This is a genomic window from Labrys neptuniae (assembly GCF_040797145.1).
GTDB classification, from domain to species: Bacteria; Pseudomonadota; Alphaproteobacteria; order Rhizobiales; family Labraceae; genus Labrys; species Labrys neptuniae.
On record NZ_JBFNQD010000001.1, the window covers coordinates 825,196 to 936,360 of the forward strand.

At 62.9% G+C, this 111,165-nt stretch carries 115 protein-coding genes, 1 tRNA gene and 1 pseudogene (1 of these 117 only partly in view); 28 read left to right on the forward strand and 89 right to left on the reverse strand.

All coding sequences use genetic code 11. The features are described 5' to 3' along the window. From ABXS05_RS03990 to proS, 12 genes are all read right to left on the reverse strand, one after another. On the reverse strand, window positions 1-414 hold the 5' end (the start) of the coding sequence (locus ABXS05_RS03990) for a M50 family metallopeptidase (protein WP_367622999.1). The gene continues 711 nt to the left of window position 1, outside the view; only the first 414 of its 1,125 coding nucleotides appear in the window; the start codon lies at window positions 412-414; its stop codon lies off the left edge, out of view. A gap of 52 nt (window positions 415-466) precedes the next feature. Continuing rightward, complete coding sequence (locus ABXS05_RS03995) at window positions 467-1,291, reverse strand: phosphatidate cytidylyltransferase (RefSeq protein WP_311935037.1); 825 nt, start codon at window positions 1,289-1,291, stop codon at window positions 467-469. A 109-nt stretch (window positions 1,292-1,400) separates the two neighbouring features. After that, window positions 1,401-2,171 carry an isoprenyl transferase gene (locus tag ABXS05_RS04000; RefSeq protein ID WP_367623000.1) on the reverse strand — a complete coding sequence of 257 codons (771 nt, stop codon included), beginning with the start codon at window positions 2,169-2,171 and terminating at the stop codon, window positions 1,401-1,403. 133 nt (window positions 2,172-2,304) lie between these two features. After that, window positions 2,305-2,865 (reverse strand): ribosome recycling factor, encoded by a 561-nt coding sequence (gene frr / locus ABXS05_RS04005; RefSeq protein WP_367623001.1) that lies wholly within the window; start codon window positions 2,863-2,865, stop codon window positions 2,305-2,307. Between the two features lie 33 nt (window positions 2,866-2,898). Continuing rightward, window positions 2,899-3,615: a UMP kinase gene (pyrH, locus tag ABXS05_RS04010; protein WP_068296050.1), complete on the reverse strand. Its 717-nt coding sequence runs from the start codon at window positions 3,613-3,615 to the stop codon at window positions 2,899-2,901. 117 nt (window positions 3,616-3,732) lie between these two features. Then, entirely contained in the window at window positions 3,733-4,662 is a 930-nt protein-coding gene (gene tsf, locus ABXS05_RS04015) for a translation elongation factor Ts (protein WP_311935043.1), read from the reverse strand. 167 nt (window positions 4,663-4,829) lie between these two features. Next, the gene (locus ABXS05_RS04020; RefSeq protein WP_068296046.1) at window positions 4,830-5,843 is read right to left on the reverse strand and encodes a 30S ribosomal protein S2; all 1,014 of its coding nucleotides are present in this window, start codon (window positions 5,841-5,843) and stop codon (window positions 4,830-4,832) included. A 270-nt stretch (window positions 5,844-6,113) separates the two neighbouring features. Further along, on the reverse strand, window positions 6,114-7,913 hold the full coding sequence (locus ABXS05_RS04025) for a WD40 repeat domain-containing protein (protein WP_367623002.1): 1,800 nt from the start codon (window positions 7,911-7,913) through the stop codon (window positions 6,114-6,116). Between the two features lie 181 nt (window positions 7,914-8,094). After that, window positions 8,095-11,562, reverse strand: coding sequence for a DNA polymerase III subunit alpha (gene dnaE, locus ABXS05_RS04030; protein WP_367623003.1), 3,468 nt, complete (start codon window positions 11,560-11,562; stop codon window positions 8,095-8,097). 543 nt (window positions 11,563-12,105) lie between these two features. Beyond that, a complete protein-coding gene (locus ABXS05_RS04035) occupies window positions 12,106-12,801 on the reverse strand; it encodes an ABC transporter ATP-binding protein (protein WP_311935049.1) in 696 nt (231 codons plus the stop codon). 3 nt (window positions 12,802-12,804) lie between these two features. Further along, the gene (locus ABXS05_RS04040; protein WP_367623004.1) at window positions 12,805-14,100 is read right to left on the reverse strand and encodes a lipoprotein-releasing ABC transporter permease subunit; all 1,296 of its coding nucleotides are present in this window, start codon (window positions 14,098-14,100) and stop codon (window positions 12,805-12,807) included. Between the two features lie 265 nt (window positions 14,101-14,365). Further along, window positions 14,366-15,685, reverse strand: coding sequence for a proline--tRNA ligase (gene proS / locus ABXS05_RS04045; protein ID WP_311935053.1), 1,320 nt, complete (start codon window positions 15,683-15,685; stop codon window positions 14,366-14,368). 924 nt (window positions 15,686-16,609) lie between these two features. Here proS and cysG point away from each other — a divergent pair. Beyond that, window positions 16,610-18,037 carry a siroheme synthase CysG gene (gene cysG, locus ABXS05_RS04050; protein ID WP_367623005.1) on the forward strand — a complete coding sequence of 476 codons (1,428 nt, stop codon included), beginning with the start codon at window positions 16,610-16,612 and terminating at the stop codon, window positions 18,035-18,037. 113 nt (window positions 18,038-18,150) lie between these two features. Beyond that, window positions 18,151-18,498, forward strand: a complete 348-nt coding sequence (locus ABXS05_RS04055) for a GCG_CRPN prefix-to-repeats domain-containing protein (RefSeq protein WP_367623006.1) — start codon at window positions 18,151-18,153, stop codon at window positions 18,496-18,498. A 182-nt stretch (window positions 18,499-18,680) separates the two neighbouring features. Here ABXS05_RS04055 and ABXS05_RS04060 read toward each other — a convergent pair whose 3' ends face one another. Beyond that, window positions 18,681-19,064, reverse strand: a complete 384-nt coding sequence (locus ABXS05_RS04060) for a hypothetical protein (RefSeq protein WP_311935060.1) — start codon at window positions 19,062-19,064, stop codon at window positions 18,681-18,683. A 261-nt stretch (window positions 19,065-19,325) separates the two neighbouring features. Between ABXS05_RS04060 and ABXS05_RS04065 the strand changes: the two genes are divergently transcribed. The 3 genes from ABXS05_RS04065 to ABXS05_RS04075 all read left to right on the forward strand — a co-directional run bounded on the left by ABXS05_RS04065 (window position 19,326) and on the right by ABXS05_RS04075 (window position 21,487). Beyond that, window positions 19,326-19,403, forward strand: a tRNA-Pro gene (locus ABXS05_RS04065). Window positions 19,404-19,511: 108 nt separating this feature from the next. After that, complete coding sequence (locus tag ABXS05_RS04070; protein WP_367623007.1) at window positions 19,512-19,802, forward strand: putative quinol monooxygenase; 291 nt, start codon at window positions 19,512-19,514, stop codon at window positions 19,800-19,802. Window positions 19,803-20,056: 254 nt separating this feature from the next. Further along, window positions 20,057-21,487, forward strand: coding sequence for an RNA/DNA-binding domain-containing protein (locus ABXS05_RS04075; RefSeq protein ID WP_367623008.1), 1,431 nt, complete (start codon window positions 20,057-20,059; stop codon window positions 21,485-21,487). Here ABXS05_RS04075 and ABXS05_RS04080 read toward each other — a convergent pair. From ABXS05_RS04080 to ABXS05_RS04325, 50 genes are all read right to left on the reverse strand, one after another. Then, window positions 21,476-22,267, reverse strand: coding sequence for a DNA adenine methylase (locus tag ABXS05_RS04080; RefSeq protein WP_437178629.1), 792 nt, complete (start codon window positions 22,265-22,267; stop codon window positions 21,476-21,478). The genes ABXS05_RS04075 and ABXS05_RS04080 overlap by 12 nt on opposite strands. A gap of 164 nt (window positions 22,268-22,431) precedes the next feature. Beyond that, window positions 22,432-22,731 carry a hypothetical protein gene (locus tag ABXS05_RS04085; RefSeq protein ID WP_367623010.1) on the reverse strand — a complete coding sequence of 100 codons (300 nt, stop codon included), beginning with the start codon at window positions 22,729-22,731 and terminating at the stop codon, window positions 22,432-22,434. 10 nt (window positions 22,732-22,741) lie between these two features. Continuing rightward, window positions 22,742-22,990: a DUF2312 domain-containing protein gene (locus tag ABXS05_RS04090; protein ID WP_367623011.1), complete on the reverse strand. Its 249-nt coding sequence runs from the start codon at window positions 22,988-22,990 to the stop codon at window positions 22,742-22,744. A 14-nt stretch (window positions 22,991-23,004) separates the two neighbouring features. After that, window positions 23,005-23,577, reverse strand: coding sequence for a hypothetical protein (locus ABXS05_RS04095; protein ID WP_367623012.1), 573 nt, complete (start codon window positions 23,575-23,577; stop codon window positions 23,005-23,007). After that, window positions 23,577-24,092, reverse strand: coding sequence for a DUF4376 domain-containing protein (locus tag ABXS05_RS04100; protein ID WP_367623013.1), 516 nt, complete (start codon window positions 24,090-24,092; stop codon window positions 23,577-23,579). Before ABXS05_RS04100 ends, ABXS05_RS04095 begins: the two co-directional genes overlap by 1 nt. A gap of 2 nt (window positions 24,093-24,094) precedes the next feature. Beyond that, complete coding sequence (locus ABXS05_RS04105; RefSeq protein ID WP_367623014.1) at window positions 24,095-25,963, reverse strand: glycine-rich domain-containing protein; 1,869 nt, start codon at window positions 25,961-25,963, stop codon at window positions 24,095-24,097. After that, window positions 25,960-29,550 (reverse strand): host specificity factor TipJ family phage tail protein, encoded by a 3,591-nt coding sequence (locus ABXS05_RS04110; RefSeq protein WP_367623015.1) that lies wholly within the window; start codon window positions 29,548-29,550, stop codon window positions 25,960-25,962. Before ABXS05_RS04110 ends, ABXS05_RS04105 begins: the two co-directional genes overlap by 4 nt. Continuing rightward, window positions 29,547-29,948 carry a C40 family peptidase gene (locus ABXS05_RS04115; RefSeq protein WP_367623016.1) on the reverse strand — a complete coding sequence of 134 codons (402 nt, stop codon included), beginning with the start codon at window positions 29,946-29,948 and terminating at the stop codon, window positions 29,547-29,549. The genes ABXS05_RS04110 and ABXS05_RS04115 overlap by 4 nt, the downstream gene beginning before the upstream one ends. Further along, window positions 29,948-30,448 (reverse strand): DUF1833 family protein, encoded by a 501-nt coding sequence (locus tag ABXS05_RS04120; RefSeq protein WP_367623017.1) that lies wholly within the window; start codon window positions 30,446-30,448, stop codon window positions 29,948-29,950. Before ABXS05_RS04120 ends, ABXS05_RS04115 begins: the two co-directional genes overlap by 1 nt. Further along, on the reverse strand, window positions 30,445-30,807 hold the full coding sequence (locus ABXS05_RS04125) for a hypothetical protein (protein WP_367623018.1): 363 nt from the start codon (window positions 30,805-30,807) through the stop codon (window positions 30,445-30,447). Before ABXS05_RS04125 ends, ABXS05_RS04120 begins: the two co-directional genes overlap by 4 nt. After that, entirely contained in the window at window positions 30,804-34,580 is a 3,777-nt protein-coding gene (locus ABXS05_RS04130; protein WP_367623019.1) for a phage tail length tape measure family protein, read from the reverse strand. The genes ABXS05_RS04125 and ABXS05_RS04130 overlap by 4 nt, the downstream gene beginning before the upstream one ends. Continuing rightward, window positions 34,577-35,029, reverse strand: a complete 453-nt coding sequence (locus ABXS05_RS04135; RefSeq protein ID WP_367623020.1) for a DUF1799 domain-containing protein — start codon at window positions 35,027-35,029, stop codon at window positions 34,577-34,579. The genes ABXS05_RS04130 and ABXS05_RS04135 overlap by 4 nt, the downstream gene beginning before the upstream one ends. Then, a complete protein-coding gene (locus ABXS05_RS04140; protein WP_367623021.1) occupies window positions 34,957-35,316 on the reverse strand; it encodes a hypothetical protein in 360 nt (119 codons plus the stop codon). Before ABXS05_RS04140 ends, ABXS05_RS04135 begins: the two co-directional genes overlap by 73 nt. A 92-nt stretch (window positions 35,317-35,408) precedes the next feature. Continuing rightward, window positions 35,409-36,356 (reverse strand): phage tail tube protein, encoded by a 948-nt coding sequence (locus ABXS05_RS04145; protein WP_367623022.1) that lies wholly within the window; start codon window positions 36,354-36,356, stop codon window positions 35,409-35,411. Window positions 36,357-36,359: 3 nt separating this feature from the next. After that, the gene (locus ABXS05_RS04150; RefSeq protein WP_156771730.1) at window positions 36,360-36,524 is read right to left on the reverse strand and encodes a hypothetical protein; all 165 of its coding nucleotides are present in this window, start codon (window positions 36,522-36,524) and stop codon (window positions 36,360-36,362) included. After that, on the reverse strand, window positions 36,521-36,946 hold the full coding sequence (locus tag ABXS05_RS04155) for a phage tail terminator protein (protein WP_367623023.1): 426 nt from the start codon (window positions 36,944-36,946) through the stop codon (window positions 36,521-36,523). The genes ABXS05_RS04150 and ABXS05_RS04155 overlap by 4 nt, the downstream gene beginning before the upstream one ends. Next, a complete protein-coding gene (locus tag ABXS05_RS04160) occupies window positions 36,943-37,569 on the reverse strand; it encodes a phage virion morphogenesis protein (RefSeq protein ID WP_367623024.1) in 627 nt (208 codons plus the stop codon). Before ABXS05_RS04160 ends, ABXS05_RS04155 begins: the two co-directional genes overlap by 4 nt. Continuing rightward, window positions 37,569-37,997 carry a gp436 family protein gene (locus ABXS05_RS04165; RefSeq protein WP_367623025.1) on the reverse strand — a complete coding sequence of 143 codons (429 nt, stop codon included), beginning with the start codon at window positions 37,995-37,997 and terminating at the stop codon, window positions 37,569-37,571. The genes ABXS05_RS04160 and ABXS05_RS04165 overlap by 1 nt, the downstream gene beginning before the upstream one ends. A gap of 137 nt (window positions 37,998-38,134) precedes the next feature. After that, a complete protein-coding gene (locus ABXS05_RS04170) occupies window positions 38,135-39,034 on the reverse strand; it encodes a Mu-like prophage major head subunit gpT family protein (RefSeq protein ID WP_367623026.1) in 900 nt (299 codons plus the stop codon). A gap of 56 nt (window positions 39,035-39,090) precedes the next feature. After that, a complete protein-coding gene (locus ABXS05_RS04175) occupies window positions 39,091-39,504 on the reverse strand; it encodes a hypothetical protein (protein ID WP_367623027.1) in 414 nt (137 codons plus the stop codon). Next, entirely contained in the window at window positions 39,504-40,583 is a 1,080-nt protein-coding gene (locus ABXS05_RS04180; protein ID WP_367623028.1) for a phage protease, read from the reverse strand. Before ABXS05_RS04180 ends, ABXS05_RS04175 begins: the two co-directional genes overlap by 1 nt. Window positions 40,584-40,799: 216 nt before the next feature. Beyond that, the gene (locus tag ABXS05_RS04185) at window positions 40,800-41,978 is read right to left on the reverse strand and encodes an HNH endonuclease (protein WP_367623029.1); all 1,179 of its coding nucleotides are present in this window, start codon (window positions 41,976-41,978) and stop codon (window positions 40,800-40,802) included. 191 nt (window positions 41,979-42,169) lie between these two features. After that, window positions 42,170-43,468 carry a phage head morphogenesis protein gene (locus ABXS05_RS04190; protein WP_367623030.1) on the reverse strand — a complete coding sequence of 433 codons (1,299 nt, stop codon included), beginning with the start codon at window positions 43,466-43,468 and terminating at the stop codon, window positions 42,170-42,172. Between the two features lies 1 nt (window position 43,469). Then, window positions 43,470-45,044, reverse strand: a complete 1,575-nt coding sequence (locus ABXS05_RS04195; protein WP_367623031.1) for a DUF935 domain-containing protein — start codon at window positions 45,042-45,044, stop codon at window positions 43,470-43,472. Window positions 45,045-45,052: 8 nt separating this feature from the next. After that, window positions 45,053-46,429, reverse strand: coding sequence for a terminase large subunit domain-containing protein (locus ABXS05_RS04200; protein ID WP_367623032.1), 1,377 nt, complete (start codon window positions 46,427-46,429; stop codon window positions 45,053-45,055). Continuing rightward, window positions 46,426-47,004: a phage protein Gp27 family protein gene (locus ABXS05_RS04205; RefSeq protein ID WP_367623033.1), complete on the reverse strand. Its 579-nt coding sequence runs from the start codon at window positions 47,002-47,004 to the stop codon at window positions 46,426-46,428. The genes ABXS05_RS04200 and ABXS05_RS04205 overlap by 4 nt, the downstream gene beginning before the upstream one ends. Before the next feature lies 1 nt (window position 47,005). Then, complete coding sequence (locus tag ABXS05_RS04210) at window positions 47,006-47,308, reverse strand: VpaChn25_0724 family phage protein (RefSeq protein WP_068295624.1); 303 nt, start codon at window positions 47,306-47,308, stop codon at window positions 47,006-47,008. Beyond that, window positions 47,305-47,637 carry a DUF2730 family protein gene (locus tag ABXS05_RS04215; RefSeq protein ID WP_068295627.1) on the reverse strand — a complete coding sequence of 111 codons (333 nt, stop codon included), beginning with the start codon at window positions 47,635-47,637 and terminating at the stop codon, window positions 47,305-47,307. Before ABXS05_RS04215 ends, ABXS05_RS04210 begins: the two co-directional genes overlap by 4 nt. Next, complete coding sequence (locus tag ABXS05_RS04220; RefSeq protein WP_367623034.1) at window positions 47,637-47,852, reverse strand: hypothetical protein; 216 nt, start codon at window positions 47,850-47,852, stop codon at window positions 47,637-47,639. Before ABXS05_RS04220 ends, ABXS05_RS04215 begins: the two co-directional genes overlap by 1 nt. Continuing rightward, window positions 47,821-48,096: a hypothetical protein gene (locus ABXS05_RS04225; RefSeq protein WP_367623035.1), complete on the reverse strand. Its 276-nt coding sequence runs from the start codon at window positions 48,094-48,096 to the stop codon at window positions 47,821-47,823. The genes ABXS05_RS04220 and ABXS05_RS04225 overlap by 32 nt, the downstream gene beginning before the upstream one ends. 7 nt (window positions 48,097-48,103) lie before the next feature. Then, complete coding sequence (locus tag ABXS05_RS04230; RefSeq protein ID WP_367623036.1) at window positions 48,104-48,823, reverse strand: hypothetical protein; 720 nt, start codon at window positions 48,821-48,823, stop codon at window positions 48,104-48,106. Between the two features lie 14 nt (window positions 48,824-48,837). Next, window positions 48,838-49,665 carry a glycoside hydrolase family protein gene (locus ABXS05_RS04235; protein WP_367623037.1) on the reverse strand — a complete coding sequence of 276 codons (828 nt, stop codon included), beginning with the start codon at window positions 49,663-49,665 and terminating at the stop codon, window positions 48,838-48,840. A 53-nt stretch (window positions 49,666-49,718) separates the two neighbouring features. Further along, window positions 49,719-50,099, reverse strand: coding sequence for a MalT transcriptional regulator family protein (locus ABXS05_RS04240; protein ID WP_367623038.1), 381 nt, complete (start codon window positions 50,097-50,099; stop codon window positions 49,719-49,721). Then, entirely contained in the window at window positions 50,096-50,308 is a 213-nt protein-coding gene (locus ABXS05_RS04245) for a hypothetical protein (RefSeq protein WP_367623039.1), read from the reverse strand. Before ABXS05_RS04245 ends, ABXS05_RS04240 begins: the two co-directional genes overlap by 4 nt. Then, a complete protein-coding gene (locus tag ABXS05_RS04250) occupies window positions 50,305-51,195 on the reverse strand; it encodes a phage Gp37/Gp68 family protein (protein WP_367623040.1) in 891 nt (296 codons plus the stop codon). Before ABXS05_RS04250 ends, ABXS05_RS04245 begins: the two co-directional genes overlap by 4 nt. 3 nt (window positions 51,196-51,198) lie before the next feature. After that, the gene (locus tag ABXS05_RS04255) at window positions 51,199-51,519 is read right to left on the reverse strand and encodes a hypothetical protein (RefSeq protein ID WP_367623041.1); all 321 of its coding nucleotides are present in this window, start codon (window positions 51,517-51,519) and stop codon (window positions 51,199-51,201) included. Next, window positions 51,519-52,130: an MT-A70 family methyltransferase gene (locus tag ABXS05_RS04260; protein ID WP_367623042.1), complete on the reverse strand. Its 612-nt coding sequence runs from the start codon at window positions 52,128-52,130 to the stop codon at window positions 51,519-51,521. The genes ABXS05_RS04255 and ABXS05_RS04260 overlap by 1 nt, the downstream gene beginning before the upstream one ends. Next, window positions 52,127-52,378: a hypothetical protein gene (locus ABXS05_RS04265; RefSeq protein WP_367623043.1), complete on the reverse strand. Its 252-nt coding sequence runs from the start codon at window positions 52,376-52,378 to the stop codon at window positions 52,127-52,129. The genes ABXS05_RS04260 and ABXS05_RS04265 overlap by 4 nt, the downstream gene beginning before the upstream one ends. Then, window positions 52,375-53,004, reverse strand: coding sequence for a regulatory protein GemA (locus ABXS05_RS04270; RefSeq protein ID WP_367623044.1), 630 nt, complete (start codon window positions 53,002-53,004; stop codon window positions 52,375-52,377). Before ABXS05_RS04270 ends, ABXS05_RS04265 begins: the two co-directional genes overlap by 4 nt. Window positions 53,005-53,188: 184 nt before the next feature. Next, a complete protein-coding gene (locus tag ABXS05_RS04275) occupies window positions 53,189-53,452 on the reverse strand; it encodes a hypothetical protein (RefSeq protein WP_367623045.1) in 264 nt (87 codons plus the stop codon). Next, window positions 53,449-53,844, reverse strand: a complete 396-nt coding sequence (locus ABXS05_RS04280) for an ASCH domain-containing protein (protein WP_367623046.1) — start codon at window positions 53,842-53,844, stop codon at window positions 53,449-53,451. Before ABXS05_RS04280 ends, ABXS05_RS04275 begins: the two co-directional genes overlap by 4 nt. After that, the gene (locus ABXS05_RS04285) at window positions 53,845-54,240 is read right to left on the reverse strand and encodes a hypothetical protein (RefSeq protein ID WP_367623047.1); all 396 of its coding nucleotides are present in this window, start codon (window positions 54,238-54,240) and stop codon (window positions 53,845-53,847) included. It abuts the gene before it with no gap. 9 nt (window positions 54,241-54,249) lie between these two features. Further along, the gene (locus ABXS05_RS04290; protein ID WP_367623048.1) at window positions 54,250-54,915 is read right to left on the reverse strand and encodes a DUF3164 family protein; all 666 of its coding nucleotides are present in this window, start codon (window positions 54,913-54,915) and stop codon (window positions 54,250-54,252) included. Further along, window positions 54,905-55,393 (reverse strand): chromosomal replication initiator protein DnaA, encoded by a 489-nt coding sequence (locus ABXS05_RS04295; protein ID WP_367623049.1) that lies wholly within the window; start codon window positions 55,391-55,393, stop codon window positions 54,905-54,907. Before ABXS05_RS04295 ends, ABXS05_RS04290 begins: the two co-directional genes overlap by 11 nt. Continuing rightward, window positions 55,390-55,716, reverse strand: a complete 327-nt coding sequence (locus tag ABXS05_RS04300; protein ID WP_367623050.1) for a hypothetical protein — start codon at window positions 55,714-55,716, stop codon at window positions 55,390-55,392. Before ABXS05_RS04300 ends, ABXS05_RS04295 begins: the two co-directional genes overlap by 4 nt. Continuing rightward, entirely contained in the window at window positions 55,713-56,678 is a 966-nt protein-coding gene (locus ABXS05_RS04305; protein WP_367623051.1) for an AAA family ATPase, read from the reverse strand. Before ABXS05_RS04305 ends, ABXS05_RS04300 begins: the two co-directional genes overlap by 4 nt. Before the next feature lie 73 nt (window positions 56,679-56,751). After that, window positions 56,752-58,695: a transposase domain-containing protein gene (locus tag ABXS05_RS04310; RefSeq protein ID WP_367623052.1), complete on the reverse strand. Its 1,944-nt coding sequence runs from the start codon at window positions 58,693-58,695 to the stop codon at window positions 56,752-56,754. After that, window positions 58,692-59,183 carry a hypothetical protein gene (locus tag ABXS05_RS04315; RefSeq protein WP_367623053.1) on the reverse strand — a complete coding sequence of 164 codons (492 nt, stop codon included), beginning with the start codon at window positions 59,181-59,183 and terminating at the stop codon, window positions 58,692-58,694. The genes ABXS05_RS04310 and ABXS05_RS04315 overlap by 4 nt, the downstream gene beginning before the upstream one ends. Window positions 59,184-59,185: 2 nt before the next feature. Then, the gene (locus tag ABXS05_RS04320) at window positions 59,186-60,022 is read right to left on the reverse strand and encodes a ParB/RepB/Spo0J family partition protein (protein WP_367623054.1); all 837 of its coding nucleotides are present in this window, start codon (window positions 60,020-60,022) and stop codon (window positions 59,186-59,188) included. 43 nt (window positions 60,023-60,065) lie between these two features. Then, window positions 60,066-60,350 (reverse strand): helix-turn-helix domain-containing protein, encoded by a 285-nt coding sequence (locus ABXS05_RS04325; protein WP_367623055.1) that lies wholly within the window; start codon window positions 60,348-60,350, stop codon window positions 60,066-60,068. Window positions 60,351-60,386: 36 nt separating this feature from the next. Between ABXS05_RS04325 and ABXS05_RS04330 the strand changes: the two genes are divergently transcribed. Next, a complete protein-coding gene (locus tag ABXS05_RS04330) occupies window positions 60,387-60,836 on the forward strand; it encodes a helix-turn-helix domain-containing protein (protein ID WP_367623056.1) in 450 nt (149 codons plus the stop codon). Window positions 60,837-61,204: 368 nt separating this feature from the next. Here the strand turns inward: ABXS05_RS04330 and ABXS05_RS04335 are convergent, their stop codons facing one another. Next, on the reverse strand, window positions 61,205-61,567 hold the full coding sequence (locus ABXS05_RS04335) for a hypothetical protein (RefSeq protein ID WP_367623057.1): 363 nt from the start codon (window positions 61,565-61,567) through the stop codon (window positions 61,205-61,207). 582 nt (window positions 61,568-62,149) lie between these two features. Between ABXS05_RS04335 and ABXS05_RS04340 the strand changes: the two genes are divergently transcribed. Further along, window positions 62,150-62,494, forward strand: a complete 345-nt coding sequence (locus ABXS05_RS04340; protein ID WP_367623058.1) for a hypothetical protein — start codon at window positions 62,150-62,152, stop codon at window positions 62,492-62,494. Beyond that, the gene (locus ABXS05_RS04345; protein ID WP_367623059.1) at window positions 62,491-62,769 is read left to right on the forward strand and encodes a hypothetical protein; all 279 of its coding nucleotides are present in this window, start codon (window positions 62,491-62,493) and stop codon (window positions 62,767-62,769) included. Before ABXS05_RS04340 ends, ABXS05_RS04345 begins: the two co-directional genes overlap by 4 nt. A gap of 238 nt (window positions 62,770-63,007) precedes the next feature. Here the strand turns inward: ABXS05_RS04345 and ABXS05_RS04350 are convergent, their stop codons facing one another. After that, window positions 63,008-63,187, reverse strand: coding sequence for a hypothetical protein (locus ABXS05_RS04350; RefSeq protein ID WP_311935068.1), 180 nt, complete (start codon window positions 63,185-63,187; stop codon window positions 63,008-63,010). 241 nt (window positions 63,188-63,428) lie between these two features. Beyond that, window positions 63,429-63,641 (reverse strand): cold-shock protein, encoded by a 213-nt coding sequence (locus tag ABXS05_RS04355; protein ID WP_068296022.1) that lies wholly within the window; start codon window positions 63,639-63,641, stop codon window positions 63,429-63,431. Between the two features lie 550 nt (window positions 63,642-64,191). Here ABXS05_RS04355 and ABXS05_RS04360 point away from each other — a divergent pair. Both ABXS05_RS04360 and ABXS05_RS04365 read left to right on the forward strand, forming a co-directional pair. Next, on the forward strand, window positions 64,192-65,121 hold the full coding sequence (locus ABXS05_RS04360; RefSeq protein ID WP_437178630.1) for a glycosyltransferase family 2 protein: 930 nt from the start codon (window positions 64,192-64,194) through the stop codon (window positions 65,119-65,121). Further along, complete coding sequence (locus tag ABXS05_RS04365; RefSeq protein WP_367623061.1) at window positions 65,105-65,551, forward strand: GtrA family protein; 447 nt, start codon at window positions 65,105-65,107, stop codon at window positions 65,549-65,551. The genes ABXS05_RS04360 and ABXS05_RS04365 overlap by 17 nt, the downstream gene beginning before the upstream one ends. A gap of 127 nt (window positions 65,552-65,678) precedes the next feature. Here ABXS05_RS04365 and ABXS05_RS04370 read toward each other — a convergent pair whose 3' ends face one another. Then, window positions 65,679-66,155: an outer membrane protein assembly factor BamE gene (locus tag ABXS05_RS04370; RefSeq protein WP_311935076.1), complete on the reverse strand. Its 477-nt coding sequence runs from the start codon at window positions 66,153-66,155 to the stop codon at window positions 65,679-65,681. A gap of 218 nt (window positions 66,156-66,373) precedes the next feature. On the opposite strand from ABXS05_RS04370, the gene ABXS05_RS04375 reads away from it, so the two are divergent. The 7 genes from ABXS05_RS04375 (at window position 66,374) to aat (ending at window position 71,615) form a co-directional block, all read left to right on the forward strand. Further along, complete coding sequence (locus ABXS05_RS04375; protein WP_311935077.1) at window positions 66,374-66,919, forward strand: ubiquinol-cytochrome C chaperone family protein; 546 nt, start codon at window positions 66,374-66,376, stop codon at window positions 66,917-66,919. Then, window positions 66,916-67,446 (forward strand): YceD family protein, encoded by a 531-nt coding sequence (locus ABXS05_RS04380; protein WP_367623062.1) that lies wholly within the window; start codon window positions 66,916-66,918, stop codon window positions 67,444-67,446. The genes ABXS05_RS04375 and ABXS05_RS04380 overlap by 4 nt, the downstream gene beginning before the upstream one ends. Before the next feature lie 259 nt (window positions 67,447-67,705). After that, window positions 67,706-68,470, forward strand: coding sequence for a DsbA family protein (locus ABXS05_RS04385; RefSeq protein ID WP_367623063.1), 765 nt, complete (start codon window positions 67,706-67,708; stop codon window positions 68,468-68,470). 146 nt (window positions 68,471-68,616) lie between these two features. Further along, window positions 68,617-69,060, forward strand: coding sequence for a type II 3-dehydroquinate dehydratase (gene aroQ / locus ABXS05_RS04390; RefSeq protein ID WP_068296342.1), 444 nt, complete (start codon window positions 68,617-68,619; stop codon window positions 69,058-69,060). Between the two features lie 40 nt (window positions 69,061-69,100). Next, window positions 69,101-69,571 (forward strand): acetyl-CoA carboxylase biotin carboxyl carrier protein, encoded by a 471-nt coding sequence (gene accB / locus ABXS05_RS04395; protein ID WP_311935533.1) that lies wholly within the window; start codon window positions 69,101-69,103, stop codon window positions 69,569-69,571. A 5-nt stretch (window positions 69,572-69,576) separates the two neighbouring features. After that, window positions 69,577-70,935 (forward strand): acetyl-CoA carboxylase biotin carboxylase subunit, encoded by a 1,359-nt coding sequence (accC, locus tag ABXS05_RS04400; protein ID WP_311935085.1) that lies wholly within the window; start codon window positions 69,577-69,579, stop codon window positions 70,933-70,935. An 11-nt stretch (window positions 70,936-70,946) separates the two neighbouring features. Then, window positions 70,947-71,615 carry a leucyl/phenylalanyl-tRNA--protein transferase gene (gene aat, locus ABXS05_RS04405; RefSeq protein ID WP_367623064.1) on the forward strand — a complete coding sequence of 223 codons (669 nt, stop codon included), beginning with the start codon at window positions 70,947-70,949 and terminating at the stop codon, window positions 71,613-71,615. A 266-nt stretch (window positions 71,616-71,881) separates the two neighbouring features. Here the strand turns inward: aat and ABXS05_RS04410 are convergent. From ABXS05_RS04410 to ABXS05_RS04425, 4 genes and pseudogenes are all read right to left on the reverse strand, one after another. Continuing rightward, window positions 71,882-72,391 (reverse strand): annotated as a pseudogene (locus ABXS05_RS04410) (DUF2155 domain-containing protein); the annotation flags it as partial. A 25-nt stretch (window positions 72,392-72,416) separates the two neighbouring features. Beyond that, on the reverse strand, window positions 72,417-72,824 hold the full coding sequence (locus ABXS05_RS04415; RefSeq protein WP_311935091.1) for an NADH:ubiquinone oxidoreductase subunit NDUFA12: 408 nt from the start codon (window positions 72,822-72,824) through the stop codon (window positions 72,417-72,419). A gap of 115 nt (window positions 72,825-72,939) precedes the next feature. Beyond that, window positions 72,940-73,875 carry a nucleoside hydrolase gene (locus ABXS05_RS04420; protein ID WP_367623065.1) on the reverse strand — a complete coding sequence of 312 codons (936 nt, stop codon included), beginning with the start codon at window positions 73,873-73,875 and terminating at the stop codon, window positions 72,940-72,942. 89 nt (window positions 73,876-73,964) lie between these two features. Continuing rightward, window positions 73,965-74,471 (reverse strand): DUF1003 domain-containing protein, encoded by a 507-nt coding sequence (locus ABXS05_RS04425; protein ID WP_311935094.1) that lies wholly within the window; start codon window positions 74,469-74,471, stop codon window positions 73,965-73,967. A 140-nt stretch (window positions 74,472-74,611) separates the two neighbouring features. Between ABXS05_RS04425 and ABXS05_RS04430 the strand changes: the two genes are divergently transcribed. Together ABXS05_RS04430 and ABXS05_RS04435 are read left to right on the forward strand one after the other, a co-directional pair. Continuing rightward, complete coding sequence (locus ABXS05_RS04430) at window positions 74,612-75,895, forward strand: NAD(P)/FAD-dependent oxidoreductase (RefSeq protein ID WP_367623066.1); 1,284 nt, start codon at window positions 74,612-74,614, stop codon at window positions 75,893-75,895. Between the two features lie 497 nt (window positions 75,896-76,392). Beyond that, a complete protein-coding gene (locus tag ABXS05_RS04435; RefSeq protein WP_367623067.1) occupies window positions 76,393-80,148 on the forward strand; it encodes a vitamin B12-dependent ribonucleotide reductase in 3,756 nt (1,251 codons plus the stop codon). Window positions 80,149-80,329: 181 nt separating this feature from the next. On the opposite strand, the gene ABXS05_RS04440 is transcribed toward ABXS05_RS04435, so the two are convergent. Further along, complete coding sequence (locus ABXS05_RS04440; protein WP_367623068.1) at window positions 80,330-81,352, reverse strand: LLM class flavin-dependent oxidoreductase; 1,023 nt, start codon at window positions 81,350-81,352, stop codon at window positions 80,330-80,332. A 298-nt stretch (window positions 81,353-81,650) separates the two neighbouring features. Next, window positions 81,651-82,304 (reverse strand): glutathione S-transferase family protein, encoded by a 654-nt coding sequence (locus tag ABXS05_RS04445; RefSeq protein ID WP_367623069.1) that lies wholly within the window; start codon window positions 82,302-82,304, stop codon window positions 81,651-81,653. A 740-nt stretch (window positions 82,305-83,044) separates the two neighbouring features. On the opposite strand from ABXS05_RS04445, the gene ABXS05_RS04450 reads away from it, so the two are divergent. After that, entirely contained in the window at window positions 83,045-83,389 is a 345-nt protein-coding gene (locus ABXS05_RS04450; RefSeq protein ID WP_367623070.1) for a DMT family transporter, read from the forward strand. A gap of 78 nt (window positions 83,390-83,467) precedes the next feature. On the opposite strand, the gene ABXS05_RS04455 is transcribed toward ABXS05_RS04450, so the two are convergent. From ABXS05_RS04455 to ABXS05_RS04465, 3 genes are all read right to left on the reverse strand, one after another. After that, the gene (locus ABXS05_RS04455; RefSeq protein WP_367623071.1) at window positions 83,468-84,286 is read right to left on the reverse strand and encodes an enoyl-CoA hydratase; all 819 of its coding nucleotides are present in this window, start codon (window positions 84,284-84,286) and stop codon (window positions 83,468-83,470) included. A gap of 71 nt (window positions 84,287-84,357) precedes the next feature. Next, window positions 84,358-85,044: a class I SAM-dependent methyltransferase gene (locus ABXS05_RS04460; protein ID WP_367623072.1), complete on the reverse strand. Its 687-nt coding sequence runs from the start codon at window positions 85,042-85,044 to the stop codon at window positions 84,358-84,360. A 388-nt stretch (window positions 85,045-85,432) separates the two neighbouring features. Beyond that, window positions 85,433-85,849, reverse strand: coding sequence for a DUF2000 domain-containing protein (locus tag ABXS05_RS04465; protein ID WP_311935109.1), 417 nt, complete (start codon window positions 85,847-85,849; stop codon window positions 85,433-85,435). Window positions 85,850-85,977: 128 nt separating this feature from the next. On the opposite strand from ABXS05_RS04465, the gene ABXS05_RS04470 reads away from it, so the two are divergent. Beyond that, window positions 85,978-86,460: an Lrp/AsnC family transcriptional regulator gene (locus tag ABXS05_RS04470; protein ID WP_311935111.1), complete on the forward strand. Its 483-nt coding sequence runs from the start codon at window positions 85,978-85,980 to the stop codon at window positions 86,458-86,460. 66 nt (window positions 86,461-86,526) lie between these two features. Here ABXS05_RS04470 and ABXS05_RS04475 read toward each other — a convergent pair whose 3' ends face one another. The 10 genes from ABXS05_RS04475 to ABXS05_RS04520 all read right to left on the reverse strand — a co-directional run bounded on the left by ABXS05_RS04475 (window position 86,527) and on the right by ABXS05_RS04520 (window position 99,217). Continuing rightward, window positions 86,527-86,871: a RidA family protein gene (locus ABXS05_RS04475; RefSeq protein ID WP_311935112.1), complete on the reverse strand. Its 345-nt coding sequence runs from the start codon at window positions 86,869-86,871 to the stop codon at window positions 86,527-86,529. A 25-nt stretch (window positions 86,872-86,896) separates the two neighbouring features. Next, on the reverse strand, window positions 86,897-88,681 hold the full coding sequence (locus tag ABXS05_RS04480) for an alanine racemase (protein ID WP_311935114.1): 1,785 nt from the start codon (window positions 88,679-88,681) through the stop codon (window positions 86,897-86,899). 4 nt (window positions 88,682-88,685) lie between these two features. Continuing rightward, on the reverse strand, window positions 88,686-89,933 hold the full coding sequence (locus ABXS05_RS04485; RefSeq protein ID WP_367623073.1) for a D-amino acid dehydrogenase: 1,248 nt from the start codon (window positions 89,931-89,933) through the stop codon (window positions 88,686-88,688). Between the two features lie 89 nt (window positions 89,934-90,022). Further along, window positions 90,023-91,039 (reverse strand): C45 family autoproteolytic acyltransferase/hydrolase, encoded by a 1,017-nt coding sequence (locus ABXS05_RS04490; protein ID WP_311935120.1) that lies wholly within the window; start codon window positions 91,037-91,039, stop codon window positions 90,023-90,025. A gap of 8 nt (window positions 91,040-91,047) precedes the next feature. Further along, entirely contained in the window at window positions 91,048-92,502 is a 1,455-nt protein-coding gene (locus tag ABXS05_RS04495) for a biotin carboxylase (RefSeq protein ID WP_367623074.1), read from the reverse strand. Window positions 92,503-92,592: 90 nt separating this feature from the next. Next, window positions 92,593-94,038 (reverse strand): aldehyde dehydrogenase family protein, encoded by a 1,446-nt coding sequence (locus ABXS05_RS04500; RefSeq protein ID WP_367623075.1) that lies wholly within the window; start codon window positions 94,036-94,038, stop codon window positions 92,593-92,595. Between the two features lie 8 nt (window positions 94,039-94,046). Further along, a complete protein-coding gene (locus tag ABXS05_RS04505; RefSeq protein WP_367623076.1) occupies window positions 94,047-95,669 on the reverse strand; it encodes a 5-guanidino-2-oxopentanoate decarboxylase in 1,623 nt (540 codons plus the stop codon). Window positions 95,670-95,778: 109 nt separating this feature from the next. After that, window positions 95,779-96,738 carry an agmatinase gene (speB, locus tag ABXS05_RS04510; protein WP_367623077.1) on the reverse strand — a complete coding sequence of 320 codons (960 nt, stop codon included), beginning with the start codon at window positions 96,736-96,738 and terminating at the stop codon, window positions 95,779-95,781. Window positions 96,739-96,842: 104 nt separating this feature from the next. After that, window positions 96,843-97,724 (reverse strand): universal stress protein, encoded by an 882-nt coding sequence (locus tag ABXS05_RS04515; protein ID WP_367623078.1) that lies wholly within the window; start codon window positions 97,722-97,724, stop codon window positions 96,843-96,845. Beyond that, a complete protein-coding gene (locus tag ABXS05_RS04520) occupies window positions 97,721-99,217 on the reverse strand; it encodes an APC family permease (RefSeq protein ID WP_311935132.1) in 1,497 nt (498 codons plus the stop codon). The genes ABXS05_RS04515 and ABXS05_RS04520 overlap by 4 nt, the downstream gene beginning before the upstream one ends. Before the next feature lie 257 nt (window positions 99,218-99,474). On the opposite strand from ABXS05_RS04520, the gene ABXS05_RS04525 reads away from it, so the two are divergent. Both ABXS05_RS04525 and ABXS05_RS04530 read left to right on the forward strand, forming a co-directional pair. Then, the gene (locus ABXS05_RS04525; protein WP_311935134.1) at window positions 99,475-100,032 is read left to right on the forward strand and encodes an Lrp/AsnC family transcriptional regulator; all 558 of its coding nucleotides are present in this window, start codon (window positions 99,475-99,477) and stop codon (window positions 100,030-100,032) included. Between the two features lie 21 nt (window positions 100,033-100,053). Beyond that, window positions 100,054-100,971 carry a carbon-nitrogen hydrolase family protein gene (locus tag ABXS05_RS04530; RefSeq protein WP_311935136.1) on the forward strand — a complete coding sequence of 306 codons (918 nt, stop codon included), beginning with the start codon at window positions 100,054-100,056 and terminating at the stop codon, window positions 100,969-100,971. A gap of 5 nt (window positions 100,972-100,976) precedes the next feature. Here the strand turns inward: ABXS05_RS04530 and ABXS05_RS04535 are convergent, their stop codons facing one another. Next, window positions 100,977-101,810, reverse strand: coding sequence for an aldo/keto reductase (locus ABXS05_RS04535; RefSeq protein WP_367623079.1), 834 nt, complete (start codon window positions 101,808-101,810; stop codon window positions 100,977-100,979). Window positions 101,811-102,308: 498 nt separating this feature from the next. On the opposite strand from ABXS05_RS04535, the gene ABXS05_RS04540 reads away from it, so the two are divergent. Both ABXS05_RS04540 and ABXS05_RS04545 read left to right on the forward strand, forming a co-directional pair. After that, a complete protein-coding gene (locus ABXS05_RS04540; protein ID WP_068295966.1) occupies window positions 102,309-102,617 on the forward strand; it encodes a hypothetical protein in 309 nt (102 codons plus the stop codon). 173 nt (window positions 102,618-102,790) lie between these two features. Then, window positions 102,791-103,546: a 2OG-Fe(II) oxygenase gene (locus ABXS05_RS04545; protein WP_367623080.1), complete on the forward strand. Its 756-nt coding sequence runs from the start codon at window positions 102,791-102,793 to the stop codon at window positions 103,544-103,546. A 47-nt stretch (window positions 103,547-103,593) separates the two neighbouring features. On the opposite strand, the gene ABXS05_RS04550 is transcribed toward ABXS05_RS04545, so the two are convergent. Together ABXS05_RS04550 and ABXS05_RS04555 are read right to left on the reverse strand one after the other, a co-directional pair. Continuing rightward, on the reverse strand, window positions 103,594-104,838 hold the full coding sequence (locus ABXS05_RS04550) for a polysaccharide biosynthesis/export family protein (RefSeq protein WP_311935143.1): 1,245 nt from the start codon (window positions 104,836-104,838) through the stop codon (window positions 103,594-103,596). 192 nt (window positions 104,839-105,030) lie between these two features. After that, on the reverse strand, window positions 105,031-106,134 hold the full coding sequence (locus tag ABXS05_RS04555) for a glycosyltransferase (RefSeq protein WP_367623081.1): 1,104 nt from the start codon (window positions 106,132-106,134) through the stop codon (window positions 105,031-105,033). Window positions 106,135-107,079: 945 nt separating this feature from the next. Here ABXS05_RS04555 and ABXS05_RS04560 point away from each other — a divergent pair. The 3 genes from ABXS05_RS04560 to ABXS05_RS04570 all read left to right on the forward strand — a co-directional run bounded on the left by ABXS05_RS04560 (window position 107,080) and on the right by ABXS05_RS04570 (window position 111,049). After that, window positions 107,080-107,691: a sugar transferase gene (locus ABXS05_RS04560; protein ID WP_376717656.1), complete on the forward strand. Its 612-nt coding sequence runs from the start codon at window positions 107,080-107,082 to the stop codon at window positions 107,689-107,691. Window positions 107,692-107,855: 164 nt separating this feature from the next. Then, window positions 107,856-109,013 (forward strand): glycosyltransferase family 4 protein, encoded by a 1,158-nt coding sequence (locus ABXS05_RS04565; protein ID WP_311935154.1) that lies wholly within the window; start codon window positions 107,856-107,858, stop codon window positions 109,011-109,013. A 341-nt stretch (window positions 109,014-109,354) separates the two neighbouring features. Then, complete coding sequence (locus ABXS05_RS04570) at window positions 109,355-111,049, forward strand: tyrosine-protein kinase domain-containing protein (RefSeq protein WP_311935156.1); 1,695 nt, start codon at window positions 109,355-109,357, stop codon at window positions 111,047-111,049. Window positions 111,050-111,165 lie beyond the last annotated feature (116 nt).

Below are 111,165 nucleotides of genomic sequence, written 5' to 3' on the forward strand. Positions count from 1 at the left end.
CGAGAATGCGGCGGCGAAGACGAAGGCGGCCAGGATGAAATTGGCCAAAGGACCTGCCGCCACGATGGCGATGCGCTGCCAGACCGGTTTGTGGAACAGACTGACCGCCCGCTCCTCCGGCGTCATCAGCTGGTTGCGCTCCTCATCGGGCAGAGAAGCGGCATTGGCATCGCCGAAGAAGCGCACATAGCCACCGAGCGGGATTGCCGCGATGCGCCAATGGGTACCATGCCGATCGTCATAGCCGAACAATTCCGGCCCGAAGCCGATCGAGAAGGTCACGACCTTCACGCCGCACCAGCGCCCGACCAGGAAATGCCCAAGCTCGTGAAAGAAGATCAGGATGGAAATGATCACGATGAACGGCACGAAGCCGAGAGCACCGAGACCGAAACTATCCAGAAGACCCATCATCCGTTCCCCTCACGCACCAGAAGCCAGGCCAGACCGCCCTGCTTTTTCGGCACTACCACACAATGAAGCCCTGGGCCGGGTGCAAGCCGGCATGCACAAGTCCGATCAGCAAGGCGGCCAGTGCCGCCGCCAGGAAGCCGTCGAGCCTATCCATGACGCCGCCATGACCCGGGATCAGATGGCTCGCATCCTTGGCATCAAAGCGGCGCTTCAAGGCGGATTCAAGGAGATCGCCCCCCTGAGAGATCGCTGCCAGCACCGCGCCTATGGGAACCAGAACAAGGGAGCCGCCAACCAGGCCGGCCGCCAAGGCGGCAAACACCGTACCACCGATGAAACCCGACCAGGTTTTCTTTGGGCTGACCCTCGGCCACAGCTTCGGCCCGCCAAAGGTGCGGCCGGTAAAGTAGGCCAGCACGTCAGAGCCCCAGACAATGGCGAACAGCACGAAAATGGCACGCATGCCATAGGGCTCGTCCAACCTTAGCAGGGTAGCCGGCAAGACCACGCAGGCCGCATAGGGCAAGGCGGCCGCGACCAGCAAAGGCTGCATCGCCCCTCTCCCCCAGGCCAGCCCCCCCATCACCGCCGCGCCTCCCAGGACTGTCAGCAGGGCTGCGCCTCCCTGCCCGCCCTGGGCGAGCACGGTCGATACCGCGAGCAAGCCGACACCAAGCGCAACGATCAACCAATCCCGTCGGCCGCCGGCGATCAGGAACAGCCATTCGCACAGGACGGCTGCGGCTGCGAGAAACCAGAACAACGCGAAAAGCGGCCCGCCCCACCAAGCGGTGGCCAGCGCCAGCCCGGCCATGACCAGGGCCGAGGCGATACGGATGGAAAGATCGGACCAGTTGGCCTTGGATACGCCCGCCATGTCAGAGACCACGGGCGGATGAAACCGTCCCCCGCGGACGGCCAGCCGCTATCCCCCGACACAAAACTGCTCTCACATCATCCCCCACAGGCACGCCGACGATATTGCCCTAGCCGGAATTGGCCTGACGGGGCGGATTGGCCTCGCCGAGCCCCCCGAAACGACGATCACGCGCATGGTATTCGGCCAGCGCAGCCTCCAGGGCGCGCCGATCGAAATCCGGCCAGAGCAGGGGAACGAAGACGAATTCGGCATAGGCCGCCTGCCAAAGCAGGAAATTGGAAAGCCTCTGTTCGCCAGAGGTCCGAATGACCAGATCCGGATCCGGAATATCATGCGTATGAAGATTGGCCGCAAGGGCATCGGCCGTGATGTCCTGCGGATTGAGCGTCCCCTCTGCCACCTGCTGGGCCAGGCGCCGTGCGGCAGCGACGATCTCCTGCCGGGCGCCATAGTTGAACGCCACCACAAGGGTCAGCCCCGTATTGGCTGCGGTGAGGTTTTCGACCTCGACCAGGAGTTCGGCAAGTTCGGCATCGAGCCCCTCGCGCTCGCCGATGATGCGCACCCGAACATTGTTGGCATGCAGGTCCGCCAGATCGTTGCGAACAAAACGCTTCACCAGCCCCATGAGATAGTCGACCTCGGTTCGAGGTCTCGACCAATTCTCCGAGGAGAAGGAGTAGAGCGTAAGATAGCGAATGCCCAGTTCCGCGGCGGCGCGGACGGTCCGCCTGAGGGCCTCGACCCCCCGGCGATGCCCCTCGAAACGGGGCATCAGGCGCTTGGAGGCCCAACGGCCATTGCCATCCATGATGATGGCGACATGAGCCGGCGGGGCCGCCACGGTGGTATCGTCGATTTCGTCCCTGCCAAACATTGGTGCCTCGAAGCTTCTCCGCCGAACCGGCTGGCACGAATTCTATCGAACGATCATCGGATAGACAGTGGATAATTGGTGTCGAATTGGGGAAGTAGAATAGTCCTTGCGGATAGTCTGCAACCCTCTTCCGTCACACCTGCATGATTTCCTTCTCCTTGGAGACGAGCGTCTTGTCGATTTCGGCGATCATCGCATCGGTCGCCTTCTGCACCTGATCAGCCAGACGCTTTTCTTCGTCCTCGCCGATGGCACCGTCCTTCTCCGTCTTCTTCAGGATGTCGAGGCCGTCGCGGCGGACATGGCGGACAGCCACACGCGCGGACTCGGCGTATTTGTGGGCCACCTTGACCAGTTCCTTGCGGCGATCCTGGGTCATCTCGGGAATGCGCAAGCGGATCACCTGGCCCTCGGTCTGCGGATTGAGACCGAGATTGGAGTTCAAGATCGCCTTCTCGACGGCGCCGACCATGCCGCGGTCCCAGACCTGCACGCTGATCAGGCGCGGCTCGGGCACGGAAACGGTGGCAACCTGCGACAGCGACATGCTGGCGCCATAAGCCTCAACATGCACGGGCTCGAGCAGGGAAGAAGAGGCACGGCCGGTGCGCAAGCCGCCCAGTTCATGTTTCAGCGCATTGAGTGCGCCTTCCATGCGACGCTTGACTTCGGCGAGATCGAATGATGCAGCCATGTTCCTGCCCTCGAAATTTCTTGACGGAAGCGGTCAGGGAGTGACCAGGGTGCAACGCCCCTCCCCGCGCAGCACGGCTGCCAGGGATCCGGGTTGTTGAATCGAAAAAACAATTATCGGCAAGCGCGCCTCGCGGGCAAGCGCAAACGCTGCCGTATCCATGATCTTGAGGTCTTTGCGGATGACCTCGTCATGGGTGATGTGATCATAACGGGTCGCGGCCGGATCCTTCTTGGGATCGGCGGAATAGATGCCGTCGACCTGCGTGCCCTTCATCAGGACATTGCATTCCAGCTCCGCAGCGCGCAGCGCGCCGCCGGTATCGGTGGTGAAGAAGGGATTGCCGGTACCACCCGCCAGCAGCACGACGCGGTCCTTGGCCAGATGCTCCATCGCCTGCTGGCGCGTATAGGTCTCGACCACCGACGGCATGGCGACGCCGGACATGGCGCGGGCGGACTGGCCGAGCGATGCGAGCTGGGCTTCGAGCGCGATGACGTTCATCACGGTGGCGAGCATGCCCATCGAGTCGGCTGCAGGCCGCGACAGACCCATGCCGGCAATCTGCGAGCCGCGGAAGATATTGCCGCCGCCCACCACCACGGCGACTTCGACGCCGAGCTTGACGGCTTCGATCACATCCTCGGCGATACGGCGGACCGTGGCCCGGTCGATGCCGAAGGCCTCGCCTCCCATCAATGCCTCGCCGGAAAGCTTCACCAGGACGCGTTTATAGGGAAGTACCGCCATGATTGCTCTCCGATTCGCTGGCCACTTATACAACAGGCGGCCCATGGCCGCCTGTTGTCGATCTCCGTCATCCACATGGCCGAAATGCGGCCAGCGGCATTTCCTGAAACAGAACGCTCAGGCGGCGTGGCCGGCCTGGGCGGCGACCTCAGCGGCGAAATCGTTCTCCTGCTTCTCGATGCCGTCACCGAGAGCGTAGCGCACGAAGCCCGCCACCTTGATCGGCGCGCCGGCAGCCCCTTCGCTCTCCTTGACGGCCTGGCCGACCGACTTGGAGGGATCGAAGATGAAGCCCTGCTCCAGCAAGGTCACTTCCTTGAAATAGGTCTTGATGCCGCTTTCGACGATCTTGGCGATCGCCGCTTCCGGCTTGCCCTGCTCGCGATACTTGTCGGCGAGAATGGTCTTCTCGCGCTCGATGGTTGCTGCATCGACGCCGGCGGCATCGACCGCGACCGGGTTCGAGGAAGCGACATGCATGGCGATCTGACGGCCGAGCTCGGCCAGCTTCTCGGCATTGCCGGTCGATTCGAGCGCAACGATCACGCCGATGCGGCCCTTGTTGGCCACCACGGGATTGTGGACATAGGTCGCCAGCACGCCCTGGCCGACCGAGACGATCTTGGCGCGGCGCAGCGACATGTTCTCGCCGATCTTGGCCACCGTGTTGGCGATCTTCTCATCGACACTGCCGCCACCGGGGAAACCGGCTGCCTTGATGGCCTCGACATCCTCACCCGTCTTCAGGGCGACTTCGGCGATGCCCGAAACCAGGTCCTGGAATTCAGGATTGCGGGCAACGAAGTCGGTCTCGGAGTTGACCTCTACGGCAACGCCCTGATTGCCATCGACCAGAACGGCGACGAGCCCTTCAGCAGCGACACGGCCGGCCTTCTTGGCGGCCTTGGACAGACCCTTCTTGCGCAACCAGTCAACAGCGGCTTCCAGATCGCCGGCGGTCTCGGTGAGCGCTGCCTTGCAATCCATCATGCCCGCGCCGGTCTGTTCGCGCAGCTCTTTCACCATGGCGGCGGTAATGTTCGACATCGCAGGATACCTCTTTGGGAAACCGGAACGGGTCCGGTGATGGGAAGCGGCCCGGCGCTTACCACTCCAACATCACAATTGGAAGGCGAGCAGCCGGGCCGTGTTCAGGAATAGATAGGAAGGCTGCAATCAGATTGCAGCCCAAAAAAACCACAGACCCTGGAAGATCAGGCGCCGGCAACCAGATTGCGAGCCAGTTCCACCCAGCCGTCGCGATCGATACGGCCGTTGAGCTTGAGCTCGGCATCGACCTTGGCGACGTCTTCCGGGGTCATGGCAGCGACCTGCCAATAGTGCCAGATGCCGCCCTCGTTGAGCTTCTTCTCGAGCTGCGGGCCGACGCCGGTCAGCTTGGTCAGGTCGTCGGGCGCACCGCGCGGAGCAGACAGCAGCTCGAAGAGCTCGCCAGCGGGGGCAGCCTCGTCGGCGACCGGCAGTTCCTCGACCAGCGGAGCTTCTTCGGCGCCGATGTCGAGACCCATGTCGCCATGGGCGCGGGAGATGCCGTCGAGAGCGGCGCGGGCGACGAGATCGCAATAGAGCGACAGAGCGCGGCCGGCATCGTCATTGGCCGGAATCGGGAAGGTGATGCCATCCGGATCGGAATTCGAATCGAGGACAGCAGCCACCGGAATGTTGAGGCGGCGGGCTTCCTTGATCGCGATGTCTTCCTTGTTGGTATCGATGATGAAGATCAGGTCGGGGGTGCCGCCCATGTCCTTGATACCGCCGAGGGCGCGCTCAAGCTTGTCGCGCTCGCGGGTGAGGTCGAGGCGCTCCTTCTTGGTGTAGCCCTGCTGAGCACCACCGGAGAGCAACTCGTCGAGCTTGCGCAGGCGCTGGATCGAGTTGGAAATCGTCTTCCAATTGGTCAGCGTGCCGCCGAGCCAACGCGAATTGACGTAATACTGGGCCGAACGGCGGGCCGCATCGGCAACCGCGTCCTGAGCCTGGCGCTTGGTGCCGACGAACAGCACGCGACCGCCACGGGCGACCGTGTCCGACACGGCCTGCAGGGCGCGATGGAACGCGGGAACCGTCTGGGCGAGGTCGATGATGTGGATGCCGTTACGCACGCCGAAGAGATAGGGCCCCATCTTGGGGTTCCAGCGGTGCGACTGATGGCCGAAATGGGCTCCAGCTTCGAGCAGCTGACGCATAGAGAAATCTGGCAGTGCCATAGAGTTGTAACTCCGGTTTGATAAGGCCTCCGCGGACATCTACCGTGCCTGCCTCGCCGCGCCATTGCGGACGAAACAAAACACGGCACCGGAGCGGCAGGGCCGCTTCGTCCGCGTGTGGAATGGCGCGCTCTATAAGCGGATGCGGCCGATTAGGCAAGCCCCCAGACATCCGCCATCACGATGAAGTCCGATCTTGCGCTCGCTCCACCGCCATGCGCTATGCCTCCGCTGCATCTTTCGATCGACGGGGGCAGCCTTCCATCGGCCTCAAGGCCCGGTAGTCGCCTGCTCGCCAAGCAGTTCCGTCAGGCTGGCGCGCTGATTCTGACGGATGTAGTCGTCGAGGCGAAGGATACTCGTGCCGCGGACCAGCGCCAATACCCTGCGCGGGTCCGTATTGGTGACGAAGCGGCCGTCCGGTGCCAATACCAGTGTTTCGGCCCTGCCGCTGGTGGGAGACTGGTTGGCGTGGAGCGTCACCAGCAATGCGCCGCTACGGCCATCGCGCAGTTCGACGCCGCCATTTTCGTCTCGGGACTCGATGGCCTTCCAGCGCCCGTCCCGCGAGACGACCGCGCCATGGGCCGGTGACATCGCGACATCGGCCAGCGTGCCCTGCCCCGTATCCAGGTCCCACTGGACCACCCGGCTGCCAGAGGCAACTTGCAAGTACCGGCTGTTGGGCCCGAAACTCAACCGGGAGACATTCGGGTTTCCAGCCAGCGAAATCTCCCGCCAGGCGTTCTCGGCTTTGTTCTCGGCTTCCCGGCCAGCCTTGTGGTCCGCCCCTTGCCAGAGCCGCACCGGATAGTCGAATTCCGCGGACAATACGCTCTGCCCATCGGACGCGAACTGAAAATTCCGCGTGAATCTGCTTTGAGGGATAAAGCGCGACGTTCCGTCGATGGTGGACCAAAGATAGGCGCCGCTCCCGTCAGCCTTGATGATGACCAAGCCGCCATCGGCGGAAAAATCGAGAGCCTGCTGCCTGTCGCCGGGATCGCCCCTTGGCCACGCGGCAAGGCGGATGCCGGTGGCGACATCCCAAAGGACAAGCGAGGAATCGGACATCCGCGACAAGGCGCGTGGATTGCGGGCGGATGCGGCGACAACCGGACCCGGCGGAGCGCTTCGCGCCGTCGCAACGCAGCGCCCAACATCCCACGCTATGGCATCGCCGCCGCCCGCGTCCAGGAGCAGCACGCCTCGCCCGTCGAGCGAGAAAACCCTGCCGGCCTCCTGCCGCGCCGCCTGCATCTGGCAATAGCGTCGATCGCCCTCGACGAGGCAGGAAAGCGCAGGGCGTTGATCCGGCATGGTGCAAGTCTTGCCGCCGCTCTCTGCGTCAAAGGACGCGGTTTCCCACCGCGACGACACCGGATCCTTCCAGGAGACCAGAATCGCACGGCCATCCGGAGAGATGGCGACGACGTCGGCCGGCGCGGCGCGGCCCGGGTGGTCAGCAAGAAGGGATCGCACCAGAGCGCCGGTTTCGACGTCCCACAAGGCGATGCCGCCCTTGTTGCAGGCTATGACGGCGCGCCGTCCACCCCGGCTCAATGCCATTGTCGAAATTTGCGACGCCTCGCAGGGCACGAACGTCCTGATCACGTTTCCGCCACGTGTATCCCACAGCGTCAGATCGTCCTGCGAGCGTGCCTTGTTTCGGTACCAGACGAGGAAGGCATCAGCGTCGCGGAGGAAGTCCAATCCCTTGATGACCTTGTAGTTCTGTTCGCCTGTGTCGGGAAATCGGCGCAGCAATGTCGCCGTGGCAACATCCCATAGCCTGAGATCGTCGAATTGATCGGCGGTCAGCAGGAGGCGCCCGTCGCGCGACATCGCCGTCGGGCCATTGCCAAAGGCATTGCCGGCCTGCACCACGAGACGCGGCTCGCTTTCGCCAGAAGGATCCGCAGCATCTGACCTCGGGGCCCCTCCTCCGACGCCGGCTGCCTCGAAGGCCCGGTTTCGCGCCACCATCTGCGCTGCCTCGCCGTTGAGACGTAGCAGCTCGGCATGCTGGTGCTGCCTGAACCAATAATAGACCGCCGAGGCCGCGAGCACGCCGAGAACCAGCAGGGCAGCAAGCAAATGACGTCGAGACCGAACAACCTGGCCCATATCGTTCAATGCGCGCCTCTCATCGAAGGTTGTCCCGGACAGGCTAGCACCCATGTGCTTTGCCGATCTGTGCCCTTCGAAACCATGGCCATGCACGGACCGCGCAGCGAACCGCCATGCAGCCTTACATCTGCATGACGGTCGCCACGCCCGGTATCGCCTTGATCGCGCCTGCGACCTGGGGGGTCACCATGAACTTGCCGGGCAGCTTCAGCTCGACCTCCCGCATGCCGCCATCGAGCTGGAGAATCAGGAAGACCTCCCCTTCCCCGCGCTGACCCAGCCGCTTGGCAACGGATTCGAGCGCCTGCTCGCCCTGCAGGAAGACCTTGATGCCGCGCTGGGTCTTGGCGGTGGCGTTGTCGAGCCTCTCGGCCGTCACGATGCGGATGCGGACGTCATCGCCTTCATGTGCGGCCTGCACGCCGACCAGCACTGCCGTGCCCGGCTCGAGCAGGTCGCGATATTGCGCCAGGCCTTCGGAGAAGAGCACCGCCTCGAACTGGCCCGAGGCATCGGAGAGCATGATCACGCCCATCTTGGAACCGGTTCGGGTCTTGCGCTCAGAGCGCGACAGCACGGTCGCTGCCAGGCGCCCTGCCGTGGCGCCCTGCTTCACCTTCTGGGTGAACTGCGCCCAGGACGGCACCTGCAGGCGCTCCAGGGCCGTGGCATAGGCATCGAGCGGATGACCTGAAAGGAAGAAACCGATCGCGTCGAACTCGCGCTGCAGACGGTCGGCGGGTTCCCAGGGTTCTACGACCGCCCCCTTGAGCGGCTCCGGGGTCGAAGCAGAACCGAACATATCGGCCTGGCCGTCGCTCTTCTCGGCGTGGGAGCGTTGCGCCTGCGCCATGATGGCATCGATGGAGGCGGTGACGCGAGCCCTGTCACGGTCGAATTCGTCGAAGGCTCCCGCCGCCGCCAGGTTTTCGAGAATACGCTTGTTGATGGCTTTGGGATCGATGCGCCGGGCGAAGTCGCCAAGGTCGAAGAAGGGCTGGTCACCGCGGATTTCGACCAGGCGCTCCATCGCCGCGAGGCCGACGCCCTTGACCGCGCCGAGCGCATAGCGGATCGCGCCGTCATGGACCTCGAAGTCCGGTCCCGAACGGTTGATGGAAGGCGCCTCGACCTTGATGCCCAGCCGACGCGCCTCCAGACGGAATTCGGCGAGCTTGTCGGTGTTCGACATATCCAGCGACATCGAGGCCGCCATGAACTCGACCGGATAATTGGCCTTGAGATAGGCGGTCTGGTAGGAGACCAGCGCATAGGCTGCCGCATGGCTCTTGTTGAAGCCGTAATCGGCGAATTTGGCGAGATAATCGAAGATCTCGTCGGCCTTGGCCTTCTGGATGCCCCCTTCGACCGCGCCCTTGACGAAGCGCGCACGCTGGGCGTCCATCTCCGCCTTGATCTTCTTGCCCATGGCACGGCGCAGCATGTCGGCCTCGCCCAGCGTGTAGCCGGAAAGGATCTGCGCGATCTGCATCACCTGTTCCTGGTAGATGATGACGCCATAGGTCTCTTCCAGGGCAGGCTTGAGCTGGTCGAGCATGTAGTCCGGCTCTTCCAATCCCTTCTTTCGGGCATTGTAGACTGGAATATTGGCCATCGGGCCCGGGCGGTAGAGCGCCACCAGCGCGATGATGTCCTCGAAACGGTCGGCGTTCATGTCGAGCAACGCCTTGCGCATGCCCGCGCTTTCCACCTGGAACACGCCCACCGTCTCGCCGCGGCCGAGCATTTCATAGCTCTTCCTGTCGTCGAGCGGCAGGGCGGCAAGGTCGAGAGCGATGCCGCGTTGCTTGAGGAACATCAAGGCGCGCTCGAGCACGGTGAGCGTCTTGAGACCGAGGAAGTCGAACTTCACCAGGCCCGCCTGCTCCACCCACTTCATGTTGAACTGGGTGGCCGGCATCGGCATCGAGGTCTTGGGATCGTGATAGAGCGGCACCAGCTCCACCAGCGGACGGTCGCCGATCACCACGCCGGCGGCATGGGTCGAGGCGTGGCGATAGAGCCCTTCGAGCTTCTGGGCGATGCTGAGCAGGCGCTCGACGGTGGGATCGTCCTTGGCGGATTCGCGCAGTTTCGGCTCGTCCTCGATCGCCTTGGCCAAGGTGACCGGATTGGCCGGGTTCTGCGGCACAAGCTTGCACAGCTTGTCGACCTGGCCATATCCCATCTCCAGCGTGCGCCCGACGTCGCGCAGCACGCCGCGCGCCTGGAGGGAACCGAAGGTGATGATCTGGGCGACGCGATCCTCCCCGTATTTCTCCTGCACATAGCGGATGACCTCGTCACGCCGCTCCTGGCAGAAGTCGATGTCGAAGTCCGGCATCGAGATACGTTCGGGATTGAGGAAGCGCTCGAACAGCAGGCTGAAGCGGAGTGGATCGAGATCGGTGATGGTAAGGGCGTAGGCAACCAGGGAGCCAGCGCCGGATCCGCGCCCCGGACCGACTGGGATGCCCTTCGCCTTGGCGTGCTTGATGAAGTCCGACACGATCAGGAAGTAGCCGGGAAACTTCATCCGCTCGATGATCGAAAGCTCGAACTCAAGCCGCTTGGCATAGCTCTCTTCAGTATGGCCAGGAGCCGGACCATGCGCGGCCAGCCTGGCCCTGAGGCCATCCTCGGCCTGACGGCGCAGCTCGACGGCCTCGTCGACAGGCGCCCCCGTCTCGTCGAGGCCCGTGGAAAAGCGCGGCAGGATCGGCTTTCGCGTGCGTACGCGAAAGGCACAACGTTTGGCAATTTCGATTGTATTCTCAATTGCCTCTGGGATATCCTTGAACAAGGACATCATTTCCGCACGGCTCTTGAAGTAATGGTTCGGCGTCATTCGCCGCCGGTCCGTCTCTGCGAGGATGCGACCCTCGGCGATGGCAAGCAACGCATCATGCGGTTCGTTGTCGGCGCGCGCGGCGAAATAGACCTCGTTCGTCGCGACCAGCGGCACCTCGGCGGCATAGGCAAGCTCCAGAAGCGGTGCCTCGACCTGCTGCTCCTCCGCGCTGTCATGGCGCTGCACTTCGACATAGAGCCTATCGGCGAACATCGCCTGCAGACGCTGCAGCCGGGCTCGCGCGAGATCATCGAGCCCCTCGCGAAGGGCCATGTCCAGCGGGCCGGCGGGACCGCCGGTCAGCGCGATCAGGCCTTCCTGGAATTCGGCCAGGCGCCCGATCGAGATATGGGCTTCCTCGCCGCTGGCGGGATCCATGTAGCAATGGGAGGACAGTGCCATCAGATGGCCGTAGCCCGCTTCGCTCTGGGCCAGCAGGATCATGCGCGGCAGGCGCCGCTGGTGCAGAGGACGCCGGTCCGAGGCATCCTCGCGGTCGGCAAAATTGATCGCCAGCGAGATGCCCATGATCGGTTGGATGCCGCTGCCCGCCAGCTTTTCGGAAAACTCCAACGCTCCGAACAGATTATTGGTGTCCGTCAATGCGAGGGCCGGCATGCCGTCGGCCTTGGCGAGATCGGCGAGTTTAGGGACCTTCATCGCCCCCTCGAGCAAGGAATAGGCCGAACGGACATTCAAATGCACGAATCCCGGACCGTTCACCTTTCCCTCCGCCATGACACCTCCGCTCCGCGCTGGCGGGCAGCGCGACTCGCGGCCTGCCCCTCACCTTGGTGTATGGCAATCCGGCCCGACACCAAAGCCGACTTTGTACTCGGGCCGGCGATGGCCACATCGGCGTCACATCTTCGCCACCGCTGCTTGTTGAGAGCCTGTGGACAAGTGTGGACAAATCTGGCTTAAACACCGCTCAGGAAGCTCGTCCACATGGCGAGCATGACCAGGAACAGGCTCATCGAAGCAATGGCGGCGAAATCTTCGGCGAAACGCGTAAGCATGATGTTCTCCTCTCTTCGATAAGGATATCTTGTTCACGTTTTGTTCCGAGTCAAGCACAGCGTCGTCGAACCGCCATCTTATGTCGCTCTTATGTTCCGCCCGCATGGCGCAGCCTGTCTCCGTCCAGAGTACTGGAAACGCTACATTCTCATGATTATTCAAAGACTTAAGGAGACGCCTGCGCTGCGCCTGGCTTTGCCTCGGCAGCGTTTACCATACCGCGAGGCTGCCGTGGCACCGGGGCTCCCGCTGTCACAATCGTCAGTCGAGTTCGACGATATGACCGTCGCGCAGGGTAACGCGGCGGTCCATGCGCGCCGCCAGATCGAGATTATGGGTCGCGATCAGGGCCGCCAGGCCGGACGCGCGTACCAGTGCCGTCAGCGTGCCGAAGACATGGTCTGCCGTACCGGGATCCAGATTGCCGGTCGGCTCGTCGGCCAGGATGAGATGCGGTGCATTGGCGACGGCACGGGCGATGGCAACTCGCTGCTGCTCACCGCCCGATAATTCGTTCGGCCGGTGACCGAAGCGCTGGCCAAGGCCGAGGAAGGTCAGCAACTCCTCGCCCCGCTGGCGCGCCTCTCGGCGTGAGAGGCCGCGGATCATCTGCGGCAGGATCACATTCTCCAAGGCCGAGAACTCCGGCTGGAGATGGTGGAACTGATAGACGAAACCGATCGAGTTGCGGCGCAGGCGGGTTCGTCCCGTATCGTTCAGATCGGCGGTTGAATAGCCGGAGATCAGCACGTCGCCGCCATCCGGTCTCTCGAGCAGGCCGGCCGTGTGGAGCAGCGTCGACTTGCCTGCCCCGGAGGGCGCGATCAGCGCCACCGACTGCCCCGGCATCACCACGAGGTCGACGCCCCGCAGAATATGCAGTTCCGTGGGGCCTTGCTGGTAGCTGCGCTCGACGCCTCGCAGTTCGAGGGCCGGAATTTCACCTGACATGCTCATGGCTCAGCCTCCCCTCAACGCTTCCACCGGGTCGAGCTTGGCGGCCCGCCAGGCGGGATAGAGCGTAGCCAGGAAGCACAGGACCAAGGTGGTGATGACCACCACGGTCACCTCTGTCGGATCGGTCTTGGCTGGCAGGCGCGAGAGGAAATAGATCTCGGACGCGAACAATTGCGTGTTGGACAGCCAGGAAATGAATTCCTGGATGTTCTCGATATAGCGGCACACCAGCAGCCCCAGCAGCAGGCCGAATATCGTACCGAGCAAACCGATAGCCATGCCGGTGATGAAGAAGATGCGTAGCATCGCCCCACGCGTCGCGCCCATGGTCCGCATGATGGCGATATCGGTCTGCTTGGACTGCACCAGCATCACCATGCTCGAAACAACCCCGAGCGCCGCCATGATCACCAGAATCAGCAGGATCATGAACATGACGTTGCGCTCGACCTGGAGCGCCGTGAAGAAGGCCGAATTGCGCTGGCGCCAGTCGACCAGCGAGACGGGACGTCCGGCCGCCGTCTTGATCGCCTCGCTCTCCGACTGCACGTGGTCGGGGTCCTCGATATAGACCTCGATCGCCGTCGTATCGCCGTCGCGATTGAAATAAGCCTGCGATTCCTGCAGCGGCATGATCACGAAGCCGCTGTCGATATCGGACATGCCGACCTCGAAGGTGGCGACCACCGGATAGACCTTCATGCGCGGCGTGGTGCCAAAGGCGGTCTGGTCGCCCTTGGGCGAGATCAGAGTGATGCCGTCGCCGATCTGCAACCCGAGCGAGGATGCCAGTTTGGCACCGATCACCACGCCCTGCCCCTGGTCGAAATTGTCCAGCGTGCCGTCCTTGATATTGTTGGCAAGGCCGGGCAGGCGCTTGAGATCATCGAGCTTCATGCCGCGCACCAGGGCGCCGCTCGCCGAGAAGGGCGAAGATACCAGCACCTGGCCTTCCACGAAGGGGACCGCCAGGGTCACACCAGGCACCTTGGCGATGCGACTGGTGACCGCTTCATAGTCGGTCAACGGCGTCTCATAGGGAGAGACGACGATATGGCCGTTGAATCCGAGGATCTTGGACTGCAGTTCGACGCGAAAGCCGTTCATCACCGACATCACGATGATGAGGGCAGCGACGCCGATAAGGAAGCTGAGAAAGGACAGGACGGCAATCAGCGAAGCCACCCCCCCCTTGCGGTGCGGCATGAGATAGCGCAGCGCCACCATCCACTCGAAGGCGGAGAAGGGCGGCGTTCCGGTCGGTTCCGACGATGTCGTGGCTGAAGCAGACGCGTTCATGACATTCCAGGTGGGGCGCGAGGCCCCTTACTCCGCGAGAATCGCGGCGTTTGCACGGCAAAAATTCAGCGATGTCTCGCTTTGCCACGGCTTTTTTGACGCTCCAATCACGGCAAAGCCACCCCAGCCACAACGAACACATCGAGATTAAGTTTTATAATTCAAGTAAATACGTCGATTTCTTGATAAGAAGCAAAAACGCCGCGAATACCCTGGGCATTCGCGGCGTCGATAATACCGGCCGGCAGGCCACGGCAAAACAGGATCAGCTCACCAGCACGAGTGCGTCCGATGGCGTCAGCAACTGGCGTTCGCCTGTGCGGCGGTTCTTCACCTCGACCTTGCCTTCCGCCAGGCTCTTGGGACCGACGATGATCTGCCAGGGCAGGCCGATCAGATCCATCTTGGCGAATTTGCCGCCGGGCCTCTCATCGGTATCGTCGAGCAGCACATCGACGCCCTTGGCGCCGAGCTGGAGGTAGAGATCGCCGCAGGCTGCATCCACCGCGCTGTCTCCCGGCTTGAGGTTGATCAGGCCGACCTTGAACGGCGCGATTGCCTCCGGCCAGATGATGCCGGCTTCGTCATGGCTCGCCTCGATTGCCGCACCGGCCACGCGGGTCGGCCCGATGCCGTAGGAGCCGCCATGCACGGGGATGAGGGAGCCGTCCGGACCGGCGACGACGGCCTTCATCGGCGTCGAATATTTCGTGCCGAAATAGAAGATATGCCCGACCTCGATACCGCGCGCCGAAACCTGCTTGTCGGCCGGCAGGGCGTCGAAGGCAGCCTTGTCGTGTTTCTCCTCGGTTGCCGCATAGAGCGAGGTCCACTGGTCGACGATCGCCTGCAGCCCGGCCTTGTCGTCGAAATCCGTGCCGGCGGAAGGCGGCGCCATCGACAAATAGTCACGATGGCAGAACACTTCGCTCTCCCCGGTCGAGGCCAGGATGATGAACTCATGGCTGAGATTGCCGCCGATCGGGCCGGTGTCGGCCACCATGGGGATGGCCGTCAGGCCGAGCCGCGCGAAGGTGCGCAGATAGGCCACGAACATCTTGTTGTAGGAATGCTGCGCACCGGCCTGGTCGAGGTCGAAGGAATAGGCGTCCTTCATCAGGAATTCACGCCCGCGCATCAGGCCGAAGCGGGGACGGATCTCGTCCCGGAACTTCCATTGTATATGGTAGAGGTTGAGCGGCAGATCCTTGTAGCTGCGTACATAGGCGCGGAAGATCTCGGTGATCATCTCCTCATTGGTCGGCCCGTAGAGCATCTCCCGCTCCTGGCGGTCCTTGATGCGCAGCATCTCCTTGCCGTAATCGTCATAGCGCCCGCTTTCGCGCCACAGGTCGGCCGATTGGATGGTCGGCATCAGCAGTTCGATGGCGCCGGCGCGATTCTGTTCTTCGCGGATGATCGTATTGATCTTGTTCACCACGCGCAGGCCGAGTGGCAGCAACGCGTAGATTCCAGCCGCTTCCTGACGGATCATGCCTGCACGCAGCATCAGACGATGGGAAACAATTTCTGCTTCCTTCGGCGTCTCGCGCAGAATAGGCAGGAAATAACGGCTCAAACGCATAGGACAGACCTTCTCCAAGCTGCCGGCGAACCTTGGCTGCGCCGGGTAACACATGTGGCGAAATCGCGATTCAGGATAAAAAGGCGCGCCTGATCGAAACCTCGGCACGCCTCTCCGGCAAATCGCTTCCGATCGCCAGTACGTGCCAGCTTGACCCGATCCCTCGCAAAAACACAAGGGTAAGACCAGCAAAAGCGCCACTATTTGGCGGTTTTCGCGCCCGACATGCCCCGTGCGATACAACCTGCCTGCTCATCAACCTGCCCACGAACAGCGCAGCCTAGCGAAATGACGCGCACAAATTTTAAGCAAAGATATTAATTTTGTGCCGATCGCTGCACAAAGACGTGACAAGCAAAAAAACTTCGTCTAGCGTCCGTCCCGTCAACGACAGGGCATCCGAACTCAGCGATGAGTAGAAGGAAGTCAGGGTCCAAGTCTTGGGAGGAAGCCCGCAGGCGCCGCCGGTGAACAAACCGTTGTCGAGCAGCCGTCCCGACACTTCAAACAGCACAAAGATGCGTGAAGGAAGTCTCAGGAAGATGGGTTAGGACGAGGTCTAGAATAAGGCGAGGCTCGCGAGAGCCTCGCCTTTTTTCACTGACGTTTGCGTAACGGCATGTTGCATCATGCGGGCTTGCCATGACAACCGCGTGACAATGTCGGATAGGTCGAACCTCCGTCGCAATGGCGACAGCGCCACAGAGAGGAATCGGGTTTTCCGAAAGAGACTTCTCCGGATCGAACGGCGGTTTTGGTCAGGAGGAACCTGCCGGATCTCAAACTCCGCTTCGCTTCGCATTGTCTGCCCGACTGATTTACTTTAGCCTTTGACGGCTGTGTGACGTGCGGCAGAACTGAGGCGAAGGCCGGCAGTTATCAGCGCCTCCCAGACTGTATTGAGCACGTTGAGCCTGTAGATCGATGAGCCGTAGCCCTGTCTCGCAACCCGCGCGCATCGCGCCGCTGGCGGTATTGCCGGTATTCTATCGCCTGACCGGCAAACCCGTGCTTGTCATCGGCGCGAGCCAGGCGGCTTTATGGAAGGCCGAGCTTCTGGCGTCAACCGGCGCCGAAGTTCGCATCGCGGCACCTGAAGCGAACGATGCCCTGGCGCAGTTATGCGCCCGCGACGACGCGAGTGTCCGCCACCTCGCCCGCTCCTGGCACGAAGCCGACCTCGATGGCATCGCCCTCGTCGTCGCGGACGTCGAGGGCGACGAGCAGGCCGCCGACCTTGCCGCCGCCGCGCGCCGGGTGGGAACGCCGGTAAACATCGTCGACCGGCCGGCCTTCTGCGATTTTCAGTTCGGTGCGGTGGTCAATCGCTCGCCGCTGGTGGTGGGCATTTCGACCGACGGCGCCGTTCCCGTCTTCGCCCAGGCAATCCGCAGCCGAATCGAGATGCTGCTGCCAACGGGTTTCCAGAAATGGGCGGAGGCCGCCCGCAACTGGCGCCCTCTGGTGCAGGCGCGGGATCTCTCCCTGCAGGCCCGCAGGACGATCTGGGAGCGTTTCGTCAATGCGGCCTTCCGGCATCCCGACCGCACGCCAGGCGAAGCCGAACGCGCCGACCTATTGGCCGGTATCGAACAGCAGAAAAGAAATCCGGCACTGGGCAGTGTCGCCCTGGTGGGAGCAGGCCCTGGAGATCCGGAACTGCTGACCTTGAAAGCGGTGCGCGCCCTGCAATCGGCGGATGTCATCCTGCACGACGATCTGGTCTCGCAGGAAGTGCTCGATTTCGCTCGCCGCGAGGCTGAGCGCATCATCACCGGCAAGCGCGGGCATCGCCCGTCCTGCAAGCAGGACGATATCAATGCGCTCATGGTCTCCCTGGCCAGGGACGGCAAGCGCGTGGTGCGGCTGAAAGGCGGTGACCCCTTGATATTCGGACGGGCCGGCGAGGAAATCGCAGCCTGCCGCGCGGCTGGCGTCGCCGTCGAGGTCATTCCTGGCATCACCGCAGCGTCCGGCGCTGCCGCGAGCCTTGAAGTCTCCCTCACCCATCGGGACCATGCCCGACGCCTGCAATACATCACTGCCCATGCCAAGAACGGCAAGCTGCCGGACGATCTCGATTGGAAGTCGCTTGCCGACCCGGCCGCCACCACCGCCATCTATATGGGCAAGCTTGTCGTCGCCGAGGTCGCCACGCGCCTGCTCGAGGCCGGCATGGCCGTCGATACGCCGGCCATCATCGTGGAATATGCCACCCACGTGCGCGAGCGCCGCTTTCACACCACGATCGGTGAAATGGCCGGCGTTTTTGCCGCCAATCAGCTCGACGGCCCCTGCATCATCCTGTTCGGCCAGGCCATGTCCGAGGCGAGACCCGACCGCCCAAGCTGAACGGCAGCGGTCTGCGCGGTACAGCTTCCGTTAAGGAAACGTTTGCGACCATGGTCCAATGGTGAGCCGCAGATTCGCGCGCCCGCCGGGCGAATGAACGACAGGAGCATTTGATGAAGAAATTGATTCTCGCGGCCGCCCTGGCCACGATCGGTTTTGCGGGTTTCTCGAGCGGTGCCTCGGCGATGCCGGCCAACCCTGCCGTCGGTGCGGATAGCGGCCTCGTCGAGAATGTTGCCTATGGTTGTGGACGTGGCTATGCGCCCAACCGTTGGGGTCGCTGCGTACCCAATAATTACGGTATCCGCCCTGCCCCAGCCTATCGTCCTGCCCCCAATTACGGCCGCCCACCGGTCTATCGCCGCGGGTCGGTCCCGGCTAATCGCAGCGGCTATGGTCGCGTCTGTCCGCCGGGCACGCGCCTCGGCCCCCGTGGCGCCGCCTGTCATCCGGTCTATTGAGCCACCTGCCCCATCGAGCCAGCAGGCGGCACGAGATTTCACCGTCTCACCGAACCCGGCAAGGTCTGTCCTTGCCGGTTTTTTGGGGGCCACCAGGGACATCCGCTTCAAGGAAAACCCGTGCTCTCACGCCGGGGAAGTCCATCTGCGGACGATCTTACGGATGGCCTGTCGAACCGAGATCACCAGCCCGACACGCAGCGGCCGTACAAACCCGGATACCTGCCGGGCGGGCAGCGGCGCGGAGCAGCCCAATAGCGCGGGCCATCGTAATAGCCGGGGCCATCGAAGTAGCCCGGACTGTCATAATAGGGACGCACATAATATCGCGGCGCGTCGGCATAACCGTCGCCGTAACGCGGCCCCCGATACCCTCGACTGTTGGGGACACAGCGTCCATAGCTGCGATAATAGTTACGCGGGCAGCCATCCGCCACCGTTTGCAACAAGGGATTTTCTGCGCCAGCCGCAGGCGTCAACGGCATGGCGGCAGCAGGTGCAGCAGCAAGGCCCGCTGAAGCAAGGCCCATGGCTGCTGCATAAGCGGCAATAACCCATTGTCTCATCACACGCTCCTCGAGCGAATCCAGCGCGGTATAAACGCAGCGCGGGAAACGTTCGTTCCACGCCAGAGGCGATCCCCTCCCGCAATCTATGGCGGCAGCCGGAGCATTCATAGATAGCGGGAAATTCTTCCTCATATTTCTGGTGCGCGCGCTTCCGCCTGCCAGGCCTGTGCATTTCGTGTCTCTCATATGACGAGAAACTGAAATCGGGGCTTGCGCATCGGAGCGAAAAACCCTATTCAGCCCACGCTCAATGAGCGTCGGAGCGTAGCGCAGCCCGGTTAGCGCACTAGTCTGGGGGACTAGGGGTCGGAGGTTCGAATCCTCTCGCTCCGACCATTTTTCCTGAATATCTTGAATATGCCCGCCCTTTGCCTGGAGCGAAGGAGCGCAAGCGCGTAGGGTCCCCTGCCCTGCGGGCACAAAGGGCCGCCCCTTAGGTTCCCGATGCTGAAAGTCATCGCTCAGGATTTCATAAAGCCCGAACATGTGGATGCCGTGCTTCCCCTCTACAGGGAACTGGTCGCCAAGACGCGCCAGGAAGAACATTGCATCGCCTATGACCTTTTCATCGACCAGAAAGACCCTGGGCATTTCGTTTTCATCGAGGCATGGCCGGATCGCGCCTCCCTCGACGCCCATTGCAGTACCGAACATTTCAAGCGACTGGTTCCGCAGATCGATGCATATCAGCGTCAACCGAGCAGCTATATTCTAATGGACTCGTTCGAGGCCTGAGCAAGGCGCTCCCTCTCCGCATCGATTTCCGCCCTTCCTCATCAGGAACAAAAAGAGAACAAAATGCTGGACAAGCACCCCTTCGGGGCATAAGGTCCTGCCCTCAACCGAAGGTAATCGACATGCTCGACGGTTTGAAGCCGGACACATGAATCCGGAGTAGCGGACACTTCAATTTAGAGCAATTTGAGATCCGAGACAGTATGCCCTTGGTTGTCTTATAAGGGGGCCCATAGGGTCTGGAGAGTCTCAAGATGTCCATGCAGGTTCGGGCCATATCGAACGAAGATGCCGCAGCGCTTGTTCAATTCGAGGAGAGCCATTTCCAGGACCTCAAGGCGATCGAGATCCCCCCCGCAAAACTGAGCAACTCTATTTCGGCATTCGCGAACACCGCTGCCGGAGACCTTTATATCGGCATCGATGAGAGGGTGATTGATGGAGCGAAGACGCGGTCGTGGCGTGGATTTCCCGATCAAGAAGCCGCGAACGCCATCTTCCAGGTTTTGGAGAGCCTGTCCCCGGGGACCGTCTATTGGGATGCCGAGTTCTTGGAGAGCCCTGACTTGCCTGGGTACGTCTTGCATATCGTAGTGCAGAAAACCCGATCTGTTCTCACCTCAACTGCCGGGACCGCCTATATCCGGCGGGGCGCTCAAAACCTCCCCGTTAAGGGAGAGGCTGCGATGCGCGCCTTGGAATACGACAAGGGCATCATCTCTTTCGAAGACGAATTGGTGAACGCCCCGGTCGATTGGATCACAAATTCTGCGACCGTCATCGAATTTCTGCTTGAACAGATTCCGTCGGCCGAACCAGAAACTTGGCTTGCCTCACAACTGGTACTCCAAAACCAAAAGCCCACAGTCGCAGGGGCCTTGCTCTTCGCAGACGAGCCACAAGCCATGTTGCCTAAGCGTTCAGCTGTGAAGATCTTTCGGTTTCAAACCGTCGAAGAAGGAATAAACCGGGAGGTCATGGCGTTTGATCCCCTCACCATTGAGGGGCCCATCTACGACCTGATCGACAAGGCCGTTGCTGCAACGAAGGATATCGTGGAGAGCATCAAGAGGATTGGCGGTGGCGGGTTACAGGACGTCAGCTATCCTCATGAGACGCTACATGAGATCGTGACGAACGCCATCCTGCACCGAGACTACAGCATTGCGACGGACGCTCAGATACGCATCTATGATGACCGCGTAGAGGTCGAGAGCCCGGGCCGTCTGCCCGGTCACGTGACCGTCCAAAATGTGCTTGAGGAGCAATTTGCTCGAAACCCCAAGATAGTCCGGCTTATCAACAAGTTCCCCAATCCACCCAATAAAGACGTTGGCGAGGGGCTAAACACCGCATTCCATGCAATGCGTCGCATTCGCCTCCAGGATCCGGAAATCTCAGAACGAGAGAATTCGGTCGTGGTGTTTATTCGCCACACGCGCTTGTCATCCCCTGCCCAAATTGTGATGGAATATCTAGATACCCACGCCACTATCACTAATCAAATCGGCCGCGATATCACTGGCATTCGTCGCGATGTTCAAATGAAGGATGTTTTTGTCGCCCTCCGCCGCGAAGGAGTGCTTGAGCTAGTTCCCGGGCGGCGTGGCAATGCATCTGCGTGGCGTAAAACCACCAGGAGGGAGCCTGAGCCTGGTGATCAGTTGTCCTTGCTACCGTCCTAAAGCATTTCCAATGATCAATTCGCTTACGCGGCAGGCTCTGCCTGCTCCGGCCATGGTGTAGCTGAGCTTTGCTTCCTGGAGCGTCGCCCAAGAATAAAGCTGTCGGACCTCAGGGCAGTCATTCAAAGACAGTATGAAACGGCCTCGAAGCCCCTTCAAAACCGCCGCTAATCGCTGGTGGTCGGCGGGTTCGAACATCCCTCGACCATAGTAATGCTCCGTTCCCCAATAGGGCGGGTCCACATAAAATAATGTGTGTGGCCGGTCCCACCGGGCAATGAACTTTTCCCAGGGCAGGCAATCCACCACGACGCCGGCGAGACGATCGTGAACCGCCTCCAGCATCGAGCCCAGTTTGGTAATGTCGAACCTGGCCGGCCCGTTCGTGTCGATGCCGAAGGTGCGGCCGACTACCTTCCCGCCGAAGGACAGCCGCTGCAGATAGAGGAAGCGGGCTGCGCGTTCGAGATCGGTGAGTGTTTCAGGATCCGTGGCCACGAGGCGCTCGAAGTCGGCCCGACTCGTGATCTGCCATTTCAGGGTATCCATGAAGGCCTGATAGTGGCGCTGCAAGATCCGGAAGAGCCCGGCGACATCCTTGCTCATGTCGTTGATCGCCTCGGCCTTGGGCGCCGAGGTGCGCCGCAGGAACACGCCGCCCATCCCGACGAAGGGTTCGGCGTAGAGGCCATGCGGCACGGCCTCGATTGCCGAGATGATGCGACGGGCCAATTGGCGCTTGCCGCCGACGTAGCCGGCGACAGGCTGAGTGGGGTTCACGGTCCTATAACCATGATCGGATGAATGCATAGAAGAAGGCCTGAAAATCGCCTACCTCGGCCGCGCTCGTCGTGAGCAAAGCGGCGGGGTGACGGTGAAGCCATTCGATCGTCCTGCGGTCATGACGCCAATCTAGACCCGCAGCCGGCGCAAGCCGGACTCCGTCACTCTTCCGCGCCGAACTCATCCCTCGGCGCTTCGAGGCGATATTCCATCGGCCTCACGGGCCGGGGATCGCTGCAGCGTTTCATGTAGTCTCGCGCAATTTCTTCGGAGACCGGCGAGAGCGCGTAGACGGATGAGCAGCCATAGAACTCGGTGACGTCGCCGCCATTTGCCGGGATATCGATGCGCAGCAGCTTGCCACCGAACATCTCGACCTCTTGGACGAAGCCCACGCGCGTGCGATGGCCCATCAATTCGAGCTTGGCCCAACTGCTGAATGCAGGTGTCGTCTCTGTCACGAAATCCTCCTTAGGCTTCCATACCCAGTGCCTGGAGATACAGCTCCAGAATCGCGTCTTCCTCAGCCCGCTCGGCTGCGGGCTTCTTCCGCAGGCTGATGAGTTTGCGCAGGATGGTCACGTCGAAGCCGTTGGCCTTGGCCTCGCCATAGACCTCGGCGATGTCGTCTGCGATCGCCTTCTTGTCTTCTTCCAGGCGCTCGATCCGCTCGATGACGGATTTGAGCTGGTCGGCCGCCACGCTGGCTGCATCGGTCATTGGCATGCTCCTGATTAGAGGCTGAGGAAAAGGGCGGCGGCGCCTATGACGGCTCCGAACATCAGTTCTGACGGCGCGATGCCGCCAGGATGGCGAAGCCGGTGGCCCAGCTCGTAGACGGCGGTCTGCAGCGGCCCCAGCAAGATCAGCCAGGGCGAGATCGCGAGCAGCGGTAGGAACAGCACGGTGTTGCGGATAGTGAAGCAGGCATAGTCGTTCCGCTCCGCGCCTGATTCAGCATCGACGATCTGCCCCCATGGGATGCGATCGGCATAGCGTTCGAGGATCGCCGCCCACCAGGCTGGCTCGCCGCTGATCGATCGAGGCTCGCGATTCAAGGTAAACCAGCGGCCCCATTCGGGAATGCCCCAAAGCAGGTAGCAGCCGGCAAGCACGAGGGCATGAACCCAGCCGATCAACGGCCAGGCGAGCCCGCAGAGAAGCGGTGCGGCATAGAAGATGGGGCGGCCGGGCAGCTTGCCAATCTCGGCCGAGAGCGCCAGCCAGGCGCCGCCGCCTCGCATGTGGTTGAGGGCGGCGCAGAACGGAACGATGAGGTATTGCAGGACGAGGACAGGAATGAGCATCACGCGCTCTCCATGATCGAGGCGAAAGCGGCATCGACGTCCGCCTGGGTGGTGATGGTGCCGGTCGCAATGGCGAGGGCGATAGTCCCCTCGGCCGCGAAGCACTTCTGCACGTGGTCACCCACCGCGAGCGCCAATTGCTTGAGCGTGTCGGCATCCATGGACACGAAACCGGCCGCCGTCTTGAAGGAAACCGTGGCGTTCTCGCTATTCAGCACATAGTTCCAGGCGCCGGTGATGAGGCTCTGACTGTCACGGTCGGTGGCGATCGGTGCGCCGTTGGGCAGCGTGATGCCGCCGGTCTCGATCGCAAAGCGGCGATCGGCGGCATAGGCGAGCAGCTCCGGGGCCGAGATAGGCACCTGGCTGGGCGCCGTGCAGGCCGAACCGTTCCAGTGGTCGCCGATCGCGCCAGTGGCCTCTACGAGGATGCAGCCTTCAGGCGGTGCCCAGTCCGAGTCTTCTGGTGGCTCGATGACATTGACGACGTAGCCATCCCGAACGAGCAGATGCATGGTCATGCTCCCTTGATTGTGATCCACAACTCGCCCCGGCCGCCGGCTGTCGGCACCCACCCGCCGTAGCGACCGCCGCCGCCGCCTCCGCGCGCCGCCCCCGGCGTCGGCGACGCGCCGGCCGTCCCGCCGGCGCCGCCGAATGTCGAGGTCCCCGCAGTTCCTCCCGTGCTGGTGTTGACGCCGGCGCCGCCGCCGCCGCCCCACACCGAACTGCCGCCCCCATTCTGGAAGTTATTTCCGCCGCCGCCGCCACCGCCGCCGCCCCGTTCGGAGCTTCGGCCCGAAAGGCTGGTCGTTGCTCCTGCGCCGCCGTCGCTGGCATAGCGCCCGGATCCGCCACCAGCACCGCCAGCCGCGCCGGAATTCAGCGCTCCAGAATTGCCGGCGCTGCCGCCCTTGGCGGTCAGGTAGTCTCCAAAGGTCGTGTCGCCGCCGGGGTTTCCCGGATCTCCGCCAGCCCCAATGACAATGGGGACGGATGCCGGCAGATCGCCCAGGCGCATGACAAGGGGATCCGAGCAGCCGCCGCCGCCGCCTCCGCCGCCCCACGTCGAGCTGACGCCGCCTCCGCCTCCGCCGCCGCCCCAACCAACGATGGTTGCTTCTGCGTCCGGGCTTGCACCATTGGCTGTCGGGTTCGTCCAGGTGGCTGACGTCGTGTAAACCGTGCGCGCCACGTTTTGAGCCCCGCCGGTGGTCACGACGATGTAGTTGAAGGTATCGGAGAGGACCAAGAAGCGCTCGCCAGGGCGCAATTGATAGGTCGTTCCGCTGCCATTGGGCCAATAGAACGTACCGGCCCCATTGATGCCCAGCGTCTGGGAAACGCTGGTGTTGTTCCAGACGTAGAAGATCCCGCGCAGGCCGGCCGGTGAAGGCAGCAATGCCGAGATCGAGGATGAGCCAGTGAACTGGAGGAAAGTGCCCCGGTCGCTCGGCTTCAGCGTCGTATTGGCGTTGACGGAAAGGGCGCGTGGCGCACTCCCGCTGTTGGTGTCCATGTCGCCAAAGACGTAAAAATCCCAATCAGAGGCCATGACGACGACGCTCGATTTGCCGCGCATCACGAATTCGCCAGTCGAACTGATCGTACCGTCCGCCGTGTACAGGAAGTTGCCCGCGGCCACCTTCACCCGCAGGTCAGCATCCGTGGCCTTGACTATCGGGAATTCAAGCGGCTGCTTCGCGGTGGCGTTGTCGGGCAGCGTCAATGTCGCCGGCGAGGCGCCCTCAAAGCGGACGATCGTGCCGCTATCGGCTATCGTCAGCGCCTTGTCCGCCGATACCTTCATGATCTTGGGGCCGGAGACCAGCGCCCGGCCATCGGCCCGCTGATAATGGTAGACTCGCCACTTGCCAGCGCGATCGCTAAGGGCAAGCGCGGTATCGCCCGCCTGCGTGACGATATCCGCATTGCCCGGCAACAGGAGATTGGCACTGTTCTTCAGCGTCAGGCTGCCGGCGAACTGGATGAACCTGACCAGGTTTGGCCCGAAGCCAAAGGACGAAATCTGAGTGGTGCCCTGGATGGAGACGCTCGCAGAGGTGATGGCGGTGCTGCCCAGATCGGTCGTCGCCGATGACGCCACGTTGATCGACGGCTCTACACCGCGAAACGCGACCTGGAAGGTGTGCTTGGTCGGGTCGATGTCGCCAAGCTTGATCCACTGTGCGCCGTCGTAGAACCACCACCCCCAGGGATTGGCATCATTCTTGACGAAGAATGTGCCGGCTTCCGCATAGGCCGGTGCCGCCGCCCCGAGATGCGAGTTGAGCAGCGCCTTGATGCTGGCATTGATGGCCTGGGCCATAGCAGTCGGCTGTTTCGGTCCGGCCTCTGGAATTGTGATGCTGTCGGGCTGGCTCATGACGCCTTTCCATATCCTTTGGCGATGTAGTCGATTGTCCGCGCCACGGGATTTCCGGACGCGTTCCTGATGACGACGTCAAAGCCGCTCTCGGCCTTGTTGGAGATGTCGAGATAGTCGCCGGTGGCCATGCCCTGGCCTGTGACGGCGATGCCTTTGAGCACCCGGTACGGCGGCGTGAAATTGACCCTCAGGCCCGACGTGGGCACCGGGACGTCGCGGCCGACCTCATCCCGATCGGGCATGTCGACGCTGATGTGGGCAAGGGACACGGCTGCCGTGATGCCTTCGACTTCCGTGCTGAGGCCCAACGCGAATTGGACGGCACGGAAGGTGTAGTCGCCGATGACGAAAGGCGTCCAAGGCCCCCAATTACCGGCGCTGGGATCATCGCTGGTCGCCCGGTAATAGAAGAGCACCCGCCAGTCGTCGGTGGTGACGCCGAAGAAGTCAGGCGGCCCGAAGAAGTCGGCCGAGCCGAAGAAGTCGCTGTTGAGGTTGACGCCGGCCGCCACCACCTCGCCGGAAACGCGGCTGGTATAGACGGCGCCGAGATCCAAGGTTTGGGGCAGTTCATAGCGGCCCTCGATGCCAGGCGTCGCCACAGCCAGGCGCAGCACGCCATTGTCCTCGACGACGCCGGTCATCGTCCCGGTGAAGGGCGACATGTCGAAGATCTCTTCCACCACGTTCAGCGCAGTGATGGCGGCGCCTTCGGCGACGATCAGAGCCGCGTTGGTGCTGTAGACGCCGTTATAGGTCACCCATTTGATGAGATAGGAGCCCGAGGCATAGGGCACGGTTGCCGACAGACCGTTCGTGCGTTGCACCAGGACGGTGGCCGCTGCCCAGTTGGCATCGACAAGAGCCGGCGAGTAGCGGATCTCCGCATAGGCGACGGGTGACTGCGACGGTGCCCAGGAGAAGGTTGCACTGGTATCCAGGACATTGACGGCAAAGTCGCTGATGTCCGGAGGCGGCTGAGACGCTCCCATGACGTTCTGTGTCAGGCTCGACCACTGCGAAGTGCTGCCATCCCCGAAGATCGCCCGCACCTCGAAAATCCACGTCCCCGAGTCCAGGTTCTGCCAGGTAATCGACCTGCTCGCTCCGTCGGCGGTGGCCGTGAGTGTATTTGCGACGTCCCCGGGTGGCGTACCGATGATCTCGAAGCTGACGGCGGCGTTTCCAGGGTTGGTCTGCCACATGAGGGTGGCAGTCGGCGCATAGTTCTGGCTGGCGTCGGCATAACCTTCAATCAACGACAGATTGAGTGGCTGCAGCGTCGCGGGGTCGGGTGGATCGGTTATCTGGCTGTCAAAAGGCGGGATCTCGCCCTGGTCGGCCTGCAGGATGGCGGGTGCGTCATCCACGAAGTCGATCTCGGCCGTCATGTCATCGCCGGGGCGGATCTCGAAGACGCGCAGTACGACGGTTTCGATGCCGGCCTCGCCGAACATGGCGAGATCGCCGACCGCCGGCATGGCGCCGGTGCCGGAAAGGGTGAGCGTATAAGTCGGCCCGATCGCCGGCGCCACGGTGCGGTAGAGCGAGCCACCATCGGCGGTGCGGAACCGGACCGCATAGTTCTTGCCGGCTTCCAGGAGCATTTCCTCGTCCAGGGTGACAAGGTTCGCCTCGACCGCCTTCACGCGCCCCGCGCTGATGCCGAACATCGGCGCGTCATAGGAGACGCGGACACGGTCGCCCCTGGTGTTGATGAAGCTCTCGATGTCGACATTGAGGGTGTAGGTTTCCGGCCGCAGCTCCAGCTGGGCCAGGTGGTAGCGCCCCATGCGCCAGGCGAGCGTGTGATCGGTAATGCCGACCAGGGGGAACTGCTCGAACAGCGTGGCGTTCGTCTTGTTGTAGCCGTCGCGGAACACCAGGATCTCGTCATCCTGCCAACGCCGACCTTCGTTCTTGAACTGGACCCGCAGGCCATGGGGAAGCCGGCGATAGTCGCGCTTGCCCTGGAAGCCCGAGGAATTTCGCGGCGTGTAATGCTGCGTGATCGGCGCGTCCGGATCGTCCCAGACCACGCTCCAGAGCCCATCCCGAAACACCACGGCTGCACGGCCGGCCGAGGCGATCGATTTGGCGGTCTCATAGACGCTCTTGCCGGACTGGTCGAAGGGCGCGTTGAACTTCCAGCCCTGGGCCACATTGTAGGCGTGCCAGGCCTGGAAGGTCGGCCAGTCGATGCGGGAGTTTGCCAATGGGCGGGCATTGGCGTTGCATTGCAGCACGAACGGCAACAGATCCGCCGGGTTCTGGCTCGGCGTGTCTGGCGTCCAGCTCGCCCCATCCCAGGCCTTCACGCGGCTGGTCACGACGCCATTGAAATTATCGACCACGCCGTTGAGCTGGGCGGTGGCGCGGATCTTCAGGGCAGTCCAGGCGACGGGGAACGGAAACTGTAGCGGTGCGCCTGGTCGGTAGGAGCGAAGAGCGGTCCAGCTCGACGAGGTGTGGACTTTCACGGCGCCATTGTCGTCTGGCGTGAGCCGCTGGATCCGGATGTCATATTGTCCTAGCGGAACGGTCTGGCGGACGGTCTTGCGCACCGGGTCGCTCGTGCGGCCGGAGACGACCAGGTTCGGCAACGCGATCCAGTTCTCGGCATAGGCCTCGGAATACTGGATCTGGACGGCGAAGGAGGCGGCCTGGACCTTGCCCTTGCTGTTGTCCGATCGGTTGAGGCCCGCCGGCGCGACGATGTCGATCGCCCACTCGGTGATGTCCTCCGAGGTGGTGCGGACAATCCAGCCGTCGATCTTCTTCACGTCGATCGAGAAGTTTTGCTGGATCACTTCGCCGGGATAGATCGTCGGCTGGCCATCTCCTGGATAGCCATAACCGTGCTCGATCTCCACGCCCTTGTACCCCGCCAGAGGCGTGTCGGCGATCTTCAGGTCAGTGATATCGAGCGGGCCATAGCCCCAGACATAGAGCAGGCGCAGCACCTGGTCGTTGCCTTCGAACTCGGTATAGGCCGAAGCGCCATATCGAGGGAAAACGCGCATGCGGCCGAGGATGATGGGAACGGGCTCGTATTTGGCGGCGAGGTTCTGGTTGCCGGAGATCGAATAAACCTGGTTGCCCTTCTCATCCTTGAGCGAGACAGGGAACAGCGCGTTGATCAGCAGGCTGGCGCCGATCGTTATGGCGGCCGTGATCAAGCTGGCGCCAAACGTGCCGAAGATCGGAGCAAGGTAGGGAGCGATAAAAGCGGTGATGACCGCCACCACCAGCATCAGCAGCGATTTGAGAAGGTTGCCGCCGCCGGTGGCGCGCGCCCGCAGCACCACGATCTTGCCGGGCTTGACCCGCACCCGGCCGTGCCATTCGGCTGGCACCGGTTCGCCCTCGATCGAGACGTGCCAACTCGCCCGGATCCGGCTCGCCTTCTCGATCGAGGTTTCGACCAGGCGCAGGATCTCCGTCACGCTGCTGCCGGCAGGCAACTGCAAGATATGCCGCTCCTGGCGCAATGGGTTCGGCGCGACGATGACGGTCACGCTGTCCTCGGCGCTGAGGATCTCACCTTCGAGCGGCTGCGCCGGCAGGATGACGGGCAGCGTCATTGCCGATCCTCATGACGGTAGAGGCCTTCCAGGCGAATGAAGTTGCGGCCGGTGCGATAGGGCTCGACCGTCGACGTCTGGTAGAGCGGCATATGAATCATCAGCCCGGCGCCGACCACGATGCCGATATGCCAGGGCCGCTCGCGCAGCAGCACGAGGTCGAACGTGCCGGCCTTCTCCTGGGGGACCGGTGACCAGGGCGTCCGTTCGCCCTTTATCAAGGCGTTGAGGGCCTTTCGATCGGCTGTCGAAGCATAGTCATCGACATAGGAGGGAAGCTCGATCCCGAGCTGCTCGCGATAGATGAGCTGCGCCAGCCCCCAGCAATCGTAGCCGCGCTCGTCCCGGCCCCGATCGCGGAAAGGCAATCCCACATAGCGGTCGAACAGGTTCGCCATCAGAACATTCCAGGGAAATAGGAGGGCGTGAAGCTGCCGGCCGGGAACGGTTCGGAGGCCATGCTGTCGATCGCCAGCGATATCGTGGCGCTGTCGCCGCCATAGCTGGCGCTGACCAGGTCGAAATCCGGAAACACGGCTTCGATATCGTCGGGATACTGCGCCAGGACGATCTCAAGCGTGACCGAGGGCGGCTCGATCGCCGAGCGCAAGAGCGGCACCGCCTCGCGGCCGACTACTGACAAGGTGATGTCGATCGTTGGCGGCGCATCGTCCTGGTCGGCAGGCAAGGTCACCTGGATCGGCACGAAATTGTATTGCGTGCCCCGCGAAACCGTCCCGTAGAGCAAGGGCTCCGTGGAAATGCGTTCGGTCGGGTCGGAAGAAAAGTGGAGCGGCGCGGCGAGGTCAGGATGCGTGATCGTGATCAGCATCGCCGGTACCTCTTCCATGTTCTCCCGATAGAGGGCGGCGCGAAAGCGGGCGGAAATCGTTCTCATGGCAGCACATCGACCTGGAAGGCCGCCGTCCACCATGCCCCGGCGATGTTCTGGTATTGGGGCATGCCATCCTTGGAAAAGCGCACCAGCAAGGGAGCCGCGCCGCCGAGCGGATCAGGGATCTGGAAGGGCAGCGATCCGCCGATCAGGTCGTTGCGGATGAAGTCACGCATGGCCTGAAGCTGGTCGCGGGTGATCGTCATCTGTCCCTTCATGATGTCGACGGCGGCAGTGGTACGCCGGCGGACCTTGCCTGGGCCGGTGTCCGTGTCGGACATCAGCCGGCCGTCGCCCTCGGCGTAGGCAAAGCCCTGGCGATTGAAGAGCTGGGGAAGCGTGGCTGGCCAAGACGGGATCATCGGCGGGTCACCTGGCGCGTGAGACCAAACTGGGCCTGCATGGCGCGGCTCGTGTCGCTGCCAGGCTTCTTGACCTGGTCGGCCGTCTTCTTGCCGATATAGACGTCGAGCTGGCGCCGGCCCTTGGCGTCGGTGCTGGACTTCTGCTCGATCTCGACGCCGGCCTGGTTGTAGAGGTTCATCGTGACGCCAGGCTGCTGCCCGCTCCCGCCGTTGTCGTTCATGTGCCGCCAAGCGCCGGCGCTGGCCGGACTGCCCGAGGCGACCGCTCCGCCATCCGCGAAAGCCGGCATCCGGTTCGTATTGATCGCCTGCAGGAGCGGCAGGTTGCGGCGGGTCGCGGCAGCGTTGACGATGAATTCGCCATTGCTGACGCGGGCCAGGATGGAGTCGGACCGGCTCGTGCCAGGCCCCGAGATCTTGCCGGTGCCGATCGGCTCGGACGTGCCATCGGCGTGCGAGCCGATCCCCATGCCGCTAAACAGGCTGCTGAGGAGCGATTGCAGCGCGCCCACCAGGCCGCCGCCGCCCTGACCGATTGCTGACCCGGCCTGGTTGGCATTGGTCGCCACCATGGCAAGCGGGGAAGGCAGGCCGCTCATGCCGGAAATCACATTGCTCAGGCTGGGCGTTGCACTTTGTGCGGCTGTGCCCAACTGGCTGAGGCTGCTCTGCAGTTGCTGGAGGCCAGGCAACTGGCCCTGGCCGCTACCCATGCCGATAGAAGTCGCATCCGGGAACAAGGCGCGCTGTGCGGGCGTCAGGCCATTGGCCCAAGAGCCCCCGCCCATCCCAACGCGGCGCCCGCCCAGGTCGAAATGCATGAGGTCGGCAGCGCCGTACTTGCCTTTGCCGCCGGAGAAATATCCGCCCCAGCGGAACTGATCCGACAGCTCCGGATAGCGCTCCATTTGCACCTGGCGAGCGACCTGGGCGAACGACTCGTATTGCCGAAAGGCCGCGCCATTCTGATAGTTCGGCAGGGCCCTTCCAGTCGCCGGATCGATGATGCTGACGTCCGTGGCCAGGCCCTGGCCATGAAATCGCGGATCTCCTGGCCGAAGTCCGGAGATAGCCTGGACCTGCAAGCCGGAGCGTTCGGCGGCCGTGCGCAGAATGTCGGTGAGCTGGGCGTTCACGCCGCTACGGTAGTTGCCGACCGTCGAGAACGTCCCGCCGCCCGGCGTGAGGCCAGCGAGCGCGGCCACAGCACTGCCGACCGGTGGCAAGGACGAAGATGTAATGGGTGCGGTCGGACCAAGGCCCTTGAGCGGCGCGAGCCCCGCCCCTGCGACATTGGAGTTGGCGGCGGCGTTGGGAAGGGCACCGCCCAGAAGGCGGGTGATGTCGCCTCCGAAGCCGCCGTTGACGTTGACGATGCCGGCCGTGATGTCCGCCGTCGACAAGCCCACTTGTTTGCCGAAGATGCCGCCCAGGAAGTCACCGAACAGGCCGCCCCCCATCTGGCCGTTCTTGCCGAGAAGGCTGTCCACGATGTTGTTCGTGGCGTTGCTGATGAGTTGGTCACCGATCTTGCCAGCAGCATTGGCCAGGGCGTCGGCCGCTGACGTTCCGTGCATCAGGTCGGAGAACAGGCCGCCCAAGACGTTGCGGCTCGTGTCGCGAACCTGGTCGAGGGAGGCGATGACCTGGTTCTGCTTTTGAGTGAGATCGTGGGAGGCCTGCGCCACCTTGCCGGCCGACGTCGCATAGGCGTCGATCGCCGCGCGGAGGCCGTCCGTGATCGGGACGCCGGCGGCGTTGTAGCGGTTGATCATCTCCTGCGCCGCCGCCAGCTTGGCAGCTTCGCCCGCACTCTTTCCGAAGGCATCCTGCTGGAGTTTCAGGGCGGCCACCTGCTCTTGCAGGCTCCGGTTCGCGTCGCGCAACGGGCCGCCGATCGCCGTCTGCTGGGCGGTGTTGATCTCCGCCGTTCGGGCATTTTGGATGTTGGCGAGCGTGTCGGGGCTGGCGCCCTGGTTTTCCCTCAGGAGATCCTGATATTTCTGATCGATCGACGCGAGCTGGCGCTGATAGTCGGATAGGCCGGCCAGGGCCGCATTGTCGTTGGCTGCTTTCAGCTTATCGAGGGAATCGCGATTGGCTTGCGCCATCACGGCGGCAGCCGCTGCCTCTGCCCGGCGCTGCTGTTCCGCAACCGAGACGCTCTGGCCGGCCAGCGCCAGGCGCTCGCGCTGGGATGCAATGTTGGCCTTCTCGGCAACAGTGCGCGCATTGATGGCGGCCACGGTGAGCTGCTCGCTGGCGCGGGCTTTTTCGTCCGCCGACATGTAGCTCTGCAGAGCGCCGGTGACCGCATCAATGGCCTGCCGCGTCTGCTCGGCCGACACGCCCATGCGCCCCATGATATCGGGCGAAGCTGCCGCGTTGCCCATGCTCGTGAGCATGTCCCGAAGCGTCTGGAGCTTCTGAATGTCCGGCTGCACGGTCCGGACATAGTCGCCCGCCTGGGAGGCCGCCGCCTTGTCCTCGGCCGTTTTCCTGTTCGCGGCGGCGGTGGCCCTGGCCTGGTCGACCAGCGTCTGAAGGCGGTTGACCTCCACCAGAGCGTCCTGGACCTGCTTTTGCAAGCCGCTATCGAGTTGCCCCAAAATGCCGGCAAGCGGACTGTTCGGATCGGTCCCCTGGCGTGAATCCGAAAGCTGCTTCTCCAGCTCGATGTACTTCATCTGAGCGTCGCCGAGCTGCTCTTCCAGAGTGCCGCCGGTGACGGTGCGGTTGACCTTGTTTCCAAGATCGTCCCAGGCGTTGCCGAGATTTGTGACGATACGCGCCCAGATGCCGGTCTGCTCGGCCGCCTGCTGGACGCCGTCCCTAATTCCTTCGAGCAGGGCCCTCTGAGCGCCTGCAACGTCGCCCATGGCCTGCAGCGAGCGAACTGCCTGCTTCGTCTTGTCGTCGAGCGGGCCGAGCGCTTTCTCAAGATCCTCGGCGCCCTTCGTGGGATCGGCAAAGGCCTGCGCCAGGCGCTGACCGGCCGCTTCGAGATCTCCCCCCATCAGCGAAGCCAGTCCCGGCGCGAGACCGGTTATGCTGCTGATCACGCCGCCGGAGATCCTGCCGGTTCCGGCGAGCCCGGCCGCAATATCCCGCGCGGAGCTGCGCGAGAAACCTGGGATCGTCGCCTGATCGGCGATTGAGTTTATCTGGCTGAGCGTGGCGCCTGAACCGCGTCCGACGCCGCGAGAGATCAGGTCATTGATCTGCTTCTGCTGGCCGGCGAAGGTGGTGCCGGCAAGAACGAGCGCTGCAGTCAATCCGCCCAATCCCGCGACTGCCAACACGGTGGGGCTCACCAGGCCGGCGACCGTCGACCCCAGAGATTTCAGCACCTGGAGAGGGCTGGCCGTCCCCATGGTGAAGGCCTGAGCGATCTCGGACCCTTGCTGGACCAGGACCTGCACCGGCGAAGCGCCGGCGGACAATGAGCTGAGCGTGTTCTGGGCAGCGCTGCCGAACATCATCATCTGAAGTCGGCTGACGCCGGCGGCCTCCCCCTGGCTGGTGGGCACCGGACGATTGTTGTTTGCCGGCGTTGGACGGACCGGAGGTTGGGGAGTAGTCGGGGACGCGGCGGGCGTCGGCGCCGGCGAGGTCGCGGCGTTCTGCGCCGCTTTGCCGACATTGTTGACGCTCTGCTCGGCCTTCTTGGCGGAAGCGTCGATCCTCTCCATGGCGGCGTCGCCGGCGGCGCCGAGGCTGACCAGTTCCTTCGCGTCTACCGCGACCTTGACGCCGAGCTGCAAAGTCATGTCATCGCCTCGTTCAAGATCGGCACTGCCGCCGCTTCCATCTCCTGCAGATCCGCGAACAGCGTCGCTGGATCCGCTTCCTCTGGCGCCAGGTGTCGCAACACGATGTCGGCGGCCTGGTAGTCGAGCCCCAGGTGGAAGAGACCGCGTGGGACAACGACGACGCGAAACTGTGTGGCGAGGCGCTGGAAGAGCTGGAACACCTGCCAGTTCACATCCCAGATCTCGATCGAGCCATCAGGCACCGGCCGGTCTGGCAAGCCGACGACGTCGCCCAGGGCCTTGAATTGCTCGATCGTTTCGGCGTCCAGCTTGCCCGCCTGGCGCGGATCGGCTCGGCCGGTCCATCGATAGGCGAGCGCCTCGGCCGCCTCCTTCAGTTTCCCAGGCGGGCCGCCTGGCCGGAGATCGCGGCGGTGTAGGCGTCCAAGATGCCTTGGCGGACCCACGGATAGAGCAGCGCGTCGGTCAGGGCCTCCCTGGAGAAGGCAACGGCGTTCTTGTCGCTGTCGACGACATCGCCCCAGTCGAGGGCGACTTCGTTGATGAAACCGATCGCCTGATCCACGGCGGGCAGTTCTGCGAGGATGGTGTTGACCTCATCGCCCCTATCCTTGGGCAGGGCCTTGAACCGCATCTTGAAGGTCTCCTCGCGGATCGCACCGGCCTTCTCCGGATCCGGTTGGCGAACTTTCACCGGCCACCAAAAGGTGTGCTCCTTCGTCACCACGAACATGGAATCCTCCATCATTGAAGCGCCTTCGACGCCCCTTCAAAGTTGTCTCGAGAGAAAGTTTCGAGGGCGGCCGGCGCCGCTCCTCGAGGAGATCAGCGAACCGTGATCACCAGCTCATCGTCAGCGACGTCCGGCGTCAGGGTGAGTGGCAGCGAATAGGTCAGCACGCCCTGGCTGTTGCCCTGTGTTGGGGAGCCGATCTGTACCTTGGGCGCCTCGAACTCGACGATGTTGCCGGCAACGGTGCCGTGCTGGACGTGAAGCGGCCCCTTGATGTTGTTCTTGGCGATATCGAACCAATCCTTGGTGGCCAGCGATCGGGCTTCGAGCACTGCCGTGCCCGAGATCTTGCGGTCCGTGATCTCGACGCTCTCTGCGCCGATCAGGAAGCGTCCCTCCACCTGGCCGCCGAAATCGAGCGCCAGGCTCTCTGCAGGCACCGCCGCTGCGGTGGTACCATGCAGCGAGAAGATCGGCGTGTTCAGCTTGGAGGGAACAACGGGGCTCTGCCATTTCCCGAGGTCGATCACCGGGCGCGCCAGGTCCGACACCGGACCCAACAGCCCCGTCATGGTGAATTTGAACTTCGGGATCTTCTTGTTCGTCACATCCACGGTGAAGGTGCCGCGGGCGCCTAGCATGATGTGGTTGACGCCATCCATGTTGGCATAGAGGCAGACGCTTTCCGGCTGATCGGTGACCGGCTGATATTTGACGGAGGTGGTGGCGACGACGGTTTCCGTCATCGAGCAGGCGCGCAGCAGCACACCATAGGCCGGGATGTCTCCGGCAGCGCCGGCGCCGGCGATCTCAACCTCGAATTCCAGCTTCGTGCTGACGCCCGCAAGCACGAAGCCCTGGTCGCCGAAGAACGGGAGGATCACGTCACGCGAGACCTTCTCGCCATCGAGAGGCGTCGCCGTGACATTGGAGATCATCAGGGCGTTGAGCGCGCCGGTCGGGGTTGGATCGGTACCGTAAACCGCCTCCAGCTTAGCGAGGACGGCGAGCTTACGGTAAAAGCGGGTGTTCGTTACCATGGATCAGCCTTTCTTGCCGGCCTTGGAGGCGACGGTTTCGGGATCGGTGGAAGGTTCGGACACAGGCGGCGCGGGCTCGGCCGGCGCCGGCGCATCTGTCTGAGGCTCGGCGCGGGTGACGACGCCGGTTTTCGGGTCCTCGTAATAGCGGCCGCCGGTGCGGTTCATGGCTTGCTCTCCAGATAGTACGGGGCGGAAAAGGTCAGTTCCCACCAGACGTAGCCATTGCGGGCGCGCACGAGCTGGCCGCCGATATACTCGGCCGTGTCGGCCGCACTGGGGGGCTGGGTCCCGGCGATCGCGCCGATCGTCGTCAGCTTGATCGCCTCGATGTCGGCCATGGCGGCGCCGCCGGCGTTGTCGGAAACGTTCTGCATGACGATGACGACGCCGATATCAGCCTCGACACGCTGCAGCAGCCCGGTGATGCGCCTGTTCTCTCCGCCGGCCTCCTCCTTGATGAAGACATAGCCGGCGGGTGTTGCTGCCGGCGCGTCCTGAAGAGACGCCAGTTCGGCGATACCCTCGACCAAGGAGAAAACCGGCGGATCCAGGGCCAGGAGCTGCGCGATGAACTCATCAACGATCATGGCGTGCCCTCAAAGCCGGCTTTGCCTTTGAGGAAGTCCGTGATGGTGCCGAGAATCTCCAGCTCATCATCCTTGTCGACGCCAAGATAGGGCCTGGCCGGAATGTGGATGGTGTGCTCGGGCACCGTGAAATCGCGGGTGTGCTTGGACTTGGCGCGGGTGCTGGCCTTGGCGAAACGGAGCTTCGAGCCGACGCGCTTCCCGTCCTTCGTCCTGCCGGCGCCCTCCTTGGCATAGATGAAGGTGGCGCTGCCTTCGCGCTCCGGCTTCACGATATCGCCGCCCAGCTGGTGGATGCCAGCATAGACCACGTTGGTGCCGACAACGACCTGGTCGGTTCCAGCCTCGAAGGTGAGCGAGGAATAGAGCCGGCCGCTGTCGCGAAGGAGCTGCGCCGGCGTGCGACGCTTGGGCATGCGTTTCAAGGTGGACGCGGCGAACGGAGCCCACTTCGCGCGGCCCGGGCCGGCCTGGGCCTCGAAGCGCATTTGGGTCGAGGTCAGCACGGCCTGGCCGATCGCGTCCATCAGCGGCGACAGATCGCGGCCAGTATCGGCGGCGGCCTTTAGCCCGTCGCGAACCGGTTTGCTGTCGACATCGATCGTGATGCTGGTGCCCGCCATCAGATGAATCCCTTGAGGTTCTGGCGAGTCATGTCGGGTCGGCTGGCCTGGACACGGGCGCCGGAAGCATTGGCGGGCGACGGTTTGCCATCCGCCTCAAGCGCCACCTTGCCGTTCGCCACGTCCTGCAGCCAGGCACGCGCGTCGCGATAGGCTGTCGCGATCGGCCCATCCTTGTTCACTGCCTCGCCCCAGAGATTGTAGCGGGCAATGTCCGCGCAGATCTTCACGAGGATATCGGGCACGGCCGAGAGCGGCAGGGCATAGCGGCTGGCGAGATATCCGTTGATCAACGCGGTGGCGTCGTGCAGCGCCTGGTCGACAACGACAGGATCGATGGTGGTGGGCGGCTTGCGGCGATCCGAACGCTGCATGATCTCGGTAGCGCCGAACCGGTCGACCAGGTCCTGTTGTGTGGCGTAGCTCATGGCGCATCCGAGGAAAGAAAGGTGGGGCGGCATCGAAGCCGCCCCGAGTGTGCGCCGGGTCCTGGGAGGAGCGGCCGGCGCTTGAACTGCTCGTGTCCTGCGAGCAGCAGAGGGCGCTGAAAATCAGCGCTCAGGCATCAGGCGGCGGCGAGCCAAGGCGTGGTGAACGGCTCGGCGGTGCCCTTCCACACATTGGTCGAGCCGGCGGCGTCGTTCTCCGCGAGCAAGATCTTGCGCGCCACGCCTTCAAGCGAGGACGGCACCACAAGGAGGTTCGGCTGCAGGCCAAGTGGCCGGCCATTGTCCCCCCTGCGATCCAGCATCAAGGCGCGCGCCTCGGCGTAGGTTTCCGGGGTCAGCTCCTGTTTGGAGCCCGTGGCAAGCTGCCAGAAGCCGTAGCCGGCGACGGCGCGTCCGTCGACGCCATAGCGGAACTGGCCGGCCGTGAAGACGTGTTCGTCCGTCTCGGCATCCATCCGAACCAGGTTGAAAGCCTTGCGGGTCTGCCAGATCAGGGGTTTCACGGCTCGCGTCGTGTCCAGGAGGAACCACGGCGTACCGTTGCCGCCCAGATCGTTCGATGCGGTCGTCTTCTTGCCGTTCTTGTCCAACACGGGATGGTCTTCGGAGAAGAAGGGCTTGCCGTCGTAGCACTTGCCCGCCCAACCATTGGTCAGCAACGGCCAGACCTGCTCGTCGGGGAAGACCGCCGAGAGACGCCCCATTTCGGTAACGATGGTGCCGAACATGCCGAGGTTGTCATCTTCGATGTCCTCGCGCTTCACGCCGACCGTCGACTCGAACGATTTGTTGCGGAGCTGATAGCTGTTCGTTTCGAGGTTTTTGACGAGGCGATCGCCCAGCCATTCCCGGATGCCCGGCAGATCGGCCATCCAGCCATATTCGTTGACGCGCGTCGTTGACGGAACGACCTGCGCCACGCGGTTGTATTGGGGCGTGACGCCCGAGAAGCCACTCTGAAACGCCGTCGAAAAGCCGGTGTACAGAGTGGAGAGAACGGTGCGGGTGATGATCACGGGGAAGGCCTTGAATTGAGGATCGGGGGCCGGCGCCGGCGGGCGCCAGGCGCGAGTTAGTCGAAGCGGATCCAAGCCCCGCTTTCGTCGACATCGAAGACGAGGCCGGCCATCGAGCCGTCCGCTCCCTGGCTTTTGCCAACGGTTGCGTCATCCTTGGCGTAAGCCAGGCCATTGATGTCTGCCCTGGTCAGGGCGTCATCCGCTTTGTTGGCGTAGAGGAACACGCCGGCCTCAACGGTGATCTTCAGTTCGCCGTTGACGGTGGAGGCCGTCGCGTCGACGGTTTCTGCGGCCCGGCCCAGGCAGCGGTAGTTGATCGCCTGGGCTCCACCCGTGCCGACAGGAGCCGCGAAGCCACCAGCATTGATGACCATGGCGCCCTTGAAGATCTTGACGCCGGCGAAGACTCCCATGGAGCGGGTTTTCGCCGGCCGCTCGGGGGTGTTGAGTTCGGAGGTAAGCGGCATCAGAGGGCCTCCTGCTTGGCTGCCTGGGCGGCCTTCGTCTTCTTGAAGGCCTCGGGATCGATGCCCATCATCGCGACCACCGAAGCCTCATCGGCGGTCAGCTCGCCGGGGCGGGCGTCGCTGGGAGGCACCGCAGTGGTGCCGCTCGATTGCAGAGCCGGCAGAGCACCGATCTCCTTCTCGACACGAGCAGGATCCTTCACGTGCTCTGCGATGTAGTGATCACGCAGCGGCTTCACGCTGATCTTGCCGGCCTTGATGGCGCCATCCACGAAGGCAACGGCCCTGTCGTTGGAAATGGTCTGCTGGAGAGCGACTAGGGCATTGCCCTTGTTGGTAAGCTCGGTCTGCAGAGCTGTGATCTGGGCGGCGACATCGCTCTTGCCGGCGGCCTGCAGAGATTGGATCGCCGTCAGGATCTGGTCACCGGTCGCTTGCTCGGTGAGGCCCACCGCCTTGGCGATCGGCGTCAGCGCCTGCGAAACATGCTGCAGCGCCGTGGTCGAGGTGCTGACCTTCAGCGCGTTGACGCCAGCGGCCACGGCGGCTGCGTCGGCAGTCGCGGGCAGGCCAAGGGCCTCCCGGATCTGCACCAGGGTCGGATCCATTGTTTGCTCCTGATGAAGCGCGGTCAGCCCGCGCAGATTGGGACGATTGACCAGGCTGGCCCGCACCACGCCGCCGACGACGTTGTTCTGGTCATGCACGATGACGGGTGAGATGTGCCGATAGGCCTTGTCGGCGAGCAGCGCTTTGCCCGAGCCGGTCCATTCGACCTTGCCCCATACGCCGTCGCCACGTTGTTCGAGCGCAACGATCCAGCCGCGCGCCGGCGATGGTTCGCCCTTCGGGGCCGCAAGGTCGGTCGCGTGGTTTTCGTCGATCGGCAGCCGGGCATCGCCCTGCATGCTGACCTCGATCAGTTTGGCGATATCCGCGACGCGATACGGCCCGCGACCGTCGAAGGTCTGCATTTGGCCAGCAGGCAGGAGATGGATCCACTCGGGCACAGTGTCGCCGGCCGGCAATGGCATGGCGGAGCAAAGGGCAATCGTGGAGGTGGCGGCGGTCTTGGACATGACCGCACCATGGCTGAGCGCAAAACCCTTGGGAGTTCCCCAGGCCTGGGTAGAAAGCGGGAAATATGCTGGAAATCGCGCGAGGTGTGGGTCGTGGTGGGCGCTTGCCCCGCAGGATCGTTTTCAAAGGCTTTTCAAAGCCCGTAAAAGCCCCTCGACCGCTCCGACGCTACACTGACGCGGCCCTGCCCGTCCAGAGGCCTCCTGGCGCCTCTCCTAGATACGTCGAGGTGGTAGGGAGGAAGGATTGATTCTCATATCCTCCAGCCGCACCCGCACTGGCTCCTGAAATCCCGGCTCAGATATATAACGAATAGTATCGAGTAGCTCCACAGGCCCCGCGAACACCTGGCGACCGGGAACCACGTAGTAGATAATCCCCCGCCTGTATGTGTCATATTCGGCGCTCTGCCAGAGTGCGGGGTCATCCGAGATCACGAAGGTCATTCCTCGCCCACTCGGTCCGGTCACGTTCATACTGAAATTATCCCGCTGCGCCAATAACAGCAGTGTCCAGGCACCTGGCAGCGCAATTGCCGCTCCGGGGCCCTTGTCCGGGTCGCTTGCTAGGTAGTTCAGTCCTTTGATCAGGGGGGCGGCATTGCCGCTGCTGGGTTTGAACCACAGAGCTTGCCGCAGTGAATTCGCATAGGACGATGCGCAAAATCGGTCGCCAAAAAGGTTCGCTCCGATCCCAAGGGCGAGCTTCGCTATGAAACGATCTGAGAAGCTAAGATTGGTTTGGAGCCTGTGATGATGGTGGACATCCTCGGGTCGCTGTCGAATCCAGGATATTTCTTGAGCTTCGATGTCGGTCGCCTCGTTGATCGCCTTCAGCGGCTCCATGTCTTCAGCGGGAAATCCGCTGATTTCGGTCAGGCAGAATGTGCGTGCCCGCACGAAATGCTTGTTGAATGATCGAACCCCAGTTATCGCCCAATATGGATGATTGGCCGTGAGCACCAGGTAGGCTCGTCCATCTTCCAGCCGCTTACGGCGAATGAAATCCCCGCCAGCGTAGCCGTACCACTTGTCGTCATCCTCTGGATGAACGTCGTAGATGTGCTCACCGCTGGGGCCAATCCAACGTTCGCAGACATATCCAGGCTGATTTGGGAATTGCTGATCGAAGCCCATATAGCCAAGTGGCAACGGTCCCGGGGTCGTCGTGTCAGCGAACGACATAGCGGCTTGACGGCTCTCATGGGATAGAACCCAGCTCTTGAGGAAAACACCATCAACCCATTGGCCACAAAGACTGTTGCAGGCCCGACAGACATTTTCTGATATGAATAACGCTGGGCTGTTGTTGGTGGCGCCGAGTGCCTGAGGCCAAATATGCTCCACTGTCATTTGGGGGTCGTTGCGATTCCCATGGCAGTAAATGCAAGCCACTGATGCACTACTCCTCTAGATGTCCTTAGAACCAATCTCGGTCCGCATATCTAATTGCACCAGCAATGGGATTGCAGCATAATTAACGCCGTGGCCGCCGCGACAACCGGGAAATCGCCGGTCCGGTTTGGAGGATCGTCCGAAGCGATCGTCTGCTACGGGGAAGATGGCGTACCCCCCGGCGGCCACAATCACAAGCTCCCTGACAGGATCTCGTAAGCGCCCGTGTTGGCGAGGTCGGCGAGCTGCACCATGCCGGCCGTCCGCACCTCGTTGGAAACCACCTGGCGCTTGATGCCGGCAGTGTCGCGCGAGCCGCTCTGGAAATTCACTCGCACCACCAGCTTGCCCAGGCGAGCATCGCCTGGCACATCGAACACATAAACGAGCGCTGGGTCTTGCTTGTCCAGGAGCACCGCCTTTGCCTGGCTCAGCGTCAAGGGTAGCTCGCGCAGGAAATCGGTCGGCACCGTCTTGCCAGCCGCCGCCTTGGCCGCGCGCATCATGTGCTGCACAACCTGCATCTGGATCGTGATGGCGCCTGTCCTCGGCGCCACGCCGCGCGCCGTGAGGCCGTCAAGCGTAGCCTGATCAATGGCGCCGACCGTCCACATCGAGCGCGACAGGGGCGCGCCGGCGGCAGCCTGGTCGAACCACTGGCTGAACTCCGTGGCAAGAGCACGAACCGGCCAGGTCTTATCGGCGATCCGAGCGGCGGCGAGCTGGGGCGGCGCGCCGGCCAAGGGATCGGCGAGTGACGCCGCCTTCCATCCGGCCTTGCCCGGATTGTACCCCCAGCCTGGGTCGATGCCGGCAGGGATTTGCTCGATCACGCCGGTGCGCTTGTTGACATAGCTCTGCATGTCGAGTGGCGGCGGCACGCGCTTGAGCGTCGATCCCATGCGATCGACATCGCGTTGGCTGAGGCTTTGCAGCGTGCAGCGGCAGCGCCAGCCGCAGGGCGGGGCCCAATGATCCCAATAGGGATCGTCAACCGGAAGGCAGACATTGTGCCTGGCGGCATGGGCCGGGCGGGTGCGCCCGTCCATGATGGCGACGTAGCGAAGATAGGGACGCAAGGCCTTACTGCGCTCGAACTGTGCCCAGTGGCCCGTCGCGTAGGACACGCGCATGTTCGTGTCGAAGATCGTCTGGAGGCGCCGGGGGGAGCCAAGCTGGACTTCATCGATCGCGCCGGTGAGCGGATCCGTGACCGATTTCTTGCCCCACCATCCTTTGGCCTGGAGAACCGGTGTCAGATCCTTGGCGAAGTCGCGGACGGTTTTTCCCTCCTTCAAGGCCTCTTCGAGCGACGAATAAATATCGTTCAAAATGTCGAAGCCGGTCGACTTGGCGACCGTGAAAGAGCGTGCGTGATCTTCCTGCCAAGCATCCTCCCAGGAGAAGGTCGGCGCGAGCTGGCCGCCGCGTGCTTTGAACGCGGCGATCGCCTCGCGGGGCGGCAATGGGATGAGATCGGCCTCCGCCATGTCAGAGCGCCGCCGGCGGGATCAGGGACTGGTTGCCCTCGCCAGCCAGGCGCGCAGCAAAGATGCTTTGCGCCAACTTTTCGGCCATGGCATCGACAGTCATGCCGGAGAGGTGAAGCGCCAGGATCTGCTGGGCTTCCTCCAAGGAGGCGGCGTTGGCGAGCTGCGCGGCGAGCCCCTCGATCATCGGCGCCACCAGTGGCTCCCAGCCCATCTCGGCAAGCGTTGCCTCGATCGACGTATCGACCGCGTCCTGGGTCGGGGCGCCGATCGGCGTCTGCACCGCTTGTGTGGCGATAGTCTTGCCGGCTTCAACGGGCGGCTGGACAGCAGAGCCGGGAGCCTGCAAAACCTCCGCCCCCTTGTCCGGATCTCCGAACCCCAAACGGTCACGAACGTCCGACATCTGCACCCGAAGGCCGAGGGGCACCAGCTTCACCAAACGGTCGGCCAATTTGTCGAGGTCCTCGGCCTCTTCATTGCCGATGCGGATCCGCGGATACACGTCCTGCGGACCATATTCGAGGTCGATCCAAGGGACGGTCAGATCCCGGTTGAGCACGGCAGAGACTGATTTTGCGTCGGCTGTCTCGATATCTTCCTGGACCTGACGATGTTCCTGGCCGACCGCATGGCCGCCGGCGATCGCATCCGTGGTGGCGGTCTGCCCCAGGATGGCTTTTGACACCTGCTGGTCGAACCAATCCGCGCGCTCTTTGAAAAGCGCGCTCGCTTGGCCGGCCGGAGCCCAGACGAACTCGATCTTCATCGACTCGGGGACGATCGCTGCGCAATCCCCGGCGATATTGGTCACCGCCCGCCAAAGCACATCCTTGTCCTCGGGCGTGGCCTCAGGTCCGTAGCGACCGAGGCGGATCGGCTGCCCATAGGTCTGGCAGAAGATGGCCCAGTCGCGCAGGGTGAAGGCCTTGAACATCCAGGCCCAGGCCGCGATGCGCGCGATACCCGATCGGACCGGCAGGCCTGACTTGGCCTGGATGGTTGCGGCGATGAACTTGGCATAGGGCAGCGGCTGGTCGCCCTCGTTCGTGCGCAGCAGCGGCGTGCGACCGTCGATCCGATCGAAGGTGAACCAACGCGGGTCGCGCCATTCGAGGCGCTTGGGCTTGATCTGGGCGCCGTGGGTGTCCCAGACGATTTCGGTGAACGACACGCCCTTGCCGATAGCGTCGAGGACGTGAAACAGCTCCTCCTGCAGTTCGTCGCGAAGGAGCCAGCTGCGCATCATATCGGCATGGGCCACGTGCTTGGGATCGTCGCTCGCGGCGTCGACACGGATTTCCAGCTGCGAGACGGAGCGCTTTCGGGTGGCGAGGACGCCGGTATAGTGCAGGTCCTTTTCCTCGATCTCCTCGGCCAGCTCGAAATAGCGCAGCGGATCGCCCGCATCCGCCTCGCGCATGAGCATTGCCAGGCGCCCCGGATTGAGCCCTTGCGTCGGATAGCCCGATTGCACGGTTCTGACGCTTCCCAGCACCGGCGCGGCAATATCCTTGTCGAGAACCTCGCGCCGGAGCGGCTGCCCGTCAGGGCCGACCCATTCATATTTTGCCATGGCCTACCTCACAGTCTGCCGCGAAACGACCGGCCGACCGGAGGCCGGAATGGATCGCGTGAATCGTCGTCGTCATCGAGCGGAGGCCCGCCGTTGTGACCCAATTGATCCGACCCGGCCGGGCGGTAGGCATATTCGACCTGGTCGCCGGCGGCCGCGTTGATGGCCAGGAACAACGCCCAGGTGCGGTCGGCGTGATCTTCGTCTCGCTCCGCCACGAAACGCGGAGCCCCGGTCGGACCAAGCATCCGGCGCAGCTTGTGGAGATCGGCGCGGAGGGCGTAGTTCCCTTCCGCGATCCTGACCTTGCGGTCCTCGAATTTCTCCTTGCCGGCCGTCGCCATCACCAGCTTGTTGGCGGGAGTGAACAGAACGCCCTCGACGCGGCTATCGCCATATCTGCGCTTGGCGTCCTCAACGGGTTTTTCGCCCATGCCGGTTTGGTCCATGCAGACCCGGCCGACGCGATAGCGCTCCATGATCTCATCGAGCGCGGCGTCCTGTTCGGCGAACTTCGCCCGCTTCAGCTCCACGACTTCGCGAGTCCAAAGGACATCACCAACCAGTTCGAGCACCCAGATCACGAACAAGTCGTTGCGCAGACCGATATCGACGCCGACGAAGCAGACGCCGCCCTGGTACTGGTCGGGATCGCCGGCGTTGTGATCCTCGACGGAAAAGATCAGCTCATAGGGCAGCCACGCGCTTGCCTCGTCCAGCCACTTGAGCAGGAACTCCTGATCCCAGAGTTCGTCGTCGGCCAGGCCGGCGCGCAGCTCCTCGATATTGCGATCGAGGCCATCAGCCACGGCCTGGTGAATGTCGACGATATGGCGCGACCAGGTCTTATCCTGGCCGGTCATGATCTCGTAAAATTTGTTGCCCTTGCCCTTCGGGGTCGAGGTGACGCGAATGTCCCAGCCCTTGGAGATCACCGGGAAGAGCGCCCCCCAAACATCGCGGCTGTTCTTGTGAATAGCGAACTCGTCCAAGAACACATTGGCGGAGAACCCGCGTGCAGTGTCGGGATTGGCGGGCAGAGCGATGATCCGGGAGCCGTGCGGGAATACGACCTCGCAAGCCCTATGGCTGCCTTCCTCTCCCTGCCAGTCGAACTCGGCCGCTTCGAAGGCCAGCCCATAGGCTTTCGAGTGGAGCTTCACTCCTTCGTCCATGGCCTGTTTGGCCTGGCGCTCGCCACGCGACAGGATCACCCAGGGCTCGCGGCGCACCTGGGTGGCAGCCGTGAAGCACCGATCGGTGATCTCCAGCGTCGTGGTGAAGGTCTTACCGGTCTGACGGGAGAACATTCCCGCCTTGAAGCGCGAGCGGTCCAGAAACCAGCGCTGCTGATACCCATACAGAGGAACGGCGGGCGACCTCATGTGTCATAGATCCCGTAGACCTCTTCACGGATCCGGCGGAGCACGGCTTCACCGTCGAGCTTGGTATCGCCAGCAGACGCCGCGCCAACAGCAGCTTCGGCGGCCTTCATCAGCTTGGCCTTGGCATCGGCCTCAAGCCTCTGGCGCCGCTCGCTGGAAACCTTCTGGGCCGAGACGGTCGAGGCAAAGGCGCGCGCCAGCTCCATGGCCTGTTTGGGCGTGCGATCGCCGCCCGTGTCCTGCAGCAGCTCGATGATCAACGTCTTCAGGAATTCGCCGAGCACGATGTTGTTCTGGTCGACGTCCTCGGCGTCGAACTGGCTGGCGAGCCCCTTGAACATGGCGCGCGCCTCCTGGACGCGGCTTTGCGTCCGCGCCAGGAAGATCGCCCTGCGATTGAAGGCCGATCTGGAGATGAGCGGCAGGCCCTTGTCGGCGAGCCTGCCGTTGAACTCTTCCAGGATCTCGCCCTGGGTGCGTTTGCGCTCGGCGAGCTGCTGGCAGACCCAGATGACGTCTTCCTCTGCCTCTTCCGGCAGAAGGTCGATGGAGCCCAGGCGTCCCCGGCCGGCCATGTCAAGGCTCCACGCGGGAAGGTGCCTTGACGCCGGCTATGATCTCTTCCCGATCAACGTGCCTTTGCCCCTTCTTGGTCAAGGTCGCGATCTGGACCGAGCCCGCCTCTCGCACGATCACCGCGCCCATCGCGGCAAGGAACGATAGCTGATCGTGCACCCACTCGCGCGGCCGGCGCGGAATGCCATACGTTTTCAGCTCATCGTGCAGCAGAGATGAGTTCAAGTGCCCGTCGATCTGCTCGGCCAGGGAACGCAGGATTATGAGGCGTGCCTCTTCCTGGAGTTTTTTCTCGAAGCTCATCGTTTATTAGCCTGGTCAAGGAGGAATTCCTGAAGCCGATCACCCACCGCACCGATCGGCTTCAAGCGCTCTGTCAGAACTTCCATGTCGCCCTGCAGGCGGGTCATGGCCAGTTCCATGCGGTGGAAACCCGAGGCGCTCGGCAAATGCAGCATCTCGGTCTCGATTTTGGTGAGGCGGACCTCCAATAGGTCGACACGATCATGGATCTTGCCGATCTCTGCGGCCGATGCCCGCGATCGCGAAGTCACCCAGGTGTAGATCAGCGATATGATCGTGAGGATGCCCAGGACGATGCTGATTGCGCTCTGGGTCGAAGCCAGATCCATCAATTCGCCTTTCCACGGCAGATGCGGGCGCCATCGTCCAGGCGCTCCCATTCGGTTGCGAGCGCGTCGAGGCCAGCAGCCGGCGGCGCGGATTCGAGATAGCCGGCAATCCGCCGGGCATTGCCGTCGCTGGTCGGCGTCGGGCAGATCGGCGCCATGGCTGCCCGGCGTTGGGCCTTGGCGTCACCGGCCTGCGCCGCCGTCGCCCTGACCACCGGCCTGGTCGCCAAGTCGCTTGCGCAACCTTGCAGCGACATCGCGAGCACCGCCGCGATCGAGAGCGTTGTTCGCCGCCTGTGCATCGGCTGTCTCCGCAATATCCTGGGCCGTGTCGGCGGCGGCCTTGTCGACCGCCCCCTGTTTGATTTCTTGGTCCGCCCTGTCGTCTTTCCAGGCCGCAAGGAGCAGGTTGCCGAGCGCGGCGAGGAAGGAGCTGAACAGGGCGGAAATCCAGGACATGGGCGCCTTACTGAGTGTTGGCCGGCGTCAAGGTGGCCGGCCCGAGGTCGACCTGATAGATCGGCTTCGTGCCGAACAGTTCGGCCAACTTGGCGTCGATCTTGATTTCGAGGGCATCGCCGGCCAGGCCAAAATACGCCAGGGCGTCAGGCACCACCGATTCAACGTAGGACGCGGCCTTGGCGAGCGCGTCCGATTTGGAAATGCCCTTGGCGACCGCGCTCATGACAAGCGTTGCGGCGGTACCGGCAGCCTTCTCGATCGCATCGCGGTGCCCCATCTCGATCGAGCGGATGGAGGCCTCGACCTGCAGGCCGGTGCGCTTCTGGAAGATGAAGGCGATCCAACCAATGATGGACATCGCGGTCGCGGTGAACACCGAGGTCAGGATCTCGGTAAACCCCGAGGCCGCCGTCGCCGTTGCGGTCTGGGCCAAAGCGGGGCTGCACAGGGCGAGCAACGCTATAGGCACTGTGACAAGCCCGGATCTCCAGAGGTCGCGAAGTTTGTCTTGGATAGGCTTGTACTGGAGAAGGAGCACGATCGCGCTGGCCAGCACGATGGCGAGGGGCTGATCGAAAAAGGCGAAGATGGCCTGGCCGGGATCGCTGGCCGTCAGAAAGACGCCGGCGACGGCCAGGGCGACGATCATCAACGCCGTGTACACCGGCAACAAATAGCGGCCGAGCAGGTAGTGGCCCACGAAGCCGATCATTTTCGCACGCATGGAGGGTCCTCGGTTCAAGCGGCGATCGCCGTGATGGCGTCGCCAGGGAGCGGGTGAAGGGCGATGACGGGGCCTTTGCCGATGGCCTTGAGGGCGGCGGCGATCGCCGACCTGGTCGCGGGGCCGACCTTGCCGTCCACGGCGAGGCTGTGGGCGTCCTGGAAGGAGCGAACTGCCTTTTCCGTCTGGTCGCCAAAGTCGCCGTCGACGGCGATCCGATAGCCAAGAGCGGTCAAATCGGTCTGAAGCGAGCGGACAGCATCCGGGAAGGCACATCCGCGCTTGAGCAGCACGCCAATCGAAACCGCGCCGTTGTCGTTTGCGGGGGCAGTGGTGGCGCCGGCGACATAGGCGTTGGCAAGGAAGGTTTCGCGCTCGGCCTTGCGGCGGGTGACAAGGCCGCCCAATACATGGCCGTTCGCCTTCACCCACATGAGGAAGGCATCGGCGGCGGCGGTGCGGTCGCCGGCGTTCAAGCGACGAACGACGCTTGATCCGGTGAAATTCTTGTTGCCGATATTGAAGCAGAGGCTGACCAGGGCGTCGAATTCGCCCTGGCTCAACGGCACCTTCACAGCGGCTTTGACGGCGTTTTCAAAGATGACCAGGTCATCGGCCAGGATGGCAAAGGCCCGCTCGCGGGTGATGACCATGCCCGGCATAACGGTGGGCGGCCCGGCAAGCGCGGTATGTCCGATGCCGATGGTCCAGGGCTTACCGCCCGTGCCAGGATCCGGATAGGCCTTCAGCACGACGCCTTCGAACGAGGCAATCGCGCCCTTGCCACGGGTCGAGGTTTTCAGGGCCGCATTGGCGGCGATCGCGGAAACAAGCTGTGCCATGAGGCCAGCAATGCCACCGCGCGCGCGTCACGGGAGTTCCCCAGGCCTGGGGTTTAGCGGAAAAGATCGAGCTGGCGGGAAGTAATGGGGTCGGCCGAGCCTTGCTCGAAGCCCTTGAGATACAGCCTGACAGTTTCGTCAGTCACGTGCAACCGGCGGGCGATCTTGGATTTCTGCCAACCGTAGGCGAACAATTGACGCGCAATCCACTGCTTTGCAACTGGAACCTTGATATGGCCGCGCCGCAGATGCTGACCGAGGGCACGTGCGTTCTCCAGGCCGATCGCCTGGGCGAGCGCCCCTTCTGGACCGGGATCGCTGTGCAGATGGATGGTGCCGCCGCCGAACTTCAGCAGAAACTGGATGGTCGGCTCGACGCCGATCGCATCGATATAGGTCTCGACGAAATGCGGGGCAGGAATCCTCTTCGTCATAGCTGGCTCTTCAAGCGGGTTTCCAGCTCCAGGAGCTGGGCGGTGAGCATGGTCAGCTGGTGCTGCAGGATGATGCGGCGATGGCTGCAGACGGGCAGCGCCTTGATGCGGGCGACAAGCGCCTTCCTCGCCAGCTCCAGGCGCGCGGCTTCGATGGCCTCAGGCCAAGCGAACAGCGGGGCGGGTGCTGGCGAGGACTGGTGTTTCATGCCGCGACCGGAAATCCATTGTGCTCGATGCCATCGAGCAGCCGGCCGGCCCGCTTCTTGCCGATGCGCTGCATCCAGCAGTGATTGCCGCCAGTCGCCGCGAGGTTCTGCCCATTGTCACCGGTGTCGGTGAGCCGCCGATGCGGCACATTATCGAAGGCCGGATAGCCCCATGATACTGGGCCGCGAGGCGCCCATTCGCCCCACTGCTTGAACAGGTAGGGAATGCCCATGATCTCGCAGTCGTCGCGCACCCTACGCGCCCATGCCGGGTGCATTGGCCTCGCGTTGGGGCCGCTTTCTCCGCCGCAGATGATCCAATCGGGCACTTGGCCGTCAATGCAGAGCTGCCCGAGCGGGCCAAGAGCCGGTTCATAACTGACAAAGCGGAACCGCGCCGGCACCTTCGCAAGCGCCGGCCAGTTGCGCCGGTAACGCTCGCCGTCCTCGGCCGTGGTGCCGAGCCAGACATTCGACCAGCCATCGCCCCAGGGGCGGCAGCCGATATCTGTCGTCGGCAGCATCTTGCCGATGTTCTGCGGGCGCTTGGTGAGCAGCAACCAATCAAGGTGCGGCGTCATCTCGATCCAGTGCCAGAGATCATCCCGCCATCGGCTGGGCACCTGGTTGTCGAAGACGTCGGCAAGGGAGGCGCAGAATACCCGGAAGCGCCGGCCTTCGGCCTCCGCCTGGCGGTTCCACTTCAGCGGTTGCTGCCAGTTGCTCGCCGAGGTCCGGCGCCGCTCGCCTTCCCAAAGCTCCGGTTTACCGGCACGCTTGGCCCAGCCCTCGGCGTAGCAATGGTCGCAGGCCGGGCTGAGCGCAGTGCATCCAAGCCATGGATTAAAACTGTGGTCAGCCCACTCGATCTTGGTGTTTTCGGCCACGGCCTATTGCTCCCCCAACACGGCGTCGAAGAGGTCATCACGAACGATTACGTCGACCAGCTGGCGCAGGAGGTCATTGCCACCACGGCAGCCCGGCCGGCCCGACGCTTCGACATCAAGTGCCTGGGCGAGATGGACAGGGAGCTTCACACCCGGCCCGGAACGAACGTGGATGACGCGCAGGCTCTCTGGCCTGTTCCGCAGCCGAGCCGCCAGGGCGCGGATCGAGGATGGGTTTAGCTCGGGATGGGCCGCGATGATTTCCCCGTTGGTGAGCCCTTTGGCGACAGCATCCCGCACGATCTTCGTGATTTTCCCGGCCATCACGCACCTCCGAAAAGGTGGGCTTCCTTGCCCCAGACGGTCTGGCCGGCCCAGGGCTCACGGGCGAACACATCGACTTTGCGAGCCCAGGGGCAGAGGCGCTCCAGCATGTCCCGCATTTCGGCCGGCTTGCGGGAATACTCGCGGAGGGTTGCCTCAATGACGGACGGGAAATCCTCGATATCGTCGACATATTCGACCGTCTCGATGACGTTGCGGACGGACTTCGAGACAATCCGCGGATTCCCGATGGTGCCGACCAGATAAGGTTCCGTTGCCGATCGGAGGATGAAGCCGGTACCGAAACCGCTCTTTCCGTGCCGCGTCTTCTTGTGCCAGGCGCCGCCGGTTTTGTAGGCGAAACCCCAGACGCGCATGATCTCCATGGCGTAGGCCAGATGCGGCCAGGTCGACCACATCACCAGAAGGCAGTTCGGCCCCGCCAGCTCGCCCACCGGCAGGGCAGCGATGCGATCGACGGGCATCGTGTCGTAGTAGCTCTCCGGCGACTTGGCGTAGCCGGCCTCGCTGCGCATGTCGTAGGGCCAGGGCGGGTCGATGTGGATCACGCCAAAGTGCTCGCGGATGAGCGGGGCGAAAAAGAAGCTCACCGGGCCGGCCCTCCCGCCTTGGCGTGCTGCTCGGCGCGAGCCACCTGGTCCGCGACCAGGAGCACTTCGGCGCGGTGCTTTTCGAGCCAGGCCAAGGTCCGCTCGACCTGCAGCAACCGCTGGAGCTGGAATTCCTCCTTCGATTTGGTCATCGTGGCCCGAACGTTCTGGCCGCTCGCGAGACGCTTTTGGATGTCGATGGCGGCGGTCAGCGCCTGACGCTGTGCGTGTAACGAGATCTCGCTCATGCCTTCCCCCCTGCGAGTTCGCGGATATGCCGGCCCAGCTCGATCTGGCGCTCGAGCAATTGCTCCGGCGCCAGCGGTTTGTTGATGTCGGCAAAGGCGATGCGCTGGACGCCGGCATCGGCGCCGCGATCACGGAGGATCTTCGCCTGGGCAATAAGGATCGCCCACCGGTCAGCCTGGAGCTGGGTCAGGCCCATATCCTTGGCGACGCGTTCCGGCTTCCACTCGGCGCCGGCGCGCTGCGCCATCTTCTTCAGCGCCTCGATCGCCTTCCTGGAGTCGGCGGGATCGGTAAGAAACCGGGTGTGGCTAAGGCCGGTTTGCCGCTCGACAAAGGCCATCATTGCCTTGTCGCTGCGGCTCTCGACCGCGCCGAGATCGTGCAGGGCCATCCAGAGCGCCTGGAGCTTGGGAGCATAGTCACCGGTGGCGCGCTGCGCACTGCCCGGCCGCGCTGGCGCGCCCTTCGAAAGATCTTCGAGCTGCGCGATGACGCGCAGCTCCTGGTCGCGGCTGAGGCCCTTGGAAGAGCGCTGGCCGGTGGCGGCTTGGAGAAGATCCCGATAGGCGGCATCGTCCAGGCCGGCGCGGGATTTCAGCATGTGGATGCGGGCGGTGGCGCTCATGCCTTGCCCTCCCGCTTGGCCAGGAGGTAGCAATCACGCCGCTGCGCCTTCGGGCACCCCTCCCACCAGTAGAAGCAGGAGCCTGGTCCGGCGGCGGGATCCCGGCTGCATTTCCCCTTGCCTTTTGGAGTGGTCCATTGTGACGGCGCCGGAGGGAGTTCGAGCGAGAGTTGCGTGTCGGTGCTCATGCCGGCCATCCATCGATCTCGGTGCCTGTGATTTCGGCCTTGATCCCCATATCCTTGGCCGGGCCGTACCCTTCAATGAAGTACGAGGGCGAAGTGTCGATCACGCCTCGCGCAACCAATTGCGCTATGTGCTCGGCATGCTCGCCGATCTCAAAGAATGGGAAAAAGCTCTTCCGGAACTCTTCCATGAAGGCGGGCGTGAACTTCGCCTCATCGAGTTCGACCTCGACGGTTTGGCAGACTTCGATCCTGAATTTCATATTGCTGCCCTCCGTATGAAATGATCGCGGTCCCAGAGCAGCTGGATCCCACTGAAGACAGGCGTGGCGGGATGGTTCTCGGCCCAGAAGGCACGCATATCGGCCCAATCCTCGAAGCCATCGCCACGCGCGAAGGCTTGCAACTGGCTCCAGCCGGTCAGGGTCACGCCGCCGACCGTCACGCGGTTATTCTGGAAATCCAGGGTGATGGGATTGACGGCGGTGCAGCGCGGAGCCCCGAGCAGGCGGCAATAACGGGTCCGCATGCTGACATAGAGCTGCATGGGCTCGCCGGCATAGGCATGGCGCTTGCGGTCGGCCCGGATGGTGCCGACCTTGGTGCCGCGCTCGATCGGGGCGGCAAAGCGCTTCTGGAAGGAATAGGCGACCATCTAAGCCACCTCCTTCTTTGCCGCGCAGGCCGTGCAAAGGTCCGGACGAACCCAGGCACAAGGCGGAAAACAGCCGTCTCGATCGCTGCAACCGCAATCGTCGCAGACCGGACCCATTTGCGAAGGAATTCGTGGCGTACCGTCATCGGCCTGCAGGAGATGACGAGGCAGGGCGTCGACGACCGCCACCTGCAGACGCGGCAGCAAGATGTTGGTTGCCACAAGGGCCGCCCGCTCGGTAGGGGTGACGCACTCAAAGAGTGGCTGTTCCTCGACATGCTTAGAGGCGAACCACGCGCAGAACAGTTCGAGCGTAAGGGCGCCGATATCGTCCCTCTCCTCGATACTGAGGCTGCGCCAGGCGGCGGCCCCGTCGAATCTTTCGATCTTGGCCATGTCCGCCCCTCAATCCACGGCCGCGATATCGATGGTGACGGGCTGCCACTTCCCCTTGGCACTATCGCGCCGGTGGAAGCGGATGTACGTCTTCGAACCGATGATGCGGATGCTGTCGCGGATCGCCTCCATGGCGCGAAGCCAGCGTTCGTCGCGGATGTCGGTACGCATGAGCATGAACAGCTCCGCCCGATTGATCTGCCCCTCCTTGTCGACCTGGAAAGCACGGTTGACGATGGCGCGCAGTTCGTCGCGTGACCCCTCGCTCCATTCGGTCAGGCATTCGTCGATCAGGGTTTTTGCCGCCTGCAGCTCCGGACCAAACTCGATCCGATCGGCTACCTGGATCGTGACCTTGAGTGTCCCGTCGATCGTGGTGAGCGTGGTGTTGCCCTTTTCACCGCCAACCTTCGCCCCGTATTTCTCCGCGATGAGGGCTTGGAAGGCTCCAAAATCATCGAAGCAGTGGGCCTTGAAACGGGCGATCTGCGCGTTCAATGGCTCGGCATGGCCGAACATCTTGCGCACGGTGTCATCCATCAGCATGTCGACGGGCTTCACCAGATCGAGCGGAACCCATGCCCCTCGGGCATCGCGCATGAACGGCTTATCGCCAATTATGGTCGCGCCTTCCGGCAGCGCCGGCGCCGGGTTGGAAACGGTCTCAATGCTCATTTGAAGCTCCTTTGTGGTGCATGGCATCGCGGCTCAGGCTGGCGAGGCCTGATGCGATGGCGAGGATTTCGCGGGTGGAAAGATCTGTTGGACGCATGCGGCCGGCGCTGACCTCTACGGCCAGGGCGACGGGGTCAATTTCCGGCAATGGCGGAATGCCGAGATCGTGAAGCGCCTTTGCTTCTGCCAGCGCCGTGATGCTGAGGTTCTTGAGCAGCTCGAAGAACGACCGATCTGCAGGGCAGCGTTTCTGCACATCGTCGTGTGCCTTGAGAACGTCGGTTTCTTGGCAAGCGCCAAGGGCGGCCGCGACTTCGCACGCAGGCAAATCGGTCAGCGTGAAGGCCAGATAGGCGGCGATCTCGCCGGCCAGCGTGAACCCCCCCAGATACCGGCCATATTTGAGGTCGGTGCTCGTGACGCCGACCCCAGTGGCAACGGTGGCGATGATCTGCGACATGGTGGGCTGGATGCTCATGGCGCGCCTCCAGCCGGACCGGCTGCGAGGATCTCCGTGCGCGGCGGCAACGGGATGGTTTCCCCTTGCACTCGGAAATATTCCCGCCGCTCGGGGAAGGCGACGACGCGGCCAGGCGACGATGCGTCCGCCTGTTCGAGGAGGAAAACGCGGTTCTTGGCGACTTCGGCAGCCAGTAGGTTGAGGACCGCGACATAGCTGAATCGGATCCTGGCAATGTCCTCGGCTAGGTCGCTGCAAAGCTCGGCGTTGAGCTGGACCCCTTCCGGGGCCGGATTTGCGAACAAGGTTTCGAGGTCAGCCAGGTGCTGCAGGGTGCTCATGAGCGCACCTCGCCGCTTCGGTTGATCCAGGCTGACCGGATATCGGCGATATCGACCGGGCGGTTGTTCCCGGCCGCAAGGATCGTGGCCAGGCGCATCGTCTTGTCGATCTGGCCGAGCGTGCCAGGCTTGCGGCCGATATAGGTCAACAGCTCGCGCTGTTTGGGATCCTCGATCTTCCAGGCGTCGAGCATGGCATCGATATCGCCGGGCTGCGGCGTGAGGATACGACGCTTCAGGCCAATCCGGCGATGGAGCTGGCCATATCCCTCTTTGGGTTCGGTAGCGCCGAAGCGCTTATAGACCTCGTCATTGCCGACCAGGGCGATGCCACACTCGTATTCGTCAAGAAAGTGGCGCAACTGGTTGACGGCCTGGTCTGTCAGTTCCTGTGCCTCGTCCAGGATCAGCAGGGTGTGGCGACCGTTCCGGCGCAATTTCTCACCGATCGCGCGATCAAGGGCTTTGCCGGAGAGGTCGGGCGCACCGACCGTAATGGCGATGTCCTGGAGCATCGACCACATGCCGCTGGTGCGAGGGCGCATGGTGGCGCGATAGACGTTCCGCCGGGTCGACACGAAGTATTTGATGGATGTCGTCTTGCCGAGACCGGCAGCCGCCGTGATGACCACCATTTCCGGGGTGGATTGGGCATAAGCCAGGGTCTGAACGATCAGGGTCGATGTCGGCGTTTCCACGTACTTCGGCACGGACTCGGCCTGGGCGACGGCTGCCGCGCGGGTGTCGTCGCAAACTTGGAGCCAGCGCTTGAACTTCTCGGCGACGTTCTCGTTCTTGCCGGCGTATTTGCCATCCAGCCACAACGAAGTGGTCGATGAGGCAACATCAGCAGCCCTGGCGACATCGGCGCGGTTGAGGCCCTGCCGGTTCATCTCCTCGACGACACGCTGCCTGATCTTTTCGACTTCGTTGCCGGGCTCTTGCCCGTTTGTCTCTGACATGAGACAGTCTCCTTGCTTGCTATGGGCCTTGCGGCCCGCTTACGAGGGCGTTCCGGGGGCAACCGGAACGCCTTCATTCATTTCCGCCTCTCGGGAACGGCAGGACGTCCGCGTCGCGATCGAGCGCAGCCAGGCCGGCCGAGAAGGCGGCGTTGAAATCGGTCATTTCGGGAATCGGCCCGCGCATGCCGCCGGCGGCGGCGACCAGGCGCACCACCTTGGGCTGGTCGGGCTCGATCGAGGGTGACGGAGAGGGCGTGACGAGCGCCTGCAACTCGCGCAGTGAAAGACGCTGCTGCAGTTCGGCGGCGCGCTTCTGGGCCTTCATCCAGCCAGTGCGCAGCTTTGTATGCGAGCGGGCGGCGTCGGTATCGTCGAAGCCGGTCATTTCGATGCAATCGGCAGAGCAGACGAAACGTCCATCAAGGCTGTAGACGGCGAGCGGCGCCCAGAGCTGGCGCGGATCGAACTTCACCATCACCTTCTTGCCGGCGCACTGAATCAGTTCCTCGGCCCAATACCGGTTGTCATAGAAGTGGATGGCCGGCTGATCGCGGCGGACCATGACGTCCTTCGACGCCAGCAGCAGCATGCGGCGCTGCTCTTCCGTGCCGCGCCGAACCATGGCACCGGCGGCGATCTTGTCGTTCCACACCTGCAGGAAGGAACGCCCGTTCATGCCGAAGCCGCGCCGACCCTCGCGGGCGTTGTGGCGGTCGATCTCATGCTCGACCAGAGCTTCCAGATCGGCCAGAGCGACGGCCGCCTTCCCGTAGTTGTGGGGCTTGTTGGTGGGGCTGTTGCCGGTATAGGCGCCAGCACAGAGCGGATGCTTGGCGATCTCCTCGCAGAGGTCGCGGAAAGAGCGCTCGATCGGCTTGGACTGTCCGGAATATGGCGTTGTCCAATGCGTCACGATGCCGAGCTGCGTGAGCACGCCGAGCGGCTCGTCTTCCTTGATACGGAAGCGGAAGCGGGTCTTTTGCTGGCCGGAGATCAGCTTGGAGGCAAAGGCCTTGCCGTTGTCGAGGGTAATGGACTCGGGGATTCCATAGTTCTCGACCATGTCGGCGATGGCGAGCCGGACGGACTCGAAGGTTTCGGCCAGGTCGAGGTTCCAACCGACATAGAGGCCGGTACCGAGATCCTGGATCGCGACCAGGATGACGCGCACTGGCGTGTCCGCGTTGGGCAGCTTGACGAAGACATCGAGCTTGTGGCCGTCGATGTTCACCGCCTGGAGCGGCCCGAAATGGGTGCGGTCACGCTTCTGGGCGGGATAGACACGTTTCAAGGCCTCGGGGCCTTGGCGCACAGCAATGCGGGCTGCCACAGGGATCTCCTTCTCCAGGCGCCGTTTCAAAGTTTTGGGGTGCGGGATCGGCGACCAGCCTTCGCGGTCGGCAACCTCTTTCATGCGGCGGTAGCAGGGCTCAAAGGCCGTCTTCTCCGCGCGCAAATAGTCCGCGACGATGAAGTCCCAGGCACGCGGGTCGCACTCGGCTGTCGATGTGCGCCCCTGGCGGCGAGGCGCGAGAGCGGCAAGCCGATCGGCGCGCGGCACGCCCCTGGCGGCGGCCAGCCAGTTGTAGAGGGTCGAGGGCGAGACATCGGTCTCTTGCGAGACGATGGCGACGGCGGCGCCGAGGATGCTCGCACGACACAGGGTCTCGATGCGGTCGACGGCCGCGAGGCGTCGGGTGGCTTCGGCCTTTGCCTTGTCCGGCAGGCCTTCGAAGATCTGCCAAAGCGGCTTTGAAGGCGCATCAACGGGTTTGACGGGCTCGATCGTGGCCGGCGTTTGGCTCAAAGCCAGGAGGCGGTTCTGCACCTCGATCGGCGCAAGGGAAATATGGTACTCCCAGCCGCCGCCATGCTGGTCGACGACGATCCGCGCGCGGCGCCGATCGGCGCGCCAGCCATTCTTCAATGCATATCGGGAGAAAGACGGAACGTCGGTGGGCAATTCACCGGCCGAGGCGGCAACGAAGTCCGAAGGGCGGAAGAACTCGGTCAACGGCGCCTCCTCGGGGAAGGCTGCACGGGATCGGCGCGGAGCAAGCGCTCCATATCCTTGATCTTCTCAGACATTTTTTGGTGCTGCTGCTTCATGAGGCCGAGTTGCGCGAAGTGCGCTTCCCGACCTTCCATCACGGTCAGGCCAAACGGCTCGGCCAGGACGTCGATCAGCCAGTTCGCCCCGGTTGCCTCCACGAAGGCGACAAAGCGAGTGATGCCGATCTCATGCTCGGGTTTGGATGCGGCGGTGTAGGCGTAGAGCGCGTCTGTCGTGAGATCCCGGCCAGTCATTTCCGAAATCTCGGCCGCGATCACAGCGGCGCTCTTCTCGGATTCCTTCATGGCGACGCCCAGGGCGCTCTTGATGCGCAGCGAAATATCGAGGCCGCGCACGCCTGCGGGGCGCCGCACTGGAAACAGCTGCTCGGCCTGGGAGAACAGGTCCCCTTGCCGCTCGTCGCTGTATTTCTTCGCCCCGCGCGCCATGGTCAGGCAGCCTTTGCCTTGGCGCCACGCGGATTGACGATCTGCTCAACCTCCGCAGGGGTTACGCCGACAAAGGCGAGGAAGCGCCGCCGGATGTCCGGCGGCATGCGGTTCGACCAGGTATCCGTCCACTGCTGGAGTGTCTTTTCCCAATCGGTGCGCTCGGTGCGACCGTTCGCGCCGGCCAGTGTTTTGACTTCACCTGTCGCAAAGCGCGATGCTGCGGCGAGCTGCTGCTCTGCCGGATACGCCGAAAACGTCTTCAGCATGCCCAGATTGGAGGCCAGTGGCGTGTTTCGGATGAGGGCCACGATCTCGGAGGACAAGCCGGCAGCGATCTGGCAATAAAGAGCCACATTTCGCTTCGACATGCCGACTTTTTCGGCAACCTCGTCGGCGAAGGGAAGGAAAGATGCAGATTCTGCATCTTTCCTAACGTGCTGGTTTGATTTGCCTTTCTTCTTGCCGTGCCCCGTTTCTGGGTGGAGTTCGAGATAGATCTCCTTGCGCTCGGCCAGGAACACGGCCTTGTCGAGGGGATCCAGCTCCCGACGCATTAGGTTTTCGTCGATCTCGGCCAACCGGGCCTCATTCGGGCTCATTTCCCGAACGATCGCGTCAATGGTTTCCCAGCCGAGCAATTCGGCGGCGCGGTAGCGATGCCCACCGGCGGTCAGGATGTAAGAGGCTCCATCCGTGCGCACCACGATCGGTTCGAGCAGACCGCGTTCTGCCATCGATTCCGAGATGGCGAGCGCCCAGCTTTCGTCGATCGGACGCAGGCGGTCGCTCGCGTCGATCAGGCTAAGCGGGATCTTCTGGACAACAGTTTCAGGCATTCCGAGGCTTTCTGGGGTGGTTCATGCGTGGGATTTGCGCGGTCTAAGCCGCTTTGCGGTTTGGACTGTTCCTGCGCAGCTGGGCCGTGCTAGGTTCGTTGCGTTCGACAAGTCGAATTGACGTGCCAGCCGGCCCACGGCGGTACCGTTCGGGAAAAAGGAGGTGGAGAGGTTTGCCGATGCACTCAGCGATGGCGCGTTCGGCTGCAGGGAAAGGCGTGGAAAGAGCCTTTGAACACGCTCCTGGTGAGAGCCCCGCAGCGGTCGCAACCGTACGGAGCGTCTGACCCGTGCGCCTCACTGCAGCAAGGATATCGTGACGGTCCATGTCGAATCCAACTAACCGAATAATTCGATTTATCGAATGCTAGAATTCGACTCATCGAATGTCAAGTTTGCAGAGCGGTTTTCGCTGGCTCTTGGCTCGCGCACGGCCCTATGGCTGCATGAGCAGACGGGCATTCCCACATCGACCTTGTCGAACTATCGGAAGAAGGGCCTAATTCCGGCTGCGGACGCCGCTTGCAGGATAGCAATTGCGCTTGGCGTCGATGTCACCTGGCTCGTCCTCGGCATCGGTGAAATGCGCCCGAGCGGTGCAGTAATACCTTATGTTAATACGTCTCTTGATCCGCAGGCGTTGGCATCTGCGATTGAAATCGTGGACGGTTGGCTCCGCGAAGCAAACAAAGACGTCGAGTCCAACCATAAGGCCAAAATAGTCACGGAAATTTATACATTGCTGCTCGAAAACGATCAGGGCAACACGCCCTTGCCCCAGCAAATCAATAGGATCTTGCGACTTGCGGGTTGAGGGTGCCTTGTTAGGGGATCGATTTTGAGAGACGACGACGATTTGAACCAAGACAGGTTCGAGAAGGTTAGAAGAAAGCTCCTAGGTGGAGGAAGCGGCGGCACAGACAAACCCGCCGAAATTGCAAAGCGGAACAAAGATAGGACGCGGCGGCGCAGTGCAGTCGCTCAAGGCCGAGGAACCGTTATTCAAAACTCTGTTATCGTGGTCAATCAAGTAGCACCGTCGCCGGGGCACAGTGACGATATTAGAGGGCTTTTAGACAGTATCCTTGCGCGTCTTGATACCAATCTTGGTTAGCGTGGCAGGAACGGGGCACGGCCAGGCCGGCAGCGAAGTGGAGAGCGCTGCAGGGCGGCAAGTGCCATTTAATTGATACAGTATTTGCCGATCTGCGACGCGACATCGGCAAAATCCGGCTCATTTGGCCTCGGGGATATCAAGAGCCTTTGTTTATCGATCGCAACAAAGAGCCGAAATCCCACGTAGCCGCCAAATTCGTTCTTGGCGTTCACTGCGCCGCAATAGCTGTCGACGTTTTCCTTCGATCGATGCAGCGAAAGCAGTTTCAGTTGGGCAGAGTAAGGATCCTTAAGGGCTCGTCCCATCAGCCCATTGATTTCGGCAATTCCCTTTTCACCAATTCTCTTCTCGGTACCATCCATAACAGTTTGCGCACTTGCTGCGCCGGCGGTGGACATCAACATCACCGCGAGAAACAACGACTTCATGCTTTCCTCCCAAGCCCGGCTATAGGCTGCCAGATGGCGAAGGGCGGGACAAGGCCTGCAGCCTCGAACGCTGCCGCCTACTGCCTGAGGTGCGCTTGCAAAAAGCTAAGGTCCCCCCGCGCGGCGCCCGAGGGGGACTATTGCCCAACGTGTTGATTTGTTTCCGCTTTTATATTTTGGGCGCATCACGCTGCTCCCGACGCTGGTTTTTGCGCCCTTTGCGGCTCGCCCGATGCTCGTCGAGATGCACTACGGCTCGCTTGCTTTTAGGTTTATTCCCGATTTATCAAGGTTTTGAAGCCTTTTCAAAGGATCTTCAAAACTCCCCGCTCTATCGATGGACACTCCAATTCCAGGTGTCTGTTGCGGGACCGCATTCCAGTTTCAAGTGTCTAACCGCCGATCGCTTTTAGACTATGCAATCCCGCTATAAACCCTTGTGGCACCGCCGTTTTCCCAGCCCATTCCGCCTAATCCCGGATATTCCCGGTTACTCCAGTTTCAAGTGTCCTCTTTCACGGTTATTTCGACGGCACGCATAAGCTGGCCGCCCGGCCTGAGGAAGTCGCGGAGATCGCCCGTTTGGTCGAAAAGGCGGGCGGCGGCGGTGCAGCCCTACTGGCACTCTACCGTTACGCCAGGCAAGCCCAAACCTCGCTGATCAACCGGGACCGGCTGATCGAGGAATTGAAACGCCAGTCCGATCGGCTCGAGGACGAAGACCTTCACGAAAGAGTGGATGGCGATGCCCAAGGCGTGTCGATCGACTGGATCGTCAGCCGCGAGTTGAAGCGGACCGATGGCAATGCCGTCACGGCATTGCGCAGGGCCATTCGCCGCAATGTCCGACTCGACGACGAACTCGACCGTCTGGCGAGCCTGCTGGAGGCGGCAGGCAATCCTCTCAGCCTCTCCGGCAAGCCATGAACGGGCGGCCCGCAGGCCTGGAGCCTTTCCTGTCCCAGGAGGCCGAAATAGTGCAGCGCGATGCCGACCAAGCAATCGCCACTTGCGGAGGCGATGCACGCGTCGCCGTTCAGGCCTTGGTCGCGATGGTGGATCATCTCAAGGCCGAACTCGCCGAGCGGGACGATGCGATCGCGGCGCTGACAGCCAGCGTATCACGCGGCTATGCGCGTGGTTTTGGCGAACGGCCTCCGCCTGGCGCGAGGGACAAGGTGCTTCGCAAGCCGGTTGAGTGAGGACCGGCCTTGCAAGTCTCTGCGCCCGGCCAGCGCAATCCCTTATCGTCAGCGAGATTGTCAGCCGCCATGCGTGAAAACGCACGGTGGCCTCGCCTCCGTGCGGCACTCCTGCCGCAGCAGCTATCAAAAGGATTGTGCTGCGCCTGTAGTGCAATCACCGGGTCGCGCAACACACAAAGCTCCCCGTCCGCCGGACGGCTCACGTCACGGTCGTCGCGTCACAGTGCGTAGGCGTTCAACACCAGACGATGTCGCAGCCGATCTTCGGATCGAGGCTGTGCTTGCCCGGAGCAGCAATCTGTCTCGCTTGCTTCGCGGCCTTGGCCGGCGAACGCCAATCAATCACCGTATCGATAATCAAAATTGCGATCACCAGGACAACCAGAAAACCTGTGATCATTTCACTCAGATCCATGACGAACCTCCATCAGCCGGCGTCCGATCCGGCCATGAGGGACTCAGCCCTTGACTTGAACGCCTGAATTCTGCGCTTGTTCCTACTATCCTTCAAGTTTAAATCGCTGTCGGTTGCCGGAACTCAGCGCCATCTTGCAATGCACACATGTTGCTGCATTGCAACCAAAAGAAAAGCCGGCTGCTGCCGCGCCGGCTTTTCCTGAAAATCTGACGGTATACCGAAAGACTCTATGGGTCGCTTAGGCCGCGGCCTGGAGCTGGTCAGCGGCCAACTTGCCCGAGCGGCGATCCTGGACCAGCTCATAGCTGATCTTCTGGCCTTCGCGCAGCTCATACAGGCCGGCCCGTTCAACCGCGCTGATGTGGACGAACACGTCCTTGGAGCCATCATCGGGCTGAATGAAACCGTAGCCCTTCTGGGCGTTGAACCACTTCACGGTACCTGTGCTCATCGTGAGCTATTCCTTCAACGTAGTGAAAGCCAAAGCCCGCGATGACGCGGACCCAGCGAGTGTCGAATTTTGGTGAGAGCTTGTCAGCACGCATCCAGCGAGCGCCGCGACGCGAGGCCAAGTCGTTCGGCCGAAAATCGATGCCGATAGGCTGCCCGATTGGAAACCAGCGGTCAAGACAAACCTGCGACAAAATGGACGTTTTTGCGATCTGCTTCGCTTTTCTGAAACGCCAATAACAATATAGTGCCAATTCAGCCGAAATCTTCCGAGCAGAACATCGAAGCGGTAATTCCGCAGCACACACATGATCCTATTCTTATGGATTCACTACGCTTCAAATCACTTTCCTGCCACACAATCCTCTGACTTTTCGCTGGAAGAGCATTCGCTCCGCCCCAAAATCGCCGCTGAGACTGCCCACGTCACCCCCTTCCCCCGCCCAAGCGCGGCAAATGGCCTTAACCATGACGCGGTGCGGTTGGCGCCCTGATCCCGCTTGCGTCTATAAGGACGGGACCGTGAAGGCAGGCGAAGGATCGAGGAAACGATGCAGGGGGTGGATCCGACGATCGCGATTTTGGTGCCCTGCTACAATGAGGCGGTCTCCATCCAGGCCGTCATCCAGCGGTTTCGCGCGCAGCTGCCGTCAGCCGTCATCTATGTCTATGACAACAATTCCAGCGACGATACCGCGCGCCTGGCACAGGAAGCCGGGGCCGTGGTGCGCCATGAAGCCCGCCAGGGCAAGGGGCACGTGATCCGCCGCATGTTCGCGGATATCGAGGCCGACATCTATATCATCGTCGACGGTGACAACACCTACGATCCCGCCAGCGCTCCGGCGCTGGTCGCGGCCCTGCGCGCCGGGCCCCTCGATCTCGTTAACGGGGTGCGCGTGGCCAACGGCGAAACGGCCTACCGCCCCGGACATCGTTTCGGCAACCGGATGCTCACCCGCCTGGTCACGCGATTCTTCGGCTCGTCCTCGCGTGACATGCTGTCGGGCTACAAGGCGATGTCCCGGCGCTTCGTCAAGACATTCCCTGCCCTCTCGACCGGTTTCGAGATCGAAACCGAACTGCTCGTGCATGCTCTCGAAATGTCGCTTCCTCTGGGCGAGATCGAGACGGTCTATGGGGAGCGGCCGGCGGGCTCGCAGAGCAAACTGCGCACCGTGCAGGACGGCATGCGCATTCTCAAGCTCATCGCCAAGCTGGTGAAGGAGGAAAGGCCGCTGCTCTTCTTCAGCCTGCTCGCCGGCGTGCTGGCTCTGTTGTCCCTTGTCGCCGCCACCCCGGTGGTGGTGGAATATCTCGAATACGGCTCCGTGCCGCGCCTGCCCACGGCCTTGCTCGCCACCGGCTTGATGCTGTCGGCCATCATCGCCTTCTTTTCCGGCATGATCCTCGATACGGTCACGCGCGGGCGAAGGGAGCTCAAGCGGCTGCATTATTTGCGCTATGCGCCCGTCCACTGAACCACCTCCCGGCAGGTCTCTGCGTTGGCGGCTATGCTGTTTTGCCCTGGCCGGTTTCGTCGGCTTCGCCTTCGATGCCGGCATCCTGACCATTCTGGTCAATCTCGGCCTCGATGCTCGTCTGGCGCGCCTGGCCTCGTTTGCCGGTGCCGTGGTGGTGACCTGGCTGATCAACCGCTCGCTGGCCTTCGGCGACCGCGCCGGCTCCGACATCGCGGCCGAGTTCCTGCGCTACCTGTCCGCGAGCGCGCTGGCCGCTTTGATTAATCTCGGTACCTTCATGGCGCTGGTCACGCTCGGCGGGCCTTTTGCACGCTGGCCGGTGCTGGCGGTGGCAATTGCCGTCGCGCTGTCGATGACCCTGAATTTCTGGAGTTATTTCAAGGCGGTCTTCACGCCGAAGGCCCGCGGGCCGGACGAAGCGGCATGAAGCCGGCTCCCACGCCAGGCCATACGGCCTGACGCAATCATCGCTGTTTGCAAAGTCAATTGAAAACGAAGACCCGCGGCAAGGAAGAGCCTGGGACCAGGCGCTTCCCACTCTGCCGTTGAACTCGTTATCGACCGAAGCCCGGAATACCCGCCGTCATGCCGCGTGCGAGCTGCGTGACGAAGTTGAGGTCGCCGCCGGCCGTCGGCGTCGTACGGGTGATCGAATCGAATACCACGCCGTCCTTCAGGCCGTAATTGGCGACGCGCGACACCCGGCCATTGGTGAAGTAGACGGCCAGCACGTTACGGTCGGTCACATGCGGAGACAGGAAGGCCACCGGGCGGGACGTGGTCTGAGACACATAGTACCAGGCCTGGCCGTCCAGCGTGGACTGGGTGGAGGGCGTGCCGAGTGCATCGAGCACCTGGGCCTGGGACGTGCCGGGCTTGATCGCCGACAAGGTACTCTCCGTCACCACGATGCCGTGCACATTGGTCTCGCCGATCGAACCGCAGCTCTGCAGCAGCCCGGCCAGGGAGATGACGACAGCGGCCGCCAGCGCGGGAGACCGGAAACGGGGGGGCAACACAACTATACTCACTTTGGCCTCCATCGGGCACACAGGCTCGTTCGCCACATCGTCGCGTGGGTTCTGGCGTAACCCGCTCGCGCACGAAATTCAACCTTGGCGCTCAGAGAGCATCCACTTATATGGAGCATCCGTTATAGAGTGCGGTCTTCGACCGGATCGTACCAGGGCACCGCCACGGTGCCGCCCCGCGGAACACCGGTCGAATACCCCTGCTGGTGAAGGAGCTCATGTTCGGCCTGTTTCGCAATAGAGCGCGCGACGCGCAGATTGCCCGCCTCTACGACCAGATCGTGGCCCAGGGCCGCGATCCTGCCCTGTTCGTCGAGGGTCGCGTCCCCGACACGGTGGAAGGGCGTATGGACATGATGCTGCTGCATCTGTTCCTGCTCATGCATCGGCTCAACGATGAGCAGGGCGAGATCCGCGAGATTGCCCAGGGCGTTTGCGACCGCTTCTTCGCCGAGCTCGACCGAGCCATGCGGGAAATGGGCGTCGGCGACCTCGCCGTCCCCAAGAAGATGCGCAAGATCGCCGACATCTATACGGGATGCTCCTCATCCTATGGCAATGCCCTGCATAGGCCGGATGACGAGGAACTCACCCAGGTCCTCCTGCGCAACGTCTATGCCCGCGACGAAGAGAGGTTGCCTCAGGCGCGGGCCCTCGCAGGCTATGTCCGGCGCGCTTCCAGGGCCCTTGCCGACGCTTCCCTGGCGAGCCTTGCCAGCGGCTCCCTACCCTTCCCCACTCCAGCCCTAGGTGAGAGCGCATGACCAATCCAACGCCCCACTTCTCGCGTCCGGTCCATCTGCGCGAGATTCCGGCCACGGGCCGCCATTTCATGATCGAGACGAACGAAGACGAGCGCAGGGCCGTCGCCCGCCAGCTTGGCCTTCCGGATGTCGCGGCCCTGACGGCCAAGCTCCACGTCACGCCCTTCCGCAAGGATGGGCTGGCGGTCGAGGGAACCATTCTTGCCCAGATAACCCAGATCTGCGTCGTCACGGCAGAACCGTTCGAGAGCAAGGTCGAGGCTCCCGTCGACATCCGCTTCTCGCCGGATGGGCAGGATCCCAATGCCGAATTCGATCTGGCCGAATTGAACAATCCGGAAGCCGAAGATCCGCCAGACCTGCTGGTCGGCGACACCATCGATCTCGGCGCCGTCGTCAGCGAATTCCTCGCTCTGGCGCTCGATCCCTATCCCCGCAAGCCGGGCGCCACCTTCGAGGGCGACGGAGACGAGGCGGGCCTTTCCCCCTTCGCCGCGCTCAACAGGCTGAAGGACAAGGATTCCTGAAGGCAAGGCTAATTCTGCCGAGAACCGGCAAAAGCCTCCGCGAATGCCTTCGATCGAACACGATTGTGTGAGATCGCACGTCCCTGAGCTGCGATTCATTGATCCGTTACGGGCCTGGACCTATCCACGTCCCAAAGCGTTTTGTGGTTTGAACGAAGGACATCAAATCGCAAGGACGCGCCGAACCAAAGAGTGAGAGCAAGGCGCGTTTCGCCAAAACGCGCTTGGCTCCTGGGATTTCTGCCTTTTGGAGAAGTATATGTCGTTGAAGCGTCTGATGGCCGGGGTTGCACTCGGCATTGGCTTGCTCGCATCCGGCCAGCCTGCCCTCGCTGCCGAACCGCTGGACAAGCCCGCGGTCGAGGCAATCGTCAAGAATTACCTGATGGAGCATCCCGAGGTCATCGTCGACGCCATCAACGCCATGCAGGCCAAGCAGGAAGCGGCGACGGCCGAGCGCCAGAAGAAGCTGCTCTCCGACAGCATGGACACTATCCTCAACGGGTCGCAGAACGCCGTGCTCGGCAATCCCGAAGGCGATGTCACCCTGGTCGAGTTCTTCGACTACAATTGCGGCTACTGCAAGCGCGGCCTGGCCGACATGGTCAAGCTGCTCGATACCGACAAGAAGCTCAAGGTGGTGTTGCGCGACTACCCGATCCTGAGCGAAGGCTCCAAGGAAGCAGCCATTGTTGCCCTTGCCGTCAAGAAGCAGTTGCAGGGCGACAAGTTCCTGGAGTTCCACCAAGTCCTGCTCGGCACGCGCGGCGCCGTGGGCAAGGACCGCGCCCTGCAGGTCGCCCAGGATTCCGGCGTCGACATGACCAAGCTCCAGGCCGACATGAAAGATCCGGCTCTGCTCAAGGGACTGACCAGCACGATGCAGCTGGGCGAGGCATTGGGCATCAACGGCACGCCCTCTTACGTGCTCGGCAGCGAGATCACCCCCGGTGCCGTCGGCTACGATGCCCTGAAGTCCAAGATCGATTCGCTGCGCAAATGCGGCCAAACCGCCTGCGGTTGAGCCGGACAGGCCCTTCTCCAACAAAGCCGGCGGTTTTTCGCCGTCGGCTTTGCCTTCCTGGATCGGGCGCCCTATAAGGGGCGTTCGCAGCAAAAGGCCCGTTGCAGCAAGCTTCGGGCTTTCAATTTATGGTCCTGATGGCAAGCATGGCGCTCGTCTACATTCTGAATGGCCCCAATCTCAACATGCTGGGTGTGCGTGAAACGTCCGTCTACGGCACGCTCGACCTCAACGGTATCGAGAAACTGGCCCGGGCGCGCGCCGAGCAATTGGGTCTTACCATCGAATTCCGGCAGACCAACCATGAGGGCGTACTGCTCGACTGGGTGCACGAGGCCTATCACAAGGGTGCGGTCGGATTGATCATCAATCCCGGCGCCCTCACCCATACCTCGATCGCTCTCCACGATGCGATCAAGGCCGTTAGCCTGCCGGTAATCGAATTGCATCTATCCAACGTGTTCGCGCGCGAAAGTTTCCGGCACCATTCCTGGGTCTCGCCGGCAGCCAAGGGCGTGATCTGCGGATTTGGCCCCAAGGGCTATGAACTTGCCCTCGAAGCATTGGCTTCGAGCGTATCGGCTCAATGAATGACGGGGCCTCGGCCCCGCGGAAACGCAAGGCATGACGATGTCGCGAACCAAATCGGGGATTGACCCCGAGATTATCCGGGAACTCGCCAATCTCCTGACGGAGACGGATCTCACCGAAATCGAGGTGCAGCAGGCCGACCTGCGCATTCGGGTGGCGCGGCAGATCAATGTGACGGCAACCGTGCCGGTCAGCGCGCCGGCCGTCGCCGTCGCTGCTCCGGCTGCCGTTGCGGCCGCAGCAGCCGCTCCGGCTGCTGCCGATCCGGCCAATCATCCCGGCGTCTTGAAATCGCCGATGGTGGGCACCGCCTATCTCGGCGCCGCACCGGGCGCCAAGGCCTTCGTCGAGATCGGCAGCAAGGTCAATCAGGGCGACCGCGTGCTGATCGTCGAGGCGATGAAGACCTTCAACGACATCATCGCGCCGCGTTCGGGAACGGTGAGCGCGCTGTTCATCGAGGACAAGCAGCCGGTCGAATATGGCCAGCCGCTGATGATCATCGAGTGACGTGAATGTTTGACAAGATCCTGATCGCGAACCGCGGTGAGATCGCCCTGCGCGTGCTGCGCGCCTGCAAGGAGCTCGGCATCAAGACGGTGGCTGTCCATTCCACCGCCGATGCCGATGCCATGCACGTCAAGCTGGCGGACGAAAGCGTATGCATCGGCCCGCCGCCGGCTCGCGAAAGCTATCTCAACATTCCCGCTCTGATCGCGGCTTGCGAGATCACCGGCGCCGAGGCCGTGCATCCAGGCTATGGCTTCCTGTCGGAAAACGCCCGCTTCGCCGACATCCTCGATCAGCACAACATCGCCTTCATCGGCCCCAAAGCGGAGCATATCCGCATGATGGGCGACAAGATCGAGGCCAAGCGCACTGCCAAGCGCCTCGGCATTCCCTGCGTGCCCGGCTCGGATGGCGGCGTCACCAATGACACCGATGCTGCCCGCATCGCCGAGGAGATCGGCTATCCGGTGCTGGTCAAGGCCGCTGCCGGCGGCGGTGGCCGCGGCATGAAGGTGGCTCTGACGGCGGAAGATCTGCCCGATGCTCTCGCCACCGCCCGCGCGGAAGCGCTGGCCGCCTTTGGCGACGATGCGGTCTATCTGGAGAAATATCTGCAGAAGCCTCGCCATATCGAATTGCAGGTGCTCGGCGACGGCCAGGGCCACGCCATCCATCTGGGCGAACGCGATTGCTCTCTGCAGCGTCGCCACCAGAAGGTGTGGGAGGAGGGCCCCTCGCCGGCCCTCAACGCTGCCCAGCGCAACAAGATCGGTGATATCGTCGCCAAGGCGATGATCGAGCTCGGCTATGTCGGCGCCGGCACCATCGAGTTCCTCTATGAAAATGGCGAGTTCTATTTCATCGAGATGAACACGCGCATCCAGGTGGAACATCCGGTCACCGAGATGATCACCGGCATCGATCTGGTCAACGAGCAGATCAAGATCGCGGCCGGCTCGCCGCTGTCGATCAAGCAGTCGGACGTGCAGATCGAAGGCCATGCCATCGAATGCCGCATCAATGCCGAGAATGCCGCGACCTTCCGGCCTTCGCCCGGCACGATCAGCTATTTTCATCCGCCGGGTGGCCTTGGCGTTCGCGTCGATTCGGCCGTCTACCAGGGCTACAAGATCCCGCCCTATTACGATTCGCTGATCGGCAAGCTGATCGTGCACGGCCGCACGCGCACCGAATGCCTGATGCGCCTGCGCCGGGCCATCGACGAATTCGTGGTCGATGGCGTGGAGACCACCCTGCCGCTGTTCCGCACTCTGGTGCGCAACGCGGATATCCAGAACGGTCTCTACGACATTCACTGGCTCGAGAAATTCCTCGAAGCCGGCGGCATGAGCGACAGCGCCTAGGCGGTTCTACCATGTCGGGCGCCGAGCTCAATCTGGAGATCACGCCGCAGGTCCTGCTCAAGGCCTATGCCTGCGGTATCTTCCCGATGGCCGAAAGCGCCGACGATCCCGGCCTCTACTGGGTCGAGCCGGAATTTCGCGGCATCATCCCGCTCGACGGGCTGGTGATCTCTCATCGTCTCGCCCGTACCATCCGCTCCGATCGTTTCGATATCGTGGTCGATCATGATTTCGAGGCGGTGATCGATGGCTGCGCCCGATCCGGACCGGGACGCCGCACCACCTGGATCAACTCGTCGATCCGTCGGCTCTATGGCGAGTTGTTCCGATTGGGCCATTGCCACACCGTCGAGGCCTATCGCAATGGCCGGCTGGTCGGCGGCCTCTACGGCGTCGATCTCGGCGGCGCCTTCTTCGGTGAAAGCATGTTCCATCTGGAGAGCGACGCATCCAAGGTGGCCCTGGCCCATCTGGTGGCACGGCTGCGCCATGGCGGCTACCAGCTGCTCGACACCCAATTCGTCACCGATCATCTGATGAGTCTGGGCGCCATCGAGTTGCCGCGCACGCTCTATCATCGTTTGCTGGACGACGCCCTGGCCGAAGACGGCGATTTTCTTGCCTGGCCCAAGCGCGAAGCCCGGTCGGGCGCGGACATCCTGGCCGCCCTTGCCGACTGAGCCAGCCGGTCAGGAAGAGCTTGTCGGAAGCTGGCAACATAGGCGACGGCGCCAGTTCTGCCTCCCTCCCCCTCGACAAAGCGGTGCAGAGGCAGCGAAAGACCGTCCGCTTAATCCTGCGGCGCGTTGGGATCCACCGGCTGGTCGAAGAAATCGGTGTTGCCGTCGCCGGTCTCGGGCGGCGGAGCGACATCCGGCTCGGGCGCCGCGGCCTGTCCCTTCTTGCCCTTGGCGGGCTTGGTGCCCGGCTGCGCCGTGACGACGGGCGGAGGCGGCGGATCGCTGGTCTTGCCGCCCTTGCAGTCCTTGAGCCAGACGTCATAGACAGGATGTTCGACGCCATTGAGGCCCGGGCTGGACGCGAACATCCAGCCATTGAACAGGCGCTCCACCTTCTTGCTGAGGGTCAGTTCGTCGATCTCGACGAAACTCGTGGTTTGCGGATCTTCGCTGGCGGAACGGCTGTAACAGACGCGCGGCGTCACGCTGAGCGCGCCGAACTTCACCGTCTGTCCAACCGGCGCCTCGAAGGTGCTGATTTCACCCGAGATCTTGTCGAGGCCGGTGAACACCGCGGTGGGATTGGCGATGCGTTCGGCCCGGGCGGCAGTGCTGCCCAGGATCAAGCCGAAACAAGCCGCGCTTGCCATGGCAAAGCAGCGCGAGCGGCCGGTCGGAGGAAGGAAGGCAAGCGGACGCAAAAGCAAATGGATCCGTGTCTGGACGAGTCGAGAAGCGATAGCGCCCCATCGGGGCAAAAAGACGGCCACTGACATGGCCGCGCCCCGGCCATGCGGTGCGTCAGTCTCCCGGCGACCAGGCCTGGTAATCGCCGGTCGCCGACTGGCGATGTCCATGGGAGAGCATCGAGCCCTTCGGATGATAAGCGTTCACCGTACCGGTCTGGTTCGGGCGATGCGGCTTTTGCCATTCGCGCGGCTTGTATTCGGTCTCGCTCGGCGGGACGTCGATCTGATGGTGCATCCAGCCCCACCAACCCGGCGGAATCGCCGTGGCCTCGGCATAACCATTGTACTGTACCCAGCGACGCTGCACGCCGATGGTCGGATCCACGGCGCCGCCCTTGGTGCGGTAATAGACATTGCCGAACTCGTCCTCGCCCACGCGCTCGCCCTTCCGCGAGGTCCAGAAGCGGGTTCCGATCGTGGAGCCGTTCCACCACGTGAAGATCTGCAGGAGCGTTTTCATCGAGGGCTGCCGTTTCGTATTCCGTTGCAAGTCTTATGGCCAAGCGCGACGGGGATGTCCACCATTGCGCATAGCCTCATCGGTGATTTCTAACGCAAAGCGCCTGCCGACGGCCCTAGAGCCGCGCAATCGCCTGCGCGATCAGGTCGAAATAGCCCTCGGCATCGATGCCCCCCAGGACGAAGGCATTCTTCGGACGGTCGGTGACACCCCACCAGTCGATCACCGTCATGCCCTGGGTGAGCTGAGATTCCGTCTCGATCTCGACATTGCAGGAACGGCCGGTGAAGAGTTCGGGCTTGAGCAACCAGGCGATCACGCAAGGATCATGCAGCGGTCCGCCTTCCGAGCCATATTTCTGCACGTCGAAGCGCTCGAAGAAATCGAGCCAACCCACCGCGGCATCGGAAACTTTGGTACCGATCTTCCGGATCCTGTCGACGCGCGGGCGCGTGGTGAGCGCCTTGTGAGTCACATCGAGCGGCGCCATGGTGATCGGAACCCCGGAGGCGAAAACCGCTTTGGCGGCATGGGGATCGACAAAAATGTTGAACTCGGCTGCCGGCGTCATGTTGCCGCCCTCGAAGCAACCGCCCCCCATCAGCACGATTTCCTTGATGCGCGGGGCAATGCGCGGCTCGCGCAGGAGCACCAGCGCGATATTGGTGAGAGGACCGAGCGGGCACAGCGTGATGGTGCCGGAGGGGCGCGTCATCAGGGTTTCGACGATGAAGTCGACACCATGGCGCGGGCTGATCGGCATGGTGGGCTCGGGCAGGTCCGCGCCATCGAGGCCCGTCTTGCCATGCACATGTTCCGCGGTGACGAGCGGACGCAGCAGCGGCCGGTCCGCGCCGGCGCACACCGTGATGTCCGATCGCCCCGCCAGTTCGCAGACCACGCGCGCGTTTCGGCTCGTCAGGGCCAGCGGCACATTGCCCGCCACCGTGGTGATGCCCAGCACCTCGAGCTCAGGACTTCCCAGCGCCAGCAGCAGCGCCAGGGCGTCATCCTGGCCGGGATCGGTGTCGATGATGATGGAGCGGGACATGGCTGACTCGGGAGCATTGAAGAAGGCGGGACCATGGACCGGCGGCAGCCGGCACGCAAGGCGCCGCAGCCGCACGCTCGTCGCCGGTTTCAGGCCGGTGGCGCCTGGCCGGCGGCATCGAGCTTCTCCTCCAGCCGCTTAACCAGCTGCATCAGCTCCGCGACCTGGGTCTCGCGCAGGAAGTCGATCTTCTCGTGCAGCAGTTCGATCTCCAGTTCCGCCTTGGTATTGACGTCATAGTCATGCGTGGCAGCGGCGCGATCGATGGCAGCCTGCCGGTTCTGGCTCATCATGATGAAGGGAGCGGCATAGGCTGCCTGGAACGACAGCGCCAGATTGAGCAGGATGAAGGGATAGGGATCCCAGTGCTGCATGAAGGCGACGACATTGAGCACCACCCAGGCCGCGAGCACGGCCGATTGCACGATGATGAAGGGCCAGCTTCCCATGGTTGCGGCGACGGCATCGGCGATGCGGGCTCCGGCGGGCAAGGCGGCCGGATCCGGCCGCCGATGGGCACGTCGCTCCTGGCGCAATCGATGCAGGAGCGTGCGTTCCTCGTCATGGAGTTGATGGGCTTTGGCGATGAGGCTCATCTTCCCGTTCTTTCCGACTCTGCTTGCGGGAATGGAATGCTACAAGCTTCTGTGCGTGGACGCAGGATCTTGTCGGGCATGATTCCATGCCATGGCACGAGAACGTCGCGATTCGGGACTGTCGAGCAGGAGGCTATGCCATGGCGGGCGAACCCCACCGCATCGTGGTCGTCGGGGCGGGCTTCGGAGGGCTGGAGGCCATCCACCATCTCAAAGGCGCGCCCGTCGAGATCACCCTGGTGGACCGGCGCAACCACCATATCTTCCAGCCCCTGCTCTATCAGGTCGCCACCGCCTCGCTATCCACCTCCGAGATCGCCTGGCCGATTCGCCATCTCATGCGCGGGCGGCCGGAGGTGACCACGCTGCTCGGCGAAGTCACCGGCATCGACGCATTGGCGCGCCAGGTGCTCCTGAAGGACGGGGCGCGGCTTGCCTACGACACGCTCATCCTGGCGACGGGCGCCCGCCATGCCTATTTTGGCCATGACGAATGGGAGCCTCACGCCCCCGGCCTGAAGGCGATCGAGGACGCCACCACCATTCGCCGACGCATCCTTCTTGCCTTCGAGAAGGCGGAACGCGAAACGGACCCCGAGGTGCAGGACGCCTTGCTCACCTTCGTGATCGTCGGCGCCGGACCGACCGGCGTGGAGCTTGCCGGCACCATCGCCGAACTGGCGCGCGACACGCTGGCTCCGGATTTTCGCCGCATCGACACCCATAAGGCACGGGTCGTGCTGGTGGAGGCAGGCCCTCGCGTGCTCGCGGGCTATCCCGACGATCTGTCCGACTACACGAAACAATCGCTCGAAAGCCTTGGTGTCGAGGTGGTTCTCGGCGCCGCAGTCACCGAATGCACGGCCGACGGCGTCGTCTATGGCGGCAAGCTGCTGCCAGCGCGCACCATCGTCTGGGCCGCGGGCGTGCGCGCTTCCCCGGCCGCCGAATGGCTCGGCGTCCCAGCGGACCGCAACGGCCGAATCATCGTCGAGCCGAACCTGACGGTGCCCGGTCATCCCGAGATCTTCGCCATCGGCGACACCGTCAGCCTTGCCGGGCCCAACGGCAAGCCGGTCCCCGGCATCGCCCCGGCTGCCAAGCAGGCTGGTGTCTATGTCGCCCGTGTGATTCGAGCGCGCCTGGCGGATGCCCCCGCCCCGCCCCCTTTCCACTACAAGCATCAGGGCAGCCTGGCGCAGATCGGCAAGAAGCGCGCAGTGATCGATTTCGGCTGGATCAAGCTGCGTGGCGCGCTCGCCTGGTGGATCTGGGGCATCGCCCACATCTATTTCCTGATCAGCGTGCGCTCCCGCCTCAGCGTCGCCCTGAGCTGGCTGTGGATCCACACCCGCAACCAGCGCAGCGCCCGCCTGATCACGCAGGGTAGCGACGAGGACGATTCGCACGCTCAAAAGGTGTGAGGGAATCACGGCGCCCTCGATTCGCCCCTTCCGGCTCCTCACGCTTGCCCTTACGGCAAGCCTTCAGCGACCTCTCCACAAGGGCTTGTGTGCCATTTTGGGTCATCCACCGGGGATGGTAAATGAAACATGACCGGAACATGGCAATTCAAAGACAGGTTGAAGGCGGCAATTTTGCCAGGGATTCCGGAACCTTGAGGGCTCCCGCTCAAGCTTGTCCCCGATTTCCACAGCCTCTACTATATGTAGATAGCCACTCATTTTGCCGGCACTAAATCTTGACGCCCCTGCCCGCGAGTCATACCTATTGAGTCATAGTCGGAAACGTCGGCGGCGGGGGTGACCTCGCGGAATTGCGGGGCACGAGCCTCGGCATTCGAACGTTGGCAGGGCCATGTACTCACCGACAAGTAAACAGGATGTCAGACAGTTTTCGAACCGAGCCGTAACGATGGCACGGCGCGGATTTTTGCGTCTAATTTTCGGGGCAGAACGCAATGCGGATTGAACGGCTTTACACCAAGAAGGGGCAGTCCCCCTACGCGTCCATCGCGTTCCGGACGGCGACGAGCGAGATCCGGAACCCGGATGGCTCGATCGTCTTCCGGCTGGAAGGCATCGCCGTGCCGGAGGCCTGGAGCCAGGTCGCCGCCGACATTCTGGCGCAGAAATATTTCCGCAAGGCGGGCGTGCCCGCCCGCACCAAGCGCGTGGAAGAAAACGCCGTGCCGTCCTGGCTCTGGCGCACCATCCCCGACAAGAAGGCTCTGGCCGCCCTCCCCGAGGCCGAGCGCACTGTTGGCGAGACGGATTCGCGCCAGGTCTTCGATCGCCTCGCCGGCACCTGGACCTATTGGGGCTGGAAGGGTGGCTATTTCGATAGCGAGGACGATGCCCAGGCCTTCTTCGACGAGCACCGCTACATGCTCGCCATGCAGATGGTCGCGCCCAACTCGCCGCAATGGTTCAACACCGGCCTGCATTGGGCCTATGGCATCGACGGCCCCGGCCAGGGCCATTTCTATGTCGACTACAAGACCGGCAAGCTGACCTCCTCGACCTCGGCCTACGAGCATCCCCAGCCGCATGCCTGCTTCATCCAGTCGGTTGCCGACGACCTCGTCAACGAGGGCGGCATCATGGATCTGTGGGTGCGCGAGGCGCGCCTGTTCAAATATGGTTCGGGCACCGGCTCCAACTTCTCGGCCCTGCGCAGCGAGGGCGAGAGGCTGTCGGGCGGCGGCCGCTCTTCCGGCCTGATGTCCTTCCTGAAGATCGGCGATCGCGCCGCCGGCGCCATCAAGTCGGGCGGCACCACCCGCCGTGCGGCCAAGATGGTGGTGGTCGATGCCGACCATCCCGACATCGAGACCTATATCGACTGGAAGGTGCGCGAAGAACAGAAGGTCGCCGCGCTCGTCACCGGTTCCAAGATCGTGCAGAAGCACCTCAAGGCGGTGATGCGCGCCTGCGTGCAGTGCGAAGGCCCGGGCGAAGATTGCTTCGACCCCGAGCGCAACCCGGCCCTCAAGCGTGAGATCAAGGCTGCCCGCCGCGCCTTGGTGTCCGACAACTACATCAAGCGCGTCATCCAGTTCGCCAAGCAGGGCTACAAGGACATCGCCTTCGACACCTATGACACCGATTGGGATTCGGAGGCCTATCTCACCGTCTCCGGCCAGAATTCCAACAATTCGGTGCGCGTGGACGATGACTTCCTCAATGCTGTCGAGAAGGATGGCGACTGGGAGCTGAAGGCCCGCATCACCGGCAAGACGGTGAAGACGCTGAAGGCGCGCGACCTGTGGGAGAAGATCGGCCACGCCGCCTGGGCTTCCGCCGATCCCGGCATCCAGTTCCACACCACCATCAATGACTGGCACACCTGCTCGGTCTCGGGGCCGATCCGCGCCTCCAATCCGTGCTCGGAATACATGTTCCTCGACGACACGGCCTGCAACCTGGCTTCGCTGAACCTCCTGCAGTTCCGCAACGCCGACGGCACTTTCAACCTGGCGTCCTACGAACATGCCGTCCGCCTGTGGACGATCGTGCTCGAAATCTCGGTGATGATGGCGCAGTTCCCGTCCAAGGCGATCGCGGAACTGTCCTATCGCTACCGCACGCTCGGCCTGGGCTATGCCAATATCGGCGGCCTCCTGATGACCTCCGGCATCCCCTATGATTCCGATGCCGGTCGCGCACTCGGCGGTGCCTTCTCGGCGATCATGACCGGCGTTGCCTATGCGACCTCGGCCGAGATGGCCAAGGAACTCGGCTCCTTCCCCGGTTTCGAGCCGAACCGCGAAGCCATGCTGCGCGTCATCCGCAACCATCGCCGCGCCGCTCACGGCGAGAGCGGCGGCTATGAGGCGCTGTCCACCGCGCCCGTCGCCCTCGACCACGCCTCCCTTGCCGCGCTCGGTGACAATGGCAAGGCCATTGTCGAACACGCCAAGGCCGCCTGGGACAACGCGCTCGCCCTTGGCGAGGCCCATGGCTACCGCAACGCCCAGGCAACCGTGATCGCGCCGACCGGCACGATCGGCCTGGTGATGGATTGCGACACCACCGGCATCGAGCCCGATTTCGCTCTGGTGAAGTTCAAGAAGCTGGCCGGCGGCGGCTACTTCAAGATCATCAACCGCGCCGTGCCTGCGGCCTTGCGTACCCTCGGCTATTCGGAAGCGGACATCGCCGAGATCGAGGCCTATGCCGTCGGCCATGCCTCGCTGCGCCAGGCACCGGCGATCAACCACACCTCGCTGGCCGCCAAGGGCTTCACCGAGGAGAAGCTTGCCGTGGTCGAGAAGGCCCTCGCTTCGGCCTTCGACATCAAGTTCGTCTTCAACAAGTGGACGCTGGGCGAGGACTTCATCACCGGCAAGCTCGGCGTGCCGGCCGAGAAGCTCAACGAGCCGTCCTTCGACCTCCTCGTCCATCTCGGCTTCGCCAAGGCGGATATCGAGAAGGCCAACATCCATGTCTGCGGCGCCATGACCCTCGAAGGCGCGCCGCATCTTAGGGACGAGCACCTGCCGGTGTTCGATTGCGCCAATCCCTGCGGTCGCCTCGGCAAACGCTTCCTCTCGGTCGAAAGCCACATCCGCATGATGGCGGCGGCGCAGCCCTTCATCTCGGGTGCGATCTCCAAGACCATCAACATGCCCAACGACGCCACGGTCGAGGACTGCAAGGCCTCCTACATGCTGTCCTGGCGCCTGGCGCTGAAGGCCAACGCCCTCTATCGCGACGGCTCCAAGCTCTCCCAGCCGCTGAACTCGCAGCTTCTGGCCGACGAGGACGAGGCCGATGCGGTGGAGGAACATCTCGAGCGTCCGGTGCCCGCCCGTGCGGCCCAGGTCGCCGAGAAGATCGTCGAGCGCATCATCGAGCGGGTGGAAGTGGCGCGCGAGCGCGAGAAGATGCCCGATCGTCGCAAGGGCTACACCCAGAAGGCGGTGGTGGGCGGCCACAAGATCTATCTGCGCACCGGCGAATATGACGATGGCCGCCTGGGCGAGATCTTCATCGACATGCACAAGGAAGGGGCCTCCTTCCGCGCGATGATGAACAATTTCGCCATCGCCATCTCGCTCGGCCTGCAATATGGCGTGCCGCTGGAGGAATATGTCGAGGCCTTCACCTTCACGCGCTTCGAGCCCTCGGGCTTCGTGCAGGGCAACGACTCGATCAAGAACGCCACCTCCATCCTGGACTATGTGTTCCGCGAGCTCGCCATTTCCTATGTCGGCCGCTACGACCTCGCCCATGTCGTGCCGGACGAGGATGGCCATGCCACGCTCGGCCGCGGTGACGGCGAGAGCAAGGCCCCGGCCCAACCGGTGACCGTGCCGGTTTCGCGCGGCCTGGTCCGCTCCAAGACCGAGCGCTTCGTGGTGATGCCGGGCGGCGCCACGGCGGCTTCGAACACGCTCGCCCCGGTCTCCAGCGATGCCCGCGGCGCCATCACGGCGTTGTCGAGCGCCGTCAACACCGGTCGCGGTGTCGTGGCGGGACCGGGAGCCCAGACCATCGGCGCCACGGCGCTGAAGGAAGAGCCCGCGCTCGACGACCTTGCCTGGGAAGCACCGGCCCCCCCCGCGGTCAAGCCGGCCTCCGAGCGGCGCAAGGAAGCCAAGCTGCGCGGCTATGAAGGCGAAGCCTGCCCCGAATGCGCCAACTTCACGCTGGTCCGTAACGGCACCTGCCTGAAATGCGACACCTGCGGCGGCACCACCGGCTGCAGCTGAGGATGGATGGAGAGTGTGCCACGGTGCGATGGATGTCCTTGAACATCCATCGCCGCTGACGAAGAGGGCGTAATTTCAAAGCCTTGGGAAATTCGGATAATGCACCCGCCAAACCTGTTTGGCGGGTGCTCTTTTTGGAACAACGCCCGATTGCGGCCCTTACAACAACGGCCTGTCCTGCTCACCGCCAGCCGAGCGCAGGCGCGACCTCGGTCAAGATCGTCTCGATGACATGGGCATTGTAGGCGACGCCGAGCTGGTTGGGCACGGTGAGGAGCAGCGTATCGGCCTCGGCGATCGCTTCGTCCTGCTTGAGCTGCTCGATGAGCACCTCGGGCTCCGCGGCATAGCTGCGTCCGAAGATCGCGCGCGTCCGCTCGTCGATGAAGCCGATCTGGTCCTCTCCATCGCCTCCCCGGCCAAAATACATCCGGTCCTCGTCATTCATCAGCGCGAAGATGCTGCGGCTGACGGAGACCCGGGGCTCGCGCGCATGGCCGGCCTCCTTCCATGCCGCCCGATAGGCGCGGATCTGCTTGGCCTGCTGGATATGGAAGGCCTCGCCCGTCTCGTCGTTCTTCAGGGTCGAGCTCTGCAGGTTCATGCCCAGCCTGGCGGCCCAGACCGCGGTTGCATCCGATGAGGCGCCCCACCAGATCCGCTCGCGCAAGCCTTCCGAATGCGGCTCGAGGCGCAGCAGGCCCGGCGGATTGGGAAACATCGGCCGTGGATTGGGCTGCGCGAATCCTTCTCCACGCAGCAGGTTCAGAAAGACCTCGGCATGCTGGCGGCCCATGTCGGCATCGCTCTTGCCCTCCGCGGGCTGGTAGCCGAAATAGCGCCAGCCATCGATCACCTGCTCGGGCGAGCCGCGGCTGATGCCGAGTTGCAGGCGCCCTCCTGCGATGAGATCGGCGGAACCGGCATCCTCGACCATGTAGAACGGGTTCTCGTAGCGCATGTCGATCACGGCGGTGCCGATCTCGATGCGCTTGGTCCGGGCACCGACGGCCGCCAGCAAGGGGAAAGGCGAAGCGAGCTGGCGCGCGAAGTGATGGACGCGAAAATAGGCGCCATCCGCCCCCAATTCCTCCGCCGCGACGGCCAGATCGATCGACTGCAGCAACGTATCGGCAGCAGATCGCGTTTGCGATTGACCTGATGGTGTCCAGTGCCCGAACGAAAGAAAACCGATCTTCTTCATGCGAAATGTCTGCCTGCTGAATGCCCAGATGCGTCCGGCAGCGGGAAAAAGGGGCCGGCGCGTTTCAGATATAGGGACTCCAGATCCATTTCAGCAGCCCCCTACCCGAACCGGATGACCAGTCGGAGACCCGTAACGGCAAATGGGCCTCATCAAGAAGACAGACCTCATCCGGCGATCTCGAACCGGCTTTGCACGCTGACGCTTTTTGCGATTTGGCGGAATCGCCGACAATCGCAAAGACGCGTCGAACCAAAGAGTGAGAGCAAACGGCGTTTCCGTCTGAACGCGTTTTGCTCTAATGCTCCCACCCCTGATTGAACGGGAAACGCTCCGCCCAGAGGGCCGTCAGCCGGGGATCTGCATCCACCCGGCGTATTGTCTCCGCCAGACCGGGTGCGGCCTCATAGAAGCGCCGCCGCCCGGGCAACCAGCGTGAGGCCGTTGCCACATAGAGGTCGAGAACCGATAGATCCTCGCCGAGGAGATACTTTCCCGGACGCAATTGTGCCCCCATCAATTCCCAGCAGCGGGCGATGCGGTCGAACAAACGAGCCTTGAGGCCGGTGTGGTGCTCGGCGTGGTCGAGGATGCGAGAAGGATTATCGGCGACCCAATAGAGGGCATAGATGGCCGAAGACACGAAGGTCATCCAACGCAGGAACGTCGGCCGCGCCGGCTCGGTCAATGCCGGCGCTAGCCGTGCGTCGGGATAGCGATCGGCCAACCAGATCAGGATCGCGGCGCTTTCGCTTATCACCTCCCCCGTCGGCAGTGCCAGGGCCGGCACCTGCAGCATGGGATTGATAGGGGCGAGTTTGTCTGCCTCCTCTTGCCCTTCCCAGGGAGAACATTCCTGCACGCGATAAGGCAATTCGAGTAGGTCGAGAGCCGCCTCGATCGGAACCGATCCTGAGCCGGCTGCTCCATAGACGACGAACGCCTCGGTCACCGCTTTTCTCCTCCCAGGACACGCCCAAGCGCCGGCCAACAAACTCACATGGCCCGAATCAAGACTCAGGATTCATGGATTCCGGAGTGCCTTCATTGAGAGGATTTGCCAATATCTTGGGCTCCAACGGAAGATATTCTGGGTTTTAAGCTCAAAAAAGGGGCATTTCCGGGCCAGTTTCTGCCCTTTTGACCTCGAGCTCTTTACATCCCCGGCCATCGCCGCCATGCTCAAAGGGTTCGCAACCCACGAAAGGAGGTGATCCAGTGTCTAACCTTACGAAGATCCTGGAAATTTGCGCTGGCTCAGCCAAGGTGGTCTCCGCCACTTGACGTTCCAGCTACCGAAAATCTGGATCATCCCCGGATGAAATAGGGTGAGCGCTTCGGTGCTCCCGTCATCCGCAAGAACCGGCCGGCGCGCGAAGCAATTCGCGCGCCGGTGCCGTTTTAGAGCCTCGTTGCTCCCCTCGCTGACACCCCCAGGGCAAGATCGATGCGGCCTTCTTTGAGAGCGCGGGCATGCTGCCGCCACCTCGAAGCATCTTGTTCGCCGAGACGAGGAGCGCACGCCCTCCTCCGCCTCTCGAACGGCACTCCCCCGGACGCATGGTCGCAGAACGGTTCCACGGCAGGGCCGATCCTTTACAGAAGAAGGCGCCTTGGCTATCGCAGGTCTCGCGGCCCTGCCCCGCGCTCCCCAACGCAGCGTCGGCGACGCACCTTTCCGAGGACCTCCCATTGAGCCCAGCCGTCACGACCTACGCAGCCCTGGTGATCGCCGTGGTTCTCGAAATCATCGCCACCTCGCTCCTCAAGGCCTCGGAGCAGTTCACCCGGTTGTGGCCGACGGTGATGATGGGGCTGTGCTATATGGCCGCCTTCTATTTCCTCTCCTATACGCTGCGCACCATGCCGGTCGGCATCGCCTACGCGCTATGGAGCGGCATCGGCATCGTGCTGATCTCGCTGGTCGGCTTCGTCGCCTTCAACCAGTCGCTCGACTTGCCGGCCGTCATCGGCATCGGCCTGATTCTCGCCGGTGTGGTGATCATCAACCTGATGTCGAAATCGATCAGCCACTAGGGCGTTTTGAGATTTGGCGGAATCACCAAGAATCGCAATGCGTTTCCGTCTAGACGACGCGCTCTGCTCCTGGCGAGTTCAAGCGCCCCACCGTGCAGGCCGCTTCGCCAGGAAGGCCTCGACGCCCTCGGCAGCATCCTCCTCCATCATGTTCCGCGCCATCACCTCGCCGGCAAAGCCGTAGGCCTCGCCAAGCGCCATCTGGCGCTGGCGGTAGAACATCTGCTTGCCATAGCGCACCGCTGTGGGGCTCTTGGCCAGGATATCCGCCGTCTTGGCCGCAATGGCGGCATCGAGGTCTGCTTCGGCCACCGCCTGGTTGATCAGGCCCCAATCTGCCGCCGTTTCAGCATCGATGAAGCGGCCGGTCACCAGCATGTCGAAGGCGCGCTTGGCCGAGACATTGCGCGAGAGGGCAACCGCCGGCGTCGAGCAGAACAGCCCGACATTGATGCCGGAAACAGCAAAGCGCGCCGCCTGCGAAGCGATGGCGAGATCGCAACTCGCCACCAGCTGGCATCCCGCCGCCGTGGCAATGCCATGCACGCGGGCGATCACCGGCACAGGCAGCGCCTGGATTGCCTGCATCACCCGGCTGCATTGCGCGAACAGGGCCTGATAATAATCGAGCCGACGGTTGGCATGCATCTGGCGCAGATCATGCCCGGCACAGAAGGCCTTGCCGTTCGCCGCCAGGACGACGCAGCGTATGGTGCGGTCACCAGCGATCGCGTCGAGTGCCTGCTGCAGCGCCTCCAGCATACCCTCGGAGAGCGCATTGAACTGCTGCGGCCGATTGAGGGTGAGAGTCGTCACCCCACCTTTGTCCTCTCGCAGCAGGATCGGCTCCGAGGGACGCTCCAACGGCGCGTTCTGGATCGAGACGGCGACAGTCATGGCAACACTCCGCAACAGGGCGGCCAGTCTACGCGCTCGGCCGCCACGCCCGCAATGTCAGACTGGTTTTCTCAGGCCGGCTTGCGGATACGCAGAACGGTGAACAGGCGCGCGGGCGCCACTTCACGGCGCTCGAGCAGCTGCGCCTCGGGGCGGCTGGCCAGCCAGTCGGTCATCACCGCATAGGGGAAATAAGGCCGCCAGCCGAGCCAGCCGCCCGCGCCGATCAGCGCCTTCTCCGCCCGTACGCGCCAGCCGTCCTCGGCCGAGAAATGGTTGAGAATGATCATCTCGCCGCCCGGCCGGGTTACCCGCCACATTTCCTCGAGCACTTGCTGGGGCGAAGGCGCCACGCTGAGAAGATAGGGCGCCAGCACCACGTCGAAGCGGCCTTCCTGGAATTCCAGGGCCTGCGCGTCCATCACCCTGAGGGCCTTGACCTGGTCGAGCCCCTTGCGCTTGACCCGTTCGCGGGCAATATCGAGCATGGGGCGGGCGAGATCGATGCCGAGGATGCGCAGATTATCCGGCATCAGCGCAAGCTCGAGGCCCGTGCCGACACCCGCGACCAGCACCTCGCCATTGTTGCCGGCGGCCTGGGCGACGGCCCGCGCCGCCGCCAGGCGCCCGGGATGGAACGGCCAATCGAAGAAGAGGTCGTAGAAACGAGCCCAACGATAATAGGTGCGTGCGTAGGACGGCTCCGCGGCCGTATTGCTGTCTCTCCCAGCCCATTCCATCGGGAAAAGCCCTTTCACCTTGCCGACCACGGCACCACCCGGCCCAGCCGAAAGGTGTTCATGATCTTTGGCGCAAAACGTGCTTCGTTGAAAACGACGCCTTGCCGCCCCCTTGTTTCGACGTCTCACCGATTAAGCCAAATCGCAAGACGCTTTCGCGGGTGATGACCGGTTCCGTCCGGCGCCCGCCTCCCGAGCCGAATGCCGATTTCCGAGGCATCCGAATGGCGCCTCCTGCACGACGGCATGGCACCTAGTCTGTTTACGCCTCTTTCTTTTCAAAATATGCCGCGGAGAGTCAAGGATTCGAATGCTCGCCCTGCCGATGCAATGTCGCAGCCCGGCCGATTATTGGAAAACTCGCAGAGTCATCTGCAGTTCCCTGTCGAGACTGCCGCCGCCCGGCTCAGCGCAGGAGCTTCAGCGATCCGGTCAGTGAGCGGATCCATTTCGTGGGACCCGCAAGGCCGAGGCCATCGACCTCCTCCTCGGCGAGATCTCGCGCGGGCATGGAGATGCCATAGTCGGCGAACACATGCAGACTGCGGGCAAAGGCGGGAAAGGGCACCACTGCCCGTTCATCGGCGGCAGGCAGTGCCTTGAGCATGATCGCGCGGATGGTTTCACCATCCGCCTGCAGCACGGGCACGGGCCGATTGGCGCTGACGTCGATGCGCCGCGCCTGACGGTCGGCGAGCTGGGTCGCCCCCAGCACCGGCATCCGGGCTCCGAGACCAACACAGACAGCGCCGACAGTATTGGCAACCAGGCCAATCGGCAGAGCGGGGTTGACGATGATGGCCAGGCGAATGTCGTCGCTCACGGAAGTCTCCTCGCTGATCTCGAAGAGGCAGGGATAGCGCAATTCCGCCGACCAATTTTACCTTTCTGTTCTATATTTTTGATAATTTTGGTAGCTCGTACCCCATTTTCTATATCACTAGGTAGATCATGCCTCATCCTGACCTTGAACCCGCCGATACCCGAATCCTGATAGCCTTGCAGGAGGATGGGCGTCTCACCAATCAGGACCTGGCCGACAAGGTCGGACTCTCGACCTCGCCCTGCTGGCGACGCGTACGAAAATTGGAAGAGGACGGCGTCATCCAGGGCTACAAGGCCGTGCTGGACCGCCGCAGGCTTGGGCTCGGCGTGCTCGCCTTTATTCGCGTCAAGATCGACAGCCACAGCGAGGCGGAAGCCGAGGCCTTCTCCAACGAGGTCCTGCGGCTTGAGGAGGTCATAGCCTGCTATTCGATCGCCGGCGACGCCGACTTCCTGCTGCAGGTCGTAGCGACGGATCTCGACGCCTATGCGCAATTCGCCATGGCCACCGTACGCCGCCTGCCCCGCATCAAGGAAATGCAGACGACCTTCGTGCTCAAGGAAATCAAGCCGCTCCGTTCCCTGCCGGTCGGGCTGGCGGCACCTTGAAGCCTGCTTGTCTCATCCGGTTTGCAAGCCTCCCGCCGATGCCGGGCACGGGCGGGAGGAACTGCTTTAGACGACTGCGCTGACTTGAATCTCGACCAGCAGTTCGGGCGCGGCCAGGCGCGCTTCCACCGTGGCGCGCACCGGCAAATTGTCCTTGTCGACCCATTGGTCCCAGACTTCGTTCATCTGGTCGAAATGGGCGATGTCCCGCAGCCAGATGCTGGCGCTGATCAATTTGGACTTGGAGGTGCCGGCCTCGGCCAGCAGCGCGTCGATCTGGGCAAGAATGTCGCTGGTCTGGCCGACCGTATCGGCGGTCTCATCGCGGCCGGTGATGCCGGCGGTGGTGATGATACCGTTGACGATGACGGCCTCGCAGAACCGCTTGCCGGGGTGCAGACGCCTGATCATGGAAGTCTCCTGTTGGGATGAGCGTTCAGAGAATGGTCTTGCCGAAAGCCGAGAGGATGAAATTGGCGCATTCGGCACCGATGGTGGGGGGCAGATCGCTATCGATGCCCGAGACGCTGAGCGAGCGCAGCCGAGCGCTGAGCGCCGCCATTTCCATGGCCGAATGGGTCTCGCGCACAGTGATGCCGCCGATGCCGCCACTCCAATCCGACATGTCGGTGGCGGTCGGCGAGTAGCACAGGTGAAAGCCTCGCGTGCCGGCACAGGCGATGGCGATCGCCTCGCGCATGGCATGGCGCAGACCAACCGCGTCTATCTCTGCCATCGTGAAGATGCGCATACGCGAGGCCTTCAGCGCCTCAACCTCCAGCGGATCGGCTTCGCGCAGGCCGAGAAGAACCACGTTTTCCGCCGTGATATGAGGCGGCAGACGGGCGAGCAGATGCCGCAGCACCGCGTTCTCCGCAGGCTTTGCCTCCCCCACGTCCGGCATCATCGCCGCGTCGGAATCGATCCAGATCAGCCCCAGCGCATCGTAGCGGCGTCCGGCCGTCTCGATGAAGGGCATGATGTCGGCTCGCCTTGCGCCGGTGGACAGCACGATAGATGCCTGCGCTCCACCTGCCTCGAAACCGAGCCGCTCGATGCGTGCGGCGACATTATGGGCAGAAAGCACCGCGCCGCCGACCTCATCCGTTTCGACCGCATAACTCCGGCTCTGCCCCTGCTCCATCACGTCCCGCATCGGAACCTTCTCCACATATTCCGACGTCATCACCGTCAGCAGCGCACCATAGTTCAGCCGGAAGCTGACATCCTCGCCCACCTTGAGCGGCGGATCGGCCTCGGTGAGGTCGAGCACCAGATGGTCGCTGGAGGCCCCCAGCACCCTCACGCCGGCCCTAGTCGGCATCAGGCCCTCGGCGATGACATCCTCGCGCCCGATATTGGCGATGCCCCTCAGGCGGTCGCCCTCGTCGATGAAGACGGGTACGTTGCCGAAGGCGTCGATGCCGGATTTGCCGATCGGCATGGATGGCTTCACTTTCACTTCCAGCAATTCGCCGGTGAGTTCGAAGGCATCGCGATCGAGCGCCTCCCAGGGCTGTTCCAGGAAAGTGTCGCGGCCGCCCTGCAGGATGGCCTCGCCGATCCTCAGATTGTTGACGCCCGCCGGCATGCCGCCCGCCAGCAGCAAAGGCAATGAGGAGGAGTTGCCGCCCGACACCCAGTCGAGATGCCGTCCGGTGACGCTTTCGACCTTGTAGGCATGGGCCACCAGCTGGTCGAGATTCTCTTTGGTCGGAATGATGGCGCCGAAACAGGTGAGATTGGTGCCGACGCCGGCAATGCGTATGCCCGGCAATTCCATCACCGCTTCCACCGTCGGGATCAGGTCGCTCGGCCAGATCCCTTCCCGGAGATCGCCGAGATCCACCATCAGGATGACGTCGTGCACCCGCCCCAGCCGCTCGGCCACGCGCGAAATCTCGCGCATCAGCTGGAGTTCCGATTGCAGGCTGATGTCGACCGTGCGCACCAATTCCTCGACCCGCGAGGATGGCGGACTGCGCAGCAGCATGATCGGGCAATCGATGCCGGCATCGCGCAGGCGGCGAATGTTCTCGAAGCGCGACTCTGCAATGCCGGCCACGCCGCCGCGCAGCATGGCACGCGCCACCTGTGGCATGCCGCAGGTGCCCTTGGTCACGCCGAACGGCGTGATGCCTGCTTTGGCGCAGGTTTCGACGATGGTGCGGGCATTGTGCTCGATCCTGGCGAGATCGATGGCAATCTGAGGATCCGGCATCGCTTCAGTTCCGGTAGAGCAGGCCTGTGGTGTCGATCTCCGGGCGGCGCCCGGCGACAAGGTCTGCGGTGAGCTTTCCCGAGCCGCAGGCCATCGTCCAGCCGACATGGCCGTGGCCGGTATCGAGATAGAGATTGGCGTAGCGCGCCCGGCCATGCACCGGCACCGAACCCGGCATCATCGGCCTGAGGCCAGCCCAGAGCACGGCCTTGCTCTCGTCGATCGCGCCGGGAAAAAGATCGTGCGCCGTCTTGAACATGGTGGTGAAGTCAGCCGGCTTGTGGCTTCGGTCATAGCCGGCGAATTCGGCGGTGGAGGCGATACGCAGCCGGTTGCCGAGGCGCGAATAGGCGATCAGCCGGTCCTCGTCGACCCCGCCCATGGTCGGTCCCTTGTCGTCGTCGACCGGGATGGTGGCGGTATAGCCCTTCACCGGATAGACGGGCACGTCGATGCCGATCTTGCGGGCAAGCAGCGAGCTTTCGGGCCCGAGCGACACCACCACGGCATCGCAGGCCACCGGCCCCTGGTCGGTCAGCACGGCCTTCACCCGGTCGCCCTCGACATCGAGGCCGGTCACCGTGGTGTTGAAGCGGAATTGCACGCCATGCCGCTCACGCGCAAGTTCGGCAAGGCCGCGGGTGAACAGGCAGGAATCGCCGGTCTGGTCCATCGGCGAATAGACGCCGCCGGCGATCTGGTGCTTGACGGCGGCGAGGCCCGGCTCCAGCGCGACCAGGCGCTCCCTGTCGACGATCTCGATCTTCAGACCGCGTTCGGCGATGTAGCCCATATGCTTGGCGCCGGCCTCAAGGCTCTGCTGCGAACGATAGAAGTAGAGAATGCCCTTGCGCTTGTCGTCATAGGCAAGGCCCGTTTCGTCCTGCAGCACGTTGATGCATTCGCGGGCGTAGAAAGCGAGCCTGAGCTTCACTTCCGTGTTCGCATTGGCGCGGGCCTGCGTGCATTGCAGCAGGAAGCGCCAGGTCCAGGCCAGGAAATTCGGATCGAGGTTGAAACGGACCTTGATGCCCATGTCGGGCTTGTAGAGCGACTTGATGAAGGTCACGAGCGCGGCCGGCGACGCCCAGGCGGTCGAGTCGCCCGGCGATACAAGACCGGCATTGCTCTGGCTGGTCCCGCAGGCGACATCGGCATGCCGCTCGATCAGCGTGACTTCGTGGCCGTCCTTTGCCAGATACCAGGCCGCAGCCGTACCGACGACACCGCCCCCCAGAACGACAACCCTCATTACGCCTCCCCTACGGAGTTTTCCTCCGTATTATCAACTTATTATCGCACCAGGTGGATCTTATTCCTTATCCTTGGCAGGAGACGCGGTCAGCTCACAGTCCCCTGCTTGAAGGTCGGCGCGAAACCACCGGAATCGCCGTCATTGAAGCGAATGACGCGCGCCTCCTCCTGGAACTCGGCACAGGACTGCCGCCAGATCACCCCGGGCCAAACCAGTTCGACCGAAGCGTCCTGCGGCCGATAGAGCGCCGTATAGAGCGTGCCGTAGCCTCTGCCATACGAGGTCTGGTAGACGGGCGGGCGCAGGAAGCCGGCCAGGACGTTCTCGGTGCTCTGGTGTATGGCCAGCGCCTTCTCCAGCGCCGCCTCCCGTTCCACCGATTTGGTGGTCTGGGCATGGCGCGCCCATTCCACGCCATGCTGGTGGTTGGTGCTGACGCGCTTGGCCACCACCTCGGCCGGACGGTCGGGATTGACATAGACGGTGGCGTGATGACCTTCGCGATCGATCAGCGCCACCGAATAGGACATGTGCACCGGGATGCGCCGCAGCATCTCGATCGCCTCTGCGGTATCAGAGGCGAATTCCAGCACATAGCGCAGCACGATCGGAATACCGAAGCCCGGTCCTGCCGCGGTCCGCCCACCGAAGGAGAGCGAGACGGCAAGACCATCCTCGTTGATGCCGTCGAGCACGCCCCACAGGCAATCGACCACCGCCACCACCCGCTTGCCGTTGAGGCGGGTGGCGAGCCACGAGCCCTCCAGCAGGCGCGGGCTGTAGTCGTAATTGCGGATGAGTGCCGGTTCGGGATCGGTGATGATCGCTTGGGAGCAACCGCCGACATAAACAGGCGGGCACCACATCGACAGGAAGCGGGCTTCCAGGTCGCCGTCGCCTGCCGCAGACACGATCGCCTCATAGGCCGGCAGAAGCTCAGGCATATGGGCACGCATCGCCTTCAGGCTTGCCAGATAGGTCGGGCGAGCCCTGATGCCGTCCCGCATGAACCAGCGGCTATAGGCATGCCAATGACGATCGAACAGCTGGCGCCATTTGGCACCGGGCTGGTCCTCGTCCACGGCTTCGAACAGGAGATCCATGATCGCGCTTACAGGATCTTGAAGGAGCCGGACGACGGGGTGTCGTCGCGCTGGACTTCCGTCAGGGGCTTGGTGGCATAAAGCCGCTTGATGCCCTTGATCCAGTTCAGTGCCCGCTCGTTCAGGTCGAACTCGTCGTTCATCACCCTACCACGCGTGATGAGGATGCCGAGATCGGCGCCCTCATAGCGGTAATCGCCGGGTCCGGTGATGCGCAGGAAGAAGGCCTCCTGCTCGTTCTCGATCGCCTGGCGGTGATAGTCGAAGCGGTCATAGGAGACGCTGCCGTCGGGCGCCATGCGATAGATGCCCGACGAAGGCGCATGGGTGACGATATCGACGATGTTGTCGGTCGCCTTGATCACCACCTGCGACCAACTATCGATGAACTCCTTCTGGGCCCAGCGATTGTTCAGTTCCTCGACATCGATCTTGTATTTGATGCCGGAGAATTCCATCAGGTGGAACATGAACAGCGGCGCGTCGGCATAGGCGAAGGCCGCGTGATTGGTCATCGAAGAGGCGCCGCAGATGCGCGGATTGAGCTCGCCCAGATAGACCTCGTTGTCCTTGATGTCGATCAGGAAATCGAGGTCGAAATAGCCGCGATAGCCTTCCTTCACCAGCTGGTTGCCAAAGCGATAGGCCATGTCGCACGCCTTGGCGCGGATGGTCTCGGAAAAGGCGCCGGGGAAGATCTCGTTGCCGCACCAGCCGCCCTTGTAAGGCGTCAGCTCGGGTTGGCCGACGACTTCGGTGAGCAGCGGGCCGACCAGCGTGCCGGACTTGGTGGCGCAGGCTTCCATGGTGGCGCCGCGGCACTTGATCCGCTTCATGATCTTGACCTCGTCCTCGGCCGAGATCTCCTTGGCATGCTTGTTGTAGTCGTCCTCGCTGGCGATGAAGAAGGTGGTGTGGCCGCTATCGCCGAAAGCGGTCTGCACGACGAGATCGGTGCCAATACCGGCTTTCTTGGCGGCAGCCAGCAGTTCTTCATAGCTCTTGGCGCCGGCCAGTGTGTTGGGCACGGACGGCACCTTGGCCTTGTTGCCAATGCGCACTGTTTCCATCTTGTTGTCGCAGCGCTGGCGCAGCGACGCCTTGGGGAACCAAACCTCGATGCCGAGGTCGTTGCAGATCTCCTCGGTCGTCTCGTCGAACATCAGGAAGGTCGCAACCGCGCGCCCGCCGCGGCGCTTGATGTAGTCGATCACTTCCTTGTGCTGAAGAAGATAGTTGTTGATGTCCTCGATACTTTCGAATTCAGCGTGAGGGATCTCGCTGGGAACGAAGACATTGGGGTGGCGTCCGTCGAAACAGTCGATATAGCTGATGAATTTGAAGTTTCTGACCCATTCATCAATGCCGATCAGGTTGAAATTCGTCGCCGATATGAAATAGATCGGCTGCTCGTTGCGATGCATGACAACGCGCAGATCGGCGACATTCCGAATGGTCTTCATTGCGAACCCCTTATGCTTTCCTGATCTTATCTTGTGCTTCTTCTTATGCTTTTTCTTCGGCATACAGTCAGAACCTAGCAAACTTGCTCGCTATCGTGTCAAGCGCGTCGTGACGTGCTTCACCTCCAGATAGGACGACATTCCCCAGGGCCCGAGCTCGCGCCCGATGCCGCTGGCCTTGAAGCCACCCCAGGAGGTCTGCACGAAGATCGCCTGCGGACTGTTGATCCAGACATGGCCGGACTCGATCGCATCGGCGACGCGGTTGGCCTTGTCGAGGTCTTCGCTGACCACGGTGGCGACCAGGCCGAAATCGCTGTCATTGGCGAGTGCAATGGCTTCACTTTCACTGTCGAAGCTGCGCATGCACAAGACGGGACCGAAGATCTCCTCCCGCCAAAGCGGACTGTCGACGGGAACGTCCCCGAAGATGGTCGGCTCGACGAACCAGCCCTGATCCAATCCTGCCGGCTTGCCGCCACCCGTGAGCAGCTTCAATCCATCCGCCTTGCCACGCTCGATATAGGACAGCACCTTGTCATGCTGGGCCTTCATGGTGATCGGGCCGATCTGCGTCCCCGCGTCAAGCGGATCGCCCGGCTTGAGGGCACGCGCGGCCGCCACCACCGCCTCGATCAGCCTGGGCGCGATCGAGCGCTCGACCAGCAGGCGCGAAGTCGCCGAGCACATCTGGCCGGCATTGAAGAAGATGCCGCCCAGCACGCACTCCACCGCCTGGTCGAAATCGGCATCGTCGAAGACCACGATCGGCGACTTGCCCCCAAGTTCCAGGCTGACCGATTTGGTGCCGGGCGCCCCGGCCGCCATCACCCGGGCACCCACGGCATTGGAGCCTGTGAAGGAAATCTTCGCCACGTCGGGATGCACCGTCATCGGTGCCCCTACCCGCTCGCCGGTGCCCGTGATGATGTTGAGCACGCCGGGCGGCAGGCCGATCTCGGCGGCGATGACGCCAAGCTCGAGCTCGACCACCGGCGTGATCTCGGACGGCTTCAGCACCACGGTGCAACCGGCTGCCAGCGCGGGCGCCACCTTCCAGGAGGTCGTTACCAGCGGGAAATTCCAGGGCACGATCAGGCTGGCGATGCCGGCCGGCTCGCGGCGCAGGCGCGCCCCGAAGGCCGCATCCGGCACCGGTACGGTTCGGTTCTGGCTGGCCTCGAGATCGGCAGCCAGCTCAGCATAATAGGCAAAGGACGCGGCCGCATCCGCCATGTCGATGCGCGCCTCGCCGAGCGGCTTGCCATTGTTGAGCGAGGAGATGCGGGCAAGCTCCTCCGCCCTTTCGGTCAGCCTGCCGGCAATGGCCTTGAGATAGCGTCCCCGCTCACGACCCCCAGCGGCACGCCAGGCCGGGAAAGCTGCCTTCGCTGCTTCGACCGCCCTGGCGACATCGGCCGGGCCGGCAGCCGCGACCTGGTGATAAGCGGCCCCCCGATAGGGATCGAAGACCGGGATCTGCCCGGGCTCGACCGGATCCTGCCAGCGACCGTCGATGAAGAGCTGGTGCTGCATGGCCGGCCTCACTGGGCCAAGGCAAGGGCGAGCGGCGAGCCGGCCCGGATCTCGATCACCGTCGGCACCTGGCGGCCCGAGGAGGCGGTCAGTTCGCGCGTCAGTTCCTCGATGGTTTCAGGCAAAGCCGCGGCGCAGCCGAGCGCGCGGGACAGCCCGACGAAATCGGGCGTGAAGATGTCGACGCCGATCTGCGGGATGTCCCTGTCGGCCATGAAGGCCTTGATCTCGCCATAGGAGGTATTGTTCCAGATGATCACCACCGTGGCGATCTTCGCCTCCACGGCGCTCGCCATTTCCTGCAGCGAGAATTGCAGGCCGCCATCGCCGATCAGGCAGACTGAGGGCCGGTCGGGCGCACCGAGCTTGGCACCGAACGCGGCAGGCAGGCCGTAGCCGAGCGTGCCATAGCCGGTGGAGGAGTTGAAATAGGAGCGCGGCTGCGGTGCCTGGTAGAACTGGTTGACGGCATAGACCGGCTCGGTCTGGTCGCCGGCGACCACGGCTTGCGGCAGGGTGCGCGTCACGATGTCCATCAGCCTGCCATGGGTCCGGCAGGCCGGCCACAGCCCCTCCTCGACCTTGGCACGCACCGCGCTGGCACGCGCCTTGCCCTCGCCGGCCGGCCGTGCCTCGCCGAGCGCCGCGAGCAAGGCCGCAGCTGCCAGCTTGGCATCGGCGGCGATGGGCAGGTCGCAACGCAGTCCGGCGGCGAGCTGCAGCGGATCGATGTCGATGCGGATCAGCGGCCCGCCGAATTTGAGCGGCTGGGGTTCGGGATACATTTCCGTCTCGCCGAACTCGGTGCCGATGGCCAGGATCGCATCACTGGCTGCGAGTTCGGCCAGGAGCGGAGCCATGCCGAGATTGCCGTTGAGGGCTAGGGGGTGGCCGGGCTCGAGGATGCCACGACCATTGATGGTGGTGAAGACGGGCGCGTCGAGCTTGCCGGCGATCGCCGCGATTTCAGCTGCCGCATCGGCGGCCCCACCGCCCGCCACGATCAGCGGCCGCTTGGCGGCCTTGAGAATGCCGGCCGCCTTCTCGATGGCGGCGCCGCTGGCGGCAGCCTTGGCCGGCAGGGGCCAGGCCTCACTCGACAGATGATCGGCGGGTGCGACGATGACGTCGAGCGGGATCTCGATGTGCACCGGGCGCGGGCGCTGCGAATTGAACACGGTGAAGGCGCGCGCCATCACCTCGGGAAGCTGGTCGGGATCGAGCAGCGTATGGCTGAAGGCGGCGACCCCAGCCACCAGGTTGCGCTGGGAGGGCAGCTCGTGCAGCCGCCCCTGCCCCATCGCCAGCTGGTCGCGGGCATTAACCGCCGAGATGACCAGCATCGGCACCGAATCGGCATAGGCCTGGCCCATGGCGGTGGCGATATTGGTCATGCCCGGACCGGTGACGATGAAACACACGCCAGGTTTGCCCGTCACCCGGGCATAGCCGTCGGCCATGAAGCCGGCGCCCTGCTCGTGGCGCGGCGTGACGTGGCGAATCTTCGTGGCCGGCAGGCCGCGATAGAGTTCCACCGTATGCACGCCGGGTATGCCGAAGATCAGATCGACGCCATAGGACTCCAGCAGCCTGACAAGGTATTCGCCCGTGGTGAGGGACTGGCCTGACATGTGATGTACCGTTTGCAAAAGCATTTTCCAGAAAAGTCGGCAGACTTTACGATCGAGAAAATGCGTCAAGACAGGGAGCTAGGAAGAATTGCGAACTCGCAATTCGCCCCTAGGCGTTGCGCCTCTGTACGCCCGGAAGCACGCAGAGCATTTCGAACAGGAGATTGGCCGCGGTGATCGCGGTGTTGCCGGCCGGATCATAGGGTGGCGACACTTCGACGAGGTCACAGCCGACCAGGTTGAGGCCCCAGCAGCCGCGGATGATCTCGAGCGCCTGGATGGTGGTGAGGCCGCCGATTTCCGGCGTTCCCGTGCCAGGAGCGATCGAGGGATCGAGGCTGTCGATGTCGTAGGTCAGGTAGACCGGGCCGTTCCCGACCTGGGCGCGGACTTCCTCCATCAGCGGCGTCAGCGACTTGTGCCAGCACTCCTCGGCCTGCACCACGCGGAAGCCCTGCTCGCGCGGCCAGTCGAAATCGTCGGCGGCATAACCGGTGCCGCGCACGCCGATCTGCACGCAACGCTTGGTATCGAGCACGCCTGCCTCGACCGCCCGCCGGAAGGGCGTGCCATGGGCGATCGGCTCGCCGAACATATGTTCGTTGATGTCGGCATGGGCATCGACATGGATCAGGCCGACGGGGCCGTATTTCTCGGCCATGGCCCTAAGGATCGGATAGCTCAGCGTGTGGTCACCGCCCAAGGTGAGCGGCCGACAGCCATTCTTGATGATCCCCCGATAGGCATCGGTGATGATGTCGACGCATTTGGGCAGGTTGAAGGTGTCGATGGCGACGTCGCCGATGTCGGCCACCTGCAGGCTGTCGAACGGGGCGGCCCGGGTCGCCATGTTGTAGGGGCGGATCATGCAGGATTCGGTACGGATCTGCCGCGGCCCGAAGCGCGTGCCCGGCCGGTTCGAGGTCCCGATATCCATGGGGATACCGACGAAACAGGCATCGAGCCCCTCGGTGGTCGGCTGCGTCGGCAGCCGCATCATGGTGGCGGGGCCGCCGAAGCGCGGCATCTCGTTTCCACCGAGCGGCTGGTTGAAGGATCTGGCTGTCATGACTTCCTCCGATGGAGCCGGCGTTCGCCACTCCCGCGACCGCCTGCATCCTGAACTTCGAGTAACTGGGGCGACGGCCCCAGTTTCTGGTAGCCGGTAATCCCCTACTCGTCCACGCGCGGCAGGATGAGGCAGGGCACCGGCGAATTATGCGCGATCTTGCTGGAATTGGAGCCGAGGAACACCCGCATCACGGGCCCGAGGCTGCTCGACCCCACGACCAGCAATTCGGCATTCGCCCAAAGCAGCGAATCGAAGGCGGCCTTCCAGTTCTTGCCGTCGCCGATCTCCCCCGAAATCGCGACGGGACTGTCCCAATGATCGAGAACGGCGGCCTGTGCGGCACTCGCCTGTTCGCGCAGGGTGTTGGAGACGATGTTCTCGGCATCATAGCCCGCTCCGGTCGGATACATCTGCTTGTCACGCACCACCAACGTCACCAGGCGCAGGGGAACGCCGAGCAATTGGGCCAGGTCGGCACTGCGCCGCGCCAGCCCCGGCGAGGTGGTGCTGCCGGCAAAGGCGCAGCTCAGCCGCCGTACCTGTGTTCTCGCATCGGCCGAATAGCCCCTCGGCGCCACGGCGACCGGCAGATGGGCCGAGCGCAGCACATCGGTGGTCACATGTCCTTCCCCGAAACGCCCCAACGGGGCGGCACGGGTCGACCCCAGCACCAGGCAATCGGCATCGATGTCGGAAGCGACCTGCAACAGGCCTTCACGCGCCGATGGGGCAGAGACGATGACGAATTCGGCCTGCACGTCGGGAGGCAGGCTCGCTCTGGCTTTCTCCTGCGCCTTGGTAGCATGCTGGTGCAGGAAACTGCCGTATTCGCCATCCACGCGGGCCGGCGATGGCGGACCCCAGGTGTCGGGCGTGACGGTACATACGACCAGGGAGGCGCCGCAGGAACGCGACAGCACCGCACCGAGGGCGAGCGCCTCGCGCCCGCCCTGATCGGCGGAAAGGCCAACCAGATATTTCATTGGGCTGCCTCGCCGACTGCGTTGTCAGGAGCCTCCAGCCGCGAATGGCGGGCCGAATAGGTGAAGTATAGCAGCGCGGCGATGGCGATCCAGACGCCGGTAATGGCGAAGACGATGCCGCTCAGCCTCAGGATGAGATAGATGCAGGCGATGATCGAGAGGATCGGCAGGACCGGACCGAACGGAACCCGGTAGCCGCGCTGCATGTCGGGCTGGGTATAGCGCAGGATAAGCACGCCGGCCGAGACCACGGTGAAGGCGACCAGCGTGCCCATGCTGGTGAGATCCCATAGCAGGCCGGCCGGGACGAAGGCGGCGATCAGCGCAACGAAGACCGAGACGATGATGGTGCAGGCGACCGGGGTCATGGTGCGCGGGTTCACGTCATGAAAGATGGCCGGCAGCATACCGTCGCGAGACACCGCGAACAGGATGCGCGACTGGCCATAGAGCACGATCAGCGTCACCGAGAAGATCGAGATCACCGCGCCGGCCGCCAGGAGATTGGCGGGCCAGGCTGCACCGGTGATGTTCTGGAGGATGGTGGCAAGGCCCGCCTCCTGCCCGCCGAACTGGCTGGCAGGCTGCACGCCGAGGGCGGCAACGGCCACCAGCACATAGAAGCTGGTGACGATCACCAGGGCCGAAATGATGGCGAGCGGCAGGTTGCGCTTGGGATTGACCACTTCCTCGCCCGCCGTCGACACCGCGTCGAGGCCCACGAAGGTGAAGAAGATCGAGGCCGCAGCCGCCTGCACGCCGTTGAAGCCCTTCTCCCCGAAGAAGGGCGTGAAATTGGCGGCGTTGAAGGCACTGCCGGCAATCACGATGAACAGCGTCAGCACCGCCAGCTTGATCAGCACCATGATGGCGTTGGTGCGCGCCGATTCCTTGGAACCGCGCAGCAGCAGCAGGCAGCACAGAGCCACCAGGATCACGGCCGGCAGGTTGATCAGGCCTGAACCATCACCGAAGAAGGCCATGGCGAACGGGTTGTCGCTATCGGGAAGGGTGATCGGTCCCTTGGTCATCCAACCCGGCAGCACGATGCCGGTCAGGTTGCTCAGGAGCTTTTCGACATATTCGGCCCAGCCGACCGCCACCGCTGCGGCGGAGATGCCATACTCCAGCACCAGGCAAGCCGCCACGAAGAAGGCAACGCCCTCGCCCAGCGTGGCGTAGGCGTAGGAATAGGAGGAGCCGGAGACCGGGATCATCGAGCTCATCTCGGCGTAGCACAGCGCCGACAGCCCCGCCGTGACGGCTGCGATGACGAAGGAGATCACCACCGCCGGGCCGGCCACGGGCACCTGCTCGCTCAGCACGAAGAAAATGCCGGTACCGATCGTGGCACCCACGCCGAACATGGTGAGTTGGAACAAAGTAATGGAACGGCCGAGATGACCGTGGCCATCGCCGCTGTCGGCGGTATCGGCGACCAATCGACTGACTGGCTTCTTGCGGGTGAGCCGCTCGATGAGGGATGACGCCATGCTTTCACTTCCCCTGGATTGCCCTTGCGGTGCCTTCTTATTGTGCGCCAGTGTAGCTCCCGGCCCAGCAAAAGTGCTGCCAAATTTCCGTCACATTTCAACACTTGCTGCTGCCGGAGCATGGCGACACGCAAGTTTGTGCCGCTCGGGGCCCGCGCTCCGTCTTGACGAGATCACCCGCAAGGTATCCTCATGCCGCCTTGAAAGCGGGCCCGCCGGAATCGCGGCGGGAGGTCGAGCGGCAGGGAGCGAAGCATATGAAAGACGATGATGGCTCGATCCGGCTCGACCAGGTCGACCTGCGCATCCTGGCGCGTCTGCAGGCGGATGCCCGCGCCACCAACCAGGAACTGGCCGATGCGGTGGGCCTGTCGCCCAGCCCGTGCCTCCAGCGTGTCAAACGCCTCGAAAAGGCCGGTGTGATCTCGAGCTACCATGCCAGCATCGACATCGCCAAAGTCTGCCGGCATGTCGACGTCATCGCCGCCGTGACCTTGAACAGTCATGGCCTCGACGACTTTCTCACCTTCGAAAAGATGGTGATGGGCATGCGCTATGTGGTGGAATGCACCAAGGTGAGCGGCCCGATCGACTATCTGGTACGCTTCGTCTGCCCCGATATCGGTTCCTACCAGATGCTGTCCGATGAATTGCTGAAGCTCGGGCCCAAGATCGGCAATCTGTCGAGCTATATCGTGCTGAAATCGACCAAACCCTTCAAAGGCGTGGCCCTCGACGATCTCGTCGCTCCACAGCCGCGTTCCATGCTCCGCTTGGATTCCGCCGCGAAAACGGCTACCCGGCAAGTGGAGTGAACCCATGAGAACCGGAAAAACATGTCAGGCCTTCACCCCGAGGTGAACGACGCATCGGCCCCGCTGCCGCGGCGGGACAATTCCCGTTTCCTGATCGCCGGCATCCAGATGCCTGTGCCGGTCACCGGCCAGAACATCGCGGCGATGGCCGCGCAGCTGGAAAAGGCGGTCGCGCTCTATCCCGGCGTCGACATGGTGGTGTTCAGCGAGCTTGCCGCGCATGGACCGCTGCATGCCTGCGCTTCAGCCGATCCCCTGGCCGACGAGGCCATCTTCCAGGCGCTGGCTGCCAAGCATCGCATCTGGATCATTCCGGGCAGCGTCTTCGTCGAGCGCGACGGCAAGACCTTCAACCATGCCGTGGTGATCAATCCTGCCGGTGAGATCGTCGGGCGCTACGACAAGATGTTTCCCTTCATGCCGTTCGAGGCCGGTGTCACCGGGGGCAGCGAGTTCCTGGTCTTCGACGTGCCCGAGGTCGGTCGTTTCGGCCTGTCGATCTGCTACGATATCTGGTTCCCGGAGACCACGCGCACCTTGACCTCGGCGGGCGTCGAGGTGCTGATCCACCCGGTGCTGACCGGTACCACCGATCGCCAGGCCGAGCTTGCCATCGTCCAGGCTACCGCGGTGATGTTCTCCTGCTACGTCTTCGACGTGAACGGCCTGGATGGCGGTGGTGTCGGCCGCTCGCTCGTCGTCGATCCGACCGGTGTGGTGCTGCATCAATGCGGCCAGGCCACCGAGATCTTCCCGATCAATATCGATCTCGGCCTGGTCAGGCAGGTCCGGGCCGAGGGGGCCAATGGTCTCGGGCAGGTCCTGAAGTCCTTCCGCGACAAGAATGTCGTGCTGTCGACCTATGCCGACAATGGAAGCTCGGCCTATCTCGACAGCCTCGGTCCCCTGGTTCCGATGCGCAAGCGCGACTGGTCCTGACCGGCTCAGAGCATCTCCAGACCCTGCTTGCGGCGTGGTGGCGGGAAGGCCGCATCGAGGCTGGCGCGATCGGCATCGCTCAGCTTGATCGCCAGCGATCCTAGATTCTCCTTCACCCGTTCGGGATGACGGCTCTTGGGAATGGCGACGATCCCGGGTTTGTCGAATACCCAGGCGAGCGCGATCTGTGCGGGGGTGGCGCCATGGTCGCGCGCGATCGCGTCCAGCACCCGATGCCTGGCCAGTGCTCCCTGCTCGATGGGAGAATAGGCCATGATCGGCATGGACCGCTCGCGGCAATAGCCCGTCAGGTCATATTCGATTCCGCGCCGCGTCAGATTATAGAGCACCTGGTTGGCCTGGCAGTCCGGGCTGATCGCTTCGATCTCCTGCATATCGTCGACGTCGAAATTGGAAACGCCCCAGCGCAGGATCTTGCCGGCCTGCTTCAGGTCCTCGAAGGCCGCAATCGTCTCTTCGAGCGGCGTCGAGCTGCGCCAATGCAGGAGATAGAGATCGATGCGGTCGGTGCCCAGCCGCTTGAGGCTCTCCTCGCAGGCGCGAACCGCCTGGCGGCGGCCAGCATTCGAAGGCAGGACCTTGGAGACGAGATAGGTCTGATCGCGCCGTCCCGCGATTGCCTGTCCGACCACCTGTTCGGCACCGCCGCTACCATACATTTCGGCGGTATCGATCAGGCCGATGCCGAGATCGAGCCCGGCACGCAAGGCGGCGACCTCGGCTCCGGCCTCCCGCCTCGCCTCGCCCATGCCCCAGGTGCCGAGCCCGAATACGGGCATGGCGGAACCATCCGGCAGCCTGGTGGTGGAAATCGTCATGGTCTTACTCCTCGTAGCGGCACCAGGAACACTGCGGTCCCTGCCGCAGCGACGATCCTATCGTCCGCTCCGCCGGATTTCGACCCTTGCCCGCCGATCACCGTCCAAGATAGGAAAATCGATGTAAAAATCGGCGCTTACCCTCCCATCTCGCCTCGACACCGCCGGTTTCCCATACCTCTTTGCGGTAGATGAGGAGGAAAAAAGGGGTGACGGAAAGGCCATGCCGGCGATAGGAACCGACAGGCTAAGACAGCCGTTAAACTCCTGCCGGCCTCTCCTTACGTCATCCGGCACTGTGACGGCAGCATGACAGCTACGTCTCCTAGCCGCATGGTGGAATGGATTGCTACTTTCGGCCGAGGCGAAAAACGTTTTTCCCGCACCACCCCAAAAATACCCCGCAAATTTGCCGGTCTGCATTTTGAGATCGATTTCATTAAGTTGTCTGGGAGCAATCTACCTTCCATTTGAACGACCCCAGTGAGCTAGGCATCCATGAAAGAGCCGAAAGACCCGGCCATCGCAGCGGCACTCGAATATGAGTTCGCGACGCATGACGCGATGGCCAATCTCAGGGACCGTAGATCCCCGGCAAAGGTCAAGGCCTGCCTCCGCTGGGCCGACGCCCTGTTGCAACTCGAAGCCCTACCCGAATCCGACCATCGCCGCGCCGGCGATTTCCTGGCCATGCGTGGCAAGATTCCGATCGAGGCCCGCAGGATCATCACCGATGCCATGGTGCGCCTGGACGCGGCCGCCATGGCAGCCGAGTGCCGCTTCGCCAAGACACAGACCAAGCACTGATCCCGACACGTTCGAACGTCTCCGAACCGCACCGCGCGCCCTTGCACGCGGTGTCGTCATGTTTGATGGCCTATGGTGGAGTATAGAGGCAGGCAGCAGAGATCGGAATGTCGGTTCGGCCGGGCCGGCCTAAAGTCATCGTGAACCCATCATGATGACGAAAGGACAAGCCCATGTCCGGCCTGCCACGCCCCCAGTCTGCTTCCCTGCCTGTTCCCAACGCCTATGGTGTCGACCGGGTCGCGGCCTATGATTGGCAGGGGCTGACCCGCGAACTCGATGATTATGGCTGCACCGTGCTGGATGGCCTGCTTTCGCCGGAAGAATGCCGGGGCATCGCCGATCTCTATGCGCGGGAGACGCATTTCCGCAGCCATGTCCATATGGCGAGGCACGGCTTCGGCCGCGGCGAATACCGCTATTTCGCCTATCCCCTACCGGCGCTGATCGATGAGCTCAGAACCGCACTCTATCCGCATCTTGCCGCAACCGCTAACGCCTGGAACCGGCGCATGGGAATTGAGGCAGGCTATCCGGCCACACATGCCGATTTTCTAAAGGCCTGCCACTCAGCCGGTCAGAACCGCCCGACCCCGTTGCTGCTGCAATATGGGCCCGGAGACTTCAATTGTCTCCACCAGGATCTGTATGGCGACCTGGCCTTTCCGATCCAGGTTGCCATTCTCCTCTCTGAGCCCGGCCGCGATTTCACCGGTGGCGAACTCGTCCTCACCGAACAGCGGCCTCGCATGCAGAGCCGGGTCGAGGTCGTGCCCCTGCGCCAGGGCGATGCCGTCGCCTTCGCCGTGCATAACCGGCCGGTCCAGGGCAGCAGAGGGTCCTATCGCGTCAATCTGCGCCACGGCGTCAGCCGCGTTCGCTCGGGACAGAGGCACACATTGGGCCTCATCTTCCACGATGCCCGATAAGACGGCACCGGGAAGGCGGCATGCTCCGCCTTCCCGGTGCCTGGCAATCAAGGTTGCGCCGAAGCGGAAGAGCGCGGCACGATCTCCTGGCCGTTGGGTGCTGCGCCGATGCGATCCACTCTCACCACGTCGCCGGGATAGACCGGGTCGGCTTCATTCGCCTCGATCGTCTGCGTCTTGTCTCCGACCCGCCGGATGATGGCAAAGGTCAGCTTGCTGTTGATGTTGCCGATCTGGGAGACGACAGCCTGCGGCGCCTGCACCTCGGCGTTGTAGATGAGCCCCTGCGTCGTCGTCGTCTTCTCGGCATTCACCGAGATCTTGCTGCGGACGTCCGAGATCTCGGTCAGAATGTCGTTGCGCCGCTTGTTGTGCAGGTCGACGACATCGCGTTCGGCCTTCGAGATATCCTGCTGCGCACGCAAGATCAGCAGATCGATATCCAGGCGGTTGCTTTCGAATTGCGAGACGTTCTGATCCAGCGCCAGTTTGCGCGAGGCGACAGCCAAACCCTTGGACACCAGGCCATTGACGTTATCCAGTTCCTGCTTGGCCAAGTCGAGCTGGCGCTCCAGGGACTGGCTCTTGGCCTTGAGAGATTCGACCTCCGAGCCGAGCAGCTTCTTGGTCTGGTTGATCGCATCCTCCTGTGAGCGCAATGCCTGCTTGCGTGCCTCAAACAGGAGTTGCTCCTCCTTCATCATCTGGGCGATCTGCGGCGTGTCGGCCTGGCTCATCAGCTCCTTGGGGAAGGTTATGGTGTCGCTATCCCGCAATTCGGCATCGAGGCGCGCCTCGCGCGCCAGCAGCCCCAGCCGTTCCACCGCCAGGGTCCGCAGATCGCCGCGATTGACCAGGCTTTCACGCTGGAAGCTGAGAAGCCCGAAATCGGAGACACGCAGCACACCCCCCGCCGTACTGATGGCCTGGAGTACGGTGAGGCCGGGCTTATAGGGATATTGGCCGGGCGTGGTCACCATGCCCAAGATGTAGAAGGGCCGGTAGGTCGACACTTCCACCGAGGCATCCGGCCGATTGGAAAGGCCGATGCTGGCCTGCAGCTTCTCGCCGATCAGGACAGACAGGTCGCCCGTGCTCTTGCCGGCCGCCGGAACCTCGCCGATGAGCGGCAGGGATACGTTGCCGGACGCGCCCACGACGAATTCGCCTGTCAACGCAGCCCATTCATGCACCTCGCTCGAGGAAGCGCGCCAGTCATAGACCCTGATCTTGAGCTTGTCTTCCGGCCCGAGCAGATAGGGCTCGGCCAGCGCCGTCGTCGCGATCCCCATCGTGGCAACCACTGCGGTCAGCAGGCCTGTCACCAGGCGACGCAGGCTTGCACGTCGTGATTTGCGGCAAAACGAGGCCCTGTGAAATGCTGAGAAACTCATGGGTTTCAATACCGTCCTTCAATGAACGGGCCTTACGGGAAGGCCTGATCCGGTCTGCTTTGAAATAACGCAGTGATGCTCTCACATCGACTATGCCTGCGTGCTTTTTTCATGCACGCGCCGCTCGACATAGGCGCGCATTTTTTCAGTGAAGACTTCCTTGCCGAAACCCGCCGCATGGGCCGTAATCGCCGAGGGGTCGATATCCGTCTTTTCCAGGCGCTCGATCGCATCAATGATGGCTTCCACGCTCTGGGTTTGAAAGAACACCCCGGTCCTGTCGGCAATCACGGTTTCCGTCGCCCCTCCCCGCCCATAGGCGATCACAGGACGCCCGCTGGCCATGGCCTCCACCGGCACGATGCCGAAATCCTCCTCGCCCGGGAACACCAGAGCCCGGCAACGGGCATAATGATGCTGCAGCGCGCTGAAGGGCTGCGGCCCCAGGACCGAGACGGTCGGCCCCGCCATGGCCTTGACCTTGGCGAACATCTCGCCGCCGCCGATGATGACGAGTTTCCTGCCGGTTCGGTTGAAGGCCTCCACCGCCAGGTCCGGCCGCTTGTAGCTGACCAGTTCACCCACCATCAGATAATAGTCTTCGAGTTCGGACGTCTCGACGGGGCGAAACGCCGCCGTATCGACGGGCGGGAATATGACATCTGAATCGCGTCGATAATAAGACTGGACGCGGCGAGCCACGGTCTTCGAATTCGAGACGAAATGATCAACGCGTGACGCAGAGGCTGCATCCCAGTTGCGAATATAATGCGCGATCGGGGGCATCATCATGCGAGTCAGGAAGCCACTACGCTCGCGGTAGTCGTGGAACATGTTCCAGATATAGCGCATGGGCGAATGGCAATAGCAGATATGAACTGCATCCGCCGGCGGAACGATGCCCTTCGCAGGCCCGGATTCGCTGCTGATCACCAGATCGTAGCCGCGAAGGTCGAGATTCTCGAGGGCCATCGGCATCAGGGGCAAATAGGACTTGTAGAGGCGATAGGCGGCTGGCAAGCGGCTGATGAAGGACGTCGATACCTTATGGCGTCGGATCACCGGCGACACGGCGTCGGGCCGATAGACATGGGTGAAGATGTCGGCCTGCGGGAAAAGCTCGCAAAGCGCCTCGATGACCTTTTCGCCGCCGCGCATGCCGACGAACCAGTAATGTACGATTGCAACTCGCATTGCACCAATTCTTCCTGCGGGCCCCAAGTCGAATGCCCAATTCAAAGCACAAATACAGTTTTCGCAGCTCGCACCAAAGCATTCGGGCGTACGACGAAGGGGGTAATCCGCCCCATCCCGCCGGAGCGCGAAACGCCCGGCAAACTGCGACGGGGTGACCGCAAGCTTTGCGGATTAGCACATGCGGGCCGGCCACGATGTGCGTTCTAGCACACATCCCGCCTGGGTGGGCTATTCGGCCATTTTTGGCCTGAAACCCGCCAAATTCCTAGCGAGTCCCCGCGAGATTGCGCTTTCGATACTATCCTTTCTCTCCCTTTGAAGGCGCCTCCCATGACGATGATGCTCTCCCGGCGGTGCCGAAAGCGGGGCGATCCTATTCGAGAGTCTAGGATAGGCTACCCATACACTCCCCGAGGATAGGGAAAAATACGGCGGAGAAGCAGAAAATTAAGCCAGCCAACCTTCCAAAGAGATAGACCTAACCCGTTTCTGCGATGCAGCATCCCCCTTCACCTACCTCCTAAACGGTATGGATTTAATCAAACTCTATCCTTTTTGGATAGGGGTATGCCTCTAACTCAACGCAACGGTAGGTACTAACCCCCCCAAATTCCAACAGCCCTAATCCTTGATTTCCAACACGAAATTCAGCAATTCAGGATCAATAAATTCATCCAAATCAAAACACGCTTCGGCTTGTGTTTACAAACGCCGGCAAAAACTTCCAAACGCCGCACCAAGCCCGATTTTGTTTTGGTTGCCGCAGCGCAACATGCTGAACGGCAACTCCACCCGGGATGAATAACATAGCGTAACGCAGCACTCTGACCGAGGCGAGAGATGGAAAACTTGGCTAGCTCGAACAGTCTTAGCCGTATACCCGGCAAAGACGATGCTTCCTTGTTCAAATCAAACAAGCAAAGAAGCGGCCTATCCCTTGAAATGGCAAAGGGAGGCAAGCGCGTGCTCGACATTGTCACTGCCTCGGCCGCACTCGTCTTCCTGCTGCCACTTTTCATGCTGCTGCTCGGCGTGCTGCTCGTCCTTCAGGGCCGGCCTATCTTCATTCGGCACAACCGCGTTGGTCGTGGCGGCGCACTCTTTCCGTGCCTCAAGTTCCGCTCGATGGTGACGAACTCGGACGAGGTGCTGCGCGAGCATCTGGCCGCCAATAGTGCGGCCCGCCAAGAATGGGAAGAGACCCACAAGCTCAAGAACGATCCGCGCATCACCCCGCTCGGCCAGTTCCTGCGAAAGTCCAGCATCGATGAGCTGCCCCAGCTCCTCAACGTCATCCGTGGTGACATGAGCCTCGTTGGTCCCCGGCCGATCGTCCGCGACGAAATGGTGCGCTATGGCGCCCATATCGAGGACTATCTCAAGGTGCGGCCCGGTCTCACCGGCCTGTGGCAGGTCAGCGGCCGCAGCGATGTGTCCTATCAGCATCGTGTCAGCCTCGATGTCCGCTATGTGCGCGAATGGAGCCTGTGGAGCGACATCGTCATCATCCTGAAGACGATCCCGGCCGTGTTGCGTCCCTCCGGCTCCTATTGAGCTTGGTTCAAGAGTCGGCCGCAGTTCAAGCGATCGAGTAACTGTCAGCCTTGCGCCCGAAGCACCACCGACTTCGGGCGTCTTTTTTTGACCGCTGTGGCTTGTTCAGCCGACGCCTCGCACGCTGGTCCTCAGGTCGCTTGCATCGAAAGAGAAGGCCTGCGATGAACGTCGACACATTGCCGCAATCGAGCGCGATTGACCCGGCTCCCGCCTCACGAGCTCTTTCGGCAACCATGATCGATCCGCTTTCCTTTGCGATCAACGGGCGCTTCCTCACCCAACCGGTCACCGGCGTGCAGCGCTATGCGCGGGAAATCACTGCCCATCTCGACGAACTCCTGCATCAGCAAGGAGGGCAGGCCAGCCTCTATCTGCCGGACAGCAGTGACGTTCCCGCCTACCGCGCCATCCAGGCCAGACGATCCCAACGCTTGCGCGGGCATTTTTGGGAGCAGATGGAACTGCCCCTGCTCGATCGCCGCTTCCTGCTGAATTTATGCAATCTGGGACCGGTCGCCCGCAGCAGGCAGGTCGTCTGCATCCATGATGCCAATGTCGCCAACATGCCGACGAGCTACAGCCGGGCCTTTCGTGCCGTTTACGGGACGCTCCTGCCCCTGCTGGTTCGGCGCGCCGCCGCGATTACCACCGTCTCGCATTTCTCGGCGGGAGAGCTTGCCCGTCATCTGCCGATCGCCCGCGAAGATATCGTCGTTCTGCCCAATGGCCACGAGCATGTCTTTCGCTGGAACGCATCCCGCTCCTCGATTCGCACCAAGCACCGGTTCGAACGGCCCTATGTCTTCATCATCGGCAGCCGCGCCCGCCACAAGAATGTCGCGATGGTGCTCGATCTCGCCCAAGCCCTCGACGAGCGCGGCATCGACATTGTCGTGACTGGCGGCCAATCCAGCATTTTTGCCGCGGAAGAACACCGGGCCCCCGCGCCGAACGTACGTTTCATGGGCTTCGTCGATGATGACGACCTGGCAGCCCTGCTGCAGGGCGCGTTGTGCCTGCTGTTTCCCTCCTTCACCGAGGGTTTCGGCCTGCCGATCGTCGAGGCAATGGCGCTCGGCTGTCCCGTGATCTCATCCGATCAGGCCAGCATGCCGGAGGTGTGCGGCGATGCGGCATTGCTGGCGCCGCCCGACCAACCTGCTGCTTGGCTCCGCCATATCGAGAGTCTGGCCGGCTCAGATACCTTGCGTTCCACGTTCTCCGAACGAGGGCGCAAGCGCGTCGAGGCCTATTCATGGCGGAAATCGGCCCAAGGTTATCTCGACCTCATCCGCGAGAGGCGGTCCGGAAAAGCATGACGTATTCCTGGAAGTCATGCCGTCGCCACAACATGTTTCCACCGTATGATTTGAGCTTGGCTTGCCGCGAACGGGGGTGAGCCAAACCTTCCACCATCATGACCAATAGTATTGCGAGCCAAGCATTGCGACTTGCCTTCCCTAACTCTATAAGCGCGATATTCGACCTGAACTCTGCATTGCCTGCGCGGAACCGGCCGCGCGGCAGCGCACTGCCTCCAGGCTTTCCGCAATGTGACATGTTCGAGCGCGCTCGAACCGGATCGTTGGGATTGCCCGCGATCCCGTCGTTCCAATGTCGCCCTGTTCATGGATTTTGTTGAAGGTTCGAGGCCGCTGACATGCTCTATCTCAGGCCGCTGAATGATCAGCCCACGAGTTTCGGCTTGCGCGACATTCTCGTCGAGATCATGCGCTATGCCCGCGGCCTGGTGCTGTGGTTCATCCTCTGCGTCTTCGCCGCGATCATCTACATCGTCAGCACCCCGCCGGAATATTACGCAGCCTCCTTCGTGATTCTGGAGCCCAGAAGCTCCTTCTCAAGTTCCCAGGGGGTGGATCCCGGCCTTCTGCAGACCAATCTCGACAATTCGCAGATCGAGAGCCAGATTCAGATCGTGAAATCCGAACGGGTTCTGCGCCTGGTGTTCCAAACGCTGAATCTGCAGAACGATCCCGAATTCGTCGGCCCGCTGCCGGCCCAGGGCGTGACGCCGGATCTGGTCAAACGCCATGATGCAGCGGCCTTCACCACTTTCAGCGACCGCGTCACGGTACGTCGAATCGGGCAATCCCTGGTGCTCGAGATCGGCTATCGCTCGAAATCCGCCGCCAAGGCCGCCTCGATCGCCAATTCGATCACCGCCGCCTTCATCCGCGACCAGATCGATGCCAGGTCTCTGTCCATGCAGCGCAACAATGAATGGCTGCAAGGGCGCATCGACGAGATCAAGGGACAGCAACAGGCCATCGAGGAAGCGGTACGCAAGGGTGTCCTGCCTGATCGCCAGTTCTCCGCCTCCGACGCCCGTATCATCAGTTCTGCCGCCGAGCCCCTTTCGAAAGCCTATCCGCAGACGAAACTGATTCTGCTGCTGGCGGCTTCCTTCTCCCTGCTGACGGGTCTCGGTGCGGTCAGTATTTTTCACACGCTCAACCGCACGCTGCGCGCCAAGCGGCATGTGCAGCGCGAGCTCGGTCTCAATTGCATCGGCATCATCCCCTTTGCGACCGACGAGCGCGGCTCCGGCCTGCCGCACAGCCTTGCAGACCTCCGCCGTGATCTCGCCAAGCTGCCGAAAACGCTGGTTGCCGCGATTAAATCGCTGCGGCTATTCAGGCGGCGCCGAACCGATTCGGATGACAACTACTTCGCCTATGCCACCTCGAAGGCGGGCATGCTCTCCCCCTTCGCCGAAAGTCTCAGAGCCGTGCGCACGGCGATCATGGGCAAGGAGCAGAGTTCCGGCGCGCGAGTCATCGGCATTGCATCGTGTCTGCCCCATGAAGGCAAGTCCACCATCGCCGCCAACCTGGCCCATCTGTTCGCCGCGAGCGGCCGCCACACCATGCTGATCGACTGCGATCTGCGCGACGACGCACTAAGCCGTCACTACGCCCCGGATGCCCGTTATGGCCTGAGCGAAGTTTTGCAACAGCGTGGCAAGCAGATCACCGCCTCCGCGATCAATCTGGTTCCTCGTCTCGACTTCATTCCCGCGAACAGGGCTGGCGGCTCGGTCGATATCGATCTCTTCATCGGTTCATCCGTCATGCAGGAACAGCTCAACGCGCTGAACGCCTATGATTGCGTCATCGTCGATCTGCCTGCCATGAGCCTGTCTTCCGACGTCAAGGCAGTGGCACCGCTCCTTGATACGATGATCTTCGTCATCGAGGCGGGCCGCACCACCAGCGACGACGTGACCGAGGCGCTCGATACCTTGCAGCAGGCCAATGGCAAGGTGATGGGCGCCGTGCTCAACAAGGTGCCGAGGCGCGACTGGCCGGTGCTCCTACGCCGCCCGCGCGCCTGACCTGGCACACTCGGGTCTATCTATCGGGGCCGCTCCCTCAGCGTTCGCCTTTCATCAATTCAGGGATGCTGCTTCGCCGTCCTTACGATCCAGGCCAGCTTCCCTCTCGGGGGAGC

Excerpts from the sequence above, each read along its gene's own strand:
- ABXS05_RS03995 (WP_311935037.1), bottom strand. The coding sequence starts at position 1,291 with ATGGCGGGCGTATCCAAGGCCAACTGGTCCGATCTTTCCATCCGTATC.
- ABXS05_RS04000 (WP_367623000.1), bottom strand. The coding sequence starts at position 2,171 with ATGTTTGGCAGGGACGAAATCGACGATACCACCGTGGCGGCCCCGCCG.
- frr (WP_367623001.1), bottom strand. The coding sequence starts at position 2,865 with ATGGCTGCATCATTCGATCTCGCCGAAGTCAAGCGTCGCATGGAAGGC.
- pyrH (WP_068296050.1), bottom strand. The coding sequence starts at position 3,615 with ATGGCGGTACTTCCCTATAAACGCGTCCTGGTGAAGCTTTCCGGCGAG.
- tsf (WP_311935043.1), bottom strand. The coding sequence starts at position 4,662 with ATGTCGAACATTACCGCCGCCATGGTGAAAGAGCTGCGCGAACAGACC.
- ABXS05_RS04020 (WP_068296046.1), bottom strand. The coding sequence starts at position 5,843 with ATGGCACTGCCAGATTTCTCTATGCGTCAGCTGCTCGAAGCTGGAGCC.
- dnaE (WP_367623003.1), bottom strand. The coding sequence starts at position 11,562 with ATGGCGGAGGGAAAGGTGAACGGTCCGGGATTCGTGCATTTGAATGTC.
- ABXS05_RS04035 (WP_311935049.1), bottom strand. The coding sequence starts at position 12,801 with ATGAGCATGTCAGGTGAAATTCCGGCCCTCGAACTGCGAGGCGTCGAG.
- ABXS05_RS04040 (WP_367623004.1), bottom strand. The coding sequence starts at position 14,100 with ATGAACGCGTCTGCTTCAGCCACGACATCGTCGGAACCGACCGGAACG.
- proS (WP_311935053.1), bottom strand. The coding sequence starts at position 15,685 with ATGCGTTTGAGCCGTTATTTCCTGCCTATTCTGCGCGAGACGCCGAAG.
- cysG (WP_367623005.1), top strand. The coding sequence starts at position 16,610 with ATGAGCCGTAGCCCTGTCTCGCAACCCGCGCGCATCGCGCCGCTGGCG.
- ABXS05_RS04055 (WP_367623006.1), top strand. The coding sequence starts at position 18,151 with ATGAAGAAATTGATTCTCGCGGCCGCCCTGGCCACGATCGGTTTTGCG.
- ABXS05_RS04060 (WP_311935060.1), bottom strand. The coding sequence starts at position 19,064 with ATGAGACAATGGGTTATTGCCGCTTATGCAGCAGCCATGGGCCTTGCT.
- ABXS05_RS04070 (WP_367623007.1), top strand. The coding sequence starts at position 19,512 with ATGCTGAAAGTCATCGCTCAGGATTTCATAAAGCCCGAACATGTGGAT.
- ABXS05_RS04075 (WP_367623008.1), top strand. The coding sequence starts at position 20,057 with ATGTCCATGCAGGTTCGGGCCATATCGAACGAAGATGCCGCAGCGCTT.
- ABXS05_RS04090 (WP_367623011.1), bottom strand. The coding sequence starts at position 22,990 with ATGACCGATGCAGCCAGCGTGGCGGCCGACCAGCTCAAATCCGTCATC.
- ABXS05_RS04095 (WP_367623012.1), bottom strand. The coding sequence starts at position 23,577 with ATGCTCATTCCTGTCCTCGTCCTGCAATACCTCATCGTTCCGTTCTGC.
- ABXS05_RS04100 (WP_367623013.1), bottom strand. The coding sequence starts at position 24,092 with ATGCATCTGCTCGTTCGGGATGGCTACGTCGTCAATGTCATCGAGCCA.
- ABXS05_RS04105 (WP_367623014.1), bottom strand. The coding sequence starts at position 25,963 with ATGAGCCAGCCCGACAGCATCACAATTCCAGAGGCCGGACCGAAACAG.
- ABXS05_RS04110 (WP_367623015.1), bottom strand. The coding sequence starts at position 29,550 with ATGACGCTGCCCGTCATCCTGCCGGCGCAGCCGCTCGAAGGTGAGATC.
- ABXS05_RS04115 (WP_367623016.1), bottom strand. The coding sequence starts at position 29,948 with ATGGCGAACCTGTTCGACCGCTATGTGGGATTGCCTTTCCGCGATCGG.
- ABXS05_RS04120 (WP_367623017.1), bottom strand. The coding sequence starts at position 30,448 with ATGAGAACGATTTCCGCCCGCTTTCGCGCCGCCCTCTATCGGGAGAAC.
- ABXS05_RS04125 (WP_367623018.1), bottom strand. The coding sequence starts at position 30,807 with ATGATCCCGTCTTGGCCAGCCACGCTTCCCCAGCTCTTCAATCGCCAG.
- ABXS05_RS04130 (WP_367623019.1), bottom strand. The coding sequence starts at position 34,580 with ATGACTTTGCAGCTCGGCGTCAAGGTCGCGGTAGACGCGAAGGAACTG.
- ABXS05_RS04140 (WP_367623021.1), bottom strand. The coding sequence starts at position 35,316 with ATGTTCGTGGTGACGAAGGAGCACACCTTTTGGTGGCCGGTGAAAGTT.
- ABXS05_RS04145 (WP_367623022.1), bottom strand. The coding sequence starts at position 36,356 with ATGGTAACGAACACCCGCTTTTACCGTAAGCTCGCCGTCCTCGCTAAG.
- ABXS05_RS04150 (WP_156771730.1), bottom strand. The coding sequence starts at position 36,524 with ATGAACCGCACCGGCGGCCGCTATTACGAGGACCCGAAAACCGGCGTC.
- ABXS05_RS04155 (WP_367623023.1), bottom strand. The coding sequence starts at position 36,946 with ATGATCGTTGATGAGTTCATCGCGCAGCTCCTGGCCCTGGATCCGCCG.
- ABXS05_RS04160 (WP_367623024.1), bottom strand. The coding sequence starts at position 37,569 with ATGGCGGGCACCAGCATCACGATCGATGTCGACAGCAAACCGGTTCGC.
- ABXS05_RS04165 (WP_367623025.1), bottom strand. The coding sequence starts at position 37,997 with ATGAGCTACGCCACACAACAGGACCTGGTCGACCGGTTCGGCGCTACC.
- ABXS05_RS04175 (WP_367623027.1), bottom strand. The coding sequence starts at position 39,504 with ATGCCGCTTACCTCCGAACTCAACACCCCCGAGCGGCCGGCGAAAACC.
- ABXS05_RS04180 (WP_367623028.1), bottom strand. The coding sequence starts at position 40,583 with ATGTCCAAGACCGCCGCCACCTCCACGATTGCCCTTTGCTCCGCCATG.
- ABXS05_RS04190 (WP_367623030.1), bottom strand. The coding sequence starts at position 43,468 with ATGGCGGAGGCCGATCTCATCCCATTGCCGCCCCGCGAGGCGATCGCC.
- ABXS05_RS04195 (WP_367623031.1), bottom strand. The coding sequence starts at position 45,044 with ATGGCAAAATATGAATGGGTCGGCCCTGACGGGCAGCCGCTCCGGCGC.
- ABXS05_RS04200 (WP_367623032.1), bottom strand. The coding sequence starts at position 46,429 with ATGAGGTCGCCCGCCGTTCCTCTGTATGGGTATCAGCAGCGCTGGTTT.
- ABXS05_RS04205 (WP_367623033.1), bottom strand. The coding sequence starts at position 47,004 with ATGGCCGGCCGGGGACGCCTGGGCTCCATCGACCTTCTGCCGGAAGAG.
- ABXS05_RS04210 (WP_068295624.1), bottom strand. The coding sequence starts at position 47,308 with ATGAGCTTCGAGAAAAAACTCCAGGAAGAGGCACGCCTCATAATCCTG.
- ABXS05_RS04215 (WP_068295627.1), bottom strand. The coding sequence starts at position 47,637 with ATGGATCTGGCTTCGACCCAGAGCGCAATCAGCATCGTCCTGGGCATC.
- ABXS05_RS04225 (WP_367623035.1), bottom strand. The coding sequence starts at position 48,096 with ATGTCCTGGATTTCCGCCCTGTTCAGCTCCTTCCTCGCCGCGCTCGGC.
- ABXS05_RS04230 (WP_367623036.1), bottom strand. The coding sequence starts at position 48,823 with ATGCGTGCGAAAATGATCGGCTTCGTGGGCCACTACCTGCTCGGCCGC.
- ABXS05_RS04235 (WP_367623037.1), bottom strand. The coding sequence starts at position 49,665 with ATGGCACAGCTTGTTTCCGCGATCGCCGCCAATGCGGCCCTGAAAACC.
- ABXS05_RS04240 (WP_367623038.1), bottom strand. The coding sequence starts at position 50,099 with ATGACGAAGAGGATTCCTGCCCCGCATTTCGTCGAGACCTATATCGAT.
- ABXS05_RS04245 (WP_367623039.1), bottom strand. The coding sequence starts at position 50,308 with ATGAAACACCAGTCCTCGCCAGCACCCGCCCCGCTGTTCGCTTGGCCT.
- ABXS05_RS04255 (WP_367623041.1), bottom strand. The coding sequence starts at position 51,519 with ATGGCCGGGAAAATCACGAAGATCGTGCGGGATGCTGTCGCCAAAGGG.
- ABXS05_RS04265 (WP_367623043.1), bottom strand. The coding sequence starts at position 52,378 with ATGAGCGAGATCTCGTTACACGCACAGCGTCAGGCGCTGACCGCCGCC.
- ABXS05_RS04270 (WP_367623044.1), bottom strand. The coding sequence starts at position 53,004 with ATGAGCGCCACCGCCCGCATCCACATGCTGAAATCCCGCGCCGGCCTG.
- ABXS05_RS04275 (WP_367623045.1), bottom strand. The coding sequence starts at position 53,452 with ATGAAATTCAGGATCGAAGTCTGCCAAACCGTCGAGGTCGAACTCGAT.
- ABXS05_RS04280 (WP_367623046.1), bottom strand. The coding sequence starts at position 53,844 with ATGGTCGCCTATTCCTTCCAGAAGCGCTTTGCCGCCCCGATCGAGCGC.
- ABXS05_RS04285 (WP_367623047.1), bottom strand. The coding sequence starts at position 54,240 with ATGGCCAAGATCGAAAGATTCGACGGGGCCGCCGCCTGGCGCAGCCTC.
- ABXS05_RS04290 (WP_367623048.1), bottom strand. The coding sequence starts at position 54,915 with ATGAGCATTGAGACCGTTTCCAACCCGGCGCCGGCGCTGCCGGAAGGC.
- ABXS05_RS04295 (WP_367623049.1), bottom strand. The coding sequence starts at position 55,393 with ATGAGCATCCAGCCCACCATGTCGCAGATCATCGCCACCGTTGCCACT.
- ABXS05_RS04300 (WP_367623050.1), bottom strand. The coding sequence starts at position 55,716 with ATGAGCACCCTGCAGCACCTGGCTGACCTCGAAACCTTGTTCGCAAAT.
- ABXS05_RS04305 (WP_367623051.1), bottom strand. The coding sequence starts at position 56,678 with ATGTCAGAGACAAACGGGCAAGAGCCCGGCAACGAAGTCGAAAAGATC.
- ABXS05_RS04315 (WP_367623053.1), bottom strand. The coding sequence starts at position 59,183 with ATGGCGCGCGGGGCGAAGAAATACAGCGACGAGCGGCAAGGGGACCTG.
- ABXS05_RS04320 (WP_367623054.1), bottom strand. The coding sequence starts at position 60,022 with ATGCCTGAAACTGTTGTCCAGAAGATCCCGCTTAGCCTGATCGACGCG.
- ABXS05_RS04325 (WP_367623055.1), bottom strand. The coding sequence starts at position 60,350 with ATGGACCGTCACGATATCCTTGCTGCAGTGAGGCGCACGGGTCAGACG.
- ABXS05_RS04330 (WP_367623056.1), top strand. The coding sequence starts at position 60,387 with ATGCTAGAATTCGACTCATCGAATGTCAAGTTTGCAGAGCGGTTTTCG.
- ABXS05_RS04335 (WP_367623057.1), bottom strand. The coding sequence starts at position 61,567 with ATGAAGTCGTTGTTTCTCGCGGTGATGTTGATGTCCACCGCCGGCGCA.
- ABXS05_RS04345 (WP_367623059.1), top strand. The coding sequence starts at position 62,491 with ATGAACGGGCGGCCCGCAGGCCTGGAGCCTTTCCTGTCCCAGGAGGCC.
- ABXS05_RS04350 (WP_311935068.1), bottom strand. The coding sequence starts at position 63,187 with ATGGATCTGAGTGAAATGATCACAGGTTTTCTGGTTGTCCTGGTGATC.
- ABXS05_RS04355 (WP_068296022.1), bottom strand. The coding sequence starts at position 63,641 with ATGAGCACAGGTACCGTGAAGTGGTTCAACGCCCAGAAGGGCTACGGT.
- ABXS05_RS04360 (WP_437178630.1), top strand. The coding sequence starts at position 64,192 with ATGCAGGGGGTGGATCCGACGATCGCGATTTTGGTGCCCTGCTACAAT.
- ABXS05_RS04365 (WP_367623061.1), top strand. The coding sequence starts at position 65,105 with ATGCGCCCGTCCACTGAACCACCTCCCGGCAGGTCTCTGCGTTGGCGG.
- ABXS05_RS04375 (WP_311935077.1), top strand. The coding sequence starts at position 66,374 with ATGTTCGGCCTGTTTCGCAATAGAGCGCGCGACGCGCAGATTGCCCGC.
- ABXS05_RS04380 (WP_367623062.1), top strand. The coding sequence starts at position 66,916 with ATGACCAATCCAACGCCCCACTTCTCGCGTCCGGTCCATCTGCGCGAG.
- ABXS05_RS04385 (WP_367623063.1), top strand. The coding sequence starts at position 67,706 with ATGTCGTTGAAGCGTCTGATGGCCGGGGTTGCACTCGGCATTGGCTTG.
- aroQ (WP_068296342.1), top strand. The coding sequence starts at position 68,617 with ATGGCGCTCGTCTACATTCTGAATGGCCCCAATCTCAACATGCTGGGT.
- accB (WP_311935533.1), top strand. The coding sequence starts at position 69,101 with ATGTCGCGAACCAAATCGGGGATTGACCCCGAGATTATCCGGGAACTC.
- accC (WP_311935085.1), top strand. The coding sequence starts at position 69,577 with ATGTTTGACAAGATCCTGATCGCGAACCGCGGTGAGATCGCCCTGCGC.
- aat (WP_367623064.1), top strand. The coding sequence starts at position 70,947 with ATGTCGGGCGCCGAGCTCAATCTGGAGATCACGCCGCAGGTCCTGCTC.
- ABXS05_RS04415 (WP_311935091.1), bottom strand. The coding sequence starts at position 72,824 with ATGAAAACGCTCCTGCAGATCTTCACGTGGTGGAACGGCTCCACGATC.
- ABXS05_RS04420 (WP_367623065.1), bottom strand. The coding sequence starts at position 73,875 with ATGTCCCGCTCCATCATCATCGACACCGATCCCGGCCAGGATGACGCC.
- ABXS05_RS04425 (WP_311935094.1), bottom strand. The coding sequence starts at position 74,471 with ATGAGCCTCATCGCCAAAGCCCATCAACTCCATGACGAGGAACGCACG.
- ABXS05_RS04430 (WP_367623066.1), top strand. The coding sequence starts at position 74,612 with ATGGCGGGCGAACCCCACCGCATCGTGGTCGTCGGGGCGGGCTTCGGA.
- ABXS05_RS04435 (WP_367623067.1), top strand. The coding sequence starts at position 76,393 with ATGCGGATTGAACGGCTTTACACCAAGAAGGGGCAGTCCCCCTACGCG.
- ABXS05_RS04440 (WP_367623068.1), bottom strand. The coding sequence starts at position 81,352 with ATGAAGAAGATCGGTTTTCTTTCGTTCGGGCACTGGACACCATCAGGT.
- ABXS05_RS04455 (WP_367623071.1), bottom strand. The coding sequence starts at position 84,286 with ATGACTGTCGCCGTCTCGATCCAGAACGCGCCGTTGGAGCGTCCCTCG.
- ABXS05_RS04470 (WP_311935111.1), top strand. The coding sequence starts at position 85,978 with ATGCCTCATCCTGACCTTGAACCCGCCGATACCCGAATCCTGATAGCC.
- ABXS05_RS04475 (WP_311935112.1), bottom strand. The coding sequence starts at position 86,871 with ATGATCAGGCGTCTGCACCCCGGCAAGCGGTTCTGCGAGGCCGTCATC.
- ABXS05_RS04480 (WP_311935114.1), bottom strand. The coding sequence starts at position 88,681 with ATGCCGGATCCTCAGATTGCCATCGATCTCGCCAGGATCGAGCACAAT.
- ABXS05_RS04485 (WP_367623073.1), bottom strand. The coding sequence starts at position 89,933 with ATGAGGGTTGTCGTTCTGGGGGGCGGTGTCGTCGGTACGGCTGCGGCC.
- ABXS05_RS04490 (WP_311935120.1), bottom strand. The coding sequence starts at position 91,039 with ATGGATCTCCTGTTCGAAGCCGTGGACGAGGACCAGCCCGGTGCCAAA.
- ABXS05_RS04495 (WP_367623074.1), bottom strand. The coding sequence starts at position 92,502 with ATGAAGACCATTCGGAATGTCGCCGATCTGCGCGTTGTCATGCATCGC.
- ABXS05_RS04500 (WP_367623075.1), bottom strand. The coding sequence starts at position 94,038 with ATGCAGCACCAGCTCTTCATCGACGGTCGCTGGCAGGATCCGGTCGAG.
- ABXS05_RS04505 (WP_367623076.1), bottom strand. The coding sequence starts at position 95,669 with ATGTCAGGCCAGTCCCTCACCACGGGCGAATACCTTGTCAGGCTGCTG.
- speB (WP_367623077.1), bottom strand. The coding sequence starts at position 96,738 with ATGACAGCCAGATCCTTCAACCAGCCGCTCGGTGGAAACGAGATGCCG.
- ABXS05_RS04515 (WP_367623078.1), bottom strand. The coding sequence starts at position 97,724 with ATGAAATATCTGGTTGGCCTTTCCGCCGATCAGGGCGGGCGCGAGGCG.
- ABXS05_RS04520 (WP_311935132.1), bottom strand. The coding sequence starts at position 99,217 with ATGGCGTCATCCCTCATCGAGCGGCTCACCCGCAAGAAGCCAGTCAGT.
- ABXS05_RS04525 (WP_311935134.1), top strand. The coding sequence starts at position 99,475 with ATGAAAGACGATGATGGCTCGATCCGGCTCGACCAGGTCGACCTGCGC.
- ABXS05_RS04530 (WP_311935136.1), top strand. The coding sequence starts at position 100,054 with ATGTCAGGCCTTCACCCCGAGGTGAACGACGCATCGGCCCCGCTGCCG.
- ABXS05_RS04535 (WP_367623079.1), bottom strand. The coding sequence starts at position 101,810 with ATGACGATTTCCACCACCAGGCTGCCGGATGGTTCCGCCATGCCCGTA.
- ABXS05_RS04540 (WP_068295966.1), top strand. The coding sequence starts at position 102,309 with ATGAAAGAGCCGAAAGACCCGGCCATCGCAGCGGCACTCGAATATGAG.
- ABXS05_RS04545 (WP_367623080.1), top strand. The coding sequence starts at position 102,791 with ATGTCCGGCCTGCCACGCCCCCAGTCTGCTTCCCTGCCTGTTCCCAAC.
- ABXS05_RS04550 (WP_311935143.1), bottom strand. The coding sequence starts at position 104,838 with ATGGGGATCGCGACGACGGCGCTGGCCGAGCCCTATCTGCTCGGGCCG.
- ABXS05_RS04555 (WP_367623081.1), bottom strand. The coding sequence starts at position 106,134 with ATGCGAGTTGCAATCGTACATTACTGGTTCGTCGGCATGCGCGGCGGC.
- ABXS05_RS04560 (WP_376717656.1), top strand. The coding sequence starts at position 107,080 with ATGGCAAAGGGAGGCAAGCGCGTGCTCGACATTGTCACTGCCTCGGCC.
- ABXS05_RS04565 (WP_311935154.1), top strand. The coding sequence starts at position 107,856 with ATGAACGTCGACACATTGCCGCAATCGAGCGCGATTGACCCGGCTCCC.
- ABXS05_RS04570 (WP_311935156.1), top strand. The coding sequence starts at position 109,355 with ATGCTCTATCTCAGGCCGCTGAATGATCAGCCCACGAGTTTCGGCTTG.